Source organism: Microbacterium sp. F2E (genome assembly GCF_020905435.1).
Taxonomy (GTDB): domain Bacteria; phylum Actinomycetota; class Actinomycetes; order Actinomycetales; family Microbacteriaceae; genus Microbacterium; species Microbacterium lacticum.
This window is the reverse complement of sequence record NZ_JAJJIB010000010.1, coordinates 1-112163: the sequence shown is the minus strand read 5'-3', so window position 1 is coordinate 112163 and position 112163 is coordinate 1. Positions and strand designations below refer to the sequence as shown.

Genomic DNA, 112163 nt, shown 5'->3' with positions numbered 1-112163 from the left:
GGATGCCGCGATCACCCGCCTCGTCGACGCCGAAGCGGAGCTGCTGGGCGTGCTCTCGCGCACAGACCGCGAACGACTCGCGGGCCTGCTGCGCAAGCTTTCGCTGGGCTTCGACGCCTGAGCCCGGGTTCGCGGGGCGGCTCGCGCCGGAACTCGCGGGCGATAACGGCGCCAAGCGACCCCCGAACGGGGGAAGGCGCGCAGGCTCAGCGCACGCGACGGCCGTGGGCGAGGTCGATGAGGCGCGGCAGCACGTCGCCGGCGCGCAGGCCGTTGTGCTCGTGCTCGCTCGTGATCCACGGGGTGACGCCGGGAAGTAGCCGCACGGTCTCGAGAGAGAACTCGACGGGCACGTACACGTCGTTGACGTAGACGGCGGCCGCGCCGCGGGCACCGGATGCCTCGAGTGCGTCGGCGTCGTAGAGGCGCGGCCATTCGACGTCAGCCACGCGGAGCGCCGCGTCGCGCCACGGCTGCATGCCCGGCACGGTGTCGAACCAGTCGCGGCGCACGTGCTCACCCGTCAGAAGCGTCGGGTCGGCCAGGAAGTCGTCCGGCTCGACGCGGTCGGCCGACCAGCGCGTCGCGTGACCGTCCGCGTAGCTGGACTCGTGGAAGAGGAAGTACAGGGGGTTCCGCGCCGAGAACGGCAGCGCCCTGGCGAGGTCGTAGCGGAACGCGTTGCTGCGCGGATCCGTCTCGAGCAGCCCATAAAGGGTCTGCCACCCGTCGTTCGTCCCCAGCAGCATGCCGAGCGAGCGCAGGCGAGACACCGACACCACCTCGCCGCCCGGCAGCACGATCCCGCCCGAGGCGGCGAGGTCGAGTCGCTCCCGCATCGCGTCGCGGTGACCGGGGAAGCGCCGGTAGTAGCGCTCCGAAGCATCCCGCATCTTGTCATAGGTCAGCGCATAGACCTCGTCGGGATGCCGGCCCACGGCGCTGAGCCCACCCGTGATGTACACGTCATCGAGCGAGTCGGCGTGCGTGCTCAGGTAATGCAGGATCGTGAAGCCGCCGAACGACTGGCCGAGCACGCTCCAGGTCTCCACGCCCAGGCTCTCGCGCACCGCCTCGGCATCCGCCACGATCGCGTCGGCGCGCAGGTGCGTCACATACTCGGCGACGCCCTCCGCCCCGCGGGCCAGATCGTCGTCGCCGAACGGGGTGGATGCCCCGGTGCCGCGCTGATCGAGCAGCACGACCCGGTAGTGGGCGAGCGCGCCGTCGAGCCAGCTCGGCGAGGTCGGCGCATGGAACGCGGGCGGAGCCTCGAACCCCGGGCCGCCCTGCAGAAACACCAGGTACGGCAGGTCGTCGCCGCCCTCGCGGGTGACGACGGCGGCGTGCACGTCGATCGTGCGCGCGTCGGTCGGATCACCCCAGACGAGCGGCAGCGTAACGGTGTGGTCGTCGATGCGGAGGTCGGCCAGGCGGCGGGTCGTGACAGTCACACGACCAGCCTAGACACGCCCCGGTCAGCCGATCTGCTCGGTGAGGGCGAACCAGCGCTCCTCGAGAGCCGCGACCTCGGCATCCAGCTCGCCGATCCGCGCCATCTTCTCGCCGAGGCCCACGTAGTCGGACTGGTCGTGCTCGGCGAGCGCCGTGCGCGCGGCGTCGGCCTGCGCGGTGAGCTTCTCGATGCGCCGCTCGGCCGCGGCGATCTCCTTCTGCGCCGCGCGCAGATCCGCGCCGCTGAGGGCGGGTCCCGCGGATGCCGGTGACGCGGGCGATCCCGCGCCGGCGCCGGACCCCGCGCCGGAGCCACACCCGGCGCCCGCCGTCGCCCGCTCCCGCTCGCGCAGCCGCAGATACTCGTCGATGCCGCCGGGGAGGTGCCGCAGGCGCCCACCCCCGTCCTGCCCCGGGAGCACGGCGTACTGCTGGTCGGTGACCCGTTCGAGGAAGTACCGATCGTGACTGACCACGAGGAGCGTCCCCGCCCACGAGTCGAGGAGGTCTTCGATCGCGGCGAGCATGTCGGTGTCGAGGTCGTTCGTCGGCTCGTCGAGGATCAGCACGTTCGGCTGGTCGAGGAGGATCAGCAGCAGCTGCAGCCGACGCTGCTGCCCGCCGGAGAGATCCTTCACCGGCGTCGACAGCTGCGCCGACGAGAACCCCATGCGCTCGAGCAGCTGCCCGGGGGTGAGCTCCGTCGCCTTCGACCCCGCCCCGATCGTGTAACTCGTCCGCAGCCCCGAGATCACGACGCGCACGGGATCGTTCAGGTGCTGATCGAGCTCGTCCATGCGCTGGGTGAGAGTCGCGACCTTCACCGTCGAGCCGCGCTTCACCCGTCCGCTCGTGGGGGCGACCGTCCCCGCGACGAGCCCGAGGAGCGTCGACTTGCCGGCGCCGTTGACGCCCAGGATGCCGGTGCGCTCCCCCGGCGCGATGCGCCACTCGATGTCCTTCAGCACGTCGCGGCCGCCGTAGGAGACGCCGGCGTCGAGCAGGTCGACGACATCCTTGCCGAGACGCGAGACGGCGAGCGACTGCAGCGATACCTTGTCGCGGATCTCCGGGACATCCTCGATCAGCACGTTCGCGGCGTCGATGCGGAACTTGGGCTTGGCCGTCCGTGCCGGCGCGCCGCGGCGCAGCCAGGCGAGCTCCTTGCGGGCCAGGTTCTGCCGCCGCTGCTCGATGACCGCCGCCTGCCGGTCGCGCTCGACCCGCTGCAGGATGTACGCCGCGTAGCCGCCCTCGAAGGGCTCGACGATGCGGTCGTGCACCTCCCACGTCGTCGTGCACACCTCGTCGAGGAACCACCGGTCGTGCGTCACGACCAGGAGCGCCCCGGCGTTCCGCGACCACCGGGTCTTCAGGTGCTCGGCGAGCCACGCGATCGCCTCGACGTCGAGGTGGTTCGTCGGCTCGTCGAGGGCGAGCACGTCCCAATCGCCCGCGAGCAGCCGCGCGAGCGCGACGCGGCGGCGCTGACCGCCCGACAGGCCCGCGACCGGGCCATCCCAGTCGAGGTCACCGACGAGTCCCGCGATGACGCTGCGCACCGTGGCATCCCCCGCCCACTCGTGCTCGGGACGGTCGCCGACGACGGTCTGCGCGACCGTCAGCGCGTCGTCGAGGGTGTCACCCTGATCGAGCACGCCCACCCGCACCCCGCCGCGGACCGTGACCCGGCCGCCGTCGGGCTCGAGACGCCCGGAGAGCATCGCGAGCAGGCTCGACTTGCCGTCGCCGTTGCGCCCCACGATGCCGATGCGGTCGCCCTCGTCGACACCGAGCGAGACGGAGTCGAAGACGACGCGGGTGGGGAATTCGAGGTGGAGGTTCTCGCCTCCGAGCAGATGTGCCATCCCCTTCAGGGTAGGCGAGTTCCGGCTCTGCTCACCCGAGAAGCCCGGCCGCGCGGAACGCGCGGGCGTAGATCGCGCGGATCACGTCCTGCTTGCGGTCGTTGTACGACATCATGTCCTCGCCGTGCGCGTTCGCCGCCTCCGCCGCGGCGTGCTTGGCAGCGGCGTACTCCGCCCGGTCGTCCGGGTGGCCGCGGAGCCAGTCTCGGAAGATCACGTGACGGACGGGTTCGGGGGTGTCCGGAGACCACACGTGCACGAACGCGCGCGGATCGTCGGCACCGAGCAGCCGGTGGCCGTACCACCACGGCTCGCGCACGCGGAGCGTGAACCCCGCCGCCTCGAGCGCGGGCAGGTAGGCCGGCTCATCCGCCCCGTCAGCGACGGTGAGGTCGATGTCGATGATCGGCTTGGCCGCAAAACCCGGAACGGAGGTCGATCCGACATGCTCGAGGGCGAGCACCCGCTCGCCGAGCGCGGCACGGATCCTCGTCTCGAGCGCGGCGAACCGCTCCGGCCAGGCGGGGTCGGGCGGCACGATCTCGATGTCCCTCGCGGGGGCGGCGCCGCCCACCCACGGGCTCGCGCCCTCCGGCGCGGGCGTGTCGGAGAAGCGGACGATGTCCGCGGGGTCGAGCATGGCGCGCTCCCGTCAGTACCAGAAGCTCAGGCGGGGCGCCTGAACCGTCTGGAAGAGCCGTGCGACGCGCTCCGGGTCATCAGTCTCGATGCGGCCGGCACGGGCGAGCGTCACCGCCGACACCCCGCCGAGCAGCAGCGCCGACAGCTCCGCGATGCCCAGGCGCACGAACGGGATGCCGAGGGGCGGATCGTCCATCGTCTCCACGAAGCCCGAGCCGTCGGCATCCGTCGTCAGCACGAACGGTCCGCCCGCGATCTCGAGCGGATCGACCACGTCGAGCGCGAGCGTGTCGACGACGTCGTAGGTGCGCGCGGCGAGCGCCGCGGGCACGTCGAGGATGCGTACGTAGTGGTGGTCGCGCACCGCGATCTTCGCGGCGCGCTGATCGGCGATCATCCACCACAGCGGCTCGTCAACGGCCAGTTCGCTCGCGCGGAGCGTGCCGATGAGATCCATCGACAGGAAGAAGTGCCAGAGCCCCGCATACGCCTCGTCGGTGGCCGAGAGGAGCAGCGTGAGGTCGACCGTCGACGCGGCGAAGTCATCACGATCCTCGCTCACGCGGTAGAGCGCCAGTCCGTCGATGCCGCCGCCCGGGGCGCGGTACTGCACGACGCGGAGCAGCTCGGGATTCTCCGCGTCGGGTCGGGTGCCGAAGAACCCGTCGAGGTGCCCGCCGGGCATCCCGACCTCGCCGACCGACGTGGGCCGGATGCGCTCGTGGAGCTCCTCGGCGAGCTCGCGCCCCCGCTCGCGGCTCACGAAGTCGACGCGGCCGGGGGCGACGGGCCCGATCCACCCCGCGCGGCGCACGTCGAGCGTCCACGACGTCGAGGCGACGGCGGGGGCGAAGCCGAACCGTCCGTAGATCGACGACTCGCTCACGGTGAGCACGGCCGCCGGCACGTCGCGCTCGGCCGCGGTGCGCAGCTCGCCCGCCATCAGCGAGCGCAGGATGCCACGGCGACGGTGCGTCGGCGACACCGTGACGGAGCTGATCGCGGTCACCGGCAGGGCGCCGCCGGGCACCGTCAGCTCGGCCAGCCACGAGGCGAACGTGGCGACCGGCTCGGTCGGCTGCGCTCCAGTGGGGTCGTACACGCCGATCTTCCGGCGGTGCGCCGTGCGGTCGAAGAACGCCTGGCGCCGCTTCTCGTCGGGCTCGCCGTTGAGAAAACCGCGTGCCACGGCATCCAGCCACCGGTCGACCGGTTCGCGATCGGTGTCGTCGACGCGGGTCACCGCGAGGTGCTGCGCGTCGAGTTCGGCGCGGAGACTCTCGTCGAGCGGGGCGTCGTGCAGGTCGGAGGGGACGTGCAGGTCGGAAGCGTCTGGCCGGTGCAGCGGAGTATCGGTCATGGGGCCACGCTACGCGGGATCACGGACGCGCTGGCCGTGCCAGGTCACCCGAGCACGCGCGCCCCGGGCACGGGGCCGTACGCGGCGACCGCCCCGCGGCCGGCCGCCCGCAGCCCCCGCACGACCTGGTCGGCGGCCTCGGCGTCGGCGGCGAGGAAGGCGACCGTGGGGCCCGATCCCGAGACGAACGCGGCGAGCGCGCCGGCGGCGTCGCCGTCGCGGAGAACTTCGTCGAGCGCCGGCAGGAGGCTGCAGGCCGCCCGCTGCAGATCGTTGCGGACCACGTCGGCGAGGGCGACCGGGTCGCCCGCCCGAAGCGCCTGCAGCACGGCGGGGTCGACTGAGGGAGCGCCGCGACGCGGGCGGATGTCGATGCCGGCGCGCAGACGGTCGAGCTCCGCGTACACCGCAGGGGTCGAGAGCCCGTCGCCGCGCGCGGCGAGCACCCAGTCGAAGCGCCCGCGCACGAGCGCCGTCGCGAGCTCGTCGCCGCGACCGGTGCCGACGGCGGTGCCGCCGAGCACCGCGAACGGCACGTCGGCGCCCAGCTGCGCGCCGAGCTCCTGCAGCTGCGCGGGCGTGAGGTGTGCGTCGAGCAGCTCGTTGACGGCGACGAGGGTCGCCGCGGCGTCTGCCGAACCGCCGCCCATGCCTCCCGCGACCGGCACGCCCTTGTGGATGTCGATGCGGATGCCGCCGGTGTAGCCCGCCCGCGCCGCGACGAGCCGCGCCGCGCGGACCGCGAGGTTCGAGGCATCCCGCGGCACGCCGGAGACGTCGACGTCACCGGTCACCGCGACCGCGTCGGTCTCGCCCCGGCGCACCCACACGTCTTCGTAGAGCGAGACGGCCTGATAGACGGAGGCGACGTCGTGATACCCGTCGGGTTGCACATCGCCGACGTCGAAGAAGACGTTGATCTTCCCCGGCGCGCGGGCGTGCACGCGGCGGTCCCCTCCGGGCGGCGTCACGCGGTGGCCGATCCCGCCCACAGGTCGACGTCGATCGCGTCGGCAACGGCGTCGATCTGCTCGAGCTCCTCGACGTCGAACGGGGGACCGTCCAGCGCCGCGAGGTTCTCATCGAGCTGCTCGGGCCGCGAGGCGCCGATCAGGGCCGACGCGACCACCGGGTCGCGCAGCACCCACTGGATCGCGAGCTGCGCGAGGGTCTGTCCGCGCTCCTTCGCGACCACGTCGAGGCTGCGGAGGGCCGCCAGGGCGTTCTCGCTCAGCCGTCCGCCCGGCAGCGACGAGCGGCTCTGCGCGCGCTCGGCGGTGCCGTCGCCGAGGTACTTGTCGGTGAGGAGGCCCTGCGCGAGCGGGGTGAACGCGATCGCGCCCATCCCCTCCTGGCGGAGCGCTCCGGTGAGGCCGTCCTCGATCCACCGGTTCAGGATCGAGTACGCCGGCTGGTGGATGATCAGCGGCGTGCCGAGCGAGCGGGCGATCGCCTTCGCCTCGACGGTGCGCTCGGCGCTGTACGAGGAGATGCCGACGTAGAGGGCCTTGCCCTGACGGACGAGCGTGTCGAGCGCGCCGATGGTCTCCTCCAGCGGGGTCACCGGGTCGAAGCGGTGCGAGTAGAAGATGTCGACGTAGTCGAGGCTCATGCGGGTGAGCGACTGCTCGGCGCTGGCCAGCAGGTATTTGCGCGAGCCGTACGTGCCGTAGGGGCCGGGCCACATGTCCCAGCCGGCCTTCGACGAGATGATCAGCTCGTCGCGGTACGGGCGGAAGTCCTCGCGGACCATGCGGCCGAAGTTCGTCTCGGCGGTGCCGTAGGGCGGGCCGTAGTTGTTCGCGAGGTCGAAGTGGGTGATGCCGCGGTCGAACGCGTGCCGCAGCAGGGCCCGCTGCCGGTCGAACGGGATGTTGTCGCCGAAGTTCCACCACAGGCCGAGCGACAGCGGCGGCAGGTACAGGCCGCTCTCACCGACCTGACGGAACGCGGCACCCTCGTAGCGGTCTGCGGCGGCGGTGTAGGGGCGGTGGATGTCTCCGCCGCGGGTCGACGGGAAGCGGTCTTCGGTCTCGGTCACCCCTCCAGGCTAGCGAGGTGCGCCGACGCGACGGCGACGAAGTCGTCGATCGTGAGTTGCTCGCCGCGGAGGGTCGGGTCGACACCGGCACGCGTGAGCACGTCGCTCGCGAGCGCCGAAGACCCGCCGAGCACCGGCGCGAGCGCCTGCCGCAGCATCTTGCGGCGCTGCTGGAAGGCGGCGTCGACGATCCCGAACACGGCGCGACGCAGCTGCTCGTCGCCGCGCGGCTCGGCGTCGCGACGGAACGCCACGAGCACGCTGTCGACGTTCGGCACCGGCCAGAAGACCTGCCGCGACACGGTTCCGGCGAGCCGCCACGTGCCGTACCAGGCGGCCTTCACGCTCGGCGCACCGTAGATCTTCGATCCGGGCGGGGCGGCGAGCCGCTCCCCCACCTCGGCCTGCACCATGACGACGCCGCGCTCCAGGCCCGGGAAGGTCTCCATGAAGTGCAGCAGCACCGGCACGCTGACGTTGTAGGGCAGGTTGGCGATGAGCACCGTGGGGTCGCCCGGTAGCTCCGTGACGCGGAGCGCATCGGCATCCACCACCGTCAGCGCCCCCGCGGGCACGCCGTGCGCGGCGGCGGTCTCCGGCAGCCGGGCGGCGAGGCGGTGATCGATCTCGACGGCGGTGACCGCGGCCCCCGTCTCGAGCACGGCGAGGGTCAGCGAGCCGAGACCCGGGCCCACCTCGACGACCCGGTCGGCGGCGGTGACCTCTCCGACGTGCACGATCTTGCGCACGGTGTTGGCGTCGACGACGAAGTTCTGCCCGAGCTTCTTGGTGGGGGTGACGTCGAGTTCGGCGGCGAGAGCGCGGATCTCCGACGCCCCGAGCAGGGTCACGGGCATGCGTCGAGCCTACCGGGGGCGGGCGCACGGTCCGTCAGCACGGTCCGTCAGGGCGCTCCCAGCGGAATGTTACGGGGTGTTCACGGGGCGGGTACCTCCTCGACCCGCCGCCGACCTATCGTGGAGGCGTTCGCAGCGCCATCGCCGTCGCGACAGGGGGGGAACGGCCGGGGGGGTCACGATGGCGACGCAAGCACTGACGAGCAATCTGACGACATACGACGCGCGGGGAAACGCGGTGCGCGTCGCCGAGACATCGGCCCTGTTCGTGCTGCTGTCGGTGCTCGCGACGATCGGCGTGATCGCGTACATGCTGTTCCTCCTCGACCCGGCCCACCGCGGGGACCCGCTGCCCTACCTGAGGTCTTGACGCCGGCTCCACGAGCCCCGCCGACGACTGCACCCTCGGCACCTACGACACGCCCTACGGCGCGGCGTCGGCGTGCGCGTCGACGACCCTGGAGTGGTCGGTGCCGCGGATCGCGCCCGCCGCCGAGTACGACCTCGCCGGAACCGACGACGCCACACGCGCGTCGCTTCTCGCCCAGGCATCCGACGACCTCGCCGCCACCGGCGCGCTCCCCGACGACACCTACTTCGGCGGCAAGGCGCTCGCGCGCCTCGGCGACCTGCTCTCGCTCGCCCGCACCCTTGGCGACGCCGACCTCGCGACGCGCATCGCCGACCGGCTCGCCGCCGAGCTCGAGCCGTGGACCGTCGCGGACGGGTGCGCGACGCGCGCCGCGAAGTGCTTCGTGTACGACGACCGGCTGCACCTCGTCGTCGGCAAGGAGGTGGGTTTCGGCGCCGAGGACGGCAACGACCACCACTTCCACTACGGCTACTTCCTCGCCGCCGCGGGGGCGCTCGCCGCCGCACGGCCCGACCTCGTCGACGAGCTGGGACCCGTCATGAACGCCCTCGCCGCCGACGTCGCGGGCGGCTCGGGCGACGCCCTCACGGCGCTCCGCGTCTTCGACCCCTACCGCGGCCACTCCTGGGCGGCGGGCCTCGCCCCCTTCGCCGACGGCAACAATCAGGAGTCGAGCTCGGAGGCCGTCGCCGCGTGGAACGGGCTCGCCCTCTGGGCAGAGGCGAGCGGCGACGACGAGCTCCTCGGGCGCGCCGAGTGGCTGCTGTCGAACGAGGCCGCCGCCGCCCGCACCCTGTGGCTCGAGCCCACCGACCTCCCCGCCGGGTACGCGCACACGATCGTCTCGATCAGCTGGGGCGCGAAGCGCGATGACGCGACCTGGTTCAGCGCCGAGCCGTCGGCGATCCTCGGCATCCAGGCCCTGCCGCTCGGGCCGGTGTCGCTCGAATACCTCGCCGGCGACCCCGCGCGGGTCGCGGAGAACGTCGCGGATGCCGGGGACACCGCGTTCACCGGCCCGCTCGGCGACTACGTGCAGGCGTACTCCGCGCTCGGCTCGCCCGACGCGGCATCCGCCGCCGCGACGGCGTTCGCGGCGCGCACCACCTTCGACGACGGCTGGTCGAAGTCGCTCGCCCTCGCCTGGGTCGCCGCGGTGCAGGCCCGGTCGGGCTGAGCGTCAGCCGGCGGCCGCGCGGGCGGCCTCGGGCAGCGCCGCGACGATCCGGTCGATCACGGCATCGTCGTGGGCGGCGGTGACGAACCAGGCCTCGAACGCCGACGGCGGCAGCGACACCCCGGCATCCAGCATCGCGTGGAAGAACCGGCCGTACGCGGCGGCGTCCTGGCGCTGCGCAGTCGCGTAGTCGGGCACGCCGCCCGCGACCTCGGCGCCGAAGAAGACGCTGAAGAGTGTGCCGGCGTGCTGCACGACGTGCGGGACGGACGCCTCGTCGAGCGCGGCGCCGACCGCGGCCGACAGGGCGCCTGAGGCCGCGGCGAGCCGCGCGTAGACGGCGTCGTCGGCGAGCCGCAGCGTCGCGAGCCCGGCCGCGACGGCGACCGGGTTCCCGCTCAGCGTGCCGGCCTGGTAGACCGGCCCGGTCGGGGCGAGGAGGTCCATCACGTCGGCGCGACCGCCGACGGCCGCGACCGGCAGGCCCCCGCCGATGACCTTGCCGAACGTGGCGAGGTCGGGCAGCACCTGCTCCCCCGCCTCGGCGAGCACCTGAGCATAGCCGCCCGCGGCGGCGCGGAACCCGGTGAGCACCTCGTCGCTGATGAGGAGCGCGCCCTCCCGGTGGCACAGCTCGGCGACGAAGGTCGTGAACCCGGATGCCGGGGCGACGACGCCCATGTTGGCGGCGGCGGCCTCGGTGATGACGGCGGCGATCTGGCCCGGGTGGGCGGCGAACACCGCCTCGAGGGCGGCGCGGTCGTTGTAGGGCACGACGAGGGTCTGCGCGGCGATCGCCGCGGGCACCCCGGCCGACCCCGGCAGGGCGAACGTCGCGAGCCCCGACCCCGCCGCGGCGAGCAGGCCGTCGGAGTGACCGTGGTAGTGACCGGCGAACTTCACCAGGAGATCTCGCCCCGTCGCCCCGCGCGCGAGGCGGATCGCCGTCATCGTCGCCTCGGTGCCGGTCGAGACGAGCCGCGCCTTCTGCACGGCGGGAACGCGCGCGACGATCTCTTCGACGAGCTCGGCCTCGGCGGGCGTCGGCGCGCCGAAGGAGAGCCCGCGCGCCGCGGCCTCCTGCACGGCGGCGACGACCTCGGGGTGGGCGTGACCGAGCAGCGCCGGCCCCCAGCTGGCGACGAGGTCGATGTACCGGCGGCCCTCGGCATCCGTCACGTGCGCGCCCTCGGCGCTCGTCACGAACCGCGGCGTGCCGCCGACCGATCCGTACGCCCGTACGGGCGAGTCGACGCCGCCGGGGATCACCGCATGCGCCCGCGCGAACAGCTCCTCGTTCGTCACGTGACCGCTCATGCGAGGCTCCGCCCCTCGTTCAGCCAGCCGGCGACCTCGATCGCCCAGTAGGTCAGGATCGCCTCCGCGCCCGCGCGGCGGATGCCCAGCAGGCTCTCGCCGATCGCCCGGTCGCGGTCGATGACGCCCGCCGCGGCGGCGTGCTCGATCATCGCGTACTCGCCCGACACCTGATACGCCCAGACCGGCACCGGCGAGAGGGCCGCGACCTCCGACAGCACGTCGAGGTAGGGACCGGCGGGCTTGACCATGACGATGTCGGCGCCCTCGTCGATGTCGACGAGCGCCTCCTGCACGCCCTCACGGCCGTTCGCGGCGTCGAGCTGGTAGGTGCGACGGTCGCCGGTGAGCGTCGACTCCACGGCGTCGCGGAACGGACCGTAGAACGCCGAGGCGTACTTCGCCGAGTAGGCGAGGATGACGACGTCACGGCGGGTGGTGCCGTACCCCGCGGCATCCAGGGCCGCGCGGCACGCGGCGACCTGGCCGTCCATCATGCCCGACAGGCCGAGGATGTCGGCGCCGGCGTCGGCCTGCGCGAGCGCCATGCGCGCGTAGATCTCGAGCGTCGCGTCGTTGTCGACGGTGCCGTCGGCGGCGAGTACGCCGCAGTGGCCGTGGTCGGTGAACTCGTCGAGGCACAGGTCGGCCTGCACCGTGAGACGGCCCGCGGATGCCTCGGCCGCGAGCGCGATCGCCCGGTTCAGGATGCCATCCGGGTCGGTCGCACCGCTGCCGACGGGGTCGCGCACCGCGGGCACCCCGAAGAGCATGATGCCGCCGATGCCGGCGGTCACGGCCTCCTCGACGAGGCCCGGCACCGCGGCGAGGGGATGCTGGGACACCCCCGGCATGCTCGCGATCGGCTGCGCGGCGTCGATCCCCTCTTTGACGAAGACGGGGAGCACGAGGCGGCGGGGCGTGAGGTCGTGCTCGGCGACGAGGCGGCGGAGCGCGGGGCTCTGCCGCAGACGGCGGAGGCGGCGGACGGGGAACGCGGTCATGGGGTGCCTTGCTGTTCGGAGGATCCGGTGGAGCCGGTGGATGCATCGCCGGCGTCGTCGAGCTCGGCGAGGAGGGCGTCGACGCTCTGCGTGCGCGCGGTGTGGGCGACGGTGAAGCCGAGCCGCTCCGCATCGCGCGTCGTGCCCGGCCCGATCGACGCTACCCGCACCTGCGCGGGCAGGGGGCCGACCTGGCGGCGCAGCTCGCGGGCGACACTGAGCGAGGTGAGCAGCACGACGTCGATCGTGCCGCGGGCGAGGCTCGACGCGACCTCGCGCGGCAGGTCGACGCCGACGGTGCGGTAGGCGATGCAGACGTCGACGGCGAAGCCGCGGAGGGTCAGCTCGTCGCTGATGACGGCGGTGGCGAGGTCGGAGCGGACGACGAGCGAGCGCCCGGCCGTGTCGGGAGTGCGCCCCGCGCACCACTGGGCGGCCATCGCGGCCGCCGACGACTCGCCGAGCGGCACGAACGAGACCTCGGCGCCCGACGCGGCGACGGCGCGCGCTGTGGCCGGACCGACGGCCGCGATGCGGGTGGTCGCGGGGATCCGCACGCCGCGCGCAGTGAGCTGCTCGACGCTCGCGGCGCTCGTGACGAACAGCCACGAGTACTCCCCCGCCGCCAGCGCGGCGAAGGCGCGGTCGCGGGATGCCTCGTCGCGCGGCGGCGCCGACGCGATGAGCGGCGCGACGACCGGCACTCCGCCGCGGCGGTCGACCTCGGCCGCCACCCGCGCACCCCAGGAGCCGTCGCGCGGGATCAGCACCCGGGCGCCGCGGAGCGCTCCGGTCACCGCCCGCTCCCGGCGAGGTCGGCGAGCTCGCCCGCACCCCGCGCGAGGAGGTCCGCGACCACGCGCTCGGCCGCCGCGGCGCGACCGGCGTCGTCGGCGACCTCGGCGCGGGCGAGGTCGTGCGTCACGCGCACGGCGCGCGCGCCGTCGAGCGCGTAGACCTCCGCGACGAGCGCGACACGGTCGGCGTCGGCATCCGCGTCGGCCCCCGCCTCGGCCTCGAGCGTCGCGGCGATGCCGACGGGCGCCGCGCACCCGGCCTCGAGCCGCCGCAGCACGGCGCGTTCGAGGAGGGCCGTGACCTCGGCATCCGCGTCGGTGATCCGCGCGACCGCGTCGCGCACGGCGGCGGACTCATCGCCTTCGGCACCCGTGCGCACCTCGACGGCGAGGGCCCCCTGGCCGGCCGAGGGCGGCCAGCCGTCGGCGTCGAAGCGCTCGCTGATCCGGTCGGTGCGTCCGATCCGCGTGAGGCCCGCCTCGGCGAGCACGATCGCGTCGTACTCGCCCTCGTCGACCTTGCGCAGACGCGTGTCGACGTTGCCGCGGATGCCTCGCACCACGAGATCGGGGCGGCGACGGAGCAGCTGGGCGACGCGGCGCGGCGACCCGCTCCCGACGACGGCGCCGTGCGGCAGCGCGTCGAGGGGGCTCCCGTCCCGGCTGCACAGCACGTCGCGGACCGGCGCACGGTGGGGCACCGCGCCGATCGTGAGCCCGTCGACCGCACCCGTCGGGAGGTCCTTCATCGAGTGCACCACGAAGTCGCACTCGCCGCGCAGCAGCGCATCGCGCAGGGCCGCGACGAACACGCCGGTGCCGCCGAGCTGGGCGAGCGGGCCGGTGAGCACGTCGCCGTCGGTCGTGATCGGCACGAGCTCCACCTCGCGGCCGGTCGCCGCGCGCACGGCGTCGGCGACGGTACCCGACTGGGTGCGGGCGAGCAGGCTCGCCCGCGTGCCGAGCCGCAGCGGCGCCGCCCCGGGAGCGGTGTCGGTGCTCATTCCGCGAGCCCCGCGAGCGCCGGCTGGAACCCGAGGCGCTTGTTCTCGCAGCAGCCGGTGCGGCAGACGTCGTACCAGGGACCGAGATCGGTCAGGTGCGGGCGCTCCGCCGGCGGCGTCGCGGCGAGCCGCTCCTCGATGAGGTCGACGAGCCCCGTGACGTAGGCGGGGTGCGTGCCCGGCGTGGGGGTGCGCACGGCCACGAGCCCCAGCCGCTCGGCGGTCTCCATCGCCTCGGTGTCGAGGTCCCAGAGCACCTCCATGTGGTCGCTGACGAACCCGAGCGGCACGATCACGACGGCCTTCCGGCCGAGCGCGGGCAGCTCCTCCATGGCGTCGTTGACGTCGGGCTCGAGCCACGGAACCTGCGGCGGGCCGGAGCGGCTCTGGAAGACGACCTGCCACGGGGCATCCGACCCGAGGTCGCTCATGATGCGCTCGGCGACCGCGGCGTGCTGCGCGACGTACGCGCCGCCCGGGCCGAGGCGGTCTTCGGGCGGACCCGACCGGTCGGCGTCGGCGTTCGGGATCGAGTGCGTCGAGAAGAGCACCTCGACCTCGGTCGATGTGTCGAAGCCCTGCGCGGCGAGGGTGTCGAGCGCCGCGCGCACGCCCTCGGTGAACGGTCCGACGAAGCCCGGGTGGTCGAAGAACGGCCGAACCTTATCGATCTGCACCCCGCGCTGCAGCGCCGTCGCCTCGACGGCGTCGGCGAGGTCCTCGCGGTACTGCCGGCACGACGAGTACGACGAGTACGCGCTCGTCGCGATCGAGAGGAACCGGCGGTGACCGTCGTCGTAGGCCTGCTGCAGTGCGTCGGCGACGTAGGGCATCCAGTTGCGGTTGCCCCAGTAGACCGGCAGGCCGAGGCCGCGCGCGGCGATCTCCGCATCGAGCGCGGCCTTCAGCTCGCGGTTGTGCTCGTTGATCGGCGAGACGCCGCCGAAGTGCCGGTAGTGGTGCGCGACCTCTTCGAGGCGCTCGTCCGGGATGCCGCGGCCGCCCGTCACGTTCCGCAGGTACGGGATCACGTCGTCCTGCCCCTCCGGGCCGCCGAAGCCGAGCAGCAGCACGGCGTCGTAGGCGACCGGCTCGGTGGCGAACGGCTCGCCGGCGCAGGTCGCGGCGGTCGCGCCGGCCACCCGGCATCCGTCCGCGACGACGGCCGCGGTCGCGCGCGGCGGCTTGGGGCGGAACGGCTCGGGTTCGGTCGTGGATGCCAGGCGTTCGGCGGCCATCAGCCCAGCACCTCCGCGAGTTCGGCGATCTCGACGCGCCGCCCGGTGTAGAACGGCACCTCCTCGCGCACGTGCCGCCGTGCGTCGGTGGCGCGGAGGTCGCGCATGAGGTCGACGAGGTGGATCGGGTCGTCGGCCTCGAGCGGCAGCAGCCACTCGTAGTCGCTCAGCGCGAAGGTCGACACGGTGTTCGCGACCACCTCGGTGAAGCGCGCGCCGCGCCGGCCGTGCTGGGCGAGCATCGCGGAGCGCTCCTCCTCGGGCAGCAGGTACCACTCGTAGCTGCGCACGAACGGGTAGAGGCAGAGCCACCCGCGGGCGTGCTCTCCGCGCAGGTATCCCGGCACGTGCCGCTTGTTGAACTCGGCCTCGCGGTGCACGCCCATCGCGGTCCACACGGCGTCGTACGCCGAGAGGGCGGCGGTACGGCGCAGGGCGCGGAGCGCCCGCTGGAGAGCGGCCGGGTCGTCGACCGCGCCGGGGGTCGTGTGCAGCCAGATCATGAGGTCGGCCTCGGCGCGCATGCCGGTGACGTCGTAGAGGCCGCGGAGGGTCACGCCGTCGCCGGCGAGCTTCGCGGCGACGGTCTCGAGCTCGGCGAGGGCCGCCTGGTCGGGGGCGGTCCGCGGGCGCGGGCCGGCGAGCACGGAGAACAGGGTGTACCCGAGTGGAACGGATTCGGTCATGCGTGACTCCTCAGGGGATCGGATGCGGGTCGGATGGGCGTGCGCAGCTCGGCGATGAGCGTCGCGGCGAGGGCACGGGCGTGCGGGATGACCGAGGCGAGCCCCGTGCCGGCGACGCTCGCGCCGGCGATCCGCACGGGAGCGGCCGCGAGTGCGGCGGCGGTGCGCGGGGATGCCACAGCGTCGGGCCACTCCTGCACGACGACGTCGACGACGTCGGCTGGGGCGATGTCGACGCCGGTGAGGAGCGACACCTCGCGGGCGACGCCCTCGCGGGAGTCGAGCCCGGCGGCGTCCTGCCCGCGGGCGGAGAGCCTGACGAGGTGACGGTGCGCGGGGGCGGCGTCGCGGGCCCACGCCCACTTCGCGGTGACATGGGTGAGCGCCTTCGCGGGTGTCGGCAGGGCCGGATCGACGATGACTCCCGAACCGGCCGGGAACGCGTCGAGTCCGACGTGGTCGATCGCGGCCGCGATCACCTGCACGCGGCCCGCGGCCGCGGCGTCGCGGGCTTCGGTGTCGGCGCTCACCAGCCGCGCCGCGGCCGCCGGGCCGGTGGCGACGACGACGACGCGCGCCGTCACGTCGCCCGCCGAGGTCTCGAGCAGGGAGCCGCCCGTGATGGTGTCATCGGCTCGCACGGCGTGCACCGCGACGCCGGTGCGGATGTCGGCGCCGTGCGCGCGGGCCGCCTCGGCGAGCGCCGCGGGCAGCCGCCACATGCCGCCGGAGACACCGCCGACGGCGGCGCCCGCGTGGGCGCCGGTCGCGAGGGCTTCGGCCGCCGCGATCAGCGAGCCGTGTTCGCGCACGGCGGCCCACATGCCGGGATGCAGGTCGGAGAGGCGCACGTCGGTCGCGGGCCGCGAGTAGACACTCCGGCAGAGCGTGTCGACGAGGCGCTCGGCGACCACGCGCCCGGAGCGCTCGGTGACGAGGTCGAACAGAGACGGCTCGGTTCCGTCGTCGTCGCCGAATGCGAGCGGGGGAAGGTCCCGCTCCGCCGCGGCGCGCGCGGCGGCATCCGCCCCGATGAGCGCCACGACGTCGTCCGCGAGCGGATCGGCGGGGATGCCGAGCACGGTGCGGCGGGGCAGCGGCGCCCGCACGACGGCGCCCGCCTCGCCCGCAACGGCGAGGTGCGCGCCGCCGGGGCTCGGAGCGACGAGATCGAGGTCGAGGGCGGCGTCGGAGACGAGCGCGGCCACGGCGTCGGTGCGGGTCGCGAACGACTCGGCGCCGAGGTCGAGATCGATCTCGCCCACCCGCCCGCGCCGGAGGAGCCCCCCGACCGTGTCCGACGCTTCGCAGACGATCACCCGGAGACCGGCGCGGGCGAGGTCGTGAGCGAGGGTGAGACCGGCGATCCCGGCGCCGACGATCGCGACGTCGGCATCCTGCGCTCCCGGCGCGGAGGGCTCGATCGTGGTCACCGCGCCCGCCAGTCGTGCACCGTGCGCACGAGGTCGGTGAGCACGTCGGGGTCGGTGTCCATGGGCACGCCGTGACCGAGGTTGAACACGTGCGCGCGGGCCGCGCGACCCGCTTCGAGCGCGGCGTGCACGGCGGCCTCGCGGGCCTCGGCGGGGGCGAACAGCATCGCGGGGTCGAGGTTTCCCTGCAGCGTGAGGTCGCTCGCGCCGCCGACGCGCTTCGCGGCGACGTCGAGCGGCACACGGTAGTCGACGCCGAGCGCGTCGACGCCGATGGATGCCATGTCGGCGAGGATCTCACCGGTGCCGACGCCGAAGTGGATGAGCGGCACGCCCTCCGGCGCGCCCGGCAGCTCGAGCGCGCGCACAGGCTCGAGCGCCGCCGCGGAGGCGGGCAGCACCGCACGGCGGTAATCGGCGGGGGCGAGTGCGCCGGCCCACGAGTCGAACAGCTGGCCGGCGCTCGCGCCCGCCTGCACCTGCAGGGCGAGGAAGCGCCCGGTCACCTCGGCGAGCCACGCGGTGAGGTCGTGCCAGGCCGCGGGGTCGGAGTGGATGAGGCTCCGCGCGCCCAGGTGGTCCTTCGACGGGCCGCCCTCGACGAGGTAGGCCGCGAGGGTGAAGGGCGCACCGGCGAAGCCGATCAGCGGGATCGGCTCACCGCGCAGCGCCGACTCGTCGGCGAGCAGCTCCGTCGTGCGCGCGACCGCGGCGGCGACCTCCTCGCCGCGCTCGGTGATGAGGGCGGGGTCGATGCGCACCAGCTCGGCGATCTGCGCCGCCGTCCGCACGGGCTCGGTGAACACCGGGCCGCGCCCGGCGACGATCTCGACGCCGAGGCCGACGAGTTTCAGGGGCACCACGATGTCGCTGAAGAACACCGCGGCATCCACCCCGTGCCGGCGCACCGGCTGCATCGTGATCTCGCTCGCCATGGCCGGGTCGAGGCAGGCGTCGAGCATCGATCCGCCGGTCGCGCGCAGCGCCCGGTACTCGGGCAGCGAGCGGCCCGCCTGCCGCATGAACCACACCGGCGTGACCTCGGGCCGGTGACCGCGCAGGGCCTGCACGAGGCGGGAGGAGGCGGTGTCGTGCAGGGCGAGCGGATGCGTGGAGGGCAAGACGGAGGCCTTCGAATCGGAGTGGGGTTAATCGTTATACTACTCACGATCCGAAAGAGGTCCCCACCCGTGCTCGTCTGCCTGTCCGCCCACCAGCGCACCACCTCGCTCGAAGACCTCGAGCGCCTGTCGGTGATCGGCGACGCCGCCGCCACCGAGCTCACCGCCGCGCACGACGCGATCCGCGGCGCGGTCGTGCTCGCCACCTGCAACCGGTTCGAGGCCTACTTCGACGTCGACGACGCGCCCGACGCCTCGCCGATCCCGGCGATGGACGCCGCCATGGAGCGCATCGCGGGGCTCACCGCGCTCCCCTTCCGACACGTGCGGGAGACGGTCGACTTCGCCCACGGCAACGGCGTCGCCCAGCACCTCTTCTCCGTCGCGGCCGGGCTCGACTCGGTCGCCCTCGGCGAGGACGAGATCTCCGGACAGGTCACCCGGGCCCTCGAGACCGCGCGCCGCGAGGGCGCGACCACGGGCCCGCTCGAGCACCTCTTCCAGCGCGCCACCGAGACCTCCCGGGCCGTCAAGAACTCCACCCGGCTCGGCGAGTCGGGCCGCTCGCTCGTGCGCCTGGCCGTCGAGCTCGCTGGATCACGGGTGGGCGCGTGGGAGGACGCACGCGTGCTGCTGGTCGGCACGGGGCGCTACGCCGCGGCATCCCTCGCCGCCCTCCGCGCCGTCGGCGCGACCGACATCCGCGTGCACTCCCCCTCGGGGCGCCGCAAGTTCGCACAGCGCGAGAACCTCACCGTGGTCGCCGCCGACGCATTCGCCGCCGAGGCGGCCGCGGCCGACGTCGTCGTCACCTGCACGACGACGACCGGCGCGTACGCCCTGACCGCGGCGGAGCACCGGGCGGCCCGCGGCGAGAGCGACGCCGCGCAGCTCGTCATCGACCTCGGCATGCCGCGGAACGTCGACCCGGGGCTGCGCGCCCTGCCCGGCGTCGAGGTGCTCGACCTCGACACGATCCGCGTGCACGCGCCGATCGACGAGTTCGCCACGATGAACGAGGCCCGCCTCATCGTGCACACCGCCGCGCAGCGCCACGCCGCCGCGCGCCGCGTGCACGAGGTGTCGCCCGCCGTCGTCGACATGCGCCGCTACGTGCACGAGATGCTCGAGGCCGAGATCGCCCGCTCCCGCACCCGCGGCGGCGACGCGGAGACCGAGGCGGCGCTGCGGCACTTCTCCGGCGCGCTGCTGCACGGGCTCATCGCGCAAGGCCACGCGCTGGCATCGGCCGGTGAAGGCACGGCGTGGCGCGACGCGGTGCGTACGGTGTTCCCCGGAGGCGACCCCGCATGAGCCGCGTGACGCTGCGCGACGTCGCCGAACGCGCCGGGGTGTCGACCGCGGCGATCAGCCAGGCGCTCAACGACCGCGGCAGCCTCCGCCCCGAGACGCGCGAGCGCATCAAGGCGATCGCCGCCGAGCTCGGCTACACCCCCAACAAGCACGCGGCGGCCCTCCGCAGCGGGCGCACCATGTCGATCGGCTTCGTCATGCCCGCCGTCGACGACGCCGCCGCCAAGAGCTGGGCGTTCGCGCACAACCTGCAGCTGAACGCGCTCGTGCGCGCATCCGCCGAGCACGGCTTCACCGTGACCGTCCTCCCCGCCTCGCGCCCCGACTTCCTCGCCACCGCGCAGCTCGACGCGCTGTACCTCGCCGACGCGCGCACGGGCGCCGAGCTCCTGCGCGCCGCCGCCTCGCGCGGGCTCCCGGTGATCGCCCGCGACCTCTACGTCGACGTCGACCGCGCCCTCAGCATCCGCACCGGCTACGACGCCGCCCTCCGCGCGGCCCTCGACCACCTCTCCGCGACCGGCGCCGAGCGCATCGCGCTGCTCGTCGACGAGGGCGATCATCCGCGCGACGAGATCGCCCGCTCCGGCTACGTCGCCTGGTCGACGGTGCACGGCGCGGATCCGCTCGTCATCGAGCTCGACGCGGCGCATCGCACGCTGCCCCGGCGGGTGCGCGACGCCGTGGATGCCGGGGCCGACGCGATCCTCGCGTTCTGCGAGGACGGCCCCGAGATCTACCTGCAGCTCGAGGCGATGCCGCTCGTCATCCCGCGCGACGTGCAGCTGCTGGCGCTGTGCTCGACCGACTGCGCGCTCAACGAGCGCCTCGGCGTGACGCACGCGTGCGTGCACCCCGAGCTCGCCGCCGACGCGGTCTTCCCCTCGCTCGGCGCGCTCGTGCCGAGCCCCGGCGGTGCGCCCCGGGTGGTCGACCTGCCGTGGGAGCTCGTGCGCGGTTCGACGACGCGCTGACGGCGTCCGCCGAACCGCGCAGTCCGACCGCCGCCGTCCGACCCCCGCCCTAGGATGACGGGATGCCCTCCCTCGGTGAACTCGTCGCGCCGCGGCGCCTGGGCACGGATTTCCGGTGGCTGCTCGGCTCGTCGTGGACGAGCAACCTGGGCGATGGCATCGCCCTGTCGGCCGCGCCCCTGCTGATCGCGTCGCTGACCTCGTCGCCGATCCTCGTCGCCTCGGGCGCCGTGATGCAGTTCCTGCCGTGGCTGCTGTTCGGCCTGTTCGCCGGGTCGGTCGCCGACCACCACGACCGCCGCCGGCTGGTGATGATCGCCAACGGCTCGCGCGCGGTGATCGTCGCCGCGCTCGTGGTGTTCCTCGTCACCGGTCATGCGACCGTCGCGATCGTCCTGGCCACCGCGTTCCTCTACGGCGTCGCCGAGGTGTTCGCCGACACCGCCGGATCGACGCTGCTGCCCATGCTCGTGCGTCCCGCCGACCTCGGCATCGGGAACGCGCGTCTCCAGGCCGGTTACCTCGTCGCGAACCAGCTCGCCGGGCCACCGCTGGGCGCCTTCCTCTTCGCGATCGGCTCGTTCTGGCCGTTCCTCGTGCAGATCCTCTGCGTCGCGCTCGCCGTCGTGCTCATCTCCCGGATCGGCCGCAGCTCGATGCCCGCACCGGATCCCGGTGTCGGGGCCGGTGCCGGCCCCGACACCGAGGCATCCGCGCCCGTCCATCCGATCCGGGAGGGGCTCCGGTGGCTGCGGGGCAACCCGCCGGTGCGGACGCTCGTGCTCATCATCCTGGTGTTCAACGTCACGTGGGCGGCGCCGTGGAGCATCCTCGTGCTCTACGCGACCGAACACCTCGGCATGGGTCCGGTCGGCTACGGCGCGCTGACGAGCGCGGCGGCGCTCGGCGGACTGGTCGGCATCGGCAGCTTCGGCTGGCTCGAGAAGCACGTGTCGTTCGCGACGCTGATGCGGGTGTGCCTGTCGCTCGAGGTGATCATGCACCTCGCATTCGCGCTCACGACGGCGCCCGCGGTCGCCTTCGCGATCATGTTCGGCTTCGGCGCGTACGCGTTCGTCTGGGGCACGATCTCGACCACCGTCCGTCAGCGGCTCGTGCCGATGCAGCTGCAGGGTCGCATCGCGTCGGTGAACATGGTCGGCGTCTTCGGCGGACTCGTCATCGGTCAGACCCTCGGCGGCATCATCGCGCAGACCTGGGGCCTCACCGCGCCGTGGTGGTTCGCCTTCGCCGGCTCGCTCGTGACGCTCCTCCTCGTGTGGCGCTCGATCTCCCTGATCGCCGCCGCACGGCCCGTGCTCGACGACGCGCAGCTTCCTGAGGAGAACGCACCTTCCTGAGGACGAGTTCCGGCCCAGGCATCCTCGAGATCCGTCATCTCCTCAGCATCCGACGCGTCAGCCGGAGGTGCGACGGGCGACGTCAGAGCACGGTCAGTCCTCGAAGGCGCCGTAGACGGCGAGGGTGTTGGATGCCACCTGCGCGCAGAACTCGTCGAGATCGAGCCCCAGCTCCTCGGCCATGAAGCGCACCGTCACGGGGACGAGGTACGGCGCGTTCGGCCGGCCGCGGAACGGAGTGGGCGTCAGGAACGGGGCATCCGTCTCGACGAGGATGCGCTCGCGCGGAGTCACCGCGAGCGCGTCGCGGAGGTTCTGCGCGTTCTTGAACGTCACGTTGCCCGCGAAGCTCAGCCAGTAGCCGCGGTCGGCGGCGATCCGGGCCATGTCCGCGTCGCCCGAGAAGCAGTGGAACACCGTGCGCTCGGGCGCGCCGACCCGCTCGAGCGTCTCGAGCACCGCCTCGTGCGCGTCGCGGTCGTGGATCTGCATCGCGATGCCGTGCTTCTTCGCGAGCGCGATGTGCGCCTCGAAGCTCTCGAACTGGGCGGGAAGCCCCTCCCCCTCGGTGCGGAAGAAGTCGAGCCCGGTCTCGCCGATGGCTCGCACGCGCGGCTGCGCGGCGAGTTCGTCGATGACGGCGATCGCCTCGTCGAGCATTCCCTGTTCGGCATATGCCGGCGCTTCGTTCGGGTGGATGGCCACCGCGGCGAGCACGCGCGGGTGCGACGCGGCCGCCCACGCCGACCACCGGCTCGAGTCGATGTCGCCGCCCGCCTGCACGACGCCGGCGACCCCGACCTCGCCGGCGCGCAGCAGCTGCTCGTCGAGCGACATCCCCTCGCCGTCCTCGATCTCGAGGTGGCAGTGGTTGTCGTACACCGGCACCGCGAGCGGCTCGGGCGAGACCGGATACGACACGTCGCGCGCCCCCTTCTCGCGCTGGCGCACGTACTGCGACGGATCGGTCACTGCTCGACGCGCGGGAAGAGCGGGGCGAGGCCGTTGACGCTCGACCCGGCGGCGAGCTGCCCCCACGCGCCGGCTTCGCGGAGCGGCTGATCCTGCAGGCGACCCGGGTGCCCGAGCGCGATCCAGAGCTTCTCGGTCGCCTCCGGCATGAACGGCGACAGCAGCACGGCGAGGGCGCGCAGGCCCTCCGCCGCCGTGTAGAGCACCGTGCCCAGCCGCGCGCGCTGCGCGTCGTCCTTCGCGAGCGCCCACGGCTCGTTGTCGGTGATGTACCCGTTCAGGGCGTCGACGATCGTCCAGATCGCCGCGATCGCCTCGTCGGGGCGGAAGCGCTCCATCGCCGCATCGGCGTTCACCGCGGCATCCGCGACGATCCGCTGGATCTCGAGGTCACCCTCGGTGTACGTGGATGCCGGGGGCACGATCCCCTCGAAGTAGCGCTCGATCATCGCGGTCGTCCGCGACGCGAGGTTGCCGAAGCCGTTCGCGAGCTCGGCCTGGTAGCGGGCGGAGAGGTCCTCCCACGAGAACGAGCCGTCCTGCCCGAACGCGATCGCCGACAGGAAGTAGAACCGGTAGGCATCCGAGCCGAACACATCGGTGATCTCGGTGGGCGCGATGCCGGTCAGCTTCGACTTCGACATCTTCTCGCCGCGGACGAGCAGCCAGCCGTGCGCGAACACGCCGCGCGGCACGTCGAGACCGGCGGCCATCAGCATCGCGGGCCAGATCACCGCGTGGAAGCGCAGGATGTCCTTGCCGACGACGTGGTAGGCCGGCCAGCGGCGGTCGAACTGCTCGGGGTCGGTGCCGAAGCCGACGGCCGTCGCGTAGTTGAGCAGCGCGTCGACCCAGACGTAGATGATGTGCGACGGGTCCCACGGCACCGTGATGCCCCAGTCGAACGCCGACCGCGAGATCGAGAGGTCCTTGAGGCCCGACCGCACGAAGGAGACGACCTCGTTGCGCGCCGACTCGGGGCGCACGAAGTCGGGCTCGTCCTTGTAGAGCTCGAGCAGGCGGTCCTGGAACTCGCTCAGCTTGAAGAAGTAGTTCTTCTCCTGCAGCAGCTCGAGCGGCTTCGAGTGGATGGCGCAGACCTTGAGGCCCTCGAACGCGCCGGTGCCGTCGACGATCTCGGCCTCGGGCTTGAACTCCTCGCAGCCGACGCAGTAGAGCGCCTCGTACTCCCCCGCGTAGATGTAGCCGCGGTCGTAAAGCCGCTGCACGAACGTCTTCACGCTGTCTTCGTGCCGCACCTGCGTGGTACGGATGAAGTCGTCGTTGGCGACGTCGAGCGTCTCCAGCAGCGGGAACCACGATTCGGTGACGAGCTTGTCGACCCACTGCTGCGGGGTCACGCCGTTCGCCGCGGCGGCACGGAGCATCTTCTGGCCGTGCTCGTCGGTGCCGGTGAGCATCCAGGTGTCGTCGCCCGACTGACGGTGCCAGCGCGCGAGCGCGTCGACCGCGACCGTCGTGTACCCGTGGCCGATGTGCGGCAGATCGCTCGGATAGTAGATCGGGGTCGTGATGTAGAAGGACTGACCGGTGCTCACCCGACGATTCTAGTTGGGGCGCCCGCACCCGCTCCGCGTGTGACGGATGCCACGGTCCACCCGCTTAGGCGCTGTCGCGCACGACGAGCGTCGTCGGCAGCACGACGGCCTCGCGCGGCACCCCGGAGATCACGTCGGCGAGCATGTCGACCATCGTCGACGAGATCTCGGCCCAGGGCTGGCGCACCGTGGTGAGCTTCGGCGTCATCGTCTCGGCGAGGCCCGAGTCGTCGAAGCCCGCGACCGCGACGTCCTCCGGCACGCGACGGCCCGCGCGCTGCAGGGCCTCGATCGCGCCGACGGCGATCACGTCGCTCGCGGCGAAGACGGCGTCGATGTCGGGCGCACGCTCGAGCAGCGCGGTCATCGCGGCGTCGCCGCTCTTCCTCTCGTAGGTGCCCTGCTCGACGAGTGCCGGGTCGAACCTGTCGCCGAGCGCTTCGCGGAATCCGACCCGCCGGAACCGGCCGCCGGGCGTGTCGTCGGGTCCGGTGATGAGGGCGATGCGTTCGTGCCCCTGATCCATCAGATAGCGGGTCATCATGCGCGCAGAGCCGATCTCGTCGACGGACACGTTCGGCACGCTGCTCGCGCCGCCCAGCGGGATGCCGGTGCAGACGACGGGAACCCCCGCCTCGACGAGCGAGGCGAGCAGCGAGTCGGACTCGTGCGACGACACGAGCAGCACGCCGTCGACGTGCCCGGCGCGCACGTACCGCTCGACGTTCGCCTGCTCCTGCGCGGTGTCGGCGATCAGCAGCACGAGGGTCATCGACCGCTCGGCGAGGGCCTCGGTGGCCCCGCGCAGCAGCAGGGCGAAGGTCGGGTCGGAGAACAGCAGATGCTGCGGCTCGGTGAGCAGGAACGCCAGCGACCCCGATCTGCCGGTCGCGAGGCTGCGCGCGGCGTGGTTCGCGGTGTAGCCCGTGGCGCGGATCGCCTCCTCCACGGCGACGCGGGCCTCCGGCGACACCCAGTGCCCGCCGTTGAGATACCGCGAGACGGTCCCGTGCGAGACTCCCGCGACGCGCGCGACATCGCGGATGGTCGGTTTTCGCACGATGTCGGTGGATGCCACGGAGGCGACTTTACTCGTTGCGCACCGTGCTAGCGTGGTCAGACCAAATAGACCTGTGACCGGTCACAGTTGGGTAACGAAACACGCTCTCGCAACGAACGCCGGCATATCATCTGACCGACGCTGTGGCCTGTCACGGCCCGAGAACGGACGACGAGGAACCGAATCGATGCACGCGACGCGCCCCCGCGCCACCGCCGCCGGCACCACCGCGCACCGCTGGCCTGATCTCCCGCAGATCGCCTACGGCGGCGACTACACGCCCGAGCAGTGGCCCCGCGAGGTGTGGGCGGACGACATCGCCCGCATGCACGACGCGGGCGTGAACCTCGTGAGCATCGGCATCTTCGCGTGGGGCCTGCTCGAGATCCGCGAGGGCGATTTCGACTTCGGCTGGCTCGACGAGGTCATCGAGATGCTCCACGCAGCGGGCATCCGCGTCGACCTCGGCACTCCGACCGCCTCCCCCCCGGCCTGGTTCTTCGCGAACCACCCCGACGCCCGCGCCGTCACCCGGGACGGTGTCGCCCTCGGGTTCGGGGCGCGCGGCATGGTGTCGCACTCGGCGCCCGCCTACCGCGAGGCATCCGTCCGCATCGCGACCGAGCTCGCCAAGCGCTACGGAAACCATCCGGCCGTCGTCCTTTGGCACGTGCACAACGAGTACGGCGTGCCGGTCGGTGAGGACTACTCGCCGCACGCGGTGCGCGAGTGGCGGCGCTGGCTCGAGAACCGCTACGGCTCGATCGAGGCGCTGAACGCGGCGTGGGGCACGGCGTTCTGGGGTCAGCACTACGAGCAGTGGGAGCACATCGGCGCCCCGGCGGCGGCGCCGAGCGTCGTGAACCCCGCCCAGCGTCTCGACTTCGCCCGATTCACGGACGACCAGCTGCTCAGCTGCTTCATCGCCGAGCGCGACGCGATCCGCGCACACAGCGATCGCCCCATCACCACGAACTTCATGGCCAACCAGCACGGCGGCGTCGACCTCTGGAAGTGGGCGGCCGAGGTCGATGTCGTCTCGGACGACCACTACCTCTGGGCCGCCGACACCGAGGCCGAGATCGGCCTCGCGATCGCCGCCGACCTCACCCGCTCCGTCGGCGGCGGAGACCCGTGGCTGCTGATGGAGCACTCCACGTCGGCGGTCAACTGGCAGCCGCGCAACATCGCGAAGCGGCCGGGCGAGATGGCGCGCAACTCGCTCTCGCACCTCGGCCGCGGCGCCGACGGCATCCTCTTCTTCCAGTGGCGCGCCTCGCGTTCGGGCGCCGAGAAGTTCCACTCGGCGATGGTCCCGCACGCCGGCGCGTCCTCGCGCGTCTTCCGCGAGGTCGTCGACCTCGGCGCGAAGCTCGGCCGGCTCGCCGAGGTGCGCGGCTCCCGCGTGCACGCCGACGTCGCCATCCTGTGGGACTTCGAGTCGTTCTGGGCGCAGGACCTCGAGTGGCGGCCGAGCGTCGACCTCAGCCATGACGAGCGGATCCGCGCCTACTACGAACGGCTCTGGCGCGACGGCATCACCGTCGACTTCGCCCTGCCCGGGCACGACCTCTCCGGCTATCGTCTCGTGATCGCTCCCGCCCAGTACCTCCTGCGCGCGGCCGACGCCGAGAACCTCAACGCCTACGTCGCCGGGGGCGGGGTGCTCGTCAGCTCGTTCTTCACCGGCGTCGTCGACGAGCACGACGCCGTGCACGCGGGCGGCTTCGGCGCTCCCCTCGAGCCCTCCCTCGGGCTCCGCGTCGACGAGCACCTGCCGCTGCGCGAGGATGAGGTCGCGGGCATCGCCTTCGACGGCGAGACCTACGCCGCCGACATCTGGCAGGAGGACCTCGCCATCAGCGGCGCCGACGTGCGAGCCGTCTACACCGCGGGGCCCGCCGCCGGCGCTCCCGCCGTCACACGGAACGTCTCCGGCGACGGCGTCGGCTGGTACGTCAGCACGCGACCGGATGCCGCGGGCCTTCGCGCGATCATGGCATCCGTCTACCGCGACGCGGGACTCGAGCCGGCAGGCCTCCCCGCGGGAGTCGAGAGCGTCGTCCGCCACGGCGACGACGCCGACTACCGCGTCGTCATCAACCACTCCGACGAGACGGTCTCGCTCGGAATGTCGGGGGTCGACCTGCTCACGCAGACGACCCTCGAGGGTACGCTCGTGCTAGGCGGCGGCGAGGTCGCCGTCGTCCGCACGTCGCGCCCGCAGTAGGAAACACCCACCCAAGAGAGAAGGAAGACACATGCGCAAGATGGGCATCGGCGTCGCGGCCCTCGCTGCGACCACGATTCTGCTCGCGGGCTGCTCCGGCGGCTCGTCCCCCGCGTCGTCGGGGTCTGACGACAAGATCGACGCCTCGGGCGTCACCCTGACGGTCTGGACCGACGAGAACCGCAAGCCTGCCATCGAGGCGGCGGCGAAGACCTTCGAAGAGGAGACGGGCGGCAAGATCGAGCTCGTCCAGAAGAACTTCGAAGACATCCGCACCGACTTCATCAACCAGGTGCCGACCGGCAACGGCCCCGACGTCACGGTCGGCGCGCACGACTTCCTCGGAGCGTTCGTCGAGGCCGGCGTCATCGATACGGTCGACCTCGGCGCCGCCGCCGACCAGCTCGAGCAGGTCGCGGTCGACGCGTTCACCTACGACGGCCAGGTGTACGGCTTCCCGTACGCGCTCGAGTCGATCGCCCTCATCCAGAACACCGACCTCGTCGGCGAAGACGCCCCCGCGACCTACGACGACATGATCGCCAAGGGCAAGGCATCCGGCGCCGAGCGTCCGTTCGTCATCAACACCGCCGGCCAGACCGGCGACGCCTACACGATGTACGGATTCCAGACCTCGTTCGGCGCCCCCGTGTTCGTGCAGGACTCGTCGGGTTCGTACACCACCGAGGTCGGCATGGGCGGCGAAAAGGGCACGGCGTTCGCGCAGTGGCTCGGCGCGCACGGCGAGACCGGCACCGGCGACATCTCGACGACGATCGACTACGACACCAACAACGAGCTGTTCGCCTCGGGCAAGGCCGCCTACACGATCCAGGGCCCGTGGGCGGTCGACACCCTCACCCAGCAGGGCGTGAAGATCAAGGTCAACCCCATCCCGTCGGCCGGTGGCGAGACCGCCGCGCCGTTCGTGGGCGTGCAGGGCTTCTACGTCAGCTCGCAGAGCAAGAACGCGCTCATCGCGCAGCAGTTCCTGACGCACTACCTCGCCACCGACGAGGCGCAGCAGGCGCTCTACGACGCCGACCCGCGTCTGCCCGCCTGGCAGCCCGTCGCCGAGAAGGTCGCCTCCGACCCGATCGTCGCCGGCTTCCTCGCCTCGGCCGCGACCGGCGTACCGCAGCCCTCGATCCCCGAGATGGGATCGGTGTGGGACCTGTGGAACGCCGCTGAGGTGCAGATCATCAAGGGTGCCGACCCCGCCTCGACGTGGAGCTCGATGGTCTCCAGCGTCCAGGCAGCCATCGGCTGATCATCCCGGCCCGGGTGCGGGGGCACGCCCCCGCACCCGGGCCATCCCCTCCCGAAGGAGACCGACAGTGATGTCCACTCTGCAGGGCCGGAAGGCCCCGGCGTCCCCGCCGCCCCCCACCACGCCCGACGCCGGCGCGCGGCCCGAGTCGCACGCGCGGCGCTGGACCGGCCTCGGCTGGGGCTTCGTCGTGAAGCTCGTGCTCATGGCGATCGTCAACGCCTTCGGCATCCTCGGCATCATCGCCGCGTTCCGCGCGCAGTCGTGGCTGATCTTCGGCATCGCCGTGCTGCTGCTCGTCGTCGCCGACGTCGTCTACTTCAGCAAGCGCGCGCTGCCGATGAAGTACCTCTTCCCGGGCCTGGCGTTCCTGCTGATCTTTCAGGTGTTCATCTTCGCGTACACCGCCTACATCGCCTTCACGAACTACGGCGCAGGTCACGTCGGCACGCAGGAGCAGGCCGTGCAGGCGGCTCTCATCCAGGGCGAGCGCATCGTCGACGGCTCCGAGCGCTACCCGCTCGCGGTCGTCGAGCGCGGCGGCGAGTACGGCCTCGCGATCAACGACGACGGCGACATCAAGGCCGGTTCGGCCGACCAGCCCCTCGAGACCGTGGGCGAGATGTCGGCCTCGGGCGCCCCGAAGGAGGTGCCCGGCTGGACCGTGCTCTCCCTCAACGACGTGCTCAGCCTGCAGAACGAGATCACCGCGATCCGCGTGCCGATGTCAGACGATCCCAACGACGGGTCGCTGCGCACCCGCGACGGCGCAACGGGCACGGTCTACCTCTCCACGATGCAGTGGGATGCGCAGTCGCAGACCATCACCGACACCGCGACCGGCACCGTCTACCACGCGACCGACGCGGGCACCTTCACCTCGGACGACGGCCAGAGCCTTCCCACCGGCTGGATGGTGCATGTCGGGTTCGACAACTTCCTGCGACTGTTCACCGACTCGTCGATGATCCAGCCGCTCGCGCTCGTGACGGTGTGGACCTTCGCCTGGGCGTTCCTGTCGGTCGCGATCCCGTTCGCGCTCGGCCTCGTGCTCGCGATCGTCTTCAACGACGAGCGCATCCGCGGGCGCAAGGTGCTGCGCACGCTGTTCATCCTGCCGTACGCGTTCCCGGCGTTCATGTCGGCCCTGTTGTGGCGCGGCATGTTCAACTCCGAATTCGGGGTCATCAACCAGCTCTTCTTCGGCGGGGCGAACATCGACTGGCTCGGCGACCCGTGGCTCGCCCGGTTCGCCGTGCTGTTCGTGAACGTGTGGCTGACCTTCCCCTACTTCTTCCTCGTCTGCACGGGAGCCATCCAGGCCCTCCCGGCCGACGCGCTCGAGGCCGCCGAGATCGACGGGGCGGGCCGGTTCCGCCAGCTGCGCTCGATCATCCTGCCGCTCGTGCTCGTCGCGACCGCGCCGCTGCTGATCTCGTCGTTCGCGTTCAGCTTCAACAACTTCACCATCATCTACATGTTCAACAGCGGCGGGCCGGCGATCCCCGGCGCCCCGTACACGCTCGGATACACCGACATCCTGATATCGGCGATCTGGGACATCTCCGGCGTCAACGGCGGCAAGGCCGACTACGGTCTGGCCAGCGCCCTGTCGATTCTGGTGTTCATCGTCGTCGCGGTGATCTCCGCGCTGGCGTTCCGGCAGACCAAGAAGCTCGAGGAGTATCAGTGATGAGCACCGCGACGACCCCGCCCACCGCCCGCGACGCGCGGAAGAACGTGACGCTGGATGCCTCGCGGCGCAGCGCCGTGCGCAAGCGCTGGGCCCTCGACGTCGGCTGGAAGTACCTCCTCGCCCTCGTCGTGCTGTTCTACGCCGTCTTCCCACTGGTATACGTGCTGTCCGCCTCCCTGAACCCCGGGGGGAGCCTCGCGACCAGCAATGCCCTGTTCAGCGCGTTCGACCTGTCGAACTACCAGGCACTGGCCGACACCCGGTACTGGACCTGGTACGCGAACACGCTCATCATCGGCGTGTCGGCCGCGGCCGGCGCGGTGCTCATGGGCGCCGCGGCGGCGTACGCGTTCTCGCGCTTCCGGTTCCGCGGACGCCGGGTGGGGCTCACAGCCCTGCTCATCATCCAGATGTTCCCGCAGGCGCTGGCGTTCGTCGCGATCTTCCTCATGCTGCTCGCGCTCGGCGAGGTGTTCCCCGTGCTCGGCCTCAACTCCAAGGTGGCGCTCATCTGCATCTACCTGGGCGGCGCGCTGGGCGTCAACACGTTCCTCATGTACGGGTTCTTCAACACGATCCCGCAAGAGCTCGACGAGTCCGCCAAGATCGACGGCGCGACGCACGCGCAGGTCTTCTGGCGGATCATCATGCCGTTGGTCACCCCGATCCTCGCGGTGGTGGGGCTGCTCGCGTTCATCGCCTCGTTCGGCGACTACATCATCTCGAAGATCGTCCTCGTGTCCGAGGACAACTGGACGCTCGCGGTCGGCATGTACCAGTGGGTCTCGAACCAGCTGTCGAGCAACTGGGGCCTGTTCGCCGCGGGGGCGATCCTCGCCTCGGTGCCCGTGCTGGTGCTGTTCCTGACGCTGCAGCGCTACATCGTGGGTGGACTCACCGCGGGCTCCGTGAAGGGCTGACCCCCCGCCCGCACGCGAGACCCGGCGGCTCAGCGCGCGGCGAGCGCCGCCTGGTAGAGGTCGCGCGAGCGCAGACCGGTCTGCGCGGCGACCTCCGCCGCGGCATCCTTGAGGCGCGTGCCGGATGCCACGAGCGCCTGCACCTGCGCGAGAGCGTCGTCGGTCGACACGGTCAGCGCGGCCGCGCCGCCGACGACGACGACGATCTCGCCGCGGACGCCGTCCCCGGCCCACGCGGCGAGCTCGCCGAGCCCGCCCCGCACGACCTCCTCGTGCAGCTTGGTCAGCTCGCGGCAGACGGCGGCGGGCCGGGCCGCGCCGAAGGCATCCACCATCGCGGCGAGCGTCTCGCCGAGCCGCGACGGCGCCTCGAAGAACACCATCGTGCGGGGCTCGGCGGTGAGCGCATCGAGAGCGCGGCGGCGGTCGCCCGCCTTGCGCGGCAGGAACCCCTCGAACGTGAACCTGTCGGTCGGCAGCCCCGCGACAGCGAGCGCCGTGACGACCGCGCTCGGCCCCGGGATCGCGGTGACGGTCACGCCGTCGGCGGCGGCCTGGGCGACGAGCGCGTAGCCGGGGTCGCTGACCGTGGGCATCCCGGCATCGCTCAGCACGAGCAGATCCTCGTCGCGGGCGCGCGCGACGAGCTCGGCGGCGCGCTGGCGTTCGTTGTGGTCGTGCAGCGCCAGCAGCTTCGGCCGGTTCTCGATGCCGAGCGCCTGCAACAGCCGCTGCGCGGTGCGAGTGTCTTCGGCGGCGATGACGGTGGCCGCTTCGAGGGCGGCGACCAGTCGCGGCGAGGCGTCGCCGAGATTGCCGATGGGCGTCGCAGCGAGGATGATCACCGCCCCAGCATAGGCTGGTGCCCGTGACGACGACGGAGCAGCCGTTGCTGCCGGAAACTGCCGCCGAGCGGCCCTCGCGCTACGACGCCTGGCGCGCGCGGGTGGCCGGCGACCCGCGCCTGCAGCGGCTCTACGGCTGGCTCGCCCCCGTGCTGATCACGGTGCTCGCCGCGGTGCTGCGCCTCGCGAACCTCGGCCATCCGCACACACTCGTCTTCGACGAGACGTATTACGTGAAGGATGCCTGGAGCCAGTGGAACCTCGGCTACGCGTCGACCTGGCCCGAGGGCGCTGACGCCCGCTTCGCCGCGGGCGAGACCGACATCTTCACGACGACCGGCAGTTTCGTCGTCCATCCGCCGCTCGGCAAGTACCTGATCGGCGCCGGGATGTGGCTCTTCGGCCCCGACAACTCGTTCGGGTGGCGTTTCGCGACAGCTCTGGCGGGCACCGCGCTCGTGCTCGTGCTGTTCCTGCTCGCCAAGGCGCTCACGAACTCGACGGTGTTCGCGAGCGTGGCGGCGTTCCTGCTCGCCATCGACGGCCTCGGCATCGTGATGAGCCGGGTGGCGCTACTCGACATCTTCCTGGCGCTGTTCGTGCTGATCGCGTTCTGGTTCGTCGTGCTCGATCGACGGCGCACGCTCGACCGTCTCGCCACGCAGACGGCGAAGCGGGAGCGACGGTCAGAGAGCGGCGAGGTGACTCCGCCCGCCTGGGGCCCGGTCCTCTGGAACCGTCCCTGGATCATCGCCGCCGGCGCCGCGGCCGGTGCCGCCACGGCGGTGAAGTGGTCGGGCGTCTGGGTGCTCGCCGCGATCGGCCTCTACCTCGTCGTCACCGACGCCCTCGAGCGTCGCCGGCTCGGCATCGTGTTCTGGCCCACCGACGCGGTGCGTCAAGGCCTGGCATCCTTCGCGCTGCTCGTCCCGGCCGCGTTCGTCGTCTACCTCGCCTCGTGGACGGGCTGGCTCGTCACCGACGGCGGCTACGACCGGCACGCGGCCGACGCGAACCCGGCGACGGGCTTCTTCTCGTGGGTACCGCTGAGCCTGCAGAGCCTGTGGAAGTACCACGAGACGATCTACCACTCGATGACCGGCATGACCTCGCCGCACAGCTACGCGAGCCCCGCCTGGCAGTGGGCACTGCTGCTGCGCCCCACCTCGATGTACGCGTTCTCGACGGCGAACGGCGAGAACGGATGCGTCGGCGAGAACGGATGCCTGCAGATCCTGTACAGCATGCCGAACCCGCTGGTCTGGTACGCGTCGGTCATCGCGGTCATCTATCTCGTGTACCGCTTCGTCGTCGCTCGCGACTGGCGCCACGCGGTCGTCCTCGTGGCGATCGGCGCGACCTGGCTGCCGTGGCTGGCCTACCCCGAGCGCACGGTGTTCCAGTTCTACACGATCGTGATGTGGCCGTTCATGCTCATCGCGCTGACCTTCGCGCTGCGCGACATCGCGGGTCCGACGCGTGCGAGCGTCGAGCGCCGCACCGCCGGTCAGCGGGTGGTGCTCGTGTTCCTCCTCGTCGTCGTCGCGTTGGCGGTGTTCTGGTTCCCCCTGTGGTCGGGGATGCAGATTCCCTACGACTTCTACCGTCTGCACAACTGGATGCAGGGCTGGGTGTAGCTCCATGGGGAGTTCTCCCCATGGCCCCGACACACGCCTGTTGCCTAGGTTGAAGTAGACCAAGGAGGACCGATGGCAGACCTGAAGCTCGACGCCGACGAACTGCTTGCGAGCGCGTCGCGCGCCGAGCGCATAGCGGGCGACTTCTCGACCGCCGAGCGCATCGCCGACGAGACCGCGGGCTACACCGAGCATGACGGACTGGCGGGCAAGGTCCGCGACTTCGGCGACAAGTGGGACATCGCCCGCGGCAAGCTCGAAGAGAGCCTCACGACGATCGCCGACTACCTCCGCGCAGTCGTCGACACCTTCGACGACCTCGACACCGATCTCGCCGCGTCGCTGGAGCAGTCGAAGCTCGGCGACGGTGCGATGAACCGAGAGATCTACGACGCGATCGCCGAGGGTCAGGCTTCGGAGCCCTCCCCCGCGCCCGCACCGACTCCGTCGCCCACCCCCGGCCCCGCGCCGACCCCGCCCTCGGACGGAGACGACAACTGATGGCTCTTCCCGGCAACCCCACGGCGCTCGCCGACCGCGCATCCACCTACCAGGCATCCGCGAGCCGCATCCAGCGCGCCGCCGATGATCTGCGCGCCCTCGCGTACACGAGCACCGCGAAGTCGTTGGATGCCATCCGCGAGCGCAGCGGCGAGGTCGCCGGCACCCTCGACGAGGCGTACGGGCGCTACGCCGGCACCGCGACCGCGACCGCGCTCGTCGAGTACGCCGCAGTGCTGCGCGACGCCCACCGCCGCGCGGACGCCGCCGACCAGGCCGAGGCGACCGCCGAGAGCTACGCCGGCCAGGCCGACACCCGCGTGACCGCGCTCACCCGGCACGTGCGGAACCTCGAGGAGGCCGCGGCACCAGTAGGCACGATCGAAGCGGCGGAGCGCGACCTCGCCGACGCCCAGCGCGCCTCGCGCCGCTACGACACGGCGGCCACCTCTGCGCGCGACGACCACGAGGCCGCCCGCCGCGACATGGAGGCGGCCGCGCAGCGCGCGATGTCGCTCATCGACAGCGCGATCGACGCGACCAACGAGAGCTGGCTGGACCACGTCGGCAACTTCTTCGCCGGCGTCGGGTCGTGGCTCGCCGACCTCGGAAAGTGGGTGGGCGAGTTTCTGCAGGACCTCTGGGACGAGCTGCAGCGGCTCGTCTCGACGGTGCTCGCGATCCTCGGCACCGTACTGATCCTCATCCTCGTCTACACCCTGCTGTCGATGATCCCGGTGATCGGTCCCCTCATCGCGGCGCTGGTCGTCGGCATCCTCGCCGGCTTCCTGCTCGCCAGCATCCTCTCCGACGTCCTCAAGCCGACGCCGACCACCGACAGGTATGACAGGACTGGCGACGAAAAGATCGCCGACCCCGGGGAGCCCACCGACCTGGCGCACGCTCTGAAGGATGCCGGTTACGTCGACAAGCTCGGTCACCACACCGCGGACAGCGCCGACGAGACGGTCATCAAAGTCACCAAGGTCGTGGACGCTGACGGCGTCGTCCGGTGGCGGGTCGCGTTGCCCAGCACCCAGGAGTGGCTGTCGCGACTCAACGGCGACCAGGGCGCGGTCAACGACCTCGACAGCAACCTCGCCCTCATGATGACTCCCTCATTGAGGTCGCAATACGAGCGCGCCGTCCTTCAAGCGATGCAGCACGCTGGCGTGAGTCCCGACGATCCGGTGATGCTCGTCGGCTTCAGCCAGGGCGGCATCATGGCCGGGCATCTGGCCGCATACAACTCCGACTACAACTGGGACGCGGTCGTCGTCGCAGGCGCCCCGATCGACAGCATGCCGATCCCCTCGTCGACGTCCGTGGTGTCGGTGCAGCACGATGGCGATCCAGTACCGCGCCTGGACTCGGTGATCGGACTCGGCGCGAGCGGGTACGCGCAACAGCGCCCGAACTGGACGACGATCAACACCCCGTCGCCGTTGGCGGTGCAGGGAGTCGCTGGTATCCACAATGCCGCCGCCTATTACGCGACCCTGCAGCAGCAGATCGGCAATGTACCCCCGGAGACCCAGCGCGGCTTGGACGCGTTCTTTATCGGCGACTCCAGCACCTACGGTTATGACAGCAGCTATTACTCATGGAAAGAAGACTGATGGCGCATCGGATCGCACAGTCGCGTCTTGCGGCGCTGTTCGCGGCCACGGCGCTGGCCGCCGTCTCACTGACGGCCTGCGTGCCGGCAACCTCTCCCACTCCCGTTCCGACCTCCTCCGAAAGTGAGCAGGGGATGACATTTCCCGAGGTGCGCACCGCGCTCATGGCAGCAGATCCGCGTGTGGTCGACACAGGTGTCCTCGAAAGTCAGTCGGGCGCGGCACGGGTCTTGACGGTCGGCGCCGTCGTCAGCGCCGACGACGCCACCCCGATCTCCACAGCGTCCCTCACCGCCATGCTCGTCGCGGTGAGAGACAGCCTCCCGTCGGATGTCGACCAACTCGATTTCCTTGTGCGCGACGATTCCGACAAGAGCCGCATCATCGACCTCGGCCCGGCGATCGCCGGACTTCCCGCGGGGGTCACTGCGCTCTACGACGGAACGCTCACGCTGACGCGCGCCGATCTCGACAAGCTGTGAGGATGCCTTCGATCCTCCGCAACTCGCTCTCCCGGCAGGAAGACCAATGCAGCTCTCTCACAGGTTGATCGTCGCCGCAGGCGCCGTCGCCGTCGCCGTCACATCCCTCACTGCGTGCAGCGCAAGCGACGGTGCGCTGACATCCCCCAGCGCATCTCGAGAAGGACAGGGCACGGACATGAGCGCGCTGTATGACGCCGTCACCGCATCAGATCCGCGCGTCGCAGACCCACTCGCCACCATCAGCTATTCCGGCTTCGCGAAGACGCTGTCGATGAGCGTGCTGATCACGGGCGATGAGCCCGTGGGCACCGAGACGCTGACGGCGATCCTCGTCGCCGTGCGCGACACGACGCCCGACGACATCGAGACCGTGGGCCTCATCGCCCGAGAGTCGGCGGACGAAGAGCGCATCGTCGATCTGCGGAGCGCGATCGCCGGGCTCCCCGATGACGTCACCGCACTGTATGACGGCGGGGTCACCCTCGCACGGGTCGACCTGGACAAGCTGTGACGGGTCTCAACGCGACGCCCGCGCTCGCCTTCCGCCTGCTCGGAACGTGGTGGCGGATCGACCTCGATTCCGACGAGACGGCGCGTGCCTCAGCATCCATCGTCGCCCGCGGCACGCTCGGAACCCGCGACCACGAGGCGACGGCGCGCAGGCGCGTGCGGGATGATCTCGTCGCCGCGGCCGCATCCGCCCGCGACGCGAACGCCACGCTCATGCTGCTGCAGACCGAGCTCTCCCCCGGCGAGCCGATGTCGGCGACCCTCACCGTCTTCGACGACGAGCGCGTGCGGATGAGCCCGGCCGTCGGCACGAATCCCGACCGGGTGCTGAGCGTGCTCGAAGAGAGCCTGCCGACGATCGACCCGGGTCTCGCACCCACCGCGGTGCGACGGCCCTTCGACGGCGGCGAGACCGTCCGCGTGCATCGCATCGACGAGACCGTCGAGATCGAGGACGGCGCCGAGTTCACTCAGCGTCGCCTCGTCGCGCAGTACTGGTACGCGAAGCCAGAGCTACTACTCCTGGCAGGAGAACTGACGTGACCGCCCCGTTCGTCGCCCCCCGCATCATCGCCGTCGCCGCCGCCGTCATCCTGGGTGCCGCGCTCGTCGCCTGCACGCCCACCGCCGCACCGTCGACCCCGACGCCGACCAACACGGAGAGCACCGTGCACGCATTCCAGCCCGTCTACGACGCCGTCGCCGCCTCGGACCCGCGCGTCGAACGCGTGAGCAGCGTGTCCGTCAGCCAGTCCGGAGCGGCCCGTCAGCTGACGGTCGTGATCCGCGTCACCGGAGACGAGCCGGTCACCACCGACACACTCGTTGCCGTTCTCACCGCGATCCGAGATTCGGCGGGCGGATCCGCCGACATGCTGCAGCTCATCGCCCGGGACGCCGACGACCCCGATCGGCTCCTCGATCTCGAACCGGCGATCGCGGGGCTGCCGAGCGGAGTCTCGGCGCTGCGGATCGACGGCGCGCTGGTGGTCCCGTTCGACGACCTGAATCAACTCGGAGGATGACCCCTCACGATGCGCCCGAGCTCGCGTTCCGCCTGATCGGAACGTGGTGGCCGGTCGACCTCGAATCCGACGAAGCGGCGAGCGCTTCGGCATCCGCCGTCGCCCGCGGCACGCTCGGAACCCGCGACCAAGAGGCGACGGCGCGCAGGCGGCTGCGCGACGACCTCGTGGTCGCCGCGCGGACCGCGCGCGAGGCACGGGCGCGCCTGATGCTCCTGCAGACCGAACTCGCCCCCGGTGAGCCGATGTCGGCGACGCTCACCTTGTACGACGACGACCGCGTGCGGATGAGTCCCGCCATCGGCACATCACCGGATCGCGTGCTCGCCGTCCTCGAGGAGAGCCTGCCGACCATCGCCCCCGATCTTGCGCCCACCGCCGTCCGGCGCCCCTTCACGGACGGCGAGGTGGTGCGCGTGCACCGCGTCGACGAGGTGATCGAGGTCGAGGCCGGCCAGGAGTTCACACAGCGCCGTCTCGTCGCACAGTACTGGTATCCGCGGCCCGACTCCAAGCACCTGGTCCTCGCGGTGCTCTCGACTCCCCTCGGCGACATCCCGCACACTCTGCTGTCCTACTTCGACGCCATCGTCGAGGTCTCCCGCTTCATCGAACCCATCGTCGCGGACTGAGCCCGCGCGGTGACGATCGTTCCGGGATGCGGTGGCGATCGCGCAGTCGCGTCTCGTCGCAGTGTTCGCCGGCATGGCTTGACGCGCGCAGACCTCGACAAGCTGTGAGGATGCCCCGACTCCCCGGCGCCCACTGACGGCGGCCTTGATCGCAGAACTCCTCCTCGCACCGCTCACCATGTCGACCGCCGAGGTCGAGGACGGCGCGGAGCTCCCCGAGCGCCGACTCGTCCCGCAGTACTGGTACCCCCAGCTCGACACGAAGAGGCTCGCTCTCGTCGTGCTCGCCATGCCGTTCGGCGACATCCCGGACAGGCTCACGTCGTACGTCGACGCGATCGTCGAGATCTCGCGCTTCGTCGCGCCCGCGACGCGCTCCTCCTGCGGCCGACGATACGATGGAGGGCTATGCCTTCCCCCGAACCAGTGATCTCCTATCCGGTGGAGCTGCCCGTCAGCGCCGCGCGGGACGACATCGCGCGCGCGATCGAGGGGCATCAAGTCGTGATCGTCGCGGGGGCGACCGGGTCGGGCAAGACCACGCAGCTCCCGAAGATCTGTCTCGAGCTCGGCCGCACGAAGATCGCGCACACTCAGCCGCGCCGCATCGCCGCCCGTACGATCGCCGAACGTATCGCGCACGAGCTCGAGGTTCCCCTCGGGGGCGCCGTCGGTTACAAGGTGCGCTTCACCGATCAGGTCTCCGCCGACACCAAGGTCGCCCTCGTCACCGACGGCATCCTGCTGAACGAGATCCACCGCGACCGGTTGCTGCGGCGCTATGACACGATCATCGTCGACGAGGCGCACGAGCGGTCGCTGAACATCGATTTCCTCCTCGGCTACCTCGCCCGCATCCTCCCCGAGCGCCCCGACCTGAAGGTCATCATCACGTCGGCGACGATCGACCCCGAGAGTTTCGCGAAGCACTTCGCGGATGCCGCGGGCACACCGGCGCCGATCGTCGAGGTCTCGGGGCGCACGTACCCGGTCGAGATCCGCTACCGTGGCGCGCTCGATGCCCCGGGCGCGGCGGCGGATGCTGCATCGGGGGCCGAGTCCGACGACGTCGACACCCTCCTCGCGGCCCTCCGCGAACTCGACCGCGAGCCCGACGGCGACGTGCTCGTGTTCCTCCCCGGCGAGGCCGAGATCCGCGACGCGATGGATGCCGTCCGCGGCATGTACGCGAAGGACGCCCGGCCGACCGAAGTGCTGCCGCTCTACGGCCGCCTCTCGGCGGCAGAACAGCACCGCGTGTTCGAGCCCCCGCGCATCGCGGGCGTCCGCCGCCGCGTGATCCTGGCGACGAACGTCGCCGAGACGAGCCTCACCGTGCCCGGCATCCGTTACGTCGTCGATGCGGGCACGGCGCGCATCTCGCGCTACAGCGTGCGCTCGAAGGTGCAGCGGCTGCCGATCGAGCCCGTGTCACAGGCATCCGCACAGCAGCGCGCCGGGCGCGCGGGCCGCACCTCCGACGGCATCGCGATCCGCCTGTACAGCGAAGAAGACTTCTCTGCGCGGCCCGAGTACACCGAGCCCGAGATCCTGCGCACCTCGCTCGCCTCGGTCATTCTGCAGATGCTCGCACTGGGCTTCGGCGACATCGAGGATTTCCCGTTCCTCACGAAACCCGACAGCCGCGGAGTGAAAGCCGCGTTCGAGCTTCTCACCGAACTGCGCGCCGTGACCTCCGCGCGCAGGCTGACGAAGATCGGGCGCGAGATCGCCCGCCTGCCGATCGATCCCCGCTTCGCACGCATGCTGGTCGAGGCCCGCCGGCTCGATGTGACCGAACCGGTGCTCGCGATCGTGTCGGGGCTGTCGATCCAAGACGTGCGAGAACGTCCGTCTGCCGAGGACGGCGCCGCGCGCGAGCAGGCCGAGCGGATGCACGCGCGGTTCGCCGACCCGACGAGCGACTTTCTCACTCTGCTGAACCTCTGGAATCATCTGCAGACCGCGCAGCGCGAACTCGGCTCGAGCGCGTTCCGGCGGCTGTGCCGCGCGGAGTTCCTGAACTACGTGCGCGTGCGGGAGTGGTTCGACGTGCACCGGCAGCTGCGTCAGCTGCTCGGCGTCAAGGGTCGCGGCGCGGCCGCGGAGACCGGAGACGGCGCGGCCGCCGACCCCGCACTCGTCCACCGCGCGATGCTGGCGGGGCTCCTCTCGCACATCGGCGTGCTCGACACCCGCTCGCTCGCGAAGACGAAGCCCGGCGACAAGCGGAAGGCCCTCGCGACCTACCGCGGCGCGCGCGGAGCGACGTTCGCGATCTTCCCTGGGTCGGCGCTGCGCAAGGCCTCCCCCGACGCCGTCATGGCCGCCGAGCTCGTCGAGACCTCGCGCCTCTATGCCCGCACCGTCGCCGCGATCGATCCCGCGTGGGCCGAAGAGCTCGCCGGCGACCTCGCGCACCGCCAGCTGAGCGACCCGCACTGGTCGAAGGATGCCGGGGCCGCCGTCGCGGCCGAGAAGGTGACCCTCTTCGGGGTCGAGATCATCCCGCGGCGCCGGGTGCAGCTCGCCCGCATCGACCAGCCGCTCGCGCGAGAGCTGTTCCTGCGCCACGCCCTCACCGACGGCGAGTGGAACTCCAGCCACCTCGACAAGAAGCTCACCGGGTTCGAGCGGCGGAACCTCGAGCTCCGCCGCCGCCTCGAGAAGGTCGAGGAGCGCGAGCGGCGCCGGGACATCCTCGTCGGCGACGAAGCGGTGTTCGCCTTCTACGACCAGCGCGTGCCCGCCGACGTGTACGACGCGCGCTCGTTCGAGCGGTGGTGGCGCGAGGCATCCGCCCGCACGCCGCGCCTGCTCGACATGACGGAGGTCGACCTGAAGGGCGACGCCGCGCGCTCCGATGACCGCGCATTCCCGGGCCGGTGGGAGCAGGGCGACCAGGTGCTCTCGCTGGCCTATCGGTTCGAGCCGGGCGATCCCGAGGACGGCGTCAGCGTCGTCGTGCCGCTGCCGCTTCTCGCGGGTCTCTCGCCGGAGGGTTTCGACTGGCAGGTGCCGGGCATGCGGGCAGAGCTCATCACGGCGCTCCTGCGCGCGCTGCCGAAGGCGATCCGGCGCCACGTGGTGCCGGCGGCGGACTGGGCCGCGACACTCGGCGACGAGCTCGCCGGCGAAGGGCCCGAGCACCATCGCGGGCTCCCCGCGCTGCCGCTCCGGGCGGCGCTCGCCCGGCGCATCCAGCGCGTCGCGAACCAGCCTGTGACCCCGGACGACTTCGAGATGGACCGGGTGCCCGGCCATCTCGTGATGACCTTCCGCGCCGTCGACCACCGGGGCCGCACCGTCGGCACCTCGCGCGACCTCGTCGAGCTGCAGCAGCGGCTCGCCGGTCGGGCGCGCGAGCAGGTCGCCCGCTCGCTCGCGCGGCCCGCGCCCGGACCCGTTGCGGAGGCCGGGACGGCGCGCCCCGGCGGAGCGCCACCGGCCGCATCACCCGCGATCGGCGGCAGCGGCGGCGTCGCCGAGCGTTCCGGCATCACCACATGGGACGTGGGCACTCTCCCCGCTGTCGTCGACACCCGCGTCGCGGGCGGCGTGGTGCGCGGCTACCCGGCGCTGGTCGACGAGAAGGATGCCGTGGCGCTGCGCATCGAGTCGACCCCCGAGCGCGCCGCGCGCCTCGCCCACGCGGGCGTGCGGCGCCTGCTGCTGCTCGCCGTCCCGTCGCCGAGCGCCTACGTCCTCGATCACCTGACCGCCGCCGAGAAGCTCTCGCTCGCCGCGTCGCCCTACTCGTCGGCGAAGGCGCTCATCGAAGACGCCCGGGTCGCGGTCGCCGACGCGGTGATGGCGCGGGTCGCTCCGGAGGGGGTTCGCACGCCGGAGCAGTTCGCGGCCGTCCGCGACGCCCTGTCCGCGGCCGTCGTCGACGAGCTGTTCCAGGCGGTGTCGCTCACCGCCCGCATCCTCACACTGCACCGCGACGTCGAGCGCGCCGTGAAGGGGCAGAACTCGATGACGCTCCTCGCCGCCCTCGGCGACGTCAAGGCGCAGCTGGCCGGTCTCGTCTTCCCCGGGTTCGTCGCCCGCACCGGCCTTGCGCGCCTCGCCCACCTGCCCCGGTACCTGCAGGGTGCCCTCTCGCGGGTCGAGGCCCTCGCCGACAGTCCGGGGCGCGACCGCCAGCGGATGACCGAGTTCGAACGCGCCGCCGCGGCCTACGCCGATGCGGGTGGCGCGCTTCCGCTCGACGCCGACGCCGACGCAACGCTCGCGCACGCACGCTGGCTGCTCGAGGAGTACCGGGTGAGCCTGTTCGCCCAGCAGCTCGGCACGGCCGAACCGGTCTCACTGCAGCGGATCACGAAGGCCCTCGCCGCGACGACCTGATCGCGTCGTAGGGTGGGTCCATCATGGGCACTGCAATCGCATACACCGAGCTCGGAGGGCCGGAGGTCCTCACCGTCATCGACATCGACGTCCCCGCGCCCGGGCCGGGCGAGGTCGCCGTCCGCGTCGAAGCGGTCGGCGTGAACCCGCTCGACCTGAAGCTGCGGGCGGGCCTGCGCCCCTCCCCGCCGATCACCGAGCCGCGCCGGGTCGGGTCGGATGCCGCGGGCGTGGTCACCACCGTCGGCGACGGCGTCGAAGGCTACCGGCCGGGCGATGCGGTCATCGTCACGGGCGCGCAGGGCGCCTACGCCACCGATCTCGTCGTGCGCGCCGCGCACGTCGTCCGCCGCCCCGAAGGGGTGAGCGCCGCCCAGGGCGCAGCCCTCGGCATCCCCGTCGGCACGGCCTACCAGACGGTGCGCTCGCTCGCGATCGGCCCGGACGACACGGTGCTCGTGCACGCGGCATCCGGTTCGGTCGGTCAGGCCGTGGTGCAGTTCGCGCGGCTGTACGGCGCCACCGTGCTCGGCACGACGAGCGACCGGCGCGCCGACCGCGTCGCCGCGCTCGGCGCGACGACGCTGCCGTACGGCCCCGACGTCGTCTCGCGCGTGCGCGAGCTCGCCCCGCAGGGCGTCACCGTCGCCATCGACCTCGTCGGCACCGATGAGGCGCTCGCACAGTCGATCGAACTCGTCAGCGACAAGACCCGCATCGCGACGCTCGTCCGCGGCGCCGACGCGGCGGGCCTCGGCATCCGTGCCTTCAGCGGCGGAAGCCCCGAACCGCTCACCGACCAGCAGAAGGCATGGCGCGGCGAGGCGATCCCCGTCGCGGCGGCGCTGATCGCGCACGGTGACTTCAGCGTCGAGCTCGGACCGCAGCTGCCCCTCGCCGACGCGGCCGAGGCGCACCGCCTGGTGGATGCCGGCGCCGACGGCAAGGTCGTGCTGCTGCCCTGACGGGGCCTGCTGCCTGACCGCCCGCGGCCGTCAGCTCGCGGCGCCGGTCAGGTCGCGGGGGGTCAGCTCGCGGCGATGAGCGCGCGGTAGAACCCGATGCCGCGCAGCCACACGTCGACGCGGATGCGCTCGTTGTGCGAGTGCAGCCCGTCACGCTCCGCCCGGGTCAGGTGGAACGGCGTGAACCGGTAGACGTTCTCCGCGATGACGGTGAACCAGCGGCTGTCGCTCGCGCCGAGCTGGATGTAGGGCGTCGTCACGATCTCCTCGCCCAGCGCGTCGCGCACCGCCCCGGCGATCCGCCGCCACGGCTCGCCCCGCCACGGTGACACCGGCGACGGGTCGGAGCCGTGGCGCACCTCGATCTCGAGCTCCGGATCGGCGATCACGCGGCGCACCCGCTCTGCCGCGCCCGCGACGGTGTCTCCCGTGAGCAGGCGGATGTTCACCGAGGCGCGCGCCGTCGTCGCGAGCACGTTCTCGCCGGGCGCGCCCGACAGCTCGGTCGCGACGGCGGTGGTCCGCACCATCGCGTTGGTCTCGGCGCCCAGCCGCGGCAGCACGGCGGCCAGGAGCGGGCCGGTCACGGCGAGGTGGCCGAAGATCCAGCGGAACGGCTGCGGCGTGTGCGGCGCGACGGTCGCGAACATCGCGCGCACCGGCGGCGCGATGCGCGTGGGGAACGGATGCCGATGCAGGCGGTCGATCGCCCGCGCGAGCCGCGCCGTCGCGGGCATCGCCGGCGGGGTCGAGGCGTGTCCGCCGGTCTCGCGGGCCGTGAGGTGCACCGTCATCACGCCGCGTTCGGCGACGCCGACCATCGCCGTCGGCACGCTCACCCCCGGCACGGCGCCGTCGACGACCGCCCCGCCCTCGTCGAGCACGAGCCCGGGACGCACGCCCCGCTCGCGCAGGAGCGCCACGATCGCCCGCGCTCCGCCGCCCGCCGTCTCCTCGTTGTGCCCGAACGACAGGTAGACGTCGCGCTCGGGTGCGAACCCGTCGGCGACGAGCTGCTCGACCGCTTCGAGGATGGCGACGAGCGATCCCTTGTCATCGATCGCGCCGCGCGCGTGGATGGCGGCATCCGGGCCCGTACCGACGATCTCGGCGGCGAACGGCGGGTGCTCCCATTCGTCGTCGACGACCGGCACGACGTCGAGGTGCGCCATGAGCACGAGCGGATCCTCGCCGCCGCGCGCACCCGGCCACCGGTAGAGCAGCGAATGCCCGTCGACGACCTCGCGGGAGAGGGTCTCATGGGCGCGCGGGTACAGTCGCACGAGCGCGGCGAGGAAATCGTCGAACGGCTGCCACTGGATCTCGCTCTCGTCGGTGCGGGACACGGTCGGGATCTGCAGGAGTTCGCGGAAGCGCGCGATCGCGGGCTCGTTCGTCGGGGTCACGCTCCGAGACTAAGGCGGCGACGCGGCTAGGCTCGACGCATGACCGACATCCGCTGGGGCATCCTCGCAACGGGCGGCATCGCGCACGCCTTCACCGCCGACCTCCGCACCGCGGGCCTCGACGTCGTCGCCGTCGGATCGCGCAGCGCCGGGTCGGCGCGGGCCTTCGCCGAGCAGTACGGCATCGCCCACGCACACGGCTCGTACGAGGCGCTCGTGGCCGACCCCGAGGTCGACATCGTCTACGTGGCATCCCCGCACAGCCACCACCTCGCCCACGCGACCCTCGCCCTCGAAGCCGGCAAGCACGTGCTCATCGAGAAGGCGGTGACCCTCGACGCCGACGAGGCGATCGCGCTGCGCGACCTCGCCGCCTCCCGCGGACTGCTCGTCATGGAGGCGATGTGGACGCGGTACCTGCCGCACATGGTGCGCATCCGCGAGATCGTCGCGGCCGGCACCCTGGGCGAGGTGCGCACCGTCATCGCCGACCACACGCAGCGGATCTCCGACGATCCCGCGCACCGGCTGAACGCGCTCGAGCTCGGCGGCGGCGCCCTGCTCGACCTCGGCATCTACCCGGTCTCGTTCGCCGTCGACATCCTCGGCCCCATCGAATCGGCGCGCGCCGTCGGCCGCCTCGCCGAGACGGGCGCCGACTCCGACGTCGCGATCGCCGCAGTGCACGCCGGCGGCGGCCTGTCGTCGATCGCGATGAGCTCGCGTGCGGCCGGGCCCAACACGGCGCACGTGATCGGCACCGACGCCCGCATCGACATCGACCGCGTCTGGTACACGCCCACCTCGTTCCGGGTGACCGCGACCGACGGCACGGTGATCGAGGACTACACGAGCGCGTTCGCCGGCGGCGGCATGCAGTTCGAGGCGCTCTACGCGGAGCATCTCCTCCGCGAAGGCCGCACCGACAGCGACCTGCTGCCCTTCGACGAGTCGATCACAATCATGGCCACCCTCGACGACATCCGCGCCCAGCTCGGAGTCGTCTACCCGAAAGAGCGCTGATATGCCCGACCTCCACAACCCCCGCGTCGCGGTCTACCTCGACTTCGACAACATCGTGATGAGCTGGTACGACCGCGTGCACGGGCGCAACTCGTACGCCGGCGACCGGCAGAAGATCATCGCCGACCCCGACGCGCCCGAGATCGCGCAGAAGCTCAAGGACGCGGCGATCGACGTGGGCGCGATCATCGACTACGCGGCATCCTTCGGCACGCTCGTGCTCACGCGGGCGTACGCCGACTGGTCGTCACCGGTCAACGCGTTCTACCGCTCGCAGCTGGTCGCCCGGGCGGTCGACCTGGTGCAGCTGTTCCCGGCCGCGGCCTACGCCAAGAACGGGGCCGACATCCGCCTCGCCGTCGACACCGTCGAGGACATGTTCCGCCTGCCTGACCTCACCCACGTCGTGATCGTCGCGGGCGACAGCGACTACGTGCCGCTCGCGCAGCGCTGCAAGCGGCTCGGCCGCGTCGTGGTGGGCGTCGGCGTCGCCGGATCGACCGCGAAGTCGCTCGCCGCGGCGTGCGACCAGTTCGACTCGTACGACTCGCTGCCGGGGGTCACGCCGCCGGTCGCCGCGCAGAAGAAGGCGGATGCCTCGGCCGCCGCTCCGACGACGAGCGGCTCGCGCCGGCGCAAGAAGGCGGAGGACCCGACCGCCGAGCTGCTGCGCCGGGCGCTCACCCTCGAGCGCGAGCGGACCGATGACGAGTGGGTGCACCTGTCGGCGGTGAAGAACCTGCTGAAGCGCATGGACCCGTCCTTCAGCGAGAAGACGCTGGGGCACCGGTCGTTCTCCGATTTCGTGAAGGCCTACCCCGCTGTCGCCGACATCGACGAGACGACGAACATCGTGCGTGTGCGTCTGCACACTGCGGAGGCCGCCGACTCCTGATCGGCGTGCGCACACGCACATCTCGTGTGCAGAACTAATCCTTGTACCTGAATCACATTTCAGGCAGCGTCCCTGATCGGTACGCACTCGTGCCGCACGCGCTCTACAAGGAGGTTTCGGCACGCTCATGTTCCCGCCGTCCGACGACCCGTACGCGGGCATCATCGCGGCGTTCGTGACCTATGCGGTGGGCTTCATCGCACGGCCGCTGGGTGGGATCGTGTTCGGCCACTTCGGCGACAAGTATGGCCGTAAGAAGCTCCTGCAGGTCGCGATCATCCTCGTGGGCGTCGCGACGTTCCTGATGGGCTGCCTGCCGACGTTCCAGCAGGTCGGCTACCTCGCGCCGGTGCTGCTCGTGGTCCTGCGCTTCGCGCAGGGCTTCGCCGTGGGCGGCGAGTGGGGCGGCGGCGTGCTGCTGGTCGCCGAGCACTCCCCCGACAAGAGCCGCGGGTTCTGGTCGTCGTTCCCGCAGGCCGCCGTGCCGATCGGAAACCTCATCGCCACCGTCGTGCTGCTGGTGCTCAGCCGCACGCTGTCGAACGACGACTTCCTCGCGTGGGGCTGGCGCGTGGCGTTCTGGCTCTCGGTCGTGATCGTCGCGATCGGCTACTACATCCGCACCAAGATCACCGACGCCCCGATCTTCCTCGAGGTGCAGAAGGAGGTCGAGGCCAAGGACGAGATCAGCTACGGCGTCTTCGAGGTGCTCAAGCGCTACCCGCGCGGCATCCTCACCGCGATGGGTCTGCGCTTCGCGGAGAACATCATGTACTACCTGGTGGTCACCTTCTCGATCGTGTACCTGCAGAAGTTCCTCGAGATGGACACCGCCGAGGTGCTCGCGATGATCGCGATCGCCCACATCGTGCACATGATCGTGATCCCGCTCGTCGGCCGCCTGAGCGACCGCATCGGCCGCAAGCCGGTGTACGGCTTCGGCGCGGTCACCGCGGCGGCGTGGGGCTTCATCGCCTTCCCGATGTTCAACACGAAGGAGCCCGTGATCATCATCCTGGCGATCTGCCTGGGTCTGGTCATCCACTCGTTCATGTACGCGCCGCAGCCGGCGATCATGTCGGAGATGTTCCCGACGCGCATGCGCTACTCGGGCGTCTCGTTCGGCTACCAGGTGACCTCGATCGTCGCCGGCTCGCTCGCGCCGATCATCGCGACGGCGATCCTCTCGCAGACCGGATCGTGGGTCGGCGTCGCCGTCTACCTCGCGGCCGCCGCGGCGATCACCCTCGTCGCCGTCGTGTCGATGCGCGAGACGAAGGGCATCTCGCTGCGCGAGATCGACCGCGTCGACCGTGAGCGCGTCGCCGCCGAGACCGCCTCGATCAAGGTGCCGACGAAGCGCTGACCCCCGACACACAACGAAGCGGGGGTGGATGCCACGGGGCATCCACCCCCGCTTCCGCGTGCACCCCGTACGCGCCGCGGCGCGGTCGTCGATTCGTGGGCGTCGCGCGTCGCGAGGGTGCGGTCAGTCGCGCGTCGACCAGAGCGCCCAGCACACCAGCAGCGGCTGGAACAAGAGCCGCGCGATGCGCGCGCCGTCGCTGTCGAGTCCGAAGGCGGCGCGCTTCTGCGTCGCCTGCGCGATGTTGCCGGGGAAGACCGCGACGAAGAACGCGGCGAGGATCGTCCCGATCCGGCGGCGCTCCTTCGGCAGCACGACGAGCGCCGCCCCGAGCATGATCTCGACGGCGCCCGACGCCACCACGACCGCGTCCTTATCGATCGGGAGCGCATCGGTGACGAGGTCGGGCACCTGCGCCTGGAACTCCCGTCGCGCCCAGAACAGATGACTGAGCCCCGCGAACACCATCCCGCCGGCGAGCAGCCAGCGCGCGAACGTCTTCATGAGAGCAAGTATGCGCCCGACGCGTGCAGAGGCCCAGGCCCGCGCATCGATGGGGAACTCATCTTCTCCTCTTGTGCCGCCGAATCCCCCTTGTCTAGAACATTATTGCTACTTCATCCTGCGGTCAGACCGGTTCGGCGATAGGCTGGTCAGGTGAGCGGCGCGGCAGCATCCCCCATCCGGCGACTCCCCGATGGCACGGTCAAACAGATCGGACCCCTCACCGGCACGCGCGTGTGGACCGTGCCCGGCCGCGCGAACCGGCCGATCTCCGCCCCGCGCGGCGAGCCGCGCCCCGTTGCCGCGGGCGAGGCCGACGGCCTGTGCGCCTTCTGCGCGACGCGTTACCTCGAGACCACGCCGGAGAAGACCCGCCTCGTCGGCCCCGACTTCGCGGAGCACCGTCACACCCCCGCCGCCGAGCTGTTCGACACCGTCGCCGAGTTCCGTCGCTTCGGAAATCTCTTCGAGATCGTGTCGGCCGAGTACTGGCGCGAGAACCACGGGTTCCGCCAGCCGTCCGCGGTCGTGCAGTGGGCGCAGGACTACCTGTCGAGCCCGGCAGGCCGCGCGCATATCGAGTCGCTCGCCGCGATCCGTGCGGCGGCGGCGGGCGTCGAAGTCTCCGTCGAAGAGGCCGCGCTCGACCTCCTCGGCGGCTCGCACGACGTCATCGTCGCCCGCCGTCACCTCGTCGACGGCGCGGCGACCGACGACGACCTCGCCTCGGCGGGAACCCTGACCCCCGACGAGCACGCCGCGTACACCGCTTTTACCGTGCGCTCGCTCGCGGAGATCCAGGCTGCGCAGCCGAACGCCGCCTACGTCGCCGTGTTCCAGAACTGGCTGCGGCCCGCCGGCGCATCGTTCGAGCACCTGCACAAGCAGCTCGTCGCGATCGACGAGCACGGTCCGCAGGTCGATCACGAGCTGCGCCTCCTCTCCCACGACCGTGACCTCTACCAGCGCGAGATCGCCGACCTCGCCGTCGCCGAGCGCCTCCTCGTCGCCGCGACCGACGGCGCGGTCGCCTTCGCGGGCGTCGGACACCGCTACCCCGCGTTCGAGGTCTACTCGACGTCGGAGGCGAACCTGCCGCAGGAGCACTCGGATGCCGGGGTGCGCGCCGTCTCCGACCTGCTGCACGCTCTGCACGCCGCGACGGGTCCGCTCGTGCCGACGAACGAGGAGTGGCACTACCGTCCGCCGGGGGCGCCGTGGCCCATGCCGTGGCGCGTCGTGGTGAAGTGGCGCATCTCGAACCCCGCCGGTTTCGAGGGCGGCACGAAGATCCACGTCAACACGATCGACCCGTGGGAGCTGCGCCGCCGCGCGGTCGCCTCGCTCCACGAGCTGCGGGCGGAGGGCAGGATCGCCGCCGGCATCCGCATCGGCGACGAGTGCGTGCCGGCCGATGCGCGGCTGCGCTATGCCGAGTCGGCCTGGACCGACGAGGACCTGGTCGCTCGCCGGTGAGCTTTCCGTTCGACTCGCTCCGCCGCGCCCCCGACGTCGAGGGGCCGGGGCTCGTGGCATCCGATGCCGCCGATCGGCTGATCCTCGACGAATCACGAGAGGCGCGCGAGCCCGCGGGCGACGGGGCGATCACGGTCATCGGCGACGCGTACGGTGCCCTCGCGCTCGGCGCGGCGTGGGAAGGCGCTCGGGGCCTCCGCGTGCATCAGGACGCACTCGCCGGCGAGCGGGCGATCGTCGCGAACGCGGCGCGTCTCGGTCTCGACGACCGGCTCACGGTGCACCCCGATCTCGATCCCGACGCGGTGCGCGGGGCGCGCGTCGTGCTGCTGCGCCTGCCGCGATCCCTCGAGGCGCTGCGCGACGTGGCGGGGCTGATCGCCGCACACGCGGCGCCCGACGTCGTCGTGTATGCCGGTGGGCGCATCAAGCACATGAGCGTCGCGATGAACGCCGTGCTCGGCGAGTTCTTCGCCCGCGTCGACGTGACGCATGCGCGACAGAAGTCGCGCGTGCTGATCGCCCGAGATCCGCACGACGGAGCCGATCCGATGCCCGCCTCGGCCCACGTGGACGGGCTCGAGCTGCGCGCGTACGGGGGCACGTTCGGCGGCGTGCGGCTCGATGCCGGCACGCGGCTGCTGCTCGCGCACCTCCCCACCGACGTGCCAGGCGGCGGCGAAAGCGACCCCTGGCTCGATCTCGCGTGCGGCAACGGCGTCATCGGCGCGTGGCTCGCGACGCAGAACCTCGACGCCCGGGTGCGCTCGTCCGACCAGTCGGCGGTCGCGGTCGCCTCCGCCCGCGCGACGATGGCGGCGAACGGGGTCGAGGGGCGCGCGGAGGTGGTGCGGGACGACGCGCTCCGTGAGCGAGCGGATGCCTCGGCATCCGTCATCACGCTCAACCCGCCGTTCCACTCCGGCGCGGCGGTCACCGACCGCATCGCGCCGCTCCTGTTCGCCGATGCCGCGCGCGTGCTGCGCCCGGGCGGCGAGCTGTGGTGCGTGTGGAACTCGCCGCTCGCCTACCGCGGCGCGCTCGAGCGCCTCGTCGGACCGACCCGTCAGGTGGCCCGCGACCCGCGCTTCACCGTCACGGTGTCGACGCGGCGCTGACCCCCGCCGCGCGTCGCCCACAGCGCCCACGCGACGAGGACGGGCTGCAGGAACAGCCGCGCGAGCCGCCGTCCGTCGGTGTCGAGGCCGGGCGCCGACCGGCCCGTCTGCCACTGGTGGACGTTACCGGGGAAGACGGCCACGAAGAACGCCGCCACCGCCGCTCCGACGCGCGAACGTTCCTTCGGCAGAGCAACGAGCGCCGCGCCGAGGGCGATCTCGACGACCCCCGAGACGACGACGATCGTGTCCTTATCGGTGCGCAGCAGCCGCGTCGCCCAGTCGGGGACGACGATCCGGAAACCTCGGCGGAGCGTGGTGAGGTGGCCGACGCCCGCGGCGACCAGCAGCGCGGCGAGCGCCCAGCGGGAGACGGTGCGGAGAGTCGACACCGGGTCAGACGATCCCGGCGCGGATGCCGTCGAGCGAGGCGGCGACGTTCGGCAGGCGCTGGGCGAGCGCGCCGTCGAGCTCGAACAGCCGGTTGCGGGCAGTCTGCAGCACCTCGGCACCCTTCGGTGTGACGTGCAGGTCGCTCGCCGCGCCGGCGTGCGCGGTGGCATCCTCGACCAGCCCCTCGTCGACGAGCGTGCGCACCGCGGTGTGCGCCGACTGCACGGTGATGTGCGAGCGACGGGCGAGCTCGGAGAACGAGATGCCCGGCTCGGCGTAGATGTGTCCGAGCAGCCCGAACTTGCGTGTCGTGATGCCGAGGTCCTTCAGGATCGCCGCGAGCTGGCCCTCCCACATCGCCGAGACCGCGAGCAGCGCGATGACGGGGCTGAAGCGCGGAGCGTCCTGACTCATAGGCACATGCTATCGAGGGCGCGCCGGTGTCGGAGGCCCGTCCCTATCGCAGGACGTGCGTTTCGTGCAGCTGACGCCGCCTGGCTCGGCATGCTCGATCGCCATCGGCGAGGGTCTCGGCTCCGACGTGCCGCCGGGCACGCTCGACGTGATCCAGGTGGTCGTCGCCGACGCGGATGCGGCGCTCGCGCAGCTGCGCGCGGTCGGGGTCGACGCGGAGGGCGTCGAGGAGCTCGACTGGGGCCGGTTCGTGTCGTTCCGCGACCCCGACGGCAACCGCTGGGCGCTGCAGCAGCTCGTCCCGTACGGCTGACCGCGATGCGCGGGCCGCGGAGACGAAGGCGGGATCAGAGCTGCGGTGGATCAGGCCTGCGCCGGGGACCCGCCGGGAGGCCCGACGATCAGCAGCACCGTGTAGAGCACCACGACGGCGACGGCGATGCCGCCGAACAGCAGGGCGGGTCGGGCGAGCAGCCAGGCGAGCGGACGGTCGTACCAGCGCGCGTCGGTCGAGGTGTGATCGGCGGCGAGCCGCCATGACCCGGCCAGTAGTCCTCGCCGCTGCAGCACGATCTCGGCGGGAACGGTGGCGTACGGCACGATGGCACTCACCAGGGCGAGGATCGTCGGCCCGGCGCTCCAGCGATTGTTGAGGGCGACGAGCACCACAGTCGCGCCGTAGGAGAGGAAGACGAAGCCGTGGATGCCACCGCCGATCGTCACCGCCGGCGCCCAGCCGGTCACGGCGCGGATGATGAGCCCGGCGATCAGCAGGGTCCAGGAGACGGCCTCGGCGATCGCGAGCGTGCGGAAGAGGGACTGCGGGGTTCGGAACACACCTTCAGTCTATCTGAAGCATCGGTCTCTCGCGTTCGCTGGCTCAGGCCGGCTCCGCGGCATCCGTCGCGTAGTCGCGCGTGAGGTGCTCGAGCACGGATCCCGCGGGCACCTCGTCGTACTTGTAGCTGAGCTTCTGCAGCGGCGCGCTCTGCGCGATCGTGGTGAGCGTGTCGGGCCGCCACGGCTGCATCATCTCGAGCTGCAGCCGGTGCGCTCCGGCTGCCGAGAGCGTCGGGGCGGCATCCCACTGTCCGCGCACCTCGGGCACGAGCCGCTGCAGCACCTCGAAGATGCGGTGGTAGAGGAAGTAGTCGGGGAGGTCGTCGTTCTCTTCCCACCACGCGTCGAGGGTCATGCGCTGCAGGGACAGCAGCGGCGTATGCGGGTAAGACGCGATGAACCAGTTGGCGATCGAGCGCCGCGTCCACCGCGGGAAGATCGTCCCGGCGCGCAGGTACTCCCGCTCGAGGTCGTCGTCGAGGTTGCGGCCGATCCAGGCCGTCGCGTCGACCCAGATGCCGCCGCGCTCCTCGAGGATCTTCGTGCGGATGTAGTCGGAGAAGTGCGCGGGCCGGTCGATTTCGAGAAGCTCGGCGATGCGCTCCGGGATCTCGACGACGTCCCGCACCGACGTGCGGTCGAGCACGCGGAGCGCCGGGTAGACCGTGCGCATCTGCGCGATGCACGCCTGCACGAGCGGCGGCGCGGTCTCGAGCGGCTTGTCCCAGTAGGTGAAGACGCGGTCCGACGCGCTCCGGTGAAGATAGGTGCGCGTGGCGATCTTCGCGCGTGTGCTCGCGAAGGCGCGCGGCCAGGCGGGCAGTCCCGCCTCGACGCGGAACGATGCGAGGCGCGGTCGCAGCAGATCGTGCAGGCGTCCGTATGTCTTCAGCGCCCCCACCGGATCGATGGTGTCGGCGAACGATCTCGACCGCTTGAGCTGCGCCTGCACGCCGGCCAGGACGCGCTCGGGCGTCACCTCGTTCGTTCGCTCCGGCATCCACTCACCCTTTCCGACGGGCAGACTATCCGACCGGCACACGGGACGGCCGGGCGGACACCCGCCGGCGGCGCCTTTCGGCGAGCCCCGTTTGGATCGTGGCGAGGTCGTCGGCAAGGCGCGCGGCCGCTGTCGGCGACGACTCCATCGGCGCTGCCGTGCAGTGGATGCTCGGCCACGCGTCCGTCGCGGCGATCGCGTAGCAGATATGGTCAGAATGTAGTCACGACGACAAGGAGGCCCCCGGCGAGCGCTCGTGTGAGCTGCTCGTCGGGGGCCTCTTTCGGTGGAGATTTCCGCGTGATTCCGCAGGTTCTAGAAATCCCAGTCGTCGTCTTCGGTGGCGACGGCCTTGCCGATGACGTACGACGAGCCCGACCCCGAGAAGAAGTCGTGGTTCTCGTCGGCGTTGGGCGAGAGCGCCGACAGGATCGCCGGGTTCACGTTCGTCACCTGCGCGGGGAACATCGGCTCGTAGCCGAGGTTCATCAGCGCCTTGTTCGCGTTGTAGTGCAGGAACTTCTTGACGTCCTCGGTGAGGCCGATGCCGTCGTAGAGGTCCTGCGTGTACTGCACCTCGTTGTCGTAGAGCTCGTGGAGCAGCGAGAACGTGTAGTCCTTCAGCTCGTCGCGCTCGGCCTGCGAGAGCTTCTCGAGCCCCTTCTGGAACTTGTAGCCGATGTAGTAGCCGTGCACGGCCTCGTCGCGGATGATGAGGCGGATGATGTCGGCCGTGTTCGTCAGCTTCGCCTTCGACGACCAGTACAGCGGCAGATAGAACCCCGAGTAGAAGAGGAACGACTCGAGCAGCGTCGAGGCGACCTTGCGCTTCAGGGGCTCGTCGCCGCGGTAGTAGTCCATGACGATCCGCGCCTTCTTCTGAAGGTTCTCGTTCTCCACCGACCAGCGGAACGCGTCGTCGATCTCGGGCGTCGAGCACAGCGTCGAGAAGATCGACGAGTAGCTCTTCGCGTGCACCGACTCCATGAACGCGATGTTCGTGTACACCGCCTCCTCGTGCGGCGTGATCGCGTCGGGGATCAACGACACGGCGCCGACGGTGCCCTGGATCGTGTCGAGGAGCGTGAGCCCCGTGAACACGCGCATGGTCGCCGTCTGCTCCTCGGGGGTGAGCGTCGCCCACGACTGCACGTCGTTGGACAGCGGCACTTTCTCGGGCAGCCAGAAGTTGTTCACGAGGCGGTTCCACACCTCGAGGTCCTTCTCGTCCTGGATGCGGTTCCAGTTGATGGCCTGCACGTGGTCGATGAGCTTGAGCGGCTCGGGAGGGGTCATGGGTTGTTCCTCGTCGTTCTGGTCCGGCAGATCACAGCATGCACGAGACGCACTCGGTCATGTCGGTGCCCTCGAGCGCCATCTGCCGCAGGCGGATGTAGTAGATCGTCTTGATGCCCTTGCGCCACGCGTAGATCTGCGCCTTGTTGATGTCGCGCGTGGTGGCGGTGTCCTTGAAGAACAGCGTCAGCGACAGGCCCTGGTCGACGTGCTGCGTCGCCGCGGCGTACGTGTCGATGACCTTCTCGTAACCGATCTCGTACGCGTCCTGGTAGTACTCCAGGTTGTCGTTCGTCATGAACGGCGCCGGGTAGTAGACGCGACCGATCTTGCCTTCCTTGCGGATCTCGATCTTCGACGCGATCGGGTGGATCGACGACGTCGAGTTGTTGATGTACGAGATCGAGCCGGTCGGCGGCACCGCCTGCAGGTTCTGGTTGTAGATGCCGTGCTGCTGGACGGATGCCTTGAGCTCGCGCCAGTCATCCTGCGTGGGGATGTGGATGCCGGTGAACAGCTCGGTCACCTTCGCGGTCTCGGGCTCCCACACGGCATCCGTGTACTTGTCGAAGAACTCTCCCGACGCGTACGTCGAGTCCGCGAAGCCGTCGAACGCGGTGCCGCGCTCGATCGCGATCTGGTTCGACGCGCGCAGCGCGTGGAAGAGCACCGTGTAGAAGTAGATGTTCGTGAAGTCGAGGCCCTCGTCCGACCCGTAGTACACGTGCTCGCGCGCGAGGTAGCCGTGGAGGTTCATCTGGCCCAGGCCGATCGCATGCGAACGGTCGTTGCCGTCTTCGATCGAGCGGACGGAGCGGATGTGGCTCTGGTCGCTGACCGCGGTGAGCGCGCGGATCGAGGTCTCGACGGTGCCGGCGAGGTCTTTGCCGTCCATCGCCAGCGCGATGTTCATCGACCCGAGGTTGCAGGAGATGTCCTTGCCGATCTCGGCGTACGAGAGGTCTTCGTTGTACGTCGTCGGCGTGTTCACCTGCAGGATCTCGCTGCAGAGGTTCGACATGTTGATGCGGCCCTTGATCGGGTTGGCCTTGTTCACCGTGTCCTCGAACATGATGTACGGGTAGCCCGACTCGAACTGGATCTCGGCGAGGGTCTGGAAGAACTCGCGCGCCCCGATCTTGGTCTTCTTGATGCGCGAGTCGTCGACCATCTCGCGGTACTTCTCGGTGACCGAGATGTCGCCGAACGGCACACCGTAGACCTTCTCGACGTCGTACGGCGAGAAGAGGTACATGTCCTCGCCGTTCTTGGCGAGCTCGAAGGTGATGTCGGGGATGACGACACCGAGCGAGAGCGTCTTGATGCGGATCTTCTCGTCGGCGTTCTCCCGCTTCGTGTCGAGGAAGCGCAGGATGTCGGGGTGGTGCGCCGACAGGTACACCGCGCCGGCACCCTGCCGGGCGCCCAGCTGGTTGGCGTAGCTGAAGCTGTCTTCGAGCAGCTTCATGACGGGGATGATGCCCGACGACTGGTTCTCGATTTGCTTGATCGGCGCGCCGGCCTCGCGGATGTTCGACAGCAGCAGAGCGACGCCGCCGCCGCGCTTGGAGAGCTGCAGCGCGGAGTTGATGCCACGGGCGATCGACTCCATGTTGTCTTCGATCCGCAGCAGGAAGCAGCTGACGAGCTCGCCGCGCTGCGCCTTGCCCGTGTTGAGGAAGGTCGGGGTGGCGGGCTGGAAGCGGCCGGAGATGATCTCGTCGACGAGCTGCTCGGCGAGGCGCTGGTCGCCGTCGGCGAGACCCAGCGCGGTCATGACGACGCGGTCTTCGAAGCGCTCGAGGTAGCGCTTGCCGTCGAACGTCTTCAGCGTGTAGCTCGTGTAGTACTTGAACGCGCCGAGGAACGTCTCGAAACGGAACTTCGCCGCGTACGCGCGGTCGTTGAGGCGCTGGATGAACTCGAACGGGTACTTCTCCAGCACCGCGCCCTCGTAGTACTCCTTCTCGACGAGGTAGTCCAGGCGCTCCTTGAGCGAGTGGAAGAAGACGGTGTTCTGGTTGACGTGCTGCAGGAAGTACTCCCGCGCGGCACGCTGATCAGCGTCGAACTGGATCTTGCCGTCCGCACCGTACAGGTTGAGCATCGCGTTCAGGGCGTGGTAGTCGAGCCCCTCGAATCGCGCATCGGTCTTGAAGGTCGCCTCGGTCACTGCTGTGTCCACCATCGTTCCAATCCGTCGCTCACACGGGCGACGTCCTCAGGCGTGCCGAAAAGTTCTAGCCGATACAAGTGCGGCACGGTGCACTTGCGGCTGATGATGTCGCCGGCGACGCAGTAGTGCTCGCCGAAATTGGTGTTGCCCGCGGAGATCACCCCGCGGATGAGCGACCGGTTCTTCTCGTCGTTGAGAAAACGGATCACCTGTTTCGGAACGGCGCCCTTCTCGACGCCTCTGCCCTGACCGCCCCCGTAGGTCGGGGTGACGAGCACGAACGGCTCGTCCACCTCGATCTCGGGGTCGGTCGGCAGTAGGGGGATGCGCCGCGCGGGCAGCCCCAGTTTCTCGATGAAGCGTGCCGTGTTTCCCGACACGCTGGAGAAGTAGACGAGCAGCGGCGCGCTCGTGGCGACCGCGCTCATCTCAGATCACGCCAGTCGCGAAGCGAGTTCGTCGATCTTGTCGGGACGGAAGCCCGACCAGTGGTCCTCGTCGGTGACGACGACCGGCGCCTGCAGGTAGCCGAGCGACTTCACGTGCTCGAGCGCTGCGGGGTCTTCCGAGAGGTCGAGGACCTCATAGTCGATGCCCTTCGAGTCCAGTGCCCGGTACGTCGCGTTGCACTGCACGCACGACGGCTTCGTGTAAACCGTGATCGCCATATCGATCCTTATCTCCCCTCACATCTCGCCCAGTACTCCGGCGGTCCTTCGCCGGGAGTCCAATACTACATATGGGTACGGACACTCGGAAGCACCACAAGGGGTAGTAGTTACATCCGTGTAGTTTTTCACCGCTCTCCCCAGGTACAACACATCTTGTCCACCGTTTCATCCACAGATCGGCCGCCGCTTCGACGCCCGGAAAAGGCCTGAATCACGCGCCTTTCGCTCGCGTCACCGGCATCCGTCCACAGATCCGACGCTAAGGAGGGCCTCCGACATCGGATCGGTTGTGGAAACACCGCCTCGGCGTGTCGCGGGCGTGTCGCACTTGCCCGGTGGATGCCCGTGCCGGGCGCACCTCCGCGATTGATACCGTTGTGGGGTGGCGGGATATCGGGAACTCCTGCGCACCCGAGGGGTCGCGCGCATCATCGCCGCACAGCTAACGGCGCGCTTTCCCAACGGGATGACGAGCCTCGCGATCCTCCTCCACGTCGAGCAGCAGACCGGCTCCTACGGCGCGGCGGGCCTCGTGCTCGCCGCAGCCTCGATCGGCCAGGCCACCGCCGGCCCCGTCACGAGCCGCTGGATGGGCATCTGGGGCATGCGCCGCGTGCTCACGATCACCACGGCCGTGTGCGCCGCAGCGATCGTCGTGCTCGCCCTCGCCCCCCTGAACATCGTCGGATACATGATCTTCGGGCTCATCGCGGGCCTGTCCACCCCGCCGGTGCAGTCGGCGGTCCGCACGATCTACCCGAAGATCGTCAACTCCCGTCAGCTCACGCCGCTGTTCTCCCTCGACGCGAGCCTGCAGGAGATCATCTGGATCCTCGCGCCCGTCGTCATCACGCTCGTCGCGACGCAGGTGGGCACGGTACCGGCGCTCCTGCTCATCGTCGTGTTCCTCGTCGGCGGCGGCACGTGGTTCATCCTCTCCCCCGAACTCGGCCGCGTGCGCATCCCGCGCAGCCGCCGCGGGTTCGGCCGCGTGCTCGGCAAGCCCGTCGTGCTGCTCGCGACCGTCATCGGCTTCCTCCTCATCGGCGGCGCCTCGGCCGTCGAGGCGGCCGTCGTCGCGACGTTCGGCCACAGCGGCCTCGAGGCGGGCCTCGTGCTCGCGGTCTTCTCCGTCGGCAGCCTCATCGGCGGGCTCGCGTTCGGCCACATCCCGATGGGTCCGTGGGCGATGGCACGCCGCCTCACCGTCGTCGCGGTCGGGCTCGTCGCCGCCTCGTTCTTCGTCAGCGACATCACGCCCGCCACTCCGTGGTGGGTGAGCGCCTGCCTGCTCGTCGCGGGCGCCGGTGTCGCGCCCGCCCTCGCCGTGATGTTCGCGATGACCTCGGCATCCGTGAAGTTCAGCGAGACCGCCGAGGCGTACGGATGGATCGGCACGGGTCAGCTGATCGGCGCCGCCCTCGGCTCGGCCGTCGCCGGCTTCCTCATCGACGGCGTCGGTCCCGCCGGCGCCTACGCCGCGGCGGCCGCGTTCGCGATCCTCGGCGCGCTCGTCGCGACGGCGTTCGTGCGCGGCTTCCCCGACCTGCGCGGCCGCGACGCGAGCCCGATCCCCGACACCGAGCCGGTGCCGGTCATCACCTGAGCGTGTCGATATCCTGACCGCATGCCGGCACCTCTCACCCTCCCCCGTCTGTCGTGGGGCGACCCGCACGCCACCACACACGCGCTGCTCGTCCACGGCCTCGGCTCGAACGGCGCGCTGATGTGGCTCTACGGCGTCGCGCTGGCGGATGCCGGGTGGCACGCCACCGCCGTCGACCTGCGCGGCCACGGCACGGCCCCGCGGGCGGTCGACTACTCGATCGCCGCGTACGCCGCCGACCTCGTGCACACGGCGGCTCCCGACGGCGAGCCGTGGGATCTCGTCGTGGGCCACTCGCTCGGCGGCGCGGCGGCCACCAGCGCGAGCGCGGCGACGCCCGCGTGGACGCGGCGCCTCGTGCTCGTCGACCCGGCCATCCACCTCGCCGACCACGACCGCCAGGTCGTCCGCACGAGTCAGGAGCGCGCGTTCGCCGATCCGTCGGAGGCGGCGGTGCGGGCGGAGCACCCCACGTGGCATCCGAACGACATCGAGCTGAAGGCGCTCTCCGCCGCGCAGGCGAGCCGCTGGGCGGTCGAGCAGACGAGCGCCCAGAACACCCCGTGGGACGTCCGCGCCGCCGCGGCGCGGCTGACCGTGCCGACGCACATCATCGCGAGCGACCCGAAGGTGTACTCCATCTTCAAGGGCGCCCTCGCGGAGGAGGTGTCGCGGAACCCCGTCGTCACGATGTCGGTCGTCACCGGCGCCGGCCACTCGCCGCATCGCGACAAGCCCGACGACACGATGCGTCACCTCGCCGCCGCGCTCGGCTGAGCGCGCTGCGTGGCGCCGACGCGAGGTTCAGGCGATGCGGCGGAGCACGTGGAGGAGCGCGAGCGCGTAGGCATCCTCGGGCTGCGGATGCTCGAACGCCGCCGCCTCCCCCGCGAACACGATCTCGACGCGGTACGTGTCGGCGAGGCGCACGAGTGAGCGGAACGCCCCGCGCAGCAGCTCGCGCAGCTGGTCCTCGCGCGGCAGCCACAGCGCGTCGTCGAGCGCGACCGAGTCGAGCGCCCACTCCGTCGTGCCGTTGAACGCGAGGATCGTGCCGGTCGGGTAGCGGCGCGGCTCGATCGTCATCTCGCTCACCGTGAACACGTCGGCGTCGAACTCGGGCTCGTCGAGCTGGAACCGGTCGCCCGAGGCCGGATGCCACGCGAGCCCGGCGTCGCGCAGCGCCGCGGCGAGGTCGGTCGAGATCATGCGTCCATCCTGCCCGCCCGCGGGCGGTGCCAGGGCCGCGCCGACCGCGGTGGCCGCGCCGGCCGCGCCGGGCCGGCGCGGCGGGGCCAGGATAGAGGGGTGACCGATTTCGACCCCGCCGCGTATCTGTCCGACGAGCTGTTGGAGCGCATCCGCTCCCGCGCCGCTGCCGTCGACGCCGAGAACCGCTTCCCCGACGAGGACCTCGCCGAGTTGACGGATGCCGGGTATCTCGCGATCCTCGTGCCGAAGGCGCTCGGCGGCGCGGGCCTCGGGCTCGCCGAGGCATCCATTCTGCAGCAGCGACTCGCCACGGCGGCGCCGGCGACGGCGCTCGCGATCAACATGCACCTCGTCTGGACGGGGGTCGCGAAGGTGTTCAGCGACCGCGGCATTTCGGGGCTGGAGTTCGTGCAGGAGGGCGCGGCGGCCGGCGAGGTGTTCGCGTTCGGCATCAGCGAGGCGGGCAACGACCTCGTGCTCTTCGGCAGCGACGCCGTCGCCGAGCCCCAGCCCGACGGCTCCTACGCGTTCACCGGTACGAAGATCTTCACTTCGCTCGGCCCGGTGTGGACCCAGCTCGGCCTCCACGGACTCGACATCACCTCGCCGGACGGCCCGCAGATGGTCTACGCCTTCGTCCCGCGGACCGATGCCGTCACGACGCGCGACGACTGGGACACCGTCGGCATGCGCGGCACGCAGTCGCGCACGACCGAGCTGCACGGGGCCGTGGCTCCCGCCGACCGCGTGGTCCGCCGCGTCGCCCCGGGGCCGAACCCCGACCCGATCGTGTTCGGCATCTTCAGCGTGTTCGAGGTGCTCCTGGCATCCGTGTACACCGGCATCGCGCGACGGGCGCTCGACCTCGCGGTGCTCACCGCGAAGAAGCGCACCTCGAAGAAGACCGGCCTCGCCTACGCGGATGACCCCGACATCCGCTGGCGCATCGCGGAGATGGCCCTCGCGTACGACGGGCTCCTCCCCCAGATCTCCTCGCTCGCGACCGACGTCGACCAGCGGGCCGACCACGGCGCGCTGTGGTTCGCGAAGCTGTCGGGGCTCAAGCACCGTGCGGTCGTCGCCGCGAAGCAGATCGTCGACGAGGCGATGCTCGTCGCGGGCGGATCGAGCTACTTCACCCGCAACGAGCTCAGCCGTCTCTACCGCGACGTGCTGGCCGGCATGTTCCACCCCTCCGACCCCGAGTCGGCGCACGCCACCGTCGCGGCCGCCTGGCTCGGGCCCGTCTCCAGCTGACCCGGCGCGAACCCCGAACCCCGCACCCCGAACCCCAAACCCCGAACCCCAACTGCAAGGGTTTCGACCCGACACGCCGCCGTCACGGGCATCCATCCGGCGTGTCGCGCACGAACCCTTGCAGTTGCGCCGACGCGGATGCCCGTGTGCACGACGCCGGCCGGGGTCCGGCGACCAGGCGCCCGAGCGACGGGCGCCGGAGCGCCGCCGCAGGTCAGCGGCTCTCGAGGTCGTAGGCCTTCAGGAGTTCGGCGACGGCCTGCTCGCGCTCGGCGCCGCCCTCGGCGAACATGTGCGCCACGTGGGTGCGCAGGTGGTTCTCGATGAGCAGCTTGTCGAGCGACGCGAGCGCCTTCTGCACGGCACGCGACTGGGCGATGATGTCCATGCAGTAGTCCTCGTTCTCGATCATCTTGGCGAGGCCTCGCACCTGACCTTCGAGGATGCTCGTGCGGTGCAGGGCACGCTTCTTGAAGTCGTCGATCACGCCGCAAGGATACGCCGCGGCCTGACCACCGTGCGAAACTGACGGCATGGCCCGCACACCGACCGAACTCCTCAGCCCTGCCGATCAGGAGCGGCGCCGATCGCTGCGGTTCATGAAGGGCGTCGCCCTCGGCGCGCTGGTGTTCATGGCGGTCGTCTTCGTCATCGCGTTCACGCTGCAGGACCGCTACCCGTGGCTCGGCTACGTGCGCGCCGCGGCGGAGGGCGGCATGGTCGGTGCCCTGGCCGACTGGTTCGCCGTCACGGCGCTTTTCCGCCACCCCCTCGGCATCCCGATCCCGCACACCGCGATCATCCCGAAGCGCAAGGACGAGATCGGCCGGAGCCTGGGCGAGTTCATCGAGACGAACTTCCTCGAGGGCGACGTCGTGCGCGCGAAGCTCGAATCGACGAACATCGCCGCGACCGCCGGCGCGTGGCTGCGCCGGCCCGAGAACGCCGAGCTGGTCTCTCGCGAGGCCTCGGCGATGGCCACCGGCATCCTCAATGCGCTCAGCGACGACGAGGTGCAGGACCTCATCGGCGATCTCGCCCGCGAGCACCTGCTCCAGCCGGAGTGGGCGCCGACGATGGGCGGGTGGCTCGAACGGGTGGTGGATGCCGGGGCGCACCACGGCGCCGTCGACCTCGCCGTCGACAGCATCTCGACCTGGCTGCAGGCCAACCGCGACTCGTTCACCGGGCTCGTCTCGCGCCGCCTGCCGTCGTGGGTGCCGTCGGTGGCGATGCGGCTCGTCGACGACACCGTCTATCACGAGGCGGTGAAGTTCGCGGCGGCCGTGCAGGCCGATCCCGAGCATCCCGCCCGCCACGCCATCGACCGCTACCTGACGCGCCTGGCCGAGAACCTGCAGCACGATCCGGCGACGATCGCCCGGCTCGAAGACGCCAAGAGCGCGGTGTTCGACAGCCCGCGCGTGCGCGAGCTCGCCGCCGAGGCGTGGAACACCGCGAAGGCGGGGCTCCTGCGGAGCCTGGCCGACCCGGAGAGCGCGTTGCGGCGCCGCATGAGCGCGGCCCTCGTCGAGGTCGGCGACCGGCTCGCCTCCGACACGGCGCTGCAGGAGCGGGTCGACACCCGGGTCGCCGACGCCGCCGTCTTCCTCGTCGACCGCTACCGCCACGACATCGCCTCGATCATCACCGACACCGTCGAGAAGTGGGACCCGGCCGAGACCACCGAGAAGATCGAGCTGATGGTCGGCCGCGACCTGCAGTACATCCGCCTGAACGGCACGATCGTGGGTGCGCTCGCGGGCCTCGCGATCTATGCGATCGCGCAGGCCGTGCTCACGTGAGCGCCGTCCTCGCCCCGCCGGAGCACCGGGAGTACCGTGGGGGCGTGAGCGAACAGCCGGACCAGCTGCTGTTCACCTACGGCAGCCTGCAGGATGCCGAGGTGCAGCTCGACACGTTCGGGCGCCTCGTCGTGTCGCAGCCCGCGACGCTGCCCGGGTACACGATCGACTACATCGAGATCGACGACGCGCGCCTCTCCGACGTGGCGGGACCGTCGGTGCATCCCGTGCTCCGGCACACCGGCAACGCCCTCGACAAGGTCGTCGGCACGGTCGTGCACGTCACGAGCGAAGAGCTCGACGCCGCCGACGAGTTCGAGGCGGCGCTGTACCGCCGCGCGCGGGTGCGCCTCGCGAACGGGCGAGAGGCCTGGGTGTACGTCGGATGAGCGCGCCCCCGCACGGCACGCCCTCGCACGGCGAACCCTCGCCCGGTCCACCCTCGTACGATCCGCTCTGGCCGCGCGCGGGCGGGTGGCCGGCCCCAGCGCCGGGTGACCGGGTCGACGCGGTGCTGCTCGGCGCGCCCACGCACCGCACCTCGCTGTCGCCCACCGGCGCCGACGCCACGCCCGGCGCCGTCCGCGAGGCGCTCCGCCGCTTCAGCCCGACGCTGCTCGGGCCGCCGCCGATCGACCTCGCCGAGGAGCTCCAGATCGCCGATGCCGGCGACGTCGGCGATCCCGATGGACCCGAGGGCGAGGCCCGCCTGCGTACGCGAGTGGAGGCGCTCGCCGAGGCATCCGACCTCGTCGTCGTGCTCGGCGGCGACAACTCCGTGACCTACGCGGCGGCGCAGGGCGCCGGGGCGGCCGGGCTCATCACCCTCGACGCGCACTTCGACCTCCGCGACGGGGTGTCCAACGGCTCCCCCGTGCGCCGCCTCGTCGAGGACGGACTCGACCCGCGCCGCATCGTGCAGCTCGGCATCGCCGACTTCGCGAACTCCGCCGCCTACGCGCGGCGAGCCGCGGACCTCGGCATCCGGGTGATCACCCTCGACGAGCTGCGTCGCCGCGGCATCGATGACGCCGTCGCGGAGGCGCGCGAGATCGCCGGCGGCGGGGCGGCCGCTGCGACGGCCGGCGGGGGCATCCATCTCGACATCGACGTCGACGTCTGCGATCGCTCGGTCGCGCCGGGCTGTCCCGCCTCGGTTCCCGGCGGGCTGCAGGCGTGGGAGCTGCGGGCGCTCGTGCGCGGCATCGCCGCAGACCCGCGGGTGCGCAGCGCCGACATCGTCGAGGTCGACGCGACGGCGGATACGCCGGACGGACGCACCGTGCGCCTCGCCGCCCTGTGCGTTTTGGAACTTCTCGCGGGCCTGCACGCCCGGAAGGGAGCCACTCGATGACGACGCTCGTACTCGTGCGCCACGCGAAGAGCGATTGGGGCAGCCCGTCGCTCGACGACCACGACCGGCCGCTGAACGCCCGCGGGATGCGCGACGCGCCGGCACAGGCCCGGCGCCTGGCGGCGGCGCTCGAGGCATCCGACGTCCGCCTCGACGTGCTGCTGTCGTCGACCGCGCTCCGCGCCCGCACCACCGCGGCGTTCTTCGGCGCGGCGCTCGGTCTCGAACCCGAGCTCGACCCCGACCTGTACGGCGCACCGGCGCCGCGCCTGCTGGCCGCCGCCGCGGAGCGCGGTGTCGACGCCGTGATGGTCGTCGCACACGATCCCGGGATGACAGTGCTCGCCGAGCGCCTCTCAAGCGGCGCGATCGGTCACATGCCGACGTGCGCCGTCGCCACGTTCCGGTGGGAGAGCTCTGACTGGGACGTGGCGACGGCGGTCGATCCGGATGCCTGGAGCTTCGACGCTCCCTGATCTCGAGGGCTCGTCTCGCGCGCGGGGCCTGGTTCAGCGCAACGGCACGCCCCCGCGGTAGACCTCGTGCACGAGCGGCACACCCGGGCGATAGGCGAGGTGCGTGCGCGTCGGCGCGTCGAGGATCACGAGATCGGCCCGCGCTCCCGCACCGAGGTGGCCGACGTCGGAGCGCTCGAGCGCCCGCGCCCCGCCGGCCGTCGCGGCCCACACCGCTTCGGCGATGGTCATACCCATCTCACGCACGGCGAGGGCGATCATGAGCGGCATCGACGAGGTGAAGCTCGTGCCGGGATTGCAGTCGCTCGCGAGGCCGACGGTGACCCCCGCGTCGAGCAGGCGGCGGGCGTCGGGGTACGGATGCCGCGTCGAGAACTCGACCCCCGGCAGCAGCGTCGCGACGGTGTCGCTGCCGGCGAGCGCGGCGACGTCGGCGTCGCTGAGGTAGGTGCAGTGGTCGACGGATGCCGCGCCGAGGGCGACCGCGAGGCGCACGCCCTCCCCCTCGCCGAGCTGGTTGCCGTGCACGCGGGGGCGGAGGCCCGCCGCGATTCCGGCGCGGAGCACGCGCTCGGACTCGGCGGGCGTGAAGGCGCCCGTCTCGCAGAAGACGTCGATCCAGCGCGCGTGCGGGCGCACCGCGTCGAGCATCGGTCCGGTCACGAGATCGAGGTAGGCCTCGCGGTCGTCGACGTACTCGGCGGGAACGACGTGCGCACCGAGGAACGTCACCTCGCCCGTGGCCTCGGCGGCGAGGCGCGCGAGCCGCGCTTCGCCGTCGACCGTGAGGTCATAGCCCGTCTTGATCTCGAACGTCGTCGTGCCCTGCGCGTGCAGCTCGGCGGTCAGCCGGCCGAGTCGGGCACGCAGCTCGTCGTCGCTCGCAGCCCGCGTCGCGGCGACCGTGCGACGGATGCCGCCCGCGGCATACGCAACCCCGGCCATCCTCGCCTCGAACTCGTCGGCCCGGTCGCCGCCGAACACGAGGTGCGTATGGCTGTCGACGAACCCCGGCACGACGGCGCGCCCCCCGGCATCCACGACGCGCACCTCGCCGGGCAGCTCGCCGGGCAGCTCGCCGCGAGACACCGCCTGTGCGCCGAGACTCCGGTCCATCGCGGGTGTCTCGGCGCGCGAACGGTGTCTCGCGGGGGCGGCGGGGGCATCCGCCGCGCGGCCGGCCCAGGCGACGCGGCCGCCGCGGACGAGCAGGGCGGCGTCGCGGATGAGGCCGGTCGGGTCGGCCGCGTCGTCGCCGAGGCCCACGACGTTCGTCGTCAGCTCGCCGATGTTCGTGATGAGCAGGTCGGTCACGGCGTGTCCAGCATCGGGATCGTGAGCCCGCGCTCGCGCGCGACCTCGCGGGCACGCTCGTATCCGGCATCCACGTGCCGCATGACGCCCGTGCCGGGGTCGTTCGTGAGCACGCGCTCGATCTTCTCGGCGGCGAGGTCCGTGCCGTCGGCGACGGTCACCTGCCCGGCGTGGATCGAGCGGCCGATGCCGACGCCGCCGCCGTGGTGGATCGACACCCAGGATGCCCCGGACGCCGTGTTCAGCAGCGCGTTCAGCAGCGGCCAGTCGGCGATCGCGTCGGAGCCGTCGGCCATCGCTTCGGTCTCTCGGTAGGGGCTCGCGACCGATCCGGCGTCGAGGTGGTCGCGGCCGATCACGATGGGGCCGGCGAGCTCGCCCGACGCGACCATCTCGTTAAACCGCAGCCCGGCGAGGTGGCGCTCCTTGTAGCCGAGCCAGCAGATCCGCGCCGGCAGGCCCTCGAAGTGCACGGTCTCCCCCGCCCGGGTCAGCCAGCGGCGGAGCCCGGCGTCGTCCGGGAAGAGCTCCATGACGGCGCGATCGGTCTTCGCGATGTCGGCCGGATCGCCCGACAGCGCGACCCAGCGGAACGGGCCGCGGCCCTCCTCGAACTGCGGCCGGATGTACGCCGGCACGAAGCCGGGGAACGCGAAGGCGCGCTCGAAGCCGCCGAGCTCTGCCTCGCGGCGGATCGAGTTGCCGTAGTCGAAGACCGCCGCGCCCGCGTCCTGGAAGCCGACCATCGCGGCGACGTGCGCCGCCATTGACGCGCGTGCCCGGTCGGTGAACGCCGCCGGGTCGGACGCGGCGGCATCCTTCCATTCCGCGACCGGAATGCCGATCGGCAGGTAGGCGAGCGGGTCGTGCGCGCTCGTCTGGTCGGTGACGATGTCGATCGCGATCTCGCCCGCCACCTGACGGCCCAGCAGCTCGGGGAAGACCTCGGCCGCGTTGCCGACGACGCCGACGCTGCGCGCCTCGCCGGCGGCCTTCGCCGCCGACACGCGCGCGACCGCGGTGTCCAGGTCGGTCGTGTACTCGTCGAGGTAGCCGTGCTCGACGCGGCGGCGCAGGCGCGACTCGTCGACGTCGACGATCAGCACCGCACCGTCGTTGAGCGTCACCGCCAGCGGCTGCGCGCCGCCCATGCCGCCGGCGCCCGCCGTCAGGGTCAGGGTGCCGGCGAGGCTCTCGCGCCCGAGCGAGCGGGCGACCGCGGCGAAGGTCTCGTACGTGCCCTGCAGGATGCCCTGCGTGCCGATGTAAATCCACGATCCGGCCGTCATCTGGCCGTACATCGTGAGTCCCAGCTCTTCGAGCCGGCGGAACTCGGGCCAGGTCGCCCAGTCGCCGACGAGGTTCGAGTTCGCGATGAGCACCCGCGGCGCCCACTCATGCGTGCGGAAGACGCCGACGGGCTTTCCCGACTGCACGAGCAGGGTCTCGTCGGGCTCGAGCTCGTCGAGGGTGCGCACGATCGCGTCGTATGCCGCCCACGACCGCGCGGCACGGCCGGTGCCGCCGTAGACGACGAGGTCTTCGGGGTGCTCGGCGACCTCGGGGTCGAGGTTGTTCATCAGCATCCGCTTGGCCGCCTCGGCGCCCCAGCTCTTCGCGGTGCGCTCGGCGCCTCGCGGCGCGCGGACGGGTGGCCGGGCGGGCGTGTTCACAACGTCGGAGTTTCGGTCGTCAGCGGGCGTGATCATGGCTGTTCGGATCCTTTCAGGCCGAGAAATCCGACGTTGTGAACGCGGCCACGGCGTCACCCGCGGCGCGCGCGACCGCGCCCGAGAGCACGAGCTGCGTCACGGCCTCGATGTCGGGGCTGACGAAGGCGTCCGGACCCGGCCCGGCGACCCCGGCCGCGCGCACGAGGTCGCGCACCGCGCCGGTGGCGGGGGCCGGTTCGAGCGGGGCGCGGAGGTCCAGGGCGCGGCATCCGGTCACGATCTCGATGGCGAGCACGCGCGCGAGGCCGTCGACCGCACGGCGCAGCTTGCGCGCCGCGGCCCAGCCCATCGAGACGTGGTCCTCCTGCATCGCAGACGACGGGATCGAGTCGACCGAGGCCGGCACCGCGAGGCGCTTGAGCTCGGAGACGATCCCGGCCGCGGCGTACTGCGCGATCATAAGGCCCGAGTCCACGCCGACCTCGTCGGCGAGGAACGGCGGCAGCCCGTTGCTGCGGGTGCGGTCGAGCGCCCGGTCGGTGCGGCGTTCCGAGATGGATGCCACGTCGGCGGCCACGATCGCGAGGAAGTCGAGCACATACGCGACGGGTGCGCCGTGGAAGTTGCCGTTCGACTCGACGCGCCCGTCGGAGGTCACCACCGGGTTGTCGACCGCAGCGGCGAGCTCGCGGCCGGCGATCAGCGCCGCGTGCGTCAGGGTGTCGCGCGCGGCGCCGTGCACCTGCGGCGAGCAGCGCAGCGAGTAGGCGTCCTGCACGCGCGTGCACACCGCGGGGTCGCGGTGGCTCGCCATGATCGCCGATCCGGCGAGGAGGGCGCGCAGCCGCGCCGCCGAGTCGGCCTGTCCCACCTGCGGGCGGAGCGCCATGAGGTCGGCGGCGAACACGGCGTCGGTGCCGAGCTGGCTCTCGACCGAGAGGGCCGCGGCGACGTCGGCGACATCGAGGAGGTTCTCGAGGTTGTGGATGGCGAGGAGGAGCATACCGAGCATGCCGTCGGTGCCGTTGATGAGGGCGAGGCCCTCCTTCTCCTCGAGCACGAGCGGAGCGATCCCGGCGGCGGAGAGTGCGCTCGCGGCATCCGTCTCTTCGCCGTCCGCGGTGCGCACCCGCCCCTCGCCGAGCGCCGCGAGCGCGACGTGCGACAGCGGCGCGAGATCGCCCGAGCAGCCGAGCGACCCGTACTCGCGGACGATCGGGGTGATGCCCGCGTCGAGCATCGCCGCATACGTGTCGACGACGACGGGCCTGACGCCGGTGTGCCCCGTCGCGAGGGTCTGCAGGCGCAGCAGCATGAGCGCGCGGACGACCTCGCGCTCGACCTCAGCGCCGGTTCCCGCGGCATGCGAGCGGATGAGGGATGCCTGCAGCTGACGTCGCCGCTCGGGTGCGATGAACGTGGTCGCGAGCGCCCCGAACCCGGTCGAGATGCCGTAGTGCGGCTCGGGGTGGTCGGCGAGGCGCTCGATCAGGTCTCGGGCGGCGGCGACGCGGGCGCGGGCGTCCGGGGCGATCTCGACGCGCGCGCCGCTGCGGGCGACGGCGACGACCTCGGCGGGGGTGAGCGAACGTGCGCCGACGGTGATCGTGTCGGCGTCGGTCGTGGCGTCGGTCGTGGCGGCCGCCGGCGGGGTGGAAGAGCTCATGCACCGATTCCACCGCGGGAAGCGGGCGGGGACCAGGCTTTCCTGGCATGCTGTGTCTGTGATCCCAGACACCCAGCCGGCGCCGCAGGTGCCCGCGGCCGATCAGACGCTACGGATCCTCGCGTTCCTCTCGCGCCAGCGCGGTCCGGTCGCCGCGCGGACGATCGCCGACCAGCTCGGGATCCCGCGGTCATCCGTCTACCATCTGCTGCACGCGATGGCCGCCCACGGGTTCGTCGTGCACCTCGAGGCGGAGCGCCGCTGGGGGCTCGGCACCGCGGCGTTCGAGCTCGCGGGCGGCTACGCGCGCCAGCAGCCGCTCGCCCGGCTCGGCCGCCCCCTCGTGGCATCCCTCGCCGACCGCACGGGCGAGAGCGTCCACCTCGCGGTCATGAGCGGACGCGACGTCGTCTACATCGTCGAGGAGCGCGCACCCCGCCGCCCGGCGCTCGTGACGGATGTCGGCGTGCGCCTTCCCGCCCACCTCACCGCGACCGGGCGCGCGATGCTCGCCGCGCTCCCCCGCGAGCAGGTGCGCGCGCTGTACCCCGACGCGGCCGTGTTCGCCGATCGCACCGGCCAGGGTCCGCAGAACCCGTCGGCGCTCCGGGCGATCCTCCGCGAGGCGCGCACCACCGGCTACGCGACCGAGGACGGCGAGGTCACGCTCGGGTTCCGCTCCGTCGGCGTCGCCGTGCGCGACCACGCCGGATGGCCCGTCGCCGCGGTCGCGGTCACCTGGCAGGGCGACGAGGTCGACCCGGCGCGTCTCGCAGCCGCCGTCGCCCCCGCGGCGGCCGAGCTCGCACGACGCATCGGCTGATCCGCGCGCCTCATCAGCTGACGCGCGCCTCGGCTGATCCGCGCACAGCGGCGACGCCCCCGACTCAGCGCACTCAGCGCACGACGAGACGGGGTTCGACGATCAGTCGGCGGATCCTCCGCGGGCGCGGGTTCTTCCGCACCGCCTTCTCCTTCCCGTCGGTGACGAGCTCCGTCGCGATCACCGTGCTCTGGCTCTTCCTCTTCTCCTTCGCCGGCCCGGTCAACGCGATCATCGCCCGGCTCGGCGACGAAGGACCCAACTGGTTCAGCGACCCGCGGGGCATCGTCCACGTCGCTCTCGGCGCCCTCGGCGTCTCGACGACGCTCACCGGCTCCGACTTCCTCGGCGTATCGTGGTGGGATTGGCTGTCCGGCCCCTCGGTCGCGATGTCCGCGCTGATCCTCATGGCGGTCTTCACGACGAGCGGCACGTTCATGCTGCTGTTCATCGCGGCGCTGCAGAACGTCGGGTACGAGCTCACCGAGGCCGGCATGATCGACGGCGCGAACGGCTGGCAGCGGTTCTGGTACATCACCCTGCCGCAGCTTCGCCCGACCCTCTTCACCGTCATCACGCTCGGACTGATCGGCTGCTCGCAGGTGTTCGACCAGATCTACACCGGCACGCAGGGCGGTCCGGCGAAGACGACCGTGACCCCCGCCTACCTGTCGTACACCGCCGCGTTCCAGAACCAGAACTGGGGCATCGGCGCCGCGATCGCCTTCATCCTCTTCCTCATCATCATCGTCTTCACGGTCCGGTTTCGGGCTGCGCACGCTCGCCACGACCTCCGGCGGCTACTGGCCGCTCAGCTACCACGGCGGTAGCGTCTGGACGCACGACACCGCGATCGTCGCGCGCGGCATGGCCCGCGCAGGACTCGACGGTCCCGCCCGTGAGGTGGTCGCGGGGATGCTCGCCGCCGCGGAGGCGTTCGACTACCGCGTGCCCGAGCTGCACGCTGGTGACGCGGCACCGAGACGCCTCGCCCGGCGCCGTACCCCGCCGCCTGCCGCCCGCAGGCGTGGTCGGCGGCTGCCGCGGTGACCGCGTGGGACGTGCTCGGCGCGCGGCCCGAGCCGGCCGGGCGGTAGCGGGCTCCGCCGTCAGTCGCCGGCGACGGCCACGACGGTGCCGCCGGTGAGGCGGACGAGCTCGCCGAAGGTCAGCGGGAAAACGGTGTGCGGCGTGCCGCCCGACGCCCAGATCTCGGGGTAGGCGGCGAGCGCCTCGTCGACGACGGTGACGACGGGAGCCGGGTGACCGGTGGGCGCGACGCCGCCGATGGCCTGGCCGGTGGCCGCTCGCACCTGGTCGACGCTCGCGCGGACGATGTTCTCCCGGCCGAGGCGCGTCGCGAGGGCGGTCGTGTCGACGCGGTGCGCGCCGCTCGTCATCACGAGGAGCGGCTCGCCGTCCGACCAGAACACGAGGCTGTTCGCGATCGCGCCGACTTCGACCCCGAGCGCCGCCGCGGCGAGCGCGGCCGTCGACGCGGCATCCGGCAGGATGACGATCTCCCCCGATATCCCCGACTGACGCAGGGCGTCTTGGACGAGCAGGCTCCGGGGCGACAGGGTGTCGGACATGGCCCGAGCCTAGCGGCCGCCCGGCGAGCGCGATCCGCGTCGCCGCCCGATCCGGTGACTAACGCAGGAGAAGCGGCGCGCCGACCCGCGTCGGGCGACGTTTCCGCGTTCTCGGCGCAGGATCTCCTGCAGTCGTCACGGCTCGCCGCGCCGCCGTCGCCGCCCACATCTCGCGCAGGCCGACGAGCGCGGCGACGACCGCCTCCCGATGCCAGAAGATGTCCTCGGCGATCGGCCGGTAGGTCGCATAGCCGAGCGCCGCCGCGGCCTGATCCCTCCGCCGGTCCCGCTTCTGCTGCGCCCAGTCCGCGTGATGGGCCTCGCTGTCGCACTCGATGATCAGCCACCCGTCGACGAGGAAGTCGACCCGCCCGACGCCCAGGATCGACACCTGGCTTTCGACGTGGAAACCGAGTCTCCGGAGCACGAGGCGCAGGATGCTCTCGCTGCCGGCCTCGGCCGCCGCATCCACGAGGCGGAGCAGCACGCGCTGCCGCTGCGGCACGCGCCGCGCCAGTTCCGCCAGGCCGTTCTCGTCGAGAAGCCCCCGATTCAAGGCGGAGTCCAGCGTGGCGATCGCCGCTGTGGCCCCCTGACACTGCACGGCATCGGTCAGCGCGTCGAGCAGTTCGACGTTCGCGACCCGCGCCCGGCACGCGCCGTTCCAGTGCACCCGCACCCTCCGGAGGTCTCCGCGCAGGCGGCCGGCGCGGGCCGGGACCCGCACATGCAGCACTGCTGAGTCGAGGACGAACACGCCTCGCCTCGCCAGCTCGGAGACGCACGCGAGCTGCCCACCGATCTCGGACGCGGCGAGCGTCGCGGCGTCCACGTCCCCGGGCAGGTAGGCGTTGCGGCGGGCCCGGTGGACGGCGCCCGCCGCCACCGCTTCGCCGATGTGCCGCCACGTCAATCCGGAGCCGACGAGGTCGGCGCGCGACCACACCGGCCAGCTGACGGGCACCGGTGCGGCGGAGCGGGCGAGCGGGGCGTGGCTGATGTCGAACACAGGCCGACTCTCCCGCCGTGCGGGGGCGCGGGGAGCGGCCGATGGCCGAATTGTGGACAGGTCACCGGAATCGCCGGCTGGGGAGGAGGCGATGGCGGAGGGCGGCCGTGACGAATGCAGGAGATCCGGCTGCGAAGCCGCCGAATCGGACCCGCAGCGCCCCGCGGGGCACAGATCTCCTGCATTGCGCACCGGCCCGGCACGCAAACCCCGGCCACCCGCCCGCCACCCGCCCGCCAGCGCCGCTCCCCACACCCGGCGAGGCCGGTGGCACAATGGGACCGACGCCGCAAAGCCGCGGCGCTCGCCGAGCACAGCCCACAAGGCCAGCCGAAAGAGGACGCGATGACGCACACCCTGCCCCTGCCCGATCTCACCCACGAACGCGTGGAGGTGACCACGGGCCCGCGCAGCGGCCTCGTCATCACCGTCGCGCTGCACTCGTCGGCTCTCGGCTCCGCCCTCGGCGGCGCCCGCCTGTGGACGTATCCGCACTGGAGCGACGCCGTCGGCGACGCCCTGCGGCTCTCCGCCGCGATGACCCTGAAGAACGCCGCTGCGGGGCTGGATGCCGGGGGCGGCAAGTCCGTCATCTGCCTGCCGCCCGGGGTGACGTTCGACGCCGACCGGCGCCGCGCCGCCTTCCTCGACCTCGGCGACGCCGTCGAGCGCTTCGACGGCCTCTACCGCACCGCCGAAGACGTCGGCTCGACGACCGACGACATGCTCACCGTCAGCGAGCGCACCGCGCACGTCGTCGGCCTCCCCGATTCGGCGGGCGGCTCGGGCGAACCGGCGGGCCCGACGAGCCTCGGCGTCTACGAGTCGCTGCGCGCAACCCTCGAGCAGGTCACGGGGTCCCCCGCCGTCGCCGGGCGCCGCATCACGATCTCGGGCCTCGGGCAGGTCGGCGGTCGTCTCGCCGTGCGTCTCGCCGCCGAGGGCGCTGTGCTGACTGTCACCGACGTGAACCCCGCGAAGCGCTCCCTCGCCGCCGACCTGGGCGCCGAGTGGACCGAGCCCGGCACCGAGCACCTCGTGCCGGCCGACCTCTTCGTGCCCGCGGGGATCGGCGGCGTCCTCGACGACGAGGTCATCGACGCCCTCGCCGCCGGCGCGGTCTGCGGCCCGGCCAACAACCCGCTCGCCGACCGTTCCGGCGCCGACCGGCTCGCGGCCCGCGGCATCCTGTACGCGCCCGACTTCGTCGTGAACGCGGGCGGCGTCGTCTACCTCGACCTCGAGGCGAAGCGGCTCGGCTCCCGCGCCGAGATCATGGACCGGGTCGCCGGCATCGGCGACGCCGTGCGGTCGCTGTTCGAGGATGCCTCGGCGCAGGGCATCACGCCGCTCGACGCCGCCGAGCAGCGCGCCGCGGCGCGGCTGCGCGAGGCATCCGCCGTGCCCGCCGGCGCCTGAGCCGCCGAGCCCCCACCGCGCCCACACGCCTGAGCCGCCCGCACCGCGCAATGCACAGCGAACACACCGGGAACGCGGTTCCGCCGACAGTGGAACCGCGTCCCCGGTGATGCCAGGATGGGGGCACCGGCACCGCCGCCGGAACCCACGTCGAAGGAGACCGCCCGTGTTCACCAGCCCCTTCCCCGATGTCGAGATCCCTGCGACGAGCATCTACGACGATCTGTTCGGCGATCTCAGCGCCGACGACGCCGCCCGCATCGCGCTCATCGATCCCGCGACCGGCGCCGAGACCACCTACGGCGCGCTGAAGGCGCAGGTCGACGCGTTCGCCGGCGCGCTCGCGGCGCGCGAGGTCGGCACCGACACGGTCGTCGGGCTGCTGTGCCCGAACGTCCCCGCGTTCGCGACGGTGTTCCACGGCATCCTGCGCGCCGGCGCGACCGTCACGACGATCAACTCGCTCTACACGCCGGGCGAGATCGAGAAGCAGCTGCGCGACGCCGGGGCGACCTGGCTCGTCACGGTGAGCCCGTTGCTCCCCCAGGCGAAGGCCGCCGCCGACGCGGTCGGACTCCCCGCCGACCACCTCATCGTGCTCGACGGCTCCGCCGAGACGGCCCCGGAGCACCCGAACCTGCGCGGTCTGCTGACCGAGGGCCGGCCCGCCCCCGACGTGAGCTTCGATCCGGCGACGCACGTCGCCGTGCTCCCCTACTCGTCGGGAACCACGGGCATCCCCAAGGGCGTGATGCTGAGCCACCGCAACCTCGTCGCGAACGTCGCGCAGTGCCGCATCAACATCGACCTGAAGAACACCGACCGCGTGCTCGCGGTGCTGCCGTTCTTCCACATCTACGGCATGACGGTGCTGCTGAACCTGGCGCTCAAGCAGCGCGCCGCCCTCGTGACCATGCCGCGCTTCGACCTGGTGCAGTTCCTGGAGAACATCCAGAACTTCGGCTGCACGTACCTCTACATCGCGCCGCCGATCGCGGTCGCCCTCGCGAAGCACCCGATCGTCGACCAGTACGACATCTCGACGGTGCACACGATCTTCTCCGGCGCCGCCCCGCTCGACGGCGAGACGGCCGAGATCGCCGGCCGACGCCTCGGCGCCCGCATGATGCAGGGTTACGGCATGAGCGAGCTGAGCCCGGTCTCCCACGCGATGCCGTACAGCCGCGACGACATCCCGGTGAGCTCGGTCGGCACGATCCTGCCGAACATCACCTGCAAGCTCGTCGACACCGAGACGGGCGAGGAGATCACCGAGATCGGCGACGACGGTCAGACGCGCGCGGGCGAGCTGTGGGTGAAGGGACCGAACGTCATGCTCGGCTACCTGAACAAGCCGGATGCCACGGCCGAGACCCTCGACGCCGACGGCTACCTGCACACCGGCGACGTCGCCGTCTATCACGAGGGCGGGTACTTCTCGATCGTCGAGCGGGTCAAGGAGCTCATCAAGTACCACGGCTACCAGATCGCACCCGCGGAGCTCGAGGCGCTGCTGCTCAGCCACCCGAAGGTGATGGATGCCGCGGTGATCGGCGTGCTCGACGACGAGCGGGAGGAGATCCCGAAGGCGTTCATCGTGGCGGCGCCCGACTCCGGTCTCACCGAGGACGAGGTGAAGGCGTTCGTCGCCGAGAACGTCGCGCCGTACAAGAAGGTGCGCCGCGTGGAGTTCATCGAGGCGATCCCGAAGTCGAGCTCGGGAAAGATCCTCCGCAAAGACCTGCGCGCCCGCGAGGCGGCCGCCGTGGCGGGCTGAGGCCCGCCGGCGGAGACAAAAGAAAACCCCCGCTGAGCGGGGGTTTTCTTTCGTTCTCGAACGGGTGGACCTAAGGAGATTCGAACTCCTGACCTCCTCGATGCGAACGAGGCGCGCTACCAACTGCGCCATAGGCCCGTGAACCGAGAACTAGGTTATCACGCCTCTTCGGCCCCTCGTGCACCACCAGGATGGAGGGACAACACACTCCCCGGGCTCGTCAACACGCACGCGCACGTCGACAAGTCGTGGTGGGGGCTCCCCTGGCAGTCGTACGGCGGCGAGGGCGGCACCGAGGGTCGCATCCGCCACGAGCGCGCCCGCCGCGACGAGCTCTGCATTCCGTCCCTCGGCATCACGCAGCGCGTGCTCACCGAGCTCGTGCGCCACGGCACGACCGCGATCCGCACGCACGTCGACGTCGACCCGGGGCTCGGCCTGCGCGGCATCGAGGTCGTCCGCGAGGCGGTCGCCGACTACGGCGACGCGCTCACCGTCGAGGTCGTCGCGTTCCCGCAGGACGGCGTGCTGCGCCGCCCCGGCGTGCTCGAGCTGCTCGCCGATGCGGCCCGCGCCGGCGCCGACCACCTCGGCGGCCTCGACCCGGCGACGATCGATCGCGACCCGGTCGGACAGATCGACGCCGTGCTCGCGCTCGCCGCCGAGCACGGCGTGGGCGTCGACATCCACCTGCACGACCCGGCGGAGCTCGGCGCGTTCCAGATCGAGCTGATCGTCGACCGCGCGGAGGCGCTGGGGCTCGTCGGACGCGTGAACATCGCGCACGGCTTCGCTGTCAGCCAGCTCGATCCGGCGCGGCGGCGCGACCTGCTCGCGCGGATGGGCGAACTCGGGGTCACGATGACGACGGTGGCGCCGCTCCGCCTCCCGCAGCTGCCGCTCGCCGAGCTGGATGCCGCGGGCGTGCGCCTCGGGTTCGGCACCGACGGCATCCGCGACCTGTGGAGCCCGTACGGCACCGGTGACCTGCTCGGCATCGCGTGGCAGTACGCCCGCGCAGCCGGCATCGTGCGCGACGACGACCTGCGCCGCGTCGTCGACCTCGCCACGGGAGCCGCGACGCCGTTCGCCGGACTGCCGGAGGGCGGCCTCGTCGTCGGCGCCCGGGCCGACATCGTGCTGCTCGACGCGGAGAACGCGATGGATGCCCTGGTGCGCACTCTCCCGCGCGACGCGGTGATCGCCGTCGGCAGGCTCCTCGTCGGCTGAGCCACGGCGGCCCAGCCGCGCCGACTTACTGCCCGCTGGCGCGACGCTCGAGCAGCCATCGCACGTGCGCCTCGATGGCCTCGTCGCCCGCGGCGGGGCCGCCGGCGAACTCCTCGTCGCGCGCGGCGCGCGCCCGGTCGAGGCTCGCGGGGCGCAGCTGCTCGGCGCGCGCCCGCATGCGCTCCTCGGTCGCGGCCCGGCGCAACGCCGCCCGCGCCTCGGCCTCATCGAGCACGGTCGCGGCGCGCGATCCCGCCGAAGCGGTGAGGGGCCGCGGAAGCTCGCGGGGCGTCCAGGCGACGCGGTCGGAGGCCAGGGCGACGTCCTGCATCTCGGCCGCGGTCCGCACGACCGGTGCGGCGACCTCCGGTGCCACGGCCCGGCGGGTCACGACGCTCATCCGACGGAGCAGGAGCACGCAGGCGAGGGCGACCGGCGCGGCGATCCAGAGGAGGAGGGCCGATCCGCCGGCGGCGAGGCCGATCCCGCCCCACACGCCGAGACCGATCGCGAGCGCGCCGACGAACGTCGTCGAGAGCCGAGCGCGCCGCCGCGCCCGCGCGCGGCGCAGCTCGGGGCGGGCCATCGCGGCGCGCGTCTGGGCCGCAGCGAGCTCCCGGGCGGCGACCGCGTCCGCTCGGGCGGCAGCGGCGTCGGCGCGGGCCTGCAGCTTCGTCAGCGCGAGCTCGGCGCGAGCGCGCTCGAGTTCGGCGCCTTCGCGCTCCGACTGCGCCTGCCGCGCGAGGCGCTGCTGGGCGAGGGCGGTGCGGGCGTTGAGCTCGAGGCGCACCTCCTGGGGCATCTCGCTCGTCTCGGCGAGGATGCGGAGGGCCTGGTTGAGCCGCACGGCATTCCGCTCGGCGGCGTAGAACTGGTGGCGCCCCTGCCAGGAGGGCAGCAGGTACACGAGCCACAGCACGACTGCGACGAGGACGATGACACCACCGCCGAGAACCTGGCCTCCCATGCGCTCCACGGTAGGGCCGCCGAGGCGCGAGACCCGGCATCCGTCCCGCGTGTCTGACCTTCGAGTCGAACTTTAAGCTGCGGCGACGTCCGGGAGACGATCCTCAGAGCCCCGGCACCGCCGCGGCATCCTCCGGCACGTCGCCGTTCAGCCAGCGCTGGAGCACGCCCTCGGGCACCTCTTCGCGGACGAGCGCGAAGGCGTGGTGGTCGCGCCAGTCTCCCGCGATGTGGATGAACCGACGCCGCAGCCCCTCGTAGCGGAATCCGAGCTTCTGGACGACGCGGAGGCTCGCGGTGTTCTCCGGGCGGATGCAGATCTCCATCCGGTGCAGGCCGAGCTCCCGGAAGCACAGGTCGGTGGCGAGGGCGACGCTCGTGGGGGTGATCCCGCGCCCGGCGAACCGTTCGCTCACCCAGTAGCCGATCGTCGCCGACGAGAGCGACCCGCGCGCGATGCCCCAGACGTTCAGCTGCCCGGCGATCTCGCCGTCGTACTCCATCACGAGCGGCACACCGTCGCCGTCACGGTACTGCTGCAGCAGGCGACGGATGCCCAGGCGCATGTCGAACGAGACGGCGCCGTCGGGGCTCGTCGCCTCCCACGGACGCAGCCACGACCGGTTCGACAGCAGCTCGTTCTGCAGCGTCTTGGCGTCGCGCTGCTTGACGAGGCGGATGGAGATGCGCCCGTGCTGGCGCGGCACCGTCAGGTCCACCGACTCTCCCTCATGCTCGGGCCCCGGCCCGTCCGGCCCCGGGCCCTCGCCGGATGCCGCGGTGACGCGTCACAGCTGCGCGGCGAACTCCTTGAGCCACGGGCGCAGCTGCGGCCCGAGGTCGTCGCGGTCGGACGCCAGCTGAACGATCGCCTTGATGTAGTCCACCCTATCGCCGGTGTCGTAGCGGCGACCGCGGAAGACGACGCCGAGCACGCCGTCGGTGACCGCGAGCTCCTGGAGCGCGTCGGTCAGCTGGATCTCGCCGCCCTTGCCGGGCTCGGTGCGCTCGAGGATGTCGAAGACGCCCGGCACCAGCACGTAGCGGCCGATGACCGCATAGTTCGAGGGCGCGTCCTCTTTCTTCGGCTTCTCGACGAGGCCGGTGACCTTCACGACGTCGGGGTCGCCCGTCTCCTCGACGGAGGCGACGCCGTAGAGGTGGATGTGGTCGGGGTCGACCTCCATGAGCGCGATGACGGTGAGTCCGGTGCGCTCGTTCTCGGCGATCATCTTCTCGAGCAGCGGGTCGCGCTCGTCGATGAGGTCGTCGCCGAGCAGCACCGCGAACGTGGAGTCGCCGACGTGGTGCTTGGCGCGCAGCACCGCGTGGCCGAGGCCCTTCGGCTCGCCCTGGCGCACGAAGTGGATGTCGGCCAGATCGGTCGACGCCTGCACGCGCTGCAGCTTCTCGAGGTCGCCCTTGTTGGTGAGGTTCGACTCGAGCTCGGGCACCGAGTCGAAGTGGTTCGAGATGTTGTTCTTGTTGCGGCCGAGGATGATGAGGATGTCGTCGGCTCCGGCGGCGACCGCCTCTTCCACGACGTACTGGATCGCCGGCTTGTCGACGACCGGCAGCATCTCCTTGGGCATCGCCTTCGTGGCGGGAAGGAACCGGGTGCCGAGGCCCGCGGCGGGAATGACGGCCTTGATGCGCGACGTTGTCATGGCCTCACCCTACCCGCACGGTGTTTCACGGCACGGAACGGCTGATGACGATCGACGACACCTACAATCGGACCATGGCCGATGCGATCGACGACGCGAAGCGCGCTCTGCGCGCCGATCTGCGCGAACGCCGCCAGCAGCACTCCGACGCGGTCCGCGCGGCCGCGGCGGAGGGCGTGAAGGTGCAGCTCGACGCCCTCGTGGCGAGCCTGGGCGCCCGATCCGTGTCGTGCTTCCTCTCGACGCCGACAGAACCCGGGACGCACGACTTCATCATGGATGCCATGGCCCGAGGCATCCGGGTGCTGCTGCCGATCACCCGCGTCGACGGCCTGCTCGACTGGGCGGTCGCCGACCCGACCGGCGACATCGCCGAGGGGTTGTTCGGCGTGCCCGAGCCCGTCGGCGAGGTGCTGAGCCCCTCCGCCGTCAACGATGTCGACCTCCTGATCATCCCCGCCGCGGCCGTCGACCGCACCGGCATGCGCCTCGGCTGGGGTCGCGGCTATTTCGACAAGACGATCGGTTCGATGGAGCGCTGCCCCCCGGTCTACGCCGTGATCTTCGACTCCGAGCTGATCGACGAGGTGCCGCGCGACCTGCACGATCAGCCGGTCACCGGCGTCGTCACCCCCACTCAGACCATCACGCTGGCGCCCGCACGCCGCTGACTCTCCCCCTTCGAAACCGAGGTATCCATGCCGACCTATGCCTACGCCTGCACGCAGTGCGGGCACCGCTTCGACGCCGTGCAGTCCTTCAGCGACGCCGCCCTCACCGAGTGCCCCGTCTGCGGCGGCGCGCTGCGCAAGCAGTACGGCTCCGTGGGTGTGACCTTCAACGGGTCGGGCTTCTACCGCACCGACTCGCGCGCGGGCGGCTCCGGCGCGGCAGGTGGCGGGAATGCGCCCGCTCCGACATCATTGAAGTCCGAGGCAACGTCCTCGCCCGCATCGTCGGGATCCTGACACCGGCCGAGGCCGGGGACCGAGGGGGCACCCACATGATCAAAGGCTTCAAAGACTTCATCCTGCGCGGCAACGTCATCGACCTGGCCGTCGCGGTCGTCATCGGTGCGGCGTTCAGCGCGCTCGTCAACACGGTCGTCGAGGCGATCATCAACCCCGTCCTCGCCCTCTTCATGAAACAGGACGCGGGCGGCAACATCGGCTTCACCGTGCAGGGCCTGTACGGCGAGGTGACCTTCCCGATCGGCAACCTGATCACCGCGATCGTCACGTTCCTCATCACGGCGCTGGTCGTCTACCTCGTGTTCGTCTACCCGATGAACACGTGGAAGGCGCGTCAGGCCGCGAAGGTCGGCGTCGATCAGGACAAGGAAGAGCCGCTGCCGACCGAGCAGGAGCTCCTCGTCCAGATCCGCGACCTGCTCGAAGAGCGGAAGAACCTCGACCTGAAGTGACGTCTGCGGCGACGCCGTACGTCGCCACCGCGCCTCAGTAGTGCGGCGGCACGTCTCGACGCAGGCGCTCGTCGTTCGGCCCCGATGCCCCCGTCCCCTCCCCTGAGAGCGCGGGGGCATCGTCGTCGCGCGAGAGGGGCGCCTCCGGCTCGGGGTCGGAGCCGGGCGCCGGTGTCAGCCGCGCCCGGCGCGACCCGCGCACGCGGACGATGCGCTGGCGCGGGGCATCCGGGTCGTGCTCGTTCGCGCGGCCCTGCTCAGACGACATCGATCGGCTGGGTCTGCGCGTGGTCCGCGGGCCCCTCCGGCGGCACACCGAGGATCGCCGCGATGCGCTCGGCGACGCCGGACGGGTCGCTGTACAGGTCGAACGCGTGCACGCGGATGTAGTGCCAGCCGAGGCGGCGCAGCACCTGGGGGCGCAGGCGCAGCGTCTCGCGCAGCGTGTCGCGCACGGTGTCGGAGTCGCTCTCGGCGACGACGGCCTTGCCCTGGTACTGCGCGACGATCGGCAGCTGACCGCGATAGTCGACGTCGACCGAGACGCCGCGCGCCCGCAGGTGCCGGGCGAGGGTCAGGGTCAGCGGGTCGGCGAGGTCTTCGAGGCGCGCTTCGCGGGCGCGCGCGGCGATGCCGCCGAGGATCGACATGAGGGTGGATGCCCCGGATTCGAGGCGTCCCTCGTCGAACGCCGACGGCCGGATCGACGAGACGATCACCATGGAGCGGCGCGCCCGGGTCATCCCGACCGTCAGCAGCCGCTCGCCGTCTTCGCCGGAGAGGTCGCCGAAGTCGCTCAGCACGCGGCCGTGCTTGGTGAGCCCGAAGCCGAGCGAGAAGACGACCCGGTCGCGGCTCTCCGCGACGGAGTCCTCGAGCCCCAGCACCGCGAACGGCTCGGCGGTGTCGCGCCCGACGAAGTCGGCGACGTCGGCGCGGCCGGCGAAGGCCGACGCGACCGCCGCGCGCACGCGCTCGGCGTGCCGCCGCGACGCGGTGACGACCATGAGGGTCTCGTTCGGGCGGTTCACGGCGTGCTCGACGACGAGGGTCACGACGCGCGCCACCTCGGCGTCGGGGCTCTCCACCGCGCCGGTGATCGGGTCGGGGGCGCCGGTGCCGCCCTCGACGTAGTCGACGCTGAGGCTGCCGCGGCCGAGGTACGACCCTGCCCAGGGCAGCGAGACGAGACGCCCGCCGTAGAAGGCGGTGTTGACGAGCTCGGCGAGGTCTTCGCCGCCGGCGCGATAGCTGCGGGTGAGGGTCTCGGTCGGGAGCAGCTCGACGAGACGCTCGAAGACGCTCACTTCATCGAAGTCGGCACCGAACTCGATCCGGTCCTCGGGCTGCGGGTCGCCGGCGCCGACTCTGAACGGGGTCGGGCGCTGGGTCACGGGGTCGCCGAACGCGACGACCTGGCGCGCGCGGCGGAGGGCGGGCGCGGCCTCGGCGAGGCAGAGCGCCGCGGCATCCGCGACGATCACGACGTCGAAGGGCGCGGCGGCCGGGATCGAGGGCACCTCGTAGGGCGAGGCGAGCCACACCGGTGCGAGCGTGCGCATCAGCGTGGGCGCGGCGTGGGTGAGCTCGACCGGAGTGGTCGCGCCCGAGCGCAGCGCGTGCCGCAGCGCGGCCGCCTCCTCCGGCTCGTCGACGACGGCGATCTTCCACTTCGTCGCGAGCTCGGCGGCCAGCAGCGGCCCCGCGGAGCCTGCGTGCGCCTCGTCGACGAGGCGGTAGTCGCGCTCGAGCCGGTCGACGACCGACGTGTTGGCGCCGAGGAGGGCCCGGTCGGTGCGCAGCATCGCCTCGAGCGCGGACTGCCACCAGGCGAACTCGAACTCGGCGGCGACCTGGTCTTCGGGGACGTGCCGCACCGACAGCTCGGTCAGCAGCGGCTCGAGGCCGAGCTCGGCGAGCCGTCCGCGCAGTGTCGCGCGCTCGACGAGGTTGTCGAACACGGCCGACTCGGCGGCGAGACCCGCGAGCGTGCGCAGCAGGTGCGGGATGGGAAGGGATGCCAGGGGTTCGGTGCGTCCGAGCGCCTGGTCGAGCGCGGCGAGGTCGGCGTTCACGCGCTGCCAGCTGGCGGCGACGTCGTCGAGGCCGATCGGCAGTTCGGGGAGCACGCCCGGCTCGACCAGCTGCTGCCACTGCCCGCGCTGCTGCTGCACGCGCAGGAGCGCCTCGTGCATGTCGGTGACGTGCATGCCCGGTCGCACGTACTCGCGCGAGAGCTGCTTGAGCCGGCGCCGCTGCGGACCGGAGAGCTCGGGCGCGTCGCGGCGGGCCGCGTAGGCGCCGATGAGCTCGCCCAGCGGGCGCTCGAACACGGTGAGGCTGAACTTGTCGAGCGAACCGCGGATGCCCTGCAGCAGCTGGATGTAGGCGCCGAGCTCGGTGATCGTCGTGAACGGGCGCATGCGCGTCTGCGCGATCAGCTCGTAGCCGCGCTCGACGATGGCGGGCACCTCGGTGCGGTGCAGGCGCTGCGCGAGGGCGTGCGCGTCGGTGGCCTGCTGCGTCGTCGCGAAGGCGACCGCGTACCACGGCGAGTCGTCGGGACCGAAGCGGAACTCGCCGAGACCGGCGGCCGTCGACAGCGCCTTCGCGGCTTCGGCGCGACGTGTGCTCAGCAGCTGCAGCGTGCGCAGGTCGAACCGCGTCTGCGCCGCCGGCTGCGGGTCGCGCCCCGTGATGACGGTGAGGGTGCGGAGGGCCTCGAGCGGCGAGATCCCGAGCTGCGGATGCCGCTGTGTCAGCGCGTCGCGGTAGTCGCGCAGCACCGTCCGCAGGCGCACGAGAGCATCGTCGACGTCGGCGACCTTGGGCTGCTCGGCCTTCTCGTTGCGGCCGATCGCGCGGATGAGGTCGCGGTGCAGGCGCGTGGGCGAGACGGCGAGCCCCGGCAGGCCGATGCCCGCGAGGCGGTGCCGCACGCCCTCGAGCGTCGAGCGGCGGGCGCTGACCACGAGCACGCGCTTGCCGGCGCGGACGAGCTCGCCGACGGCGTTGATGACCGTCTGGGTGCCGCCCGTGCCGGGAAGGGTCTGCACCGTCAGCGACTGACCGGCGAGGATGCGGGCGAGCACCGCCTCCTGCTCGGCGTCGGCGTCGAGCAGCAGCCGGTCGGAGGCCGGCGGGCGCTCGTCGGCGCTCACCAGGGGCGACAACGGCCGCACGACGGTGAGGTCCTCGCGGTCGGCGGCGTGGCCGGCGAGGGCGTTCAGCACGGGGTGGTCGAGATCGGCGGCGTCGCGCACCATGTCGGATGCCACGTCGGCGAAGGTCGAGACGACCAGGCGCGGCAGCACGGTGAACGTGTCGACGTGCGCCGTCAGAGCGCGGAGGTGGTCGATGACCGGCTGCGGCTTGAAGACCCCGCCGTCGTAGGCGAGCTCGGCGAGCGCGCGGCCGTCGAGCGAGATGCCGAAGTGGGTGCGCGCCGCCTCGACGAGTTCGGGGTTGACGGTGAACGAGCCGTGCAGCTTCAGGTCGAAGTCGAGGTGGTGCCGCCGGATGGCGAGCGGGCGCAGCAGCACCGGCGCGGCGTAGGAGACGCCGCCGATCCGCCACGCGGCGATCGCCACGGCGAGGTGCACGGTGTCGAGACCCCGCGAGGTGCGCAGTTCCACGTCCTTCGCGGCGATGCGCTCGGCCGCGAGTCGCGCGGTGCGGAGGGCCACCTCGTCGCGGAAGAGGTTCGACAGCAGGGTCGACCGGCCCGTGATGAACTGCGGGAGGCTCCCGGGGTGGGCCTTCGTGATGTCGATGCCGGCGTCACCGGCATCCGTGTAGTGCAGCAGGGTGGAACGGCCACCGAGGTGCGCCGACTCTTCGCGCAGCCGCGCGCGCTCCGCCTCGGCGACGTGCGTGACGACCACTCCGGGCTCGGCGAAGTCCAGGTCTGCTGGGGTCACCGAGTGCACGTGCTCAGCCTCGCTCTCGCCTCGCACGGCGCCGCCGTCTCCTCGCCACACACTCGACACCCTAGGCGCCGACACGCCCCGAAGCGCGTTGGCGCGGCGGGTTTCGTGCGATTGCGTCGCCGCCTCCTCCCCAATCGGCCGATTCGGCGCACTGTGCACAGATCGGGCCTTCCGGCGCCGGGGCGCGTGCGGCGCGGGCCATCATGGCAGACATGACTTCCCGCTCATCCTCGCGGCGGCCGGCATCCCGGCCCGCCGCGTTCACGGTGCACCCGACACCGATCGGCCAGGCTCTCGTCGTCGCCACCGACGAGGGCCTGGCCGCCCTGCAGCTGCTGGAGGTGCACGTGGATGCCAGGGATCACGCGCTCGCGGCGCTGACCGAGCACCTCGGCGCAGCGCTCGCGCCGGGCGACGACGCCACGCGGCCGATCACCGACCAGCTCGACGCGTACTTCGCGGGCGAGCTGCGGGACTTCGACGTGCCGCTCGACCTCCGTGCCGTGCACGGCCTCGTGCGCACCGCGCTCGAAGCGGTGTGCGAGATCCCCTACGGGGCGGTCGGCTCGTACGCCGACGTGGCGGTCGCCGCCGGCTCCCCCGGCGCGAACCGCGCCGTCGGCACCGCCTGCGCGCGCACCCCGATCTCGATCGTGGTCCCCGTGCACCGGGTAGTACGCAGCGACGGCTCGATCGGCGAGTACGGCGGCCACCCCGAACGCAAGCGCTTCCTCCTCGACCTCGAGGAGCGGGTCGTCCGGGCATCCCCCGGTCATCGGATCTCCGCGGGCGTGTAGGCCGCGCGCGGCGAGCGGCCCCGGAATCCGAGGGGGATTCCGGGGCCGCTGCCGGGGTGCCGGCGCTGAGCCTGAGCCCTGCGGGCTACTCGCCGCTAGTGCTCGACCGCCTTCTCCGCGCCGTAGCCGGTCAGCGAGCGGACATCCATCTCGGCGGCCTTGCGCGGATCCTCCTTGCGGGTCGACGTCACCGAGCCGAGCCAGCCGAGGAAGAAGCCCAGCGGGATCGAGACAATGCCAGGGTTGTTCAGCGGCCAGATCGCGGTGCCGACGTTCTTGAACACGCTCGTCTCGGTGCCCCAGAACACGGGCGAGAGCACGATGAGGACGATCGCCGCGGCGAGGCCCCCGTACATGCTCCACACCGCGCCGCGCGTGGTGAACTTGCGCCAGTACAGCGAGTACAGGATCGTCGGCAGGTTCGCCGAGGCGGCGACGGCGAAGGCGAGCGCCACGAGGAACGCGACGTTCTGCCCCTGCACGCCGATGCCGCCGAGGATCGCGAGCACGCCGATGACGATCACCGTGCGACGGGCGACCTTCACCTCGGCATCCGGTTCGACCTTGCCCTTCTTCACGACGTTGGCGTAGATGTCGTGGGCGAACGAGGCCGCCGCGGTGATCGTGAGCCCGGCGACCACGGCGAGGATCGTCGCGAACGCGACCGCCGAGATGAAGCCGAGCAGCAGCGGACCGCCGAGCGCCTGCGCGAGCAGCGGCGCGGCGGAGTTGACCCCGCCGGGAGCCGCACGGATCACATCGGGGGTGACGAGCGCCCCGGCGCCGTAGCCGAGCACGAGGGTGAGCAGGTAGAACAGGCCGATCAGCCAGATCGCCCAGACCACCGAGCGACGCGCCTCCTTGGCGGTCGGCACGGTGTAGAAGCGCATCAGCACGTGCGGCAGGCCGGCCGTGCCGAGCACGAGCGCGATGGCGAGGGAGATGAAGTCCCACGGGTTCTTGCCGTACTGCAGACCCGGGCCGAGGATCGCGTCCTTCGGATCGGTCGTCGAGGCCGCGACCGCCGACTCGAGCAGCGTGTTCAGGCTGAACCCGTTGATCGCGAGCACCCAGATCGTCATGACGATCGCGCCGCCGATGAGGAGGAACGCCTTGACGATCTGCACCCACGTGGTGCCCTTCATGCCGCCGATGAGCACGTAGACGATCATCAGCACCCCGACGACCGCGACGACGATCGACTGGCCGATCTGCTCGTGGATGCCGAGGAGCAGCGAGACGAGGCCGCCGGCGCCGGCCATCTGCGCGAGCAGGTAGAAGAAGCACACCGCGAGGGTCGTGATGGCCGCGGCCATGCGCACGGGCCGCTCCTTCAGGCGGAACGACAGCACGTCGGCCATGGTGAACTTGCCGGTGTTGCGCATGAGCTCGGCGACGAGCAGCAGCGCGACCAGCCACGCCACCAGGAAGCCGATCGAATAGAGGAATCCGTCGTAGCCGTTCAGCGCGATCGCGCCGACGATGCCGAGGAACGACGCCGCCGACAGGTAGTCGCCGGCGATGGCGAACCCGTTCTGCGGGCCGGTGAACGAGCGTCCGGCGGCGTAGTAGTCGGCCGCGGTCTTGTTGTTGCGGCTCGCGCGGATGACGATGAACAGCGTCACCGCGACGAACGCGCCGAAGATCGAGATGTTGAGCACGGGGTTGTTGTCGGCGGCCGTCGTGGCGGCGGCGTGCACCGCGAGGGGGGCCGAGGCGGCGACGGGGATCATGCGCCCGCCTCCTGCTTCTCGAGCTCGCCGCGGATCTCGGCCGACAGCGGGTCGACGCGGCGATTCGCGTAGGAGACGTACGCCATCGTGATCGCGAAGGTCGTGACGAATTGCCCGAGGCCGAGCAGCAGCCCCACGGTGATGTCACCCCAGACGCGCGTGGACATGAACTCGGTCGCGAACGACGAGAGCAGCACGTAGGCGAAGTACCACACCAGGAAGGCGATGGTGAGTGGCCAGACGAACCTGCGATGGCGCCGCTTCAGCTCGACGAACGGCGGCGATTTCTCCACCGCGATGTAGTCGACGCCACCCGGCGGGGTGGCATCGTTGGACGGTCCGGACATGTGGCCTCCTTGCCTCATGGGACGGGGCATGCGCCCCCGCGCCCGGACTTCGTCGACCGGCCGCGTGATATCGTCGACGCTACGAAACCGGGTGACGCGGCCGTCACCCCCGGAAGTGGGTAACGCAGCATGTCAGAAGTCGGCCTCGCCTCCGAGGACGATCTCCTGGCTCGCGCGGTCGGCGATCTCGCCACCCGCACCGGTCTCCCCGTCGCCTTCGGCGGGTTCGAGCGCGACGGCGCGATCGACGTCACCTCCGTCGTCGGCAACCGCACCTCCTCCCTCGCCGGTCTCGTCGTGCAGCCCGCCCGCGGCCTCGGCGGGCGCGCCTTCGTCGAACGCCGCCCCCGGCTCGCTCTCGACTACCGCTCCTCCCGCAACATCACCCACGACTACGACCGCGCGGTGCTCGGCGAGGGCATCTCGACGCTCTTCGCCGTGCCGGTGCTCGTCTCGGGCCGGCCCCGGGGCGTCCTCTACTGCGGATCGTGGGCACGCTCCCCCTTCGGCGAGACGACGGCGCGCACCACTCTGCAGGTCGCGTCCGACCTCGCGACCGAGCTGCGCGTGCGCGACGAGGTCGGTCGTCGGCTCCGCCTCCTGCCCGCTCCCGCCGAGGCCCCCGCGCTCGACGTCGCCGCGCGCGAAGAGCTGCGCGAGGCGTACGCCGAGCTCCGCCGCATCGGCGCCGAGGTCGGCGACCCGGGCATCCGCCGACGGCTCGCCGACATCGAGTCGCGCCTCGCGACGCTCTCGCAGGGCGGCGCGGCCGAGATCGAGAAGCTCGACGTGCGCCTGTCGCCCCGCGAGACCGACGTGCTCGCGTGCGCCGCGCTCGGGCAGACCAACGCCGAGATCGCGGCGACGCTCACCCTCCGCGAGGGCACGGTGAAGTCGTACCTGCAGTCGGCGATGGCCAAGCTGGATGCCTCGACCCGCCACGCGGCGGTCGCGAAGGCGCGCCGGGCGGGCCTCCTGCCCTGACGCGACGCGCGCTGCTCGCTAGGCTCTGCCCATGGCTCGCAAAATCGTGCATCAGCTCGTCGACGATCTCGACGGCACCGTCCTCGAGGTCGGCTCGGGCGAGACGATCCTCTTCTCTCTCGACGGCACCGCCTACGAGATCGACCTCACCGACGAGAACGCCGCGGCCCTGCGCGACGCGCTCGCCCCGTTCATCGCGGCCGCCCGTTCGGTGTCGGCCCGCGCCGGCGGCCGGAGCGGGTCGGGCAGCTCGGGCGGCTCGGGCGGCGCGCGGCGGCAGAAGCGCTCCGGGCAGCGCGACTATGCGCCGGTGCGCGAGTGGGCGGCGCAGAACGGCTACACCGTCTCGGAGCGCGGCCGGATTCCGGCGTCCGTGCTCGAGGCGTACGACGCCACGCACTGAGCTTTCGCGGCCGGGCATCGCTCTCCGACGACGCACGGGGTCCTCTGCTATCCTCGTGGTCTGACCACAGTGAGGACTCGCATGCTCCGCCACCGCTCCCCCGCCCGCACCTTCCTCTCCGCCGCGACGCTCGCGGTCGTGCTCGCGGCCGGCGGCTCGCTGGCCGGGTGCTCCGCGGCGTCGGGCGACGCTCCGACGACGTCGCCGACCGCGTCGACGAGCGACGCGGCGGTCGTCGCACCCGCGCACGCCGACGGGTACGGCCTCCCCGCGGGCGACGGCTCGGCACGCATCGAGCTGTGGACCGACCTGTCCTGCCCCTACTGCCGGCAGCTCGAGCTGGCCACCGGCGACCTCATCGCCAACGCCGTCGCGGCGGGCACGGCGACCCTCGTCATCCATCCCCTGAACTTCGTCAGCACCAAGCACGGCGACGACACCGACTGGTCGACGCGCGCGGCGAGCGCCCTCGCCGCGGTGAGCGACGCGGGCGAGAACGACCGTCTGCCCGCGTTCTACGCGCTGCTGCAGGAGCACCAGACCCTCGCGGACGGCACCTCGCACCCGACCGATGACGACATCGTCGCCCTCGCGCAGCAGGCGGGGGTCACCTCGGACATCTCCGACGCCGTCGCCGCGCGCCGCTTCGGCCCGTGGGTCTCGGCATCGAACCAGCACTGGCTCGGCGCGACGATCGACGGCACCTCGCAGGTGGTCTCGGGGGTGCCGATCCTCGTCGTGAACGGCGCGGTCATCGACCTGTCCGCCGACGACCTCACCGGCCGCCTGCAGGCGGCGATCGACGCCGCGCAGAACTGACGCCGGCGGGGTCGACGCGCTGACCCGGACGCCGTGACCCGGCGGCTCAGCCCGCTTCGGCGAGGCGGTGCAGCAGCAGCACCTGCGAGGCGATCATCCGCTCGAGCTCGGCCGGGTCGACCGACTCGTCGGACGCGTGGATGCGGGCGTGCTCGGTGTCCTGCGCACCCCAGAGCACGACGATGCCTCGGGCGAGCTCAGCCAATTAACGTGCCGACATCGTCCGGAGGTGTCCATGACCGACCTCGACGACGTGCAGACCGTCGATGCTGTTCTGCGCGCATACGAGCGTTTCCGGGCCGCCGACACTGCCATGCTGGCGCGTGTACGCAGCCGCACCGGGCTGAGCGAGAACGAGCTCGCCATCCTCCGCTTCCTCCTCCGCGAGCGCGAAGACGCCCACCACGTGAAGCCGAGTGAGATCGCCCGGCACTTGGGCATCAGTTCGGCATCCACCACGGCCCGCCTTGACCGGCTCGAGAAGGCCGGCATGGTGGTGCGCGGCAGCAATCCCGACGATCGACGCAGCATCCTCATCACGGTCACCGACGATGCCGAGCATGCCATCGCGTCGACCTATGAGGTCTTCGAAGCGCGCCTGGCCGGCCTCATGGAGGATCTCAGCCCCGATGAGCGTCGCGATGTGATCTCGTTCTTCTCGTCGCTCGCCGACGCGGCCGACGCCACGGCCGAGCTCAGTCCGGCGCGCTGACCCTCACCGGTCGATTTCGTCGACGGCTTCCTGCATCGCGCGGAGGAAGCCGATGACACTCGCACGATCGGCGGAGGTCATCGGGCGGACGACGTCGATCATGCGCCCGTGCATGGCTGCCAGGGTGTCGCGTATCTCGTCCTCGCGCGAGCGAGGAAGCGGAGCACGAGCAGCTCGTTCTCGCCCATCTCCATCGACTGCTGCGTGCGGCGACGCATCGCCATCTCCGCCGCGCGATAGCTGCGCAGCGCCTGCAGGACGGCGGCGTTGCTCGCGTCGTCGGTGTCGGCATACCAGTATGCCGAGTGCTCTTCCTTCTCCCCCGTCACGAAAAACCATTCCGACGGATGCCGCCGGCTCGCGGGGCCACTCGCACCCGGCAGCGACCGATCCCCGACCCCACGAGGAGCCGGGGAGCGGTCACTGCCGCGCGCTCGTCGCGCCGCGGCAGGTCAGGAGCGGCGACGCGTGGTGGTGCCGCGTCCGCGGACGGCGCCGTAGACCAGGAGGACGATGATCGCCCCGATGATCGAGCCGATGATGCCGGACGGCTGGAAGAAGCCGTCGGCGTTGTCGGTGCCGAAGATGAGATATCCGAGGAAGCCGCCGACGAACGATCCGACGATTCCGAGGACGATCGTCATGAGAATGCTCATCTCCTGCTTGCCGGGGATGACGGCGCGGGCGATGAAGCCCGCGATCAAGCCGATGACGATGATGCTGATGATGAGTCCGAACATGTGATGCTCCTCTGCTGTGCGCCGGGTGGGCGCGGGGTCGGGCATCGGGCGATGCGCCGGCCGCCGTTGGGTGGCGGCAACAATCTAAGTCAACCACCCCTCAGGGTGTGGCATAACACCCCTGAGGGTGAAAAGCTGACGCATGCCCTTTCCCGCCCGGCCCATCACGGTCGCTCTCGTCGACGACTACGACGTCTTACTAAAGGGCCTCGCCCATCTCTTCGACGACTACCGCGATCGGGTGATCGTCGCTGAGATCGACGCGAACGCCCCGGTCAGCGACAGTGTCGACGTGGTGCTGTACGACTCGTTCGCCCAGCCCGAAGCCGACCACGTCGAGATCGCCGAGCTGCTGCGCAATCCCCGCGCGCGCCGGGTGGTCGTCTACACCTGGAACTTCCATCCCGATCTCATCGAGATCGCCCGCAACCAGGGCGTGCACGGCTACCTGTCGAAGACCCTCAGCGCCGCAGAGCTGGTCACGGCGATCGAGGCCGTGCACGCCGGCGCACGCATCTTCAACGATCAGAGCCGGGTTCAACGATCAGAGCCGGCGCGCACCCAGCCAGCCGGGCCTCGACTGGCCGGGCAAGCGCGAGGGCATCACCGACCGCGAATCGGAGATCCTCGCGCTCATCACGCAGGGCAAGAGCAACGCCGAGATCGCGCGGCTCACCTACCTGAGCCCGAACACGGTGAAGTCCTACATCCGGTCGGTCTATCGCAAGATCGGCGCGACGAGCCGCACCCAGGCGGTGCTCTACGGCGTGCGCCACGGGTTCACCCCCGACACGCACCGCATCGATCACTGGCTGGGCGGCCCGTGATCCACACCGCGGTCACCCGGCAGCGGCTCGGCAGTCGGCCGTGACCACGGAGCCGTCGGCCGAGAGCGTTGCCGTCTGCGCGGCACGGTAGTCGGATTCGCGGGGATGGGCGGGATACCCGTCGGTCGAGTCGTAGCGGGCGACAGCCAGGCCGGCACCGAGCACCGCCGACCCCACGTCGACGCCGCCCGTCGTGTCGACGTAGCGCAGGAGCCGCCCGTAGCGATCCTCCGGGTTCTGCCCCTCCGGGAGCACCAGGGTGATCGGATCTCCGGGGCCCACCAGCGTCGCGACGAGCGCCGTCGCTACGTCGTAGCCGCACTCACCGCGCTCGGGTGCGTCGATCCCGATGATGCGCACCGTGCCTGCGCTCGTCTCGACGGTATCGCCGTCGACGATCTCCTCGAGAGTCGCCACCACGTCCACCGTCGGGCTTGCGATGGACGCGGCATCCGGCACCCTCGCCGGGGCGCACGCGGCGAGGGATGCCGCGACGGCCAGCGCGACGGCGAGCGCGGCAACGCGGATTCGATGCGCGCGCATCGGCTCAGAGCTCACGTCCGCCGGCACCGTCGAACTTGCGCCGAAGATACTTCGGCGCCTGCACCATCCACGCCTCGGTGACGAGCTCGACGAGGTGGTCGGCGTCGATGGCGGCCATGCGGAACGCCACCTTGGGTTCACGCGCACGAACCAGGCGGCACCGCCCGTCGTCGCCCGCTCCTCGCTCCCGGGGAGCGCCCCGGCGATCGCACGGACGTCGTCGAGCGTGGGCATGCCCAGAAGCGTAGGGCGCACCCCCGACAGTGTCAGAAGGCGACGGTGATCGTGCCGTTCCCCTCGATGACCTCGCGCACCTCGTCACTCGTGAACGCCTTCTTCAGCGCGGCGGTCGCTGCCGAGTCCGCATCCTCCGACCGCACCACGAGGTTGAGCGCGAACCTGTCGTCGAGCTCGGTGATGAGTCCGTCGTCGTGCGGGTTGAGGCCGAGCGCCGCGACGTGCGAGGGCCACTGAAACACGAGATCGGCTTCGTCGTAGGCCGCGTTCAGCTGCGGGATCGCGACCTGCAAGAACTCGAGGCTCTTCGGGTTTCCGGTGATGTCGTGGGGGGTCGCGGTGTACGGGTCGATCGTGGGGTCGAGGGTGACGATGCCCTCGTCGGCGAGGAGCTTGAGCGCCCGGCCGGTGTTGGAGGGGTCGTCGGGGATCGCGACGGTCGCTCCGTTCGGCAGGTCGGCGATGTCGTCGAGCGTCTTGGAGTAGAACGCGATGATGAAGTCGTAGACGGGCTGCACGCCCACGAGGGTGCCGTCGTTGCCGGCGTTGAACGACTCCATGTAGGGCACGTGCTGCGAGAAGTTCGCGTCCACGTCGCCGGCCTGCAGGATCGTGTTCGAGAGGACGTAGTCCGACACTTCGACCAGCTCGATCCTGTACCCGTCTTCGATGGCGTCGGCCGCGGCCTCGGTGAGGGCACACGCGGAGCCGTATTCGGCGCCGTAGATCCCGCTGCCAACGTCGGACGCCTTGCCCGCCGACGCCACCCGGCATCCCGCCACGGTGACAGGGTTGATCACATGACAGTGATCATTGCGGGATGCGGCGACCTCGGCACGGAGGTCGGCCTGCGGTTCGCCGCGCAGGGCCATCGCGTGGTCGGCATGCGACGCGAAGCGGAGCTGCTGCGAGCACCGATCGAGGGGCGCTCGGTGGACCTCCGCCACCAGGTCCCCACGATCGATGACGACACCACCACGGTCGTGGTCGCCCTTACCGCCGGAAGCCGCACCGCCGCGGCCTACCGCGAGACGTATGTCACCGGGCTCCGGAATGTTCTCGACGGGCTCGAGGCGTCCCCGGCCGATCCTCGCGTGCTCGTGGTGTCGTCGACGGCGGTGTATGACGTCGACGGCGGGGAGACGGTCACGGAGAGCACTCCCGCCGTAGGAGGCTCGGCCACCGCCGACGTGCTGCTCGAGGCAGAGAAGCTCCTGCGCTCGCGGGCGCCGGAGGCGACACTGGTGAGGCTGTCGGGCATTTACGGTCCAGGCCGCGAGCGGCTCATCGAGCAGGTGCGCTCAGGCACCGCCCGGCTCGCGGCTCCCGCGACATCACCGCACACGAACCGCATCCATCGCGATGACGCCGCTGCCGCCATCGTGCACCTCGCCGGTCTCGAGAATCCCCCACCCGTCGTGCTGGGCAGCGACGACGAACCGGCGAGGTTGGATGAGGTGCTGCGCTTTCTCGCCGCGGAGATGGGCGTTGCACTGCCGACTCAGGGTGAGGCGACCGGGTGGCAGGCCGCTGGCGACAAGCGGATCTCCAACGCCCTCCTGCGCTCGACGGGGTTCACGTTCACGTATCCGAGCTTCCGCGAGGGATACCGTGCGGTGCTCGCGGGCGGTGGCGTGCGGCATCCGTGAGCGCGGCGGTCATCCGGATTTTGACGGAGACGGAACCCGCCCCACAGCAATTTTGCTAGATAGGCTAAGCAACACCCACTCCGCGAGGTGAACCATGGCGAAGAAGCCTGATCGGACCAAGGTCGCGGGGATCGTGGTCGCCTCAGGCGAGAACGCACGGGATTTCCCTCCGGGCACGGAGGTCGTCGGCCATCTGCGATCTGGCGCGCACGCGACATATATCACCGTGCCGGTGGCAGCGATCGCGCAGAAGCCGAAGACGCTCACCTGGGAGGCCGCGGGTGGACTCTTCCTCGCCGGCGCGACGGCGCTGGACACCCTGGATGCCCTCAAAATCGGCGCCGACGACACCGTCGTGATCTCCGCAGCAGCCGGGGGCGTCGGCAGCATCGAGGCGCAACTCGCCAAGCATCGTGGCTCAACCGTCGTCGGCACGTGCGGCGAGCGCAATTTCGACTACCTGCGACAGCTCGGCATCAAGCCGGTGCGCGACGGCGAGGGCATCACCGATCGCATCCGGCGTGCTGCCCGGTGGCCCGGTGACCGCCTTGATCGACAACTTCGGACAGGATCGCAGCGACCTCGCGGAGGAGCTGGGCGTGCCCGCCGGCCGCTACAGGTCGAGCGCTGACCGGCGCGACACCGAAGTCCGGCTCCTGCAGAACGATCCGGCATCCGTCGCCTACGGCACCGAGCTGCTCGCCCACGTGACGCACCTGGCCGAGAAGCGGGCGTTCACGCTCCTGATCTCGGGGCTGCACGCGCTCGACGACGTCGCTTCGGCGTATCACGATCTCGAGAAGCTCCACTCCCGAGGAAAAGTGCTGCTGGGCACCCACCTGGTGAACTCTCGACGCATCGTCAAGGCGCGCGACATCTACGAAGCTGGGCGCTGACACTCAGCGGCTTCCAACCGTCGCAACCGCCGCCGCGCCATGTCGTGCGCGCGCGGTCCGGTACCCAGAGCTCGCTGCGCGACGAACAACACGAGGCGGGTCGCGGTGACGGCCGGAAGCCACGAGCGGCGGAGGCCCAGCAGGCGGCGATACTCGCGCGGGATCGTCGCGACGGCTCCTTCGAACAGGATCCGGTAGCCGAATCGCAGGGAACCCTCGAGCGGCACGGTGCGCAAGAACCGCACGACATCGTCGACCCGCTCGCCGCCGCACAGCGTGCCCGCGGCGAGCAAGCTATCTATTCGCGCGTGCAGTTCGCTCACGCTCACCGGCGGACGCGTGACGCCCATGAGTCGCCCCGCCGTCGCCCACTCGGAGACGTACGCGTCGGGTCCACCCGGAATCGCGCCTCCCCATGTCGTGTGGGCGACCAGGAAGGCATCCGTGAACGCGAGGTGCACCCACTCGACGAGGTCGGCGTCCTCAGCGCTGTAGCTGCGCCGCGAGCCGTCGGCAGCGTCGTACTCGCCGCGCACCGTCGCATGGAAGCGCCCCACACGCCCGAGCTCGGCCGCCACCTGCTCGCGAGCCCCAAACGTCAGCGAGAGAACCCACCTGACCGTCCCGGACAGGCGCCCGAGCGGATCTTCGCTGTAGCGCGACCAATCGTGCACGCCGGCCATCGCCCCGGGGTGGAGCGCCTGCAACAGCAACGCCCGGATACCGGCAACGAGGGTCGGGATGCCGGCGTGTACCGCCCACGCCGCGCCGTCCTCGGCGAAGAGACCGCGGTCTTCGCCTCGCTCGAGGCGCAGTACCCACGGAGGCGTACCGTCAGGGTCGCCCGAAAGCGGCAAGAGAAGACGCGCACGAAGACCTGAGGACTTCCGCTGCGCGCGCACGATTCCATCATCGCCTGCCGCGGCGCAGGCAGGGCCCATGGGCGCCAAAGCCGGGCGGCACGGCGGGCGTGGCCCCTCAACGAAGTGCCGCGAACCGCTCCGTCGCTTCCACAGGCCCGATGACGATGAGAAGGTCCCCGGCCGAGATGACCGATGACGCGCCGGCAGCGCGCCACTCGCCGTCAGCGCTTCTGACCTTGACGATGGTGACTCCGTACCGGCGCCGCACGGCGGCCTGCTCGAGCGTCTTGCCCACGATCGCCCCCGGAGCCACCGTCTTGGCGACCACGAGGTCGCGATCGAACTCGACGTAGTCCAGCATGGCGCCGCGCACGAGGTGTGCCACCCGTCGACCCATATCGGCTTCGGGGAAGATCACATGCTCGATGCCGAGCTGTTCGAGGATCAGCCCGTGCTGCTCGCTGATCGCCTTCGCCCAGATCGAGCGGACTCCCATTCGCTTCAGGAGCGACGTGGTCAGGATGCTCGCTTGGATATCCGATCCGATGCCGACGACGACCCGGTCGAACTGTGTGACGCCGAGCTGTTCCAACGCGACCTCTTTCGTCGAGTCCGCGCGAACGACATGCGTCAGCACGCCGTTGAGGGACTGCACGACGTCCTCGTCGGTGTCGATGCCGAGCACCTCAGTCCCGGAGCGGACCAACTCGGTCGCGAGGGCGCCACCGAATCGTCCCAGGCCGATGACGGCGACGCTGGTGGCGGATGAGTCCTTTGCGCGCCGGCGGCGGAAGAAAAGAGTCGGGTTATCCAATGATCGGACGCTCCTTCGGGAGTTCGTACATTCGCTTCTGGGTGGTCAGCGCGAGAGCCGATCCGAGGAGAACGGGACCCAGCCTCCCGATGAACATGAGGGCTATCAACACAAGTTGCGCCACCTCGGGGAGGTCGGCAGTGATCCCCGTCGAGAGTCCGACGGTGGCGAACGCCGAGATCACTTCGAAAAGGACGCGATCTAAGCCGAATGGGCTCATCAGCATAATCGCCAGTGTCGATCCGACCACGAGCGCAACCGCGAGCAGGGCGACGGTGAGCGCCTCACGGTGCGTCGATCGAGGCAGCCGCTTCCCGAACATGTTGACGGCGGTGTCACCGCGCAATTCCGCCACGATGATGAAGAAGAGCACCGCGAACGTCGTGATCTTCAGTCCGCCGGCCGTCCCGGCAGGCCCGCCGCCGATGAACATGAGGATGTCTGTGACGAACCAGCTCTCCGCATGCATCTGTGACACGTCGATCGTGTTGAAGCCCGCGGTCCTCGGCATGACCGACATCGCGAACCCGGCGAGGAGCCGGCCGGCCGGATCGAGAGGACCCAGCGTGCCAGGGTTCGACCACTCCAGTGCGGTGAGGGCGATCGCACCGAAGACGAGGAGAACGAGCGAGCCGATCACGACGGTCATGGTGTTGAGCGTCCATCGACGCGGGAGCAGGAGCCGGCGGCGGAGTTCCATGATCACGGGGAACCCGAGACCGCCCAGGATGATCGCCGCGCAGATCGGGAGGCAGATCCAGGGGTCTGCAACGAACGACATCAGGTTGTCGCTGAACAGCGCGAATCCCGCGTTGTTGAAGGCGGATACGGCGTGGAAGACGCCGAGCCACACGGCGCGGCCCGGTTCCTCGGCGTATCCGAGCCAGAACCTCAGGAACAGGACCAGGGCGACAACGGCTTGCGTCGTCATCGTGATGACCGCGACGCCCAGAAGGACGCGGCGGACGTCGCCGACGGCGACCGTGTGGGTCTCGCTCACCGCAGTGAGTCTCGTGCGCAGTCCCAGCCGCCGGGCGACGAGCAATCCGAGGAGGGTTGCGATGGACATCACCCCGAATCCGCCGATCTGTATCAGCACGAGGATCACGCCCTGCCCGAACGGCGACCAGAACACGGGGGTATCGACAACGATGTGTCCCGTCACGCATAGCGCGCTCGTCGCGGTGAACAGCGCTTCCATAAACGTCGCGGAGCGGCCCTGGACGGCGATCGGAAGACTGAGCAGGAAGGTCCCGACAGCGAGGACCAGACCGAAGGCTCCGGAGATGGCCCGACCGGGGGTGAGTCGGAGGACGCTACGCAACGACTGCACTCGACAACAATCTCACAGTCGGGAGTGTCCGGGTGGGCTGACACGGTAACGACAAGCCCGCACAGCGAGTTCGGCAAACGTTCTGGGTCGGCGAAACCGGCTCTTCGGAATTAGGGGTGTAGTTGGGGTCTGAATCCTCCGGCTTCGAGCAGGCTCCTGGCGATGTAGTTCGTGAGGTTGCGGAAGCCGAGCGCGGAGCCGCGGCGGTGTTCGAGCCCGCCGTTGATCGCTTCCGTGGGCCCGTTGGACGTGCCGGGACGGTCGAAGAACGCGAGCACGTCGGCGGCGCGCTGCTTGAGGGTGCGGCCGAGCTTGCGGATCTCGACGAGCGCGGCAGGAACCCCGGTGCTGACCGCGTCGATCACGGCTTGCATCATCTGCTTGCCGAGCTTCTTGTCGGGTTCACGATACGCCGCGATCATGCGCTGGTAGATGCCCCAGGTCGCTTCGACCTCGACGTGCTCCTCGGCCGCGAACAACGCCTCCAGCCGCGAGCGTTGCCGGTCGGTGAGCAGCTTGTCGCCGGTGTGCAGGGTGCGGCGTGTCTGGTAGAGCGGGTCGCCCTTCATCCCGCGCTGGCCGAAGCGGAACCATCCCCACGATCCAGCTCGACCCGCGCCGGATGATCCCCCGCGTCCCGCTGCTGCGCGCATTCGGGATTAACACCTGACACGCCGAAGCCAGTCACCCGACCGCGCCTGCGATGAGTGCGGCGTTCATGAGCCCCCGTTCTCGGTCGGCCGGATCGAGATTCACCCAGCTCGAGTGCCCCTCGTCACCTAGGTTCTCGAGGATGGCGCGGAGCCTGCGCCGGTCGTTCGCGCTCATCGTGTCGTAGGCGAGCTCGGACGCGTCGCTGACGCTGGCAAGGATGACGGCTGCATCGTCGAGGTGGCGGGCCCGATCGCGGTTGTCCACGAGATAGGCCGCTCCTTTGGCGACCAGCGCGCCGAGCTCATCGGGCACACCGAGGACGACGCGGGCACCGCCATTGAAGATCAGCGTGTACGTGTCGCGGCGGCGGATAGCCTGCTCTCCGGCGGGCGCAGCGAACGCGGGTCGTTGCGCGAGCCTCGGCCGCATCCGAGAGGGCAGATGGTCGGCGACCATGATGTCTACCTTGCGGCCGTCCGCGTGCACAAATCGATAGGCATGCTCTTCGCTTTCGACGAGCTCGAACCCGATCTGGGCCAGGGCGGCCCGGGTCCCGGCCAGAGAGCTGCGGTCGGCCCAGTAGTCCACGAGCGCGTCCATGTCGTCGGTGGACCGGCGCATCGCCACCCCGGCCCTACTGCCCTGGATTGCGACCATGAGGCCACCCACAAGTGTGAGGTTCTCCGAGATCCCGGTGCCGGCTACGTCGATGACCGTCCGCCATGCGGGGAGAAGGTCGTCAGCCCCCATATCAACGGTCAGTTCAAGGCCAGCCATGCGTTCCTCAGCTCAGTGAGAGCTCGCAGGCCACCGCTGCGTTCCCTGGTGTCGGTGCTGACAGCGAGGTCCGCGGCGATGACCGCGGCCGGCATCGTGTCACCGTCGTACGTGATCGGCAGCGTGTTGTCGTAGAGGACGTCTTGGCCGCTGGTCGAGGCCACCATGAAGTGCGTGCGGGCGTACTCGTCGATTTCGCCGCGGCGGACGTAGCCGGAAACCTGGCGGGTGTCGTCCATGAGTCCGACGCGCAGCTGGCCGGCGGCGGAGCGGCCGGTAGCGATGAGCTCTTCCCCGGCTTTGGTGGCATTGGCGGCACGGTAGCGGTGCGCTCGGGTGCGCCCTGAGACGGCGCGCGCGAGCTCGTCGGCACCCCATGTGCGCAGTCGCCGGCGTGTGCGCGAAAGGGTGCTGGGGGTTAGCCAGGTCGCCTCGAGGCCGCTGAGCTCCCACAGCAGTCCCCACGCGGTGTCGACGTCGAGCTTTCGACCACCGCCGCGGCGAGCAGACGTTTCGTAGCGGAGCACGGAGTCAGCGTCGGCCAGCCACGCGCCGGAAGAGAGTTTGTGCCCAGCGATGGAGCCTTCGGCGAGGAGGTCGATGGCGTGGCGCCGCGAGACGCCGAGGCGGCTGGCGAGTTCGGTCGCCGTCAGGTCAACCATTGCAGAACACCTCCAAACTTGGAACTATTGTGACACAGAGTTGGCGCGCCGCGCGCCGCGCGCAAACGGTCGGTTTGCGTTCGCCGATGACACTCCCCGCCGTCGGGACCGCTGCCCGGCGGCACCGGCACGTAGGACCCGCTCGTGCCAATGCTCGATGCGGGGGCGACTTGCGCTCGCTCGTCGACCTGCACACGCCGGCAGCCCCAACCTCCTTAGACTCAGCCCGATGACATCTGAACTCCCCCCTCAGCTGCCGCTCGACTCCCCCGCTCCGAACTCGTCGACATTCGGGACTGTAGCCGCGGCATCCGTCATGGCCGAATGCTTGCGTGTCCAGGCTGACGTTCCACCGCGCGGTGCAGTCGCGCGCAGGTTCGGACGATCGCCGCTGTCGGACGAATCGCGTCCCTGGCATGTCGGCGCACTCGGCGAGCTCGACGTCGCCAGCCGTCTCGACTCGCTCGGCGACGAGTGGACCGTCTTGAACTCGGCGCCAATCGGGACGCGCGGCAGCGATATCGACCACGTCGTCGTCAGCGCGGCGGGCGTGTTCACCATCAATACCAAGTTCCATGAGGACGCGCGGGTGCGGGTGGGCAGCCGCCGGCTGCTCGTCAACGGACAGGCCACAGACCACCTGCGCAACACGCGCTACGAAGCGACGAGAACGCAGAAGCTCCTATCCGCTGCTGCCGCAACGGACGTTCCCGTAGGCGGAGTCATCGCCAACGTCGGCGCCAAGCAGATCACCATTCGAGAGCAGCCCGCGGACATCGTCGTGCTGGATATCGCGCGGCTCACCCGTTGGCTGAAGAAGAAGAAGCCTCAACTCGATGCCTCATCCACAACAACGACGCCACCGTCATCACCGACAGCGGCCTCGTCCTCGCCGAATTCACCCTCAACCCCACCCAGGGATCCCAACGAAAAAACGGATGAACCCCCGAAACCGGGGGTTCATCCGTTCACGATGTCCTGAGACATCACAAGTGTGCCCCTGGAGGGATTCGAACACGTTTTGAGCATTCTGCATAGCGACGCAGAACGACGAAATCCGCGGAATTACGCGGGTTTTTCGGAGCGCTCCGGCATTCAGCGACGTCCGAAAACAGCCAGTTGGAAATGGAATGTGGGCAAAAAGCGGGCAAGAGTCACCAGTGCTGGTGCGGTGCTCAGGCGTATGCCGAAAACGAATGCGGGCAAGAACGAATTCGGCCTGCGCAAAATGCGCCTGATTTGAGCAGTTTGCTCGCTCTGACGCGATCTGTCGAGCAGAGTGCAGAAATGGCTTTCGTTGCTTCAGATTGTCGTCAGCGCCCGATCGAGGGGCCAGACGGCGACGGCGGGCCGAGGTGCGGATGGGTCAGTTCCTCTTCGTCCGCCCGCATGCGGTTGTACGTCTCGCGCGCGATCAGGTCGTCAGCGAGGCCGGATTCGCGTGCGCGAGCCATCATGCGCGTCGCCGTGCTGACGCTCACACTGAGCTGTTCCGAGACGAGTTTGAGGGGAGCCAGGTTCACGGTCGTTGCGATTCGGTAGAGCCGCACCGCCTCGCGAACCGTCTCTTCGTAGGTGCGGTCGGTGCGGGACCTCACCTCCGTGAGGTACTGGCTGAGGGACTCGGCCTTGCCGCTCTCACGGGTCACGGTGACCACGCGCATCGACGAGTAGGCGACGAGGTACTGCACGCGCACTTCGCGCAGCGCCGCGGCGGTCGCCTCGTCACCCTCCCCCGCGCGGTCGAGGCGGACGGATGCGGCCGCGGTGCGCCGGAGCTGCTTGTCGAACACCACATGAAGCCGGATGACTCCCGCGACGTTCGGCTCACCGGTGGCGACAGCATCCCACGCCTTGGGGATGCTCACGCCGTCGCCGACGTCGATCCGCTCGCCGTCGATGACCTCGATCTCAACGTCACTCATGCCACGAGCCTGGCACGGTTCCCGGCTGGTGAGCAATACATGTCGCGGATTGCTCACGACAGGAGTACGGTGTGGGCAAGTGATGACACGCATTGCTCACCGAGGAGAAGGACATGAACAATTCAAGCAACTCACTCGCCCTGACGATGAAGGATGCCGCCAAGCTCGTCGGCGTGGACTACCGCACCATCAAGCTCGGCATCGAGAGTGGAACCATCCCCACGATCCAGCTCGGCCCGCGCCGGATGATCCCTCGCATCCCCCTGCTGCGAGTATTCGGGATCAACCCCTGAAGCTGGTGACGCGGTCGCTGCCCAATCCAGCTGTTCAGACTCTGTCGTTCGCCCGCTAGAATATGACTCAGTAGTCCTATTCTGAGGCGGTGTTGCAATGACGGATGCGGGAACACTGGTGCGCGCGGCTCGAAAGAGTCGCGGTCTAACTCAGCAGCGCCTGGCGGAGCGCACTCGCATCGATCAGGCGCGGGTGTCGCGTTCCGAGCGCGGGCGGGATGCTGAGTTCAGCACCGTCGCGCGGCTGCTCGCGGGCGCGGGGCACCGACTGTACTCGGCACCGACTCAACGCGGCGACGCGGCGACGGCCGCGGCCGAGATTCGTGGGCATCTCCGCTTGGGCGACCGGGAGCGCGCCCTGCGCGCTCTGCTGCAGTTGAACGACGACCTCGTCGCCGAGCACGGACTCGTTCGGGGGGTGCTGGGTCTAGCCGAACCGGAACCCACCCGCGATCCGGTGTGGGATGCCGCCATCGCCGGACTCGTCGCATGGCGACTTCGAGAGGAAGGGCTCCCGGTTCCGGAGTGGGTGAACCGGCCTGCACGCTTTCTCACCGCGCCCCGAGGCCTCGATGTCGATCCGTCCGACCCCGCGCCGCCGCTCACTGAGGTGCCCGACGCGTTAGCTGAGCGCGGGGTGCTCGTCTGGCGTGACACGTTCACGAGCGTGTGACCATGGCGACGGTGCTGGATCGTGCAGACATCATCGGCGGGCTCCGCGACCTCGTCGCCGAACTTCGAACGGCTGGCGAGGTGGCCCGCATCCGACTCGTGGGTGGCGCAGCCCTCGCGCTGCGATACTTCGACCGCGGCACGACGCAGGATCTCGACTCTCTGCACATCCAGCCCGGGTCTGACGAGGCCGTGGCTGCTGCCGCCGCGCGCGTCGCGGACCGGCGAGGGTGGAATGCTACCTGGCTCAACTTCGCCGTCGAGCAGGCGGACGCCATCCCCGCGTTCGGTCGGCGGGCAGTCGAGTGGGAGTCGATCTACGACCACGACGGGATCGTCATCCAGGTCGCCGCGAAAGAGGCGATGCTCGCGATGAAGCTTCGCGCCAACCGTCCCGGACGCGACACGAACGACATCCGCCAACTGCTGAAACTCTGCGCGATCACCGCCATCGAGGAAGCCGAGGATTTGTACGAGGACTTCTACCCTGGCGACCTACTCACCGATCGGGCGCTCGACATGGTCACGAGAATCCTCGACGCCGGGCTTCCAGACGATGTACCGTCACCAGGACCCATCAACCTCTGACCAAGTCGGCGCGGCCGACACCCGGGCGACTGTGCGCGGAGCGCGGTAGGCCGGGCTGACAGCGAACCCGAGGATCCTCTTACGCGCACTGCTCGTTGAGGGGGCGTGGGCGTGCAGCCCGAGTTCCTTGACGAGCGACGAATGCGGGGCGCCTGCGCATACAGTCATCGTCGATGCGCGGTTCCAAATCGCCGGCCTTTCCGCTTTGCGATATGGGATCGGCAGCGCGCGGTTTCGGATCGAGGAGCATGGCGTCGCTACTTGAACGACGATCGGTTCAGGGTCGGCTTCACCAAGTGCTGGCGATGGTCCGCTGCGCAACCCAGCCAGGCGGTGTCCGGAGGTACTCAAGGCGAAGTTCGAGCCGCCACGTGCCTTCCGCGCCCCAGATGGTGGCGTGGGTATGTGAGCGCGCGACGACGGTAGCGACATGGTCGTCGACTTGCGTCTCGATGCTCACGTTGCGGATGGAATGGTAAGTCATGCGGCCGCTGGCGATGTCGCTGAGCCACTCGCGTTTCGGTCGGCGATCTGGGAGCGTGCGATGACGCCGTCGGAGGCATCTCCGGCGCGACGGTTGTCGCCCTGCAGGAATTGCAGGTGGTGCTGGTCCGGGTCGGTGTAGTCGAACCAGCCGGGGCGGACGATGGTGTAGGGGTGTCCGCTGGCCCGCACGAGGCGTTCGGCGCGGCGTTTCCAGTCGTGTGCTTTCGTGGAGCGGTTGTAGGAGCCGTGACGGACGGTCACTCCGATGGCTGTCATCAGGGCGATGCGGATGCGGCGTGCGCCGACGGCTCCGAGGATGTTGCGGACTCCCCCGTAGTCGATGTCGCGTACGCCGGGTTCGCCGCCGTGGGTGCCGTGGGTGAAGATGACTGCGTCGACACCGTCGAGGGCGGCGGCGAGACTCTTGTCGTCGGTGAGGTCTCCGACCACGACGTCGGCGCCCTCGACGGGTCGACCTCCAGCCCGATGTGTTCAGTGCTGCCGATCTTCGTACGCGCAAGCTCGCTCACGAACGATGGGCGGAGGAGAAGTTCGCTGGCGAGGCAGAGGAGCCCATTCGACTAGTAAAGGCACCGGATGAGGACGCGATCCCGATGAATCCGGTGGCGAGCGGTGCCGCGGTCTGGGATCTCGTGGCGGGATCTGGACTGTATTTCATGCGGTCGGTCGAGGATGACTCGGACCCGGATGCCTTGGACGCTGCCGACGCGTTCCTCTCTAACGCTCGTGACTACGGCGATATCTCGGAGGAGATCCTCGCCCAGAGGTTTAACGCGGTGCGCGACGCTCAGCGGTCCTTGGAGGAGATGCTCATGGGGCTCTGGCAACGAAACTTGTTTGTCTATGGCCGCCGGGTGACGCGGACGCTCACCGGTGGCAGAGGTGCTCCATCGCCGTTCGGCGTCACCCATCTCGTCGTGCTCTCTTCCGACGAGGTGCGTGAACACGGCGGGTTCGCTGAAGAAGCGTCGGGACCATAGGCGGCGGCTAATCTACACCGTGGCGTGCATTGTGCGGGAGCGGGCCGCAGTTGCTGAGCACCGCTAAGCGTTGAGCGAGGAATCGCGACGAACTCCACGCGCCGACATCTAGAACCGAGTGTTCACGTCCGGGGAGTAGGAGGAAGAAGTCGTGGCGGGTGTTCATCGACCGCACGAGCCTTCAGCACAGGCGGGCTACAGCTCGCGTGCGCGTCGCTGCCCTGCCACTGTCGCTTGAGCATGTGCCGCCCCGTCGAGGGTTCGCGAGGGCCGACCGATGAGACCTTCCAGCTCGAGGATATTCACCAGGGCATCGATAGTCTCGTCGTCTGCCGCGTCGAAACCTGCGCTCGTCGAGCGGTTCACAAAGTGTGTGAGGAGCTGGTCATGCAACTCGTCGACGTTGAGCCCTCGCGCCTTCATGGCGGCAAGCCATGCCCTTGGCCGCAACCTTGTGATCGACGTGCCGCCGAAGCTCCTCTCGACTTCCACGATGCGCTGCTCCGCTAGCGATGAGATGGATTCTTCGATGAGCGCTGGGGTCAAGTCGAGGTCGGGGAGCCGTGCAAGCAGGTCCTCCGCCCCGTAGCCGCCGGCGCCGTTCTCGAGGACGAGGTCGATAGCCGCACCCAGCACCGTATCGTCCACAGCGTTCGACACGAGCTTCGGCGTCCCACGCGAGTACGCCGGCGGAGAACCAAGCGGAGGCGCGAGGTCTGAAGCGAAGAGCGTGCCGGCGATGTCTGTAACGGATCCGTCAATTCCCAGCACCGGCACTGAGACCCACCGCAGGTGCCGCAACGCAGCGGGCACGTCCACGTCGTCGATGAGAACGGGGATGAGTCGAGTCCCTCCCTGAATCCGCCGGATTACCGCCGCGTCGAGTTCTTCGAGCACCCATGGCTTCGTGACGCTGGTTTCGCTGAGCACGACGATGAAGACGTCCGCTTCGTCGATGCCCTGCGAGAAGATCCTCCTGACCAGAGAGTCGCCAGCGCGGATCTCCCAGGCGTCTACCCAAGCATCGACTCCCGCCGCCCTCAGCTTCGTGGCGAATTCGATGACGAAGCGGCTCTTGTCCTCGCTCGCGTGGCTAATGAAGGCGCGGGGGCTTTCGGGCATGCGCTCAGGGTAGCGGTGGTCGTCGACAGCCTTGGGATTTGTCCCCTGGCGCCGCGCTCCGCGGGGTAGGCCGCTTCAGCGTCCCTCACTAACCGAGTCTCGCGCAACCCAGGCAAACGGGTGGCGCTCGATCCGCTACTAGGCATTGCGCGACGGCCGGACTCCTTCGTGCACTGCGCTGCTCGCATCCGGCGGTTACCGCATGCGGCAGCGCTGCGTGCACCCGAGACCCTTATGGCTTCGCGTTCCACGCCAGAATGTCGTTCACGAGTTGGTCTCGCAGATTGGCACTCTTGAACACCTTGTCGCGCTCCTTCTTGTCGGGCTTGGACCCGACGAGCTTGTGCAGGCGCATATGGACCTCTTCCAACACTGCCGCCGAAGGCACCTTCAAACGTGAGTTCATCACCACCGCGGTGTAGTCATTCTTCGACTTGACACCTGAAACACGCAGCGCTGCACCCGTTAGGACGAAGAAGCGATCGTTGGTCGGGTCGTCCGAGATGGCCAGGGCAGCAGGAGTGCCGAGGTACTTCTCAACTTCGACCTGCATATCGAGCAACGTCGCGTACACCGACATTTCTACGTCGCTCGAAAAGACGCGCCTATAGCCTGCCTCCGTCTTCAAGCGATCTCGAGGTCGAGCGCGAGCGGTCTCCGGTTCGAGTAGTGCTGCGGCAATGATGACCTGCGCGAGCTCGAGAATTGACCGGATGCGCGAACGGGAGACTTTCCTATTCCGGTACTGCCAGCGACGCCTCTCGTAGAACCAGCCTTTCGTCTCCAGGAAGGTCTCGATTTCGAGCTGTCGTTCGTCGTTCGCGTAGAGCTGGACACTGTTTACTTGCGTCTGATTGTTCGTCCCCTGGATGACTGACTCCCGAAGCTTCGGGTCGACCTCGCTGATGACCCTAACGAGCAAGCTCTCCTTGCGCCGCTTCGCCGTGATGACCGCGTCGTTTGCGGCTTCGTGGATGACATTGGTCGTCTGCAGCCCATTTACGATCTGAGGGTTCACCAACAGCCAGGAGTTGTCACTCTGGTAGGTAACGCGGTCGACGATTATCGTGACCCCGTTGTTCATCCACCAGAACGCCGTGTCGGTGTTGGTCGAGAGCGTGTTTCGAATGGCGGCGTTCACGGGGGTCGCTGAGCCCGCGAACTCGCGCACGTTGGTGGTGAAGAACTCGTCGCGGAGGACGGCGGTCTTCCCACGACGAACGAAGTTGAGCAGGTCGCCGATGGCCACCAGCCCCAAAAGCGCACTGCTCTTGCCGTGCTTCTCGTCGAGAGGGCTCGAGGCGAACTTCAGAATTCCTTCGACGTCGCGCGGCGCGTTGCGCAGCTTTTCGATGCCGTCTGCAGTCAGCAGCTAGACAGCCACCTTCGTGGAGGAGCCAAGGTGCGACTCGATCATTTTCTTTAGGTCATTCGCTCGCCGCTTGTCTGGCTGTGTGAGCTTCGTGTCCGCGATGGGTTGCATGAGGTAGACGGTGAAGCTGCGAATCGGGTCGAGCGATACCAGCTTGGTGCGGTAGCGACGATACGCATCGACCTGGCCAATGACCTTCTCATTCAGGGGGTATGCGCGAAGTGCGGCCAGACTCTCGTTCGAGAGGATGCGGCTGAGCGAACCGGAGAGTTCCTGGAGCGCCTTTCCATCGAGCGCGCCATCCATCGTGGACTTCGACTGGACCACAACGATGTCGAACGGCACATTCTTGGCGACAGCGGTAGGCGGGGTTTTCACGCGAGAAAGTCCTGGAGTCGCCGGCGACACCGCCTCGGTTCGGTTGACGATGATGTGGAACCCGTCGATGCCTCCGTCATCTGGCCCCTCCGTGATGCCGGCCTGGATGTCCGGCTCTGAAAGCTGGAACTGCTGAAGAGCGAGGCTGGTCGCATACTGCATGAATGCAAGGCCGTCGCTGAGCGCCGGGAAGTGAAGCTTTTTGAACTCCTCAAACTTGAACTTCACGACTTCCTGAGATTGCGTCAGCGCCATGCGGTCACTCTATTGACCACAAGCGGTTCGACACCTCCATGCCACGGCCGTTTCCGCGAGACTGCTAGCCGACCATGACCCTGGGGGCGATGGCTGCGCGGCAATGAACGCACGGACGCACGCCGCATCGCGTGGTGCATGTCGAGCGCCGTACGGACCGGCGCGACGTGAACCGGTCCGACGCGTTCCCCTCGAAGGCGGATGCGTGCGTGGTGCCAGCATCTAGGGTTCCCATATGGGGATTGAACTACCGGCTGATCTGCCCTCGTGGCTTGGATGGATCTTGTTCGTTGTAACGGCCGCGTGGTGGCTGCTCTCGTCTGTGAGCAAGCTTCGATCCGAGTCGCGAGTGCGGGCAAAGTCCGATACTGAGACACTGCAGCTGAAGTTGGAAATGCTTCGAGAACAGGGCAACGCCTACCGCGAACAACTCTCCTCGATGTCGGACGCACTACTCGCGGACGCGCACGGCGCTCCCACCGACGCCCAGATTGATGCCGTGGCTTCGATCGGCGAAGCCGGCAACCCCGGGTACGTGAGCATGGCGAGACATCTGCGCGCTCGGGCCGATGCCCGGAGACTCCTCCCTCAAGTGTTGGAACACCTTGCGCGGGTGCAGGATCGGCAGGTTCAGCTGTCGAGCGAGATCGGGTTGGGCGTTGTCGTCGATGGGGAGTCGGTTCGCGACCTGCGGGCCGAGCTCGATCGAGTCGGTGGAGACGTACTGCGATTGATCCGCGAGCTCGCTGACTCGCCGCGCATCATCGTTGGAGAGGGGTCTCCGCTCGACGGAGAGGGGGACGAAGGTGACATCTATCTTCAGCTCCCTCACGACGCGCTGTCAGAAGGCCCTCAGGCGACCGAACGCTGACACCAACACTGCACGCGAGCCAGTCAAGATCGCCTGACGCTGCTGCAACAGACGCCGCGCGTGGTCTCTGCCCCTGAGCGCGATAATGTGCCCCTCGGAGGATGTATGCGTTTCGAGGATGTAGTCAGCAAGGTCAGAATGTCCATCGCTCAGGGACCTTGACCCCTGATCTTGGACACGCTGATTCCAGCACGATGCTGGGGAAGCGAGAATCTGAGGGATGGCAAGGAAGAACTATACGGACGAGTTCCGGCAGCGTGCGGTGGATTTGTACGAGTCCACGCCGGGCGCGACGCTGAAAGCGATCGCGGCCGATTTGGGGATCTCCCGTGG

113 protein-coding genes, 1 tRNA gene and 6 pseudogenes (1 of these 120 running past the window's edge) are annotated in these 112163 nt (G+C 70.7%); 59 read left to right on the top strand and 61 right to left on the bottom strand.

The window, feature by feature from the left end; genetic code table 11:
• On the top strand, positions 1–121 hold the 3' portion of the coding sequence (locus tag LOK55_RS09530; RefSeq protein WP_229935194.1) for a MarR family winged helix-turn-helix transcriptional regulator. It extends 377 nt beyond the left edge of the window; 121 of the gene's 498 nt are visible here — the last part of the coding sequence; its start codon lies beyond the left edge, outside the window; its stop codon occupies positions 119–121.
• 85 nt (positions 122–206) lie between these two features.
• Here the strand turns inward: LOK55_RS09530 and LOK55_RS09525 are convergent, their stop codons facing one another.
• The 7 genes from LOK55_RS09525 to rsmA are packed head-to-tail and all read right to left on the bottom strand — an operon-like array spanning position 207 to position 8223.
• Complete coding sequence (locus tag LOK55_RS09525) at positions 207–1454, bottom strand: alpha/beta fold hydrolase (protein ID WP_229935193.1); 1248 nt, start codon at positions 1452–1454, stop codon at positions 207–209.
• Between the two features lie 24 nt (positions 1455–1478).
• The gene (locus LOK55_RS09520; protein WP_229935192.1) at positions 1479–3323 is read right to left on the bottom strand and encodes an ABC-F family ATP-binding cassette domain-containing protein; all 1845 of its coding nucleotides are present in this window, start codon (positions 3321–3323) and stop codon (positions 1479–1481) included.
• Between the two features lie 31 nt (positions 3324–3354).
• Complete coding sequence (locus tag LOK55_RS09515) at positions 3355–3963, bottom strand: GrpB family protein (RefSeq protein ID WP_229935191.1); 609 nt, start codon at positions 3961–3963, stop codon at positions 3355–3357.
• 12 nt (positions 3964–3975) lie between these two features.
• A complete protein-coding gene (locus LOK55_RS09510; RefSeq protein WP_229935190.1) occupies positions 3976–5325 on the bottom strand; it encodes a GNAT family N-acetyltransferase in 1350 nt (449 codons plus the stop codon).
• Positions 5326–5369: 44 nt separating this feature from the next.
• Positions 5370–6269, bottom strand: a complete 900-nt coding sequence (locus LOK55_RS09505; protein WP_229935189.1) for a 4-(cytidine 5'-diphospho)-2-C-methyl-D-erythritol kinase — start codon at positions 6267–6269, stop codon at positions 5370–5372.
• Positions 6270–6292: 23 nt separating this feature from the next.
• The gene (locus tag LOK55_RS09500; RefSeq protein WP_308066656.1) at positions 6293–7366 is read right to left on the bottom strand and encodes an aldo/keto reductase; all 1074 of its coding nucleotides are present in this window, start codon (positions 7364–7366) and stop codon (positions 6293–6295) included.
• Positions 7363–8223: a 16S rRNA (adenine(1518)-N(6)/adenine(1519)-N(6))-dimethyltransferase RsmA gene (gene rsmA / locus LOK55_RS09495; protein ID WP_229935188.1), complete on the bottom strand. Its 861-nt coding sequence runs from the start codon at positions 8221–8223 to the stop codon at positions 7363–7365. The genes LOK55_RS09500 and rsmA overlap by 4 nt, the downstream gene beginning before the upstream one ends.
• Before the next feature lie 181 nt (positions 8224–8404).
• Here rsmA and LOK55_RS09490 point away from each other — a divergent pair, with 181 nt between their 5' ends.
• Together LOK55_RS09490 and LOK55_RS09485 are read left to right on the top strand one after the other, a co-directional pair.
• Positions 8405–8593 carry a hypothetical protein gene (locus LOK55_RS09490; protein ID WP_196325176.1) on the top strand — a complete coding sequence of 63 codons (189 nt, stop codon included), beginning with the start codon at positions 8405–8407 and terminating at the stop codon, positions 8591–8593.
• Positions 8594–8693: 100 nt separating this feature from the next.
• Complete coding sequence (locus LOK55_RS09485) at positions 8694–9773, top strand: glycosyl hydrolase (protein ID WP_229935187.1); 1080 nt, start codon at positions 8694–8696, stop codon at positions 9771–9773.
• A 3-nt stretch (positions 9774–9776) separates the two neighbouring features.
• On the opposite strand, the gene hemL is transcribed toward LOK55_RS09485, so the two are convergent.
• The 8 genes from hemL to hemE are packed head-to-tail and all read right to left on the bottom strand — an operon-like array spanning position 9777 to position 18373.
• Positions 9777–11090, bottom strand: a complete 1314-nt coding sequence (hemL, locus tag LOK55_RS09480) for a glutamate-1-semialdehyde 2,1-aminomutase (RefSeq protein ID WP_229935186.1) — start codon at positions 11088–11090, stop codon at positions 9777–9779.
• Positions 11087–12094 carry a porphobilinogen synthase gene (gene hemB, locus LOK55_RS09475; RefSeq protein ID WP_229935185.1) on the bottom strand — a complete coding sequence of 336 codons (1008 nt, stop codon included), beginning with the start codon at positions 12092–12094 and terminating at the stop codon, positions 11087–11089. Before hemB ends, hemL begins: the two co-directional genes overlap by 4 nt.
• A complete protein-coding gene (locus LOK55_RS09470; RefSeq protein WP_229935184.1) occupies positions 12091–12891 on the bottom strand; it encodes a uroporphyrinogen-III synthase in 801 nt (266 codons plus the stop codon). The genes hemB and LOK55_RS09470 overlap by 4 nt, the downstream gene beginning before the upstream one ends.
• On the bottom strand, positions 12888–13895 hold the full coding sequence (gene hemC / locus LOK55_RS09465; RefSeq protein WP_229935183.1) for a hydroxymethylbilane synthase: 1008 nt from the start codon (positions 13893–13895) through the stop codon (positions 12888–12890). Before hemC ends, LOK55_RS09470 begins: the two co-directional genes overlap by 4 nt.
• Complete coding sequence (locus LOK55_RS09460; protein ID WP_229935182.1) at positions 13892–15133, bottom strand: ferrochelatase; 1242 nt, start codon at positions 15131–15133, stop codon at positions 13892–13894. The genes hemC and LOK55_RS09460 overlap by 4 nt, the downstream gene beginning before the upstream one ends.
• Positions 15133–15819 carry a hydrogen peroxide-dependent heme synthase gene (gene hemQ / locus LOK55_RS09455; protein ID WP_229935181.1) on the bottom strand — a complete coding sequence of 229 codons (687 nt, stop codon included), beginning with the start codon at positions 15817–15819 and terminating at the stop codon, positions 15133–15135. The genes LOK55_RS09460 and hemQ overlap by 1 nt, the downstream gene beginning before the upstream one ends.
• The gene (locus tag LOK55_RS09450) at positions 15816–17252 is read right to left on the bottom strand and encodes an FAD-dependent oxidoreductase (RefSeq protein WP_229935180.1); all 1437 of its coding nucleotides are present in this window, start codon (positions 17250–17252) and stop codon (positions 15816–15818) included. The genes hemQ and LOK55_RS09450 overlap by 4 nt, the downstream gene beginning before the upstream one ends.
• Positions 17249–18373, bottom strand: a complete 1125-nt coding sequence (hemE, locus tag LOK55_RS09445; protein ID WP_374107643.1) for a uroporphyrinogen decarboxylase — start codon at positions 18371–18373, stop codon at positions 17249–17251. The genes LOK55_RS09450 and hemE overlap by 4 nt, the downstream gene beginning before the upstream one ends.
• Before the next feature lie 69 nt (positions 18374–18442).
• Between hemE and LOK55_RS09440 the strand changes: the two genes are divergently transcribed.
• The 3 genes from LOK55_RS09440 to LOK55_RS09430 all read left to right on the top strand — a co-directional run bounded on the left by LOK55_RS09440 (position 18443) and on the right by LOK55_RS09430 (position 22022).
• Positions 18443–19687, top strand: coding sequence for a glutamyl-tRNA reductase (locus LOK55_RS09440; protein WP_141380864.1), 1245 nt, complete (start codon positions 18443–18445; stop codon positions 19685–19687).
• Positions 19684–20661, top strand: a complete 978-nt coding sequence (locus LOK55_RS09435) for a LacI family DNA-binding transcriptional regulator (RefSeq protein WP_229935179.1) — start codon at positions 19684–19686, stop codon at positions 20659–20661. Before LOK55_RS09440 ends, LOK55_RS09435 begins: the two co-directional genes overlap by 4 nt.
• Before the next feature lie 62 nt (positions 20662–20723).
• Positions 20724–22022, top strand: coding sequence for an MFS transporter (locus tag LOK55_RS09430; protein WP_229935178.1), 1299 nt, complete (start codon positions 20724–20726; stop codon positions 22020–22022).
• Positions 22023–22115: 93 nt separating this feature from the next.
• Here the strand turns inward: LOK55_RS09430 and LOK55_RS09425 are convergent, their stop codons facing one another.
• The 3 genes from LOK55_RS09425 to LOK55_RS09415 all read right to left on the bottom strand — a co-directional run bounded on the left by LOK55_RS09425 (position 22116) and on the right by LOK55_RS09415 (position 25631).
• On the bottom strand, positions 22116–22994 hold the full coding sequence (locus tag LOK55_RS09425) for a TatD family hydrolase (protein ID WP_141380861.1): 879 nt from the start codon (positions 22992–22994) through the stop codon (positions 22116–22118).
• Entirely contained in the window at positions 22991–24553 is a 1563-nt protein-coding gene (metG, locus tag LOK55_RS09420; protein WP_229935177.1) for a methionine--tRNA ligase, read from the bottom strand. The genes LOK55_RS09425 and metG overlap by 4 nt, the downstream gene beginning before the upstream one ends.
• Before the next feature lie 64 nt (positions 24554–24617).
• Positions 24618–25631: a LacI family DNA-binding transcriptional regulator gene (locus tag LOK55_RS09415; RefSeq protein WP_229935176.1), complete on the bottom strand. Its 1014-nt coding sequence runs from the start codon at positions 25629–25631 to the stop codon at positions 24618–24620.
• Between the two features lie 169 nt (positions 25632–25800).
• Here LOK55_RS09415 and LOK55_RS09410 point away from each other — a divergent pair, with 169 nt between their 5' ends.
• The 4 genes from LOK55_RS09410 to LOK55_RS09395 all read left to right on the top strand — a co-directional run bounded on the left by LOK55_RS09410 (position 25801) and on the right by LOK55_RS09395 (position 31729).
• The gene (locus tag LOK55_RS09410; protein ID WP_229935175.1) at positions 25801–27843 is read left to right on the top strand and encodes a beta-galactosidase; all 2043 of its coding nucleotides are present in this window, start codon (positions 25801–25803) and stop codon (positions 27841–27843) included.
• 31 nt (positions 27844–27874) lie between these two features.
• Positions 27875–29113, top strand: a complete 1239-nt coding sequence (locus tag LOK55_RS09405) for an extracellular solute-binding protein (RefSeq protein WP_229935174.1) — start codon at positions 27875–27877, stop codon at positions 29111–29113.
• Positions 29114–29183: 70 nt separating this feature from the next.
• On the top strand, positions 29184–30806 hold the full coding sequence (locus LOK55_RS09400) for an ABC transporter permease subunit (RefSeq protein ID WP_229935173.1): 1623 nt from the start codon (positions 29184–29186) through the stop codon (positions 30804–30806).
• Positions 30806–31729 carry a sugar ABC transporter permease gene (locus tag LOK55_RS09395; protein WP_229935172.1) on the top strand — a complete coding sequence of 308 codons (924 nt, stop codon included), beginning with the start codon at positions 30806–30808 and terminating at the stop codon, positions 31727–31729. The genes LOK55_RS09400 and LOK55_RS09395 overlap by 1 nt, the downstream gene beginning before the upstream one ends.
• 29 nt (positions 31730–31758) lie before the next feature.
• Here the strand turns inward: LOK55_RS09395 and rsmI are convergent, their stop codons facing one another.
• Entirely contained in the window at positions 31759–32574 is an 816-nt protein-coding gene (rsmI, locus tag LOK55_RS09390) for a 16S rRNA (cytidine(1402)-2'-O)-methyltransferase (protein WP_141381166.1), read from the bottom strand.
• Between the two features lie 23 nt (positions 32575–32597).
• Between rsmI and LOK55_RS09385 the strand changes: the two genes are divergently transcribed.
• The 10 genes from LOK55_RS09385 (at position 32598) to LOK55_RS09340 (ending at position 44301) form a co-directional block, all read left to right on the top strand.
• Positions 32598–34211 carry a dolichyl-phosphate-mannose--protein mannosyltransferase gene (locus tag LOK55_RS09385; protein ID WP_229935171.1) on the top strand — a complete coding sequence of 538 codons (1614 nt, stop codon included), beginning with the start codon at positions 32598–32600 and terminating at the stop codon, positions 34209–34211.
• 72 nt (positions 34212–34283) lie between these two features.
• Positions 34284–34712, top strand: a complete 429-nt coding sequence (locus LOK55_RS09380; protein ID WP_229935170.1) for a hypothetical protein — start codon at positions 34284–34286, stop codon at positions 34710–34712.
• Positions 34712–36331: an EI24 domain-containing protein gene (locus LOK55_RS09375; protein ID WP_229935169.1), complete on the top strand. Its 1620-nt coding sequence runs from the start codon at positions 34712–34714 to the stop codon at positions 36329–36331. The genes LOK55_RS09380 and LOK55_RS09375 overlap by 1 nt, the downstream gene beginning before the upstream one ends.
• Positions 36331–36813 (top strand): hypothetical protein, encoded by a 483-nt coding sequence (locus LOK55_RS09370; RefSeq protein ID WP_229935168.1) that lies wholly within the window; start codon positions 36331–36333, stop codon positions 36811–36813. The genes LOK55_RS09375 and LOK55_RS09370 overlap by 1 nt, the downstream gene beginning before the upstream one ends.
• A 178-nt stretch (positions 36814–36991) precedes the next feature.
• Positions 36992–37327 (top strand): hypothetical protein, encoded by a 336-nt coding sequence (locus LOK55_RS09365; RefSeq protein ID WP_229935167.1) that lies wholly within the window; start codon positions 36992–36994, stop codon positions 37325–37327.
• Complete coding sequence (locus LOK55_RS09360; protein ID WP_229935166.1) at positions 37324–37869, top strand: hypothetical protein; 546 nt, start codon at positions 37324–37326, stop codon at positions 37867–37869. The genes LOK55_RS09365 and LOK55_RS09360 overlap by 4 nt, the downstream gene beginning before the upstream one ends.
• Positions 37866–38351 carry a hypothetical protein gene (locus tag LOK55_RS09355; RefSeq protein ID WP_196324285.1) on the top strand — a complete coding sequence of 162 codons (486 nt, stop codon included), beginning with the start codon at positions 37866–37868 and terminating at the stop codon, positions 38349–38351. Before LOK55_RS09360 ends, LOK55_RS09355 begins: the two co-directional genes overlap by 4 nt.
• On the top strand, positions 38348–38983 hold the full coding sequence (locus tag LOK55_RS09350; RefSeq protein WP_229935165.1) for a hypothetical protein: 636 nt from the start codon (positions 38348–38350) through the stop codon (positions 38981–38983). The genes LOK55_RS09355 and LOK55_RS09350 overlap by 4 nt, the downstream gene beginning before the upstream one ends.
• A gap of 240 nt (positions 38984–39223) precedes the next feature.
• Positions 39224–43336 carry an ATP-dependent RNA helicase HrpA gene (gene hrpA, locus LOK55_RS09345; protein ID WP_374107645.1) on the top strand — a complete coding sequence of 1371 codons (4113 nt, stop codon included), beginning with the start codon at positions 39224–39226 and terminating at the stop codon, positions 43334–43336.
• A 23-nt stretch (positions 43337–43359) separates the two neighbouring features.
• Positions 43360–44301, top strand: a complete 942-nt coding sequence (locus LOK55_RS09340) for an NADP-dependent oxidoreductase (protein WP_229935164.1) — start codon at positions 43360–43362, stop codon at positions 44299–44301.
• 62 nt (positions 44302–44363) lie between these two features.
• On the opposite strand, the gene LOK55_RS09335 is transcribed toward LOK55_RS09340, so the two are convergent.
• On the bottom strand, positions 44364–45707 hold the full coding sequence (locus LOK55_RS09335; RefSeq protein ID WP_229935163.1) for a M20/M25/M40 family metallo-hydrolase: 1344 nt from the start codon (positions 45705–45707) through the stop codon (positions 44364–44366).
• Positions 45708–45746: 39 nt separating this feature from the next.
• Here LOK55_RS09335 and LOK55_RS09330 point away from each other — a divergent pair, with 39 nt between their 5' ends.
• The 3 genes and pseudogenes from LOK55_RS09330 to LOK55_RS09320 form a co-directional block, all read left to right on the top strand.
• Positions 45747–46730, top strand: a complete 984-nt coding sequence (locus tag LOK55_RS09330; protein ID WP_229935162.1) for a Gfo/Idh/MocA family protein — start codon at positions 45747–45749, stop codon at positions 46728–46730.
• Between the two features lies 1 nt (position 46731).
• Positions 46732–47625 carry an NYN domain-containing protein gene (locus tag LOK55_RS09325; protein ID WP_229935161.1) on the top strand — a complete coding sequence of 298 codons (894 nt, stop codon included), beginning with the start codon at positions 46732–46734 and terminating at the stop codon, positions 47623–47625.
• A gap of 115 nt (positions 47626–47740) precedes the next feature.
• Positions 47741–48991, top strand: a pseudogene (locus LOK55_RS09320) (MFS transporter); the annotation flags it as partial.
• Between the two features lie 123 nt (positions 48992–49114).
• On the opposite strand, the gene LOK55_RS09315 reads toward LOK55_RS09320, so the two are convergent.
• Entirely contained in the window at positions 49115–49495 is a 381-nt protein-coding gene (locus tag LOK55_RS09315) for a hypothetical protein (RefSeq protein ID WP_229935159.1), read from the bottom strand.
• 153 nt (positions 49496–49648) lie between these two features.
• On the opposite strand from LOK55_RS09315, the gene LOK55_RS09310 reads away from it, so the two are divergent.
• Both LOK55_RS09310 and LOK55_RS09305 read left to right on the top strand, forming a co-directional pair.
• The gene (locus LOK55_RS09310; RefSeq protein WP_229935158.1) at positions 49649–50971 is read left to right on the top strand and encodes a DUF4921 family protein; all 1323 of its coding nucleotides are present in this window, start codon (positions 49649–49651) and stop codon (positions 50969–50971) included.
• Positions 50968–52089, top strand: coding sequence for a class I SAM-dependent methyltransferase (locus tag LOK55_RS09305; protein ID WP_229935157.1), 1122 nt, complete (start codon positions 50968–50970; stop codon positions 52087–52089). The genes LOK55_RS09310 and LOK55_RS09305 overlap by 4 nt, the downstream gene beginning before the upstream one ends.
• On the opposite strand, the gene LOK55_RS09300 is transcribed toward LOK55_RS09305, so the two are convergent.
• Entirely contained in the window at positions 52038–52481 is a 444-nt protein-coding gene (locus tag LOK55_RS09300) for a hypothetical protein (RefSeq protein WP_229935156.1), read from the bottom strand. The genes LOK55_RS09305 and LOK55_RS09300 overlap by 52 nt on opposite strands.
• Positions 52482–52485: 4 nt before the next feature.
• On the bottom strand, positions 52486–52896 hold the full coding sequence (locus tag LOK55_RS09295) for a MarR family winged helix-turn-helix transcriptional regulator (protein ID WP_141380288.1): 411 nt from the start codon (positions 52894–52896) through the stop codon (positions 52486–52488).
• A 55-nt stretch (positions 52897–52951) separates the two neighbouring features.
• Here LOK55_RS09295 and LOK55_RS09290 point away from each other — a divergent pair.
• Positions 52952–53209 (top strand): annotated as a pseudogene (locus LOK55_RS09290) (VOC family protein); the annotation flags it as partial.
• 50 nt (positions 53210–53259) lie between these two features.
• On the opposite strand, the gene LOK55_RS09285 reads toward LOK55_RS09290, so the two are convergent.
• The 6 genes from LOK55_RS09285 to nrdH all read right to left on the bottom strand — a co-directional run bounded on the left by LOK55_RS09285 (position 53260) and on the right by nrdH (position 58876).
• Positions 53260–53733: a DUF3817 domain-containing protein gene (locus LOK55_RS09285; RefSeq protein ID WP_229935155.1), complete on the bottom strand. Its 474-nt coding sequence runs from the start codon at positions 53731–53733 to the stop codon at positions 53260–53262.
• 43 nt (positions 53734–53776) lie between these two features.
• Positions 53777–54736, bottom strand: a complete 960-nt coding sequence (locus LOK55_RS09280; protein ID WP_229935154.1) for a capsular polysaccharide synthesis protein — start codon at positions 54734–54736, stop codon at positions 53777–53779.
• A 315-nt stretch (positions 54737–55051) separates the two neighbouring features.
• Positions 55052–56032, bottom strand: coding sequence for a class 1b ribonucleoside-diphosphate reductase subunit beta (gene nrdF, locus LOK55_RS09275; protein WP_229935153.1), 981 nt, complete (start codon positions 56030–56032; stop codon positions 55052–55054).
• A gap of 31 nt (positions 56033–56063) precedes the next feature.
• The gene (gene nrdE, locus LOK55_RS09270) at positions 56064–58220 is read right to left on the bottom strand and encodes a class 1b ribonucleoside-diphosphate reductase subunit alpha (RefSeq protein ID WP_229935152.1); all 2157 of its coding nucleotides are present in this window, start codon (positions 58218–58220) and stop codon (positions 56064–56066) included.
• Complete coding sequence (gene nrdI, locus LOK55_RS09265; protein ID WP_141380294.1) at positions 58202–58636, bottom strand: class Ib ribonucleoside-diphosphate reductase assembly flavoprotein NrdI; 435 nt, start codon at positions 58634–58636, stop codon at positions 58202–58204. Before nrdI ends, nrdE begins: the two co-directional genes overlap by 19 nt.
• Positions 58637–58642: 6 nt before the next feature.
• Complete coding sequence (nrdH, locus tag LOK55_RS09260) at positions 58643–58876, bottom strand: glutaredoxin-like protein NrdH (RefSeq protein ID WP_005052310.1); 234 nt, start codon at positions 58874–58876, stop codon at positions 58643–58645.
• A gap of 385 nt (positions 58877–59261) precedes the next feature.
• Here nrdH and LOK55_RS09255 point away from each other — a divergent pair, with 385 nt between their 5' ends.
• Positions 59262–60485: an MFS transporter gene (locus LOK55_RS09255; protein ID WP_229935151.1), complete on the top strand. Its 1224-nt coding sequence runs from the start codon at positions 59262–59264 to the stop codon at positions 60483–60485.
• A 21-nt stretch (positions 60486–60506) separates the two neighbouring features.
• Complete coding sequence (locus LOK55_RS09250; protein WP_229935150.1) at positions 60507–61262, top strand: alpha/beta fold hydrolase; 756 nt, start codon at positions 60507–60509, stop codon at positions 61260–61262.
• Positions 61263–61289: 27 nt separating this feature from the next.
• Here LOK55_RS09250 and LOK55_RS09245 read toward each other — a convergent pair whose 3' ends face one another.
• Entirely contained in the window at positions 61290–61694 is a 405-nt protein-coding gene (locus tag LOK55_RS09245; RefSeq protein ID WP_141380297.1) for a pilus assembly protein CpaE, read from the bottom strand.
• A 99-nt stretch (positions 61695–61793) separates the two neighbouring features.
• On the opposite strand from LOK55_RS09245, the gene LOK55_RS09240 reads away from it, so the two are divergent.
• Positions 61794–62954 carry an acyl-CoA dehydrogenase family protein gene (locus LOK55_RS09240; RefSeq protein WP_229935149.1) on the top strand — a complete coding sequence of 387 codons (1161 nt, stop codon included), beginning with the start codon at positions 61794–61796 and terminating at the stop codon, positions 62952–62954.
• A gap of 214 nt (positions 62955–63168) precedes the next feature.
• Here LOK55_RS09240 and LOK55_RS09235 read toward each other — a convergent pair whose 3' ends face one another.
• Positions 63169–63441: a metal-sensitive transcriptional regulator gene (locus LOK55_RS09235; RefSeq protein ID WP_229935148.1), complete on the bottom strand. Its 273-nt coding sequence runs from the start codon at positions 63439–63441 to the stop codon at positions 63169–63171.
• 46 nt (positions 63442–63487) lie between these two features.
• Between LOK55_RS09235 and LOK55_RS09230 the strand changes: the two genes are divergently transcribed.
• Genes LOK55_RS09230 through LOK55_RS09215 form a run of 4 tightly spaced genes read left to right on the top strand, consistent with a single transcriptional unit; the run spans position 63488 to position 66589 of the window.
• Positions 63488–64759, top strand: a complete 1272-nt coding sequence (locus tag LOK55_RS09230) for a DUF445 domain-containing protein (protein WP_229935147.1) — start codon at positions 63488–63490, stop codon at positions 64757–64759.
• A gap of 44 nt (positions 64760–64803) precedes the next feature.
• The gene (locus LOK55_RS09225; RefSeq protein ID WP_196324321.1) at positions 64804–65148 is read left to right on the top strand and encodes a gamma-glutamylcyclotransferase family protein; all 345 of its coding nucleotides are present in this window, start codon (positions 64804–64806) and stop codon (positions 65146–65148) included.
• Positions 65145–66113 carry an arginase family protein gene (locus LOK55_RS09220; RefSeq protein WP_229935146.1) on the top strand — a complete coding sequence of 323 codons (969 nt, stop codon included), beginning with the start codon at positions 65145–65147 and terminating at the stop codon, positions 66111–66113. The genes LOK55_RS09225 and LOK55_RS09220 overlap by 4 nt, the downstream gene beginning before the upstream one ends.
• Entirely contained in the window at positions 66110–66589 is a 480-nt protein-coding gene (locus LOK55_RS09215; RefSeq protein WP_229935145.1) for a histidine phosphatase family protein, read from the top strand. The genes LOK55_RS09220 and LOK55_RS09215 overlap by 4 nt, the downstream gene beginning before the upstream one ends.
• Positions 66590–66622: 33 nt before the next feature.
• On the opposite strand, the gene hutI is transcribed toward LOK55_RS09215, so the two are convergent.
• From hutI to hutH, 3 genes are read right to left on the bottom strand one after another with little or no spacing between them, the layout of a single operon-like run.
• The gene (hutI, locus tag LOK55_RS09210; protein WP_229935144.1) at positions 66623–67903 is read right to left on the bottom strand and encodes an imidazolonepropionase; all 1281 of its coding nucleotides are present in this window, start codon (positions 67901–67903) and stop codon (positions 66623–66625) included.
• On the bottom strand, positions 67900–69612 hold the full coding sequence (hutU, locus tag LOK55_RS09205; protein ID WP_229935143.1) for a urocanate hydratase: 1713 nt from the start codon (positions 69610–69612) through the stop codon (positions 67900–67902). Before hutU ends, hutI begins: the two co-directional genes overlap by 4 nt.
• 16 nt (positions 69613–69628) lie before the next feature.
• A complete protein-coding gene (gene hutH / locus LOK55_RS09200) occupies positions 69629–71242 on the bottom strand; it encodes a histidine ammonia-lyase (RefSeq protein ID WP_229935142.1) in 1614 nt (537 codons plus the stop codon).
• 52 nt (positions 71243–71294) lie between these two features.
• Between hutH and LOK55_RS09195 the strand changes: the two genes are divergently transcribed.
• From LOK55_RS09195 to LOK55_RS09185, 3 genes and pseudogenes are all read left to right on the top strand, one after another.
• Positions 71295–72065: an IclR family transcriptional regulator gene (locus LOK55_RS09195; protein WP_374107642.1), complete on the top strand. Its 771-nt coding sequence runs from the start codon at positions 71295–71297 to the stop codon at positions 72063–72065.
• Between the two features lie 101 nt (positions 72066–72166).
• A pseudogene (locus tag LOK55_RS09190) lies at positions 72167–72895 on the top strand (carbohydrate ABC transporter permease); the annotation flags it as partial.
• A pseudogene (locus LOK55_RS09185) lies at positions 72822–73162 on the top strand (amylo-alpha-1,6-glucosidase); the annotation flags it as partial. The pseudogenes LOK55_RS09190 and LOK55_RS09185, both read left to right, overlap by 74 nt.
• A gap of 12 nt (positions 73163–73174) precedes the next feature.
• Here LOK55_RS09185 and LOK55_RS09180 read toward each other — a convergent pair.
• Entirely contained in the window at positions 73175–73657 is a 483-nt protein-coding gene (locus LOK55_RS09180; protein ID WP_229935141.1) for a YbaK/EbsC family protein, read from the bottom strand.
• Between the two features lie 58 nt (positions 73658–73715).
• Positions 73716–74666: an endonuclease domain-containing protein gene (locus tag LOK55_RS09175; RefSeq protein WP_229935140.1), complete on the bottom strand. Its 951-nt coding sequence runs from the start codon at positions 74664–74666 to the stop codon at positions 73716–73718.
• A 345-nt stretch (positions 74667–75011) separates the two neighbouring features.
• Here LOK55_RS09175 and LOK55_RS09170 point away from each other — a divergent pair, with 345 nt between their 5' ends.
• Complete coding sequence (locus tag LOK55_RS09170; RefSeq protein WP_229935139.1) at positions 75012–76085, top strand: Glu/Leu/Phe/Val dehydrogenase family protein; 1074 nt, start codon at positions 75012–75014, stop codon at positions 76083–76085.
• Positions 76086–76251: 166 nt separating this feature from the next.
• Positions 76252–77862 (top strand): AMP-binding protein, encoded by a 1611-nt coding sequence (locus tag LOK55_RS09165; protein ID WP_229935138.1) that lies wholly within the window; start codon positions 76252–76254, stop codon positions 77860–77862.
• 65 nt (positions 77863–77927) lie between these two features.
• Here the strand turns inward: LOK55_RS09165 and LOK55_RS09160 are convergent.
• A tRNA-Ala gene (locus LOK55_RS09160) sits at positions 77928–78000 on the bottom strand.
• Here LOK55_RS09160 and LOK55_RS09155 point away from each other — a divergent pair.
• The gene (locus LOK55_RS09155; RefSeq protein WP_229935137.1) at positions 78001–79092 is read left to right on the top strand and encodes an amidohydrolase family protein; all 1092 of its coding nucleotides are present in this window, start codon (positions 78001–78003) and stop codon (positions 79090–79092) included.
• Positions 79093–79117: 25 nt separating this feature from the next.
• Here LOK55_RS09155 and LOK55_RS09150 read toward each other — a convergent pair whose 3' ends face one another.
• The 3 genes from LOK55_RS09150 to galU all read right to left on the bottom strand — a co-directional run bounded on the left by LOK55_RS09150 (position 79118) and on the right by galU (position 81725).
• The gene (locus tag LOK55_RS09150; protein WP_229935136.1) at positions 79118–80059 is read right to left on the bottom strand and encodes a large exoprotein; all 942 of its coding nucleotides are present in this window, start codon (positions 80057–80059) and stop codon (positions 79118–79120) included.
• A gap of 103 nt (positions 80060–80162) precedes the next feature.
• The gene (locus LOK55_RS09145; protein ID WP_141920104.1) at positions 80163–80777 is read right to left on the bottom strand and encodes a GNAT family N-acetyltransferase; all 615 of its coding nucleotides are present in this window, start codon (positions 80775–80777) and stop codon (positions 80163–80165) included.
• A 69-nt stretch (positions 80778–80846) separates the two neighbouring features.
• The gene (gene galU / locus LOK55_RS09140; RefSeq protein ID WP_229935135.1) at positions 80847–81725 is read right to left on the bottom strand and encodes a UTP--glucose-1-phosphate uridylyltransferase GalU; all 879 of its coding nucleotides are present in this window, start codon (positions 81723–81725) and stop codon (positions 80847–80849) included.
• A 74-nt stretch (positions 81726–81799) separates the two neighbouring features.
• Here galU and LOK55_RS09135 point away from each other — a divergent pair, with 74 nt between their 5' ends.
• The 3 genes from LOK55_RS09135 to mscL are packed head-to-tail and all read left to right on the top strand — an operon-like array spanning position 81800 to position 83148.
• A complete protein-coding gene (locus LOK55_RS09135; RefSeq protein ID WP_229935134.1) occupies positions 81800–82396 on the top strand; it encodes a 5-formyltetrahydrofolate cyclo-ligase in 597 nt (198 codons plus the stop codon).
• 27 nt (positions 82397–82423) lie between these two features.
• On the top strand, positions 82424–82693 hold the full coding sequence (locus tag LOK55_RS09130; RefSeq protein ID WP_229935133.1) for an FmdB family zinc ribbon protein: 270 nt from the start codon (positions 82424–82426) through the stop codon (positions 82691–82693).
• 35 nt (positions 82694–82728) lie between these two features.
• Positions 82729–83148, top strand: a complete 420-nt coding sequence (gene mscL, locus LOK55_RS09125) for a large conductance mechanosensitive channel protein MscL (protein WP_229935132.1) — start codon at positions 82729–82731, stop codon at positions 83146–83148.
• A gap of 34 nt (positions 83149–83182) precedes the next feature.
• On the opposite strand, the gene LOK55_RS09120 is transcribed toward mscL, so the two are convergent.
• Positions 83183–83416: a hypothetical protein gene (locus LOK55_RS09120; protein WP_229935131.1), complete on the bottom strand. Its 234-nt coding sequence runs from the start codon at positions 83414–83416 to the stop codon at positions 83183–83185.
• A complete protein-coding gene (locus LOK55_RS09115; protein ID WP_229935201.1) occupies positions 83406–87104 on the bottom strand; it encodes an AAA family ATPase in 3699 nt (1232 codons plus the stop codon). Before LOK55_RS09115 ends, LOK55_RS09120 begins: the two co-directional genes overlap by 11 nt.
• 185 nt (positions 87105–87289) lie before the next feature.
• Here LOK55_RS09115 and LOK55_RS09110 point away from each other — a divergent pair, with 185 nt between their 5' ends.
• Positions 87290–87874 carry a methylated-DNA--[protein]-cysteine S-methyltransferase gene (locus LOK55_RS09110; RefSeq protein ID WP_229935130.1) on the top strand — a complete coding sequence of 195 codons (585 nt, stop codon included), beginning with the start codon at positions 87290–87292 and terminating at the stop codon, positions 87872–87874.
• Positions 87875–87969: 95 nt separating this feature from the next.
• Here LOK55_RS09110 and LOK55_RS09105 read toward each other — a convergent pair whose 3' ends face one another.
• Together LOK55_RS09105 and LOK55_RS09100 are read right to left on the bottom strand one after the other, a co-directional pair.
• Positions 87970–89607: a cation acetate symporter gene (locus LOK55_RS09105; RefSeq protein WP_229935129.1), complete on the bottom strand. Its 1638-nt coding sequence runs from the start codon at positions 89605–89607 to the stop codon at positions 87970–87972.
• Positions 89604–89954 carry a DUF485 domain-containing protein gene (locus LOK55_RS09100; RefSeq protein WP_229935128.1) on the bottom strand — a complete coding sequence of 117 codons (351 nt, stop codon included), beginning with the start codon at positions 89952–89954 and terminating at the stop codon, positions 89604–89606. Before LOK55_RS09100 ends, LOK55_RS09105 begins: the two co-directional genes overlap by 4 nt.
• Positions 89955–90083: 129 nt before the next feature.
• Between LOK55_RS09100 and LOK55_RS09095 the strand changes: the two genes are divergently transcribed.
• From LOK55_RS09095 to LOK55_RS09085, 3 genes are all read left to right on the top strand, one after another.
• Positions 90084–90938: a LuxR C-terminal-related transcriptional regulator gene (locus LOK55_RS09095; RefSeq protein WP_229935127.1), complete on the top strand. Its 855-nt coding sequence runs from the start codon at positions 90084–90086 to the stop codon at positions 90936–90938.
• Between the two features lie 31 nt (positions 90939–90969).
• Positions 90970–91341 carry an Lsr2 family protein gene (locus tag LOK55_RS09090; protein ID WP_229935126.1) on the top strand — a complete coding sequence of 124 codons (372 nt, stop codon included), beginning with the start codon at positions 90970–90972 and terminating at the stop codon, positions 91339–91341.
• Between the two features lie 81 nt (positions 91342–91422).
• Entirely contained in the window at positions 91423–92160 is a 738-nt protein-coding gene (locus LOK55_RS09085; protein ID WP_229935125.1) for a thioredoxin domain-containing protein, read from the top strand.
• Positions 92161–92206: 46 nt separating this feature from the next.
• Here LOK55_RS09085 and LOK55_RS09080 read toward each other — a convergent pair whose 3' ends face one another.
• The gene (locus LOK55_RS09080) at positions 92207–92365 is read right to left on the bottom strand and encodes a hypothetical protein (RefSeq protein ID WP_229935124.1); all 159 of its coding nucleotides are present in this window, start codon (positions 92363–92365) and stop codon (positions 92207–92209) included.
• Positions 92366–92395: 30 nt separating this feature from the next.
• Between LOK55_RS09080 and LOK55_RS09075 the strand changes: the two genes are divergently transcribed.
• Positions 92396–92872 (top strand): MarR family transcriptional regulator, encoded by a 477-nt coding sequence (locus LOK55_RS09075; RefSeq protein WP_229935123.1) that lies wholly within the window; start codon positions 92396–92398, stop codon positions 92870–92872.
• Positions 92873–92970: 98 nt separating this feature from the next.
• Here the strand turns inward: LOK55_RS09075 and LOK55_RS09070 are convergent, their stop codons facing one another.
• Positions 92971–93201 carry a hypothetical protein gene (locus LOK55_RS09070; RefSeq protein ID WP_206694202.1) on the bottom strand — a complete coding sequence of 77 codons (231 nt, stop codon included), beginning with the start codon at positions 93199–93201 and terminating at the stop codon, positions 92971–92973.
• A 123-nt stretch (positions 93202–93324) separates the two neighbouring features.
• Complete coding sequence (locus tag LOK55_RS09065) at positions 93325–93612, bottom strand: GlsB/YeaQ/YmgE family stress response membrane protein (RefSeq protein ID WP_229935122.1); 288 nt, start codon at positions 93610–93612, stop codon at positions 93325–93327.
• A 284-nt stretch (positions 93613–93896) separates the two neighbouring features.
• Here LOK55_RS09065 and LOK55_RS09060 point away from each other — a divergent pair, with 284 nt between their 5' ends.
• Positions 93897–94439: a response regulator transcription factor gene (locus tag LOK55_RS09060; protein WP_229935121.1), complete on the top strand. Its 543-nt coding sequence runs from the start codon at positions 93897–93899 to the stop codon at positions 94437–94439.
• A gap of 12 nt (positions 94440–94451) precedes the next feature.
• Here LOK55_RS09060 and LOK55_RS09055 read toward each other — a convergent pair whose 3' ends face one another.
• Positions 94452–94997 (bottom strand): thermonuclease family protein, encoded by a 546-nt coding sequence (locus LOK55_RS09055; protein ID WP_229935120.1) that lies wholly within the window; start codon positions 94995–94997, stop codon positions 94452–94454.
• A gap of 251 nt (positions 94998–95248) precedes the next feature.
• On the bottom strand, positions 95249–96019 hold the full coding sequence (locus tag LOK55_RS09050; protein WP_229935119.1) for a MetQ/NlpA family ABC transporter substrate-binding protein: 771 nt from the start codon (positions 96017–96019) through the stop codon (positions 95249–95251).
• On the opposite strand from LOK55_RS09050, the gene LOK55_RS09045 reads away from it, so the two are divergent.
• From LOK55_RS09045 to LOK55_RS09035, 3 genes are all read left to right on the top strand, one after another.
• Positions 96020–96868 (top strand): NAD(P)H-binding protein, encoded by an 849-nt coding sequence (locus LOK55_RS09045; protein WP_141381375.1) that lies wholly within the window; start codon positions 96020–96022, stop codon positions 96866–96868.
• A gap of 94 nt (positions 96869–96962) precedes the next feature.
• On the top strand, positions 96963–97499 hold the full coding sequence (locus LOK55_RS09040) for a hypothetical protein (protein WP_229935118.1): 537 nt from the start codon (positions 96963–96965) through the stop codon (positions 97497–97499).
• The gene (locus LOK55_RS09035) at positions 97468–97764 is read left to right on the top strand and encodes a hypothetical protein (RefSeq protein ID WP_229935117.1); all 297 of its coding nucleotides are present in this window, start codon (positions 97468–97470) and stop codon (positions 97762–97764) included. Before LOK55_RS09040 ends, LOK55_RS09035 begins: the two co-directional genes overlap by 32 nt.
• On the opposite strand, the gene LOK55_RS09030 is transcribed toward LOK55_RS09035, so the two are convergent.
• The 6 genes and pseudogenes from LOK55_RS09030 to LOK55_RS09005 all read right to left on the bottom strand — a co-directional run bounded on the left by LOK55_RS09030 (position 97746) and on the right by LOK55_RS09005 (position 102867).
• Complete coding sequence (locus LOK55_RS09030) at positions 97746–98621, bottom strand: oxygenase MpaB family protein (RefSeq protein ID WP_229935116.1); 876 nt, start codon at positions 98619–98621, stop codon at positions 97746–97748. The two genes, LOK55_RS09035 and LOK55_RS09030, sit on opposite strands and share 19 nt — an antisense overlap.
• A gap of 121 nt (positions 98622–98742) precedes the next feature.
• The gene (locus LOK55_RS09025) at positions 98743–99441 is read right to left on the bottom strand and encodes a TrkA family potassium uptake protein (protein WP_229935115.1); all 699 of its coding nucleotides are present in this window, start codon (positions 99439–99441) and stop codon (positions 98743–98745) included.
• Positions 99434–100774 carry a TrkH family potassium uptake protein gene (locus LOK55_RS09020; protein WP_229935114.1) on the bottom strand — a complete coding sequence of 447 codons (1341 nt, stop codon included), beginning with the start codon at positions 100772–100774 and terminating at the stop codon, positions 99434–99436. The genes LOK55_RS09025 and LOK55_RS09020 overlap by 8 nt, the downstream gene beginning before the upstream one ends.
• Positions 100775–100884: 110 nt before the next feature.
• Positions 100885–101355 (bottom strand): annotated as a pseudogene (locus tag LOK55_RS09015) (transposase); the annotation flags it as partial.
• Positions 101356–101458: 103 nt separating this feature from the next.
• Positions 101459–102205 (bottom strand): hypothetical protein, encoded by a 747-nt coding sequence (locus tag LOK55_RS09010; RefSeq protein WP_229935113.1) that lies wholly within the window; start codon positions 102203–102205, stop codon positions 101459–101461.
• Entirely contained in the window at positions 102187–102867 is a 681-nt protein-coding gene (locus LOK55_RS09005; protein ID WP_196324634.1) for a hypothetical protein, read from the bottom strand. Before LOK55_RS09005 ends, LOK55_RS09010 begins: the two co-directional genes overlap by 19 nt.
• Positions 102868–103096: 229 nt before the next feature.
• Here LOK55_RS09005 and LOK55_RS09000 point away from each other — a divergent pair, with 229 nt between their 5' ends.
• On the top strand, positions 103097–103849 hold the full coding sequence (locus LOK55_RS09000) for a nuclease-related domain-containing protein (RefSeq protein ID WP_229935112.1): 753 nt from the start codon (positions 103097–103099) through the stop codon (positions 103847–103849).
• Between the two features lie 12 nt (positions 103850–103861).
• Positions 103862–104110 (top strand): hypothetical protein, encoded by a 249-nt coding sequence (locus LOK55_RS08995; protein ID WP_229935111.1) that lies wholly within the window; start codon positions 103862–103864, stop codon positions 104108–104110.
• Positions 104111–104180: 70 nt separating this feature from the next.
• On the opposite strand, the gene LOK55_RS08990 is transcribed toward LOK55_RS08995, so the two are convergent.
• Positions 104181–104792, bottom strand: a complete 612-nt coding sequence (locus LOK55_RS08990) for a hypothetical protein (protein ID WP_229935110.1) — start codon at positions 104790–104792, stop codon at positions 104181–104183.
• Positions 104793–104905: 113 nt separating this feature from the next.
• Between LOK55_RS08990 and LOK55_RS08985 the strand changes: the two genes are divergently transcribed.
• The 3 genes from LOK55_RS08985 (at position 104906) to LOK55_RS08975 (ending at position 106345) form a co-directional block, all read left to right on the top strand.
• Positions 104906–105085 carry a helix-turn-helix domain-containing protein gene (locus LOK55_RS08985; RefSeq protein WP_229935109.1) on the top strand — a complete coding sequence of 60 codons (180 nt, stop codon included), beginning with the start codon at positions 104906–104908 and terminating at the stop codon, positions 105083–105085.
• Positions 105086–105182: 97 nt separating this feature from the next.
• The gene (locus LOK55_RS08980) at positions 105183–105758 is read left to right on the top strand and encodes a helix-turn-helix domain-containing protein (protein WP_268252461.1); all 576 of its coding nucleotides are present in this window, start codon (positions 105183–105185) and stop codon (positions 105756–105758) included.
• Positions 105759–105760: 2 nt separating this feature from the next.
• Positions 105761–106345, top strand: a complete 585-nt coding sequence (locus LOK55_RS08975; protein ID WP_229935107.1) for a hypothetical protein — start codon at positions 105761–105763, stop codon at positions 106343–106345.
• A 289-nt stretch (positions 106346–106634) separates the two neighbouring features.
• Here LOK55_RS08975 and LOK55_RS08970 read toward each other — a convergent pair whose 3' ends face one another.
• Both LOK55_RS08970 and LOK55_RS08965 read right to left on the bottom strand, forming a co-directional pair.
• Entirely contained in the window at positions 106635–106805 is a 171-nt protein-coding gene (locus tag LOK55_RS08970; protein ID WP_229935106.1) for a hypothetical protein, read from the bottom strand.
• Positions 106806–106825: 20 nt separating this feature from the next.
• Positions 106826–107284, bottom strand: a pseudogene (locus LOK55_RS08965) (NAD(P)H-binding protein); the annotation flags it as partial.
• A 35-nt stretch (positions 107285–107319) separates the two neighbouring features.
• On the opposite strand from LOK55_RS08965, the gene LOK55_RS08960 reads away from it, so the two are divergent.
• Entirely contained in the window at positions 107320–107832 is a 513-nt protein-coding gene (locus tag LOK55_RS08960; protein ID WP_229935104.1) for a hypothetical protein, read from the top strand.
• Between the two features lie 195 nt (positions 107833–108027).
• Here the strand turns inward: LOK55_RS08960 and LOK55_RS08955 are convergent, their stop codons facing one another.
• The 3 genes from LOK55_RS08955 to LOK55_RS08945 all read right to left on the bottom strand — a co-directional run bounded on the left by LOK55_RS08955 (position 108028) and on the right by LOK55_RS08945 (position 110959).
• Positions 108028–108954: a toll/interleukin-1 receptor domain-containing protein gene (locus LOK55_RS08955; protein ID WP_229935103.1), complete on the bottom strand. Its 927-nt coding sequence runs from the start codon at positions 108952–108954 to the stop codon at positions 108028–108030.
• Positions 108955–109186: 232 nt separating this feature from the next.
• Positions 109187–110203, bottom strand: a complete 1017-nt coding sequence (locus tag LOK55_RS08950; RefSeq protein ID WP_229935102.1) for an AIPR family protein — start codon at positions 110201–110203, stop codon at positions 109187–109189.
• A 123-nt stretch (positions 110204–110326) separates the two neighbouring features.
• Entirely contained in the window at positions 110327–110959 is a 633-nt protein-coding gene (locus LOK55_RS08945; RefSeq protein WP_229935101.1) for a hypothetical protein, read from the bottom strand.
• 322 nt (positions 110960–111281) lie between these two features.
• Between LOK55_RS08945 and LOK55_RS08940 the strand changes: the two genes are divergently transcribed.
• Entirely contained in the window at positions 111282–111830 is a 549-nt protein-coding gene (locus LOK55_RS08940; RefSeq protein ID WP_229935100.1) for a hypothetical protein, read from the top strand.
• A 220-nt stretch (positions 111831–112050) separates the two neighbouring features.
• A partial coding sequence (locus tag LOK55_RS08935; RefSeq protein WP_229935200.1) for a transposase occupies positions 112051–112163 on the top strand: 113 nt, incomplete at its 3' end.

Bases quoted from the DNA above. Each gene is read 5' to 3' on its own strand.
- LOK55_RS09520 (WP_229935192.1), bottom strand. From the start codon at position 3,323: ATGGCACATCTGCTCGGAGGCGAGAACCTCCACCTCGAATTCCCCACC.
- LOK55_RS09515 (WP_229935191.1), bottom strand. From the start codon at position 3,963: ATGCTCGACCCCGCGGACATCGTCCGCTTCTCCGACACGCCCGCGCCG.
- LOK55_RS09510 (WP_229935190.1), bottom strand. From the start codon at position 5,325: ATGACCGATACTCCGCTGCACCGGCCAGACGCTTCCGACCTGCACGTC.
- rsmA (WP_229935188.1), bottom strand. From the start codon at position 8,223: ATGCCCGTGACCCTGCTCGGGGCGTCGGAGATCCGCGCTCTCGCCGCC.
- LOK55_RS09490 (WP_196325176.1), top strand. From the start codon at position 8,405: ATGGCGACGCAAGCACTGACGAGCAATCTGACGACATACGACGCGCGG.
- hemL (WP_229935186.1), bottom strand. From the start codon at position 11,090: ATGAGCGGTCACGTGACGAACGAGGAGCTGTTCGCGCGGGCGCATGCG.
- hemB (WP_229935185.1), bottom strand. From the start codon at position 12,094: ATGACCGCGTTCCCCGTCCGCCGCCTCCGCCGTCTGCGGCAGAGCCCC.
- hemC (WP_229935183.1), bottom strand. From the start codon at position 13,895: ATGAGCACCGACACCGCTCCCGGGGCGGCGCCGCTGCGGCTCGGCACG.
- LOK55_RS09460 (WP_229935182.1), bottom strand. From the start codon at position 15,133: ATGGCCGCCGAACGCCTGGCATCCACGACCGAACCCGAGCCGTTCCGC.
- hemQ (WP_229935181.1), bottom strand. From the start codon at position 15,819: ATGACCGAATCCGTTCCACTCGGGTACACCCTGTTCTCCGTGCTCGCC.
- LOK55_RS09435 (WP_229935179.1), top strand. From the start codon at position 19,684: ATGAGCCGCGTGACGCTGCGCGACGTCGCCGAACGCGCCGGGGTGTCG.
- LOK55_RS09430 (WP_229935178.1), top strand. From the start codon at position 20,724: ATGCCCTCCCTCGGTGAACTCGTCGCGCCGCGGCGCCTGGGCACGGAT.
- LOK55_RS09410 (WP_229935175.1), top strand. From the start codon at position 25,801: ATGCACGCGACGCGCCCCCGCGCCACCGCCGCCGGCACCACCGCGCAC.
- LOK55_RS09405 (WP_229935174.1), top strand. From the start codon at position 27,875: ATGCGCAAGATGGGCATCGGCGTCGCGGCCCTCGCTGCGACCACGATT.
- LOK55_RS09400 (WP_229935173.1), top strand. From the start codon at position 29,184: ATGTCCACTCTGCAGGGCCGGAAGGCCCCGGCGTCCCCGCCGCCCCCC.
- LOK55_RS09395 (WP_229935172.1), top strand. From the start codon at position 30,806: ATGAGCACCGCGACGACCCCGCCCACCGCCCGCGACGCGCGGAAGAAC.
- LOK55_RS09380 (WP_229935170.1), top strand. From the start codon at position 34,284: ATGGCAGACCTGAAGCTCGACGCCGACGAACTGCTTGCGAGCGCGTCG.
- LOK55_RS09375 (WP_229935169.1), top strand. From the start codon at position 34,712: ATGGCTCTTCCCGGCAACCCCACGGCGCTCGCCGACCGCGCATCCACC.
- LOK55_RS09370 (WP_229935168.1), top strand. From the start codon at position 36,331: ATGGCGCATCGGATCGCACAGTCGCGTCTTGCGGCGCTGTTCGCGGCC.
- LOK55_RS09365 (WP_229935167.1), top strand. From the start codon at position 36,992: ATGAGCGCGCTGTATGACGCCGTCACCGCATCAGATCCGCGCGTCGCA.
- LOK55_RS09350 (WP_229935165.1), top strand. From the start codon at position 38,348: ATGACCCCTCACGATGCGCCCGAGCTCGCGTTCCGCCTGATCGGAACG.
- LOK55_RS09340 (WP_229935164.1), top strand. From the start codon at position 43,360: ATGGGCACTGCAATCGCATACACCGAGCTCGGAGGGCCGGAGGTCCTC.
- LOK55_RS09330 (WP_229935162.1), top strand. From the start codon at position 45,747: ATGACCGACATCCGCTGGGGCATCCTCGCAACGGGCGGCATCGCGCAC.
- LOK55_RS09325 (WP_229935161.1), top strand. From the start codon at position 46,732: ATGCCCGACCTCCACAACCCCCGCGTCGCGGTCTACCTCGACTTCGAC.
- LOK55_RS09315 (WP_229935159.1), bottom strand. From the start codon at position 49,495: ATGAAGACGTTCGCGCGCTGGCTGCTCGCCGGCGGGATGGTGTTCGCG.
- LOK55_RS09295 (WP_141380288.1), bottom strand. From the start codon at position 52,896: ATGAGTCAGGACGCTCCGCGCTTCAGCCCCGTCATCGCGCTGCTCGCG.
- LOK55_RS09280 (WP_229935154.1), bottom strand. From the start codon at position 54,736: ATGCCGGAGCGAACGAACGAGGTGACGCCCGAGCGCGTCCTGGCCGGC.
- nrdF (WP_229935153.1), bottom strand. From the start codon at position 56,032: ATGACCCCTCCCGAGCCGCTCAAGCTCATCGACCACGTGCAGGCCATC.
- nrdE (WP_229935152.1), bottom strand. From the start codon at position 58,220: ATGGTGGACACAGCAGTGACCGAGGCGACCTTCAAGACCGATGCGCGA.
- nrdI (WP_141380294.1), bottom strand. From the start codon at position 58,636: ATGAGCGCGGTCGCCACGAGCGCGCCGCTGCTCGTCTACTTCTCCAGC.
- nrdH (WP_005052310.1), bottom strand. From the start codon at position 58,876: ATGGCGATCACGGTTTACACGAAGCCGTCGTGCGTGCAGTGCAACGCG.
- LOK55_RS09250 (WP_229935150.1), top strand. From the start codon at position 60,507: ATGCCGGCACCTCTCACCCTCCCCCGTCTGTCGTGGGGCGACCCGCAC.
- LOK55_RS09245 (WP_141380297.1), bottom strand. From the start codon at position 61,694: ATGATCTCGACCGACCTCGCCGCGGCGCTGCGCGACGCCGGGCTCGCG.
- LOK55_RS09230 (WP_229935147.1), top strand. From the start codon at position 63,488: ATGGCCCGCACACCGACCGAACTCCTCAGCCCTGCCGATCAGGAGCGG.
- LOK55_RS09220 (WP_229935146.1), top strand. From the start codon at position 65,145: ATGAGCGCGCCCCCGCACGGCACGCCCTCGCACGGCGAACCCTCGCCC.
- LOK55_RS09215 (WP_229935145.1), top strand. From the start codon at position 66,110: ATGACGACGCTCGTACTCGTGCGCCACGCGAAGAGCGATTGGGGCAGC.
- hutU (WP_229935143.1), bottom strand. From the start codon at position 69,612: ATGATCACGCCCGCTGACGACCGAAACTCCGACGTTGTGAACACGCCC.
- hutH (WP_229935142.1), bottom strand. From the start codon at position 71,242: ATGAGCTCTTCCACCCCGCCGGCGGCCGCCACGACCGACGCCACGACC.
- LOK55_RS09180 (WP_229935141.1), bottom strand. From the start codon at position 73,657: ATGTCCGACACCCTGTCGCCCCGGAGCCTGCTCGTCCAAGACGCCCTG.
- LOK55_RS09170 (WP_229935139.1), top strand. From the start codon at position 75,012: ATGACGCACACCCTGCCCCTGCCCGATCTCACCCACGAACGCGTGGAG.
- LOK55_RS09150 (WP_229935136.1), bottom strand. From the start codon at position 80,059: ATGGGAGGCCAGGTTCTCGGCGGTGGTGTCATCGTCCTCGTCGCAGTC.
- galU (WP_229935135.1), bottom strand. From the start codon at position 81,725: ATGACAACGTCGCGCATCAAGGCCGTCATTCCCGCCGCGGGCCTCGGC.
- LOK55_RS09135 (WP_229935134.1), top strand. From the start codon at position 81,800: ATGGCCGATGCGATCGACGACGCGAAGCGCGCTCTGCGCGCCGATCTG.
- LOK55_RS09130 (WP_229935133.1), top strand. From the start codon at position 82,424: ATGCCGACCTATGCCTACGCCTGCACGCAGTGCGGGCACCGCTTCGAC.
- mscL (WP_229935132.1), top strand. From the start codon at position 82,729: ATGATCAAAGGCTTCAAAGACTTCATCCTGCGCGGCAACGTCATCGAC.
- LOK55_RS09120 (WP_229935131.1), bottom strand. From the start codon at position 83,416: ATGTCGTCTGAGCAGGGCCGCGCGAACGAGCACGACCCGGATGCCCCG.
- LOK55_RS09110 (WP_229935130.1), top strand. From the start codon at position 87,290: ATGACTTCCCGCTCATCCTCGCGGCGGCCGGCATCCCGGCCCGCCGCG.
- LOK55_RS09105 (WP_229935129.1), bottom strand. From the start codon at position 89,607: ATGATCCCCGTCGCCGCCTCGGCCCCCCTCGCGGTGCACGCCGCCGCC.
- LOK55_RS09100 (WP_229935128.1), bottom strand. From the start codon at position 89,954: ATGTCCGGACCGTCCAACGATGCCACCCCGCCGGGTGGCGTCGACTAC.
- LOK55_RS09095 (WP_229935127.1), top strand. From the start codon at position 90,084: ATGTCAGAAGTCGGCCTCGCCTCCGAGGACGATCTCCTGGCTCGCGCG.
- LOK55_RS09090 (WP_229935126.1), top strand. From the start codon at position 90,970: ATGGCTCGCAAAATCGTGCATCAGCTCGTCGACGATCTCGACGGCACC.
- LOK55_RS09085 (WP_229935125.1), top strand. From the start codon at position 91,423: ATGCTCCGCCACCGCTCCCCCGCCCGCACCTTCCTCTCCGCCGCGACG.
- LOK55_RS09075 (WP_229935123.1), top strand. From the start codon at position 92,396: ATGACCGACCTCGACGACGTGCAGACCGTCGATGCTGTTCTGCGCGCA.
- LOK55_RS09065 (WP_229935122.1), bottom strand. From the start codon at position 93,612: ATGTTCGGACTCATCATCAGCATCATCGTCATCGGCTTGATCGCGGGC.
- LOK55_RS09045 (WP_141381375.1), top strand. From the start codon at position 96,020: ATGACAGTGATCATTGCGGGATGCGGCGACCTCGGCACGGAGGTCGGC.
- LOK55_RS09040 (WP_229935118.1), top strand. From the start codon at position 96,963: ATGGCGAAGAAGCCTGATCGGACCAAGGTCGCGGGGATCGTGGTCGCC.
- LOK55_RS09010 (WP_229935113.1), bottom strand. From the start codon at position 102,205: ATGGCTGGCCTTGAACTGACCGTTGATATGGGGGCTGACGACCTTCTC.
- LOK55_RS09005 (WP_196324634.1), bottom strand. From the start codon at position 102,867: ATGGTTGACCTGACGGCGACCGAACTCGCCAGCCGCCTCGGCGTCTCG.
- LOK55_RS09000 (WP_229935112.1), top strand. From the start codon at position 103,097: ATGACATCTGAACTCCCCCCTCAGCTGCCGCTCGACTCCCCCGCTCCG.
- LOK55_RS08990 (WP_229935110.1), bottom strand. From the start codon at position 104,792: ATGAGTGACGTTGAGATCGAGGTCATCGACGGCGAGCGGATCGACGTC.
- LOK55_RS08985 (WP_229935109.1), top strand. From the start codon at position 104,906: ATGAACAATTCAAGCAACTCACTCGCCCTGACGATGAAGGATGCCGCC.
- LOK55_RS08980 (WP_268252461.1), top strand. From the start codon at position 105,183: ATGACGGATGCGGGAACACTGGTGCGCGCGGCTCGAAAGAGTCGCGGT.
- LOK55_RS08975 (WP_229935107.1), top strand. From the start codon at position 105,761: ATGGCGACGGTGCTGGATCGTGCAGACATCATCGGCGGGCTCCGCGAC.
- LOK55_RS08955 (WP_229935103.1), bottom strand. From the start codon at position 108,954: ATGCCCGAAAGCCCCCGCGCCTTCATTAGCCACGCGAGCGAGGACAAG.
- LOK55_RS08945 (WP_229935101.1), bottom strand. From the start codon at position 110,959: ATGGCGCTGACGCAATCTCAGGAAGTCGTGAAGTTCAAGTTTGAGGAG.